Below are 107,978 nucleotides of genomic sequence, written 5' to 3' on the forward strand. Positions count from 1 at the left end.
ACGCCTACGCCGGCTGGATCGCCCAGACCAAGGCCGAGTTCCGGGCCAAGAGCGGGGCGGGACAGTAGTCGCTCCACCTTTGCGGTTATCGAACTGCCCCAAATCCCGCTCATCCCGGCGGACGCCGGGATCCAGTGCTTTGGCTTCAAGCCTCTTCGCAAAAAGAGAGGAAATCACCAGTTCGGCGCTCTTACTGGATCCCGGCGTCCGCCGGGATGAGCGGAGAGGGAATGTCTGCGCCTAATAAAAAACCCCCCTCCCGACGGGAGAGGGGTCTTTTGCGTCTATCCCCGCGAGGGGGATCGAACGCGCCTGAAAGGCTTAGCCGTTGACGGCGTCCTTCAGAGGCTTCGACACGCGGAAGCGCACGGCCTTCGAGGCCGGGATCTTGATCGTCGCGCCCGTGGCCGGGTTGCGGCCTTCGCGCTCGGCGCGCTCGGCCGTGTCGAACACGCCCAGGTTCGAGATGCGAACGTCGTCGCCGCCCTTCAGGGCCTTGTGGATGTTCTCGACAATGGCGGTCAGCACCTTGCCGGCGTCAGCTTGCGACACGCCCGCGTCTTTGGCGACGGCGGCGATCAGTTCAGCTTGAGTGGTCATGAGGGTATTTTCCCGATGGTGGTCGCCCGGAAAGAAGCGCCGGACGAGGACCGGGGGATCAACGACGGTTTTGGGGAGCTTGGCAAGCCCGCATCAGCGCGCAGGCCTTGCAGGCTGGGGATTTATCCGGTTCCGGAGGCTCTCTGGAAGCTCTCGACCAGGCTTCCGGCGACCAGTCGCCACCCGTCCACCAGCACGAAGAATATCAGCTTGAACGGCAGGCTGACCACCACCGGCGGCAGCATCATCATACCCATGGACATGAGCACGCTGGCGACCACCAGATCGATCACAAGGAACGGAACGAAAAGAAGAAATCCGATAGTGAAGGCGGTCTTCAACTCACTGATCATGAAGGCCGGCGTGACCACCCGCAGGGGCAGATCCTGCACGTCCGCCGGGGCCTCCACACGCGACAGGCGAGTGAACAACGCCAGGTCGTCCGGCTTCACCTGGGCCAGCATGAAGGTTTTTACCGGTTCGGACGCCGCATCGAAGGCCTGAGGCAGCTCCATCTGCTGATCCATCAGCGGTCGGATGCCCGAATCATAGGCGTCCTGCCACGTCGGACCCATGACGATGGCGCTCAGAAACAGGGCCAGGGACACCAGGACGGCGTTCGGCGGCGACTGCTGCATCCCCAGCGCGGTGCGCAGCAGGGACAGCACCACGACGATTCGTACGAAGCTGGTGGTCATGATGACGATGGACGGCGCCAGCGATAGCACCGTCATCAGCCCGACCAACTGCACCACGCGCTGCGTCAGGCCGGCGCCGCTGCCCAGGTCGATGTTGATGGCAGAGCCGCCCTGCGCCGCCTCTTGCGCCAGGGCGCCCAGCGGCCAGATCAGGCACAGGGCGGTGGTGATCAGCGACAGCAGGGCCGCGCGCTTCAGCTCGTCGCGGCTCGGCATGCCGAACAGGCTCTGTTTCTCCCTCGCCTTCATGGGGAGGGTGGTCGCGCAGCGACCGGGTGGGGAGGGCTTTACGCAACGCGCGGCGCTCGTCTTTGCGGTCGCCCCCACCCGGCCTCGCCCCTTCGGGCTCAGCCACCCTCCCCATGAAGGGGAGGGAGAGGCGTTGCGGCGGCCGATCATTTCACGCCTCCCGGCTGGCGGGGCTCGATCAGTTCGCGGCCTTCGCCCAGCAGGATCAGCCGTTCTTCGTCGTCGACGCGGATCAGCACCAGGCGGCGCGAGGGGTCCAGCACCAGGGTCTCGACCACCTTCATGCGCCGCACCTGGCCCTGCGGCCCCTGGAAGCGGGCCAGAATCTCGGGCGCATAGCGCCGCGCCGCCCAGGCGGCCAGGCCGATGATGCCCAGGGTGATGGCCAGGCCGAAGATCGCCCGGAACAGATCGAGGAAGTTCATGCGGATGCAGCCCCAGACGCATACGGCGGCGGCGCGCGGACGCGGCGCTTCGGGGGCATGTTTCAACGGACGTGGTTAACGGCGCGTTTAGGGATACGAGATATTAACCATGCAGGCGGCAAATTCTGCCGATCACCGTCCGAGGGATTCGCGTGTCCGTCACCGACCTGCCGCTGCTGAATCAGATCAAGGGCCGCCTGGGCTGGCTGGACGACCGCCAGCGCGTGATCGCCCAGAACGTCGCCAACTCCGACACGCCCGGCTATGTCGCCCGCGACCTGAAGACGCCGACCGACTTCGCCGAGGCGATGCGGACGGGCGGGGCCTTGCGCATGACGGCGACCAACGCCCGGCACATCTCGCCGCCCGGCCAGGCGGCGCGGTTCGAGGCGACCCGCGCCCCGGATTCCGAGACCACGCTGGACGGCAACTCGGTCGTGGTCGAGGAGCAGATGCTCAAGATGGCCGAGAGCCGCATGGCCTATGACGCCGCCATCGGCTTCTACCAGAAGTCGATGCAGATGATCCGCCTGGCCGCCAAGAAGCCCGCGGCCTGAGGAGGACTGAACCATGCCTGATCCGATCAACGGTCGTCCCGTCACCCCGCGCAACACCGCCATGGCCGTCGCCTCGACCGCGCTGAAGGCGCAGCAGTCGCGGATGCGCATCATCGCCGAGAACATCGCCAACGCGGAATCCACGGCCAACGTCGCGGGCGGCCAGCCCTATCGCCGCCAGACCCCGGTGTTCCAGGCTCGCAACGTCGACGGCGCGACCGGCGTGGTCCTGGCCGAGGTGCGGCCGGACCAGAGCGACTTCCGCATGGACTACGACCCCTCGCACCCGGCGGCGAACGCGGAAGGCTATGTCCAGCGGCCCAACGTCGACACCCTGGTCGAGGCCATGGACATGCGTGAGGCGCAGCGCGCCTATGAGGCCAACCTGAACGTCATCGAGACGGCGCGGAACATGGACTCCCGCACCCTCGACATCATCAAGAAGTAAGAGGGTCTAGGGCATGAACCCCATCATGGCCGCCCGCGCCTACGCCTCCGTTCAGGGCGGGGGCGGCGTCAATGTCGCCACCTCGGCCAATGCGGCTGCAAGCACCGGCCCGAACGCGGCCGGGGGCTTCGCCGACCTGTTGCAGAACGTCATGACCCAGACGACGCAGCAGACCCGCGCCGCCGAGACGCAGATGGCCCAGTCGGTCCAGGGGCAGGGCAATCTGATCGACGTCGTCACCGCCATCTCCTCGGCCGAGGCTTCGCTGGAGACGGTCATGGCCGTCCGCGATCAGGTGATTTCGGCCTATCAGGAAATCATGCGGATGCCGATCTGAGGGCTCGCGATGATCGGCGGCTAGTCGGCGAAATAGCCTGAGGCGTCGACGAAGGCCTGGACGGCCGCCTGGTCCGAATAGTCCAGTTCGAGCATGGTCTTCAGCGCCGCCGCCTTGTCCGACGCGCGATCATGATAGCCGCGCGTGATCGCATAGCCGACGTAATAGCCGAGATCGCGTACGCCGAAGGGGTTGTCGGCGCTGTTGTAGAGCCAGCCGCTGAAGTCCTCGCCCGCCATATCCTGGCGGAAGGCGGCCTTGATCGCCGCGTCATGCGCCGGGCCATAGGTCACATAGGCCAGGTCGGGCATCCGGCCCGTCACCTGTTCGGCGACGAAGTCGGCCACGCCCTCATAGACGGCCTGGGCCAGCAGGCTGGGGCGCTCGCCTTCTTGCTGGGTGTGGACCACCTCGTGCACCGCCAGAAGGTCCAGGTTCTCCAGCGGCTTGCTGGCGAAGTAGGAGGCGAAGAAGCGCTGAAGCCCGGCCGGCATTTCAGAGGTGTCGACGCTTTCGTCGCCGGTGGCCATTTCGACGCCCAGCAGAACCTTGTCGCCCTGCGTCGTCCCGGCGGAGCGCAAGGCGCCGACCTCGAAATAGATCCCGGCCGGGCGCAACTCGGGATAGAGGGCGCGGAACCGTTCCAGATGCCCCTCAAGCCGCGTCAGGGCGCCGGCGGCCAGCGCCGTGCGGGGCCGCACCGAATCCCAATAGGCCGGATAGGCGCGGATCGCCTGAAGATAGGTGTCCGTCGTATAGCCCTTGGCCTCCATGAAGGCGGCCAGACCCGGCGTTCCGGCGTCGATGTAGAGTCTTTGGAACACGGCCTTCTGGGCTTCCGGCGACGTCTCCGCGCGAACGGCGTCATAGGCTGTCCAGAAGCGGGCGACGTCGCTGTCCTCCAACCGGATCGGGGAGGAGCTCGATTGAGCGGCTGCGCCCGTCGCCAGCAGGCTCAGGCCCAGGGTGATCGTCAAAGCCAGTCGGCGCATGGGTTTTCCTGTTCTCAATGGATCGGAAAAGGAGAACCGCTACGCCTGCTGTGTCAAATGAAACGCCGGTAATGTCGGGGCGGGGTCACGCGACAGGGATCGTCCTCGCCTGCGGTTGGTTGTCTCCTGACAAGGGAGAACCATCATGCTCAAGGACAAGAACTCCTCGGCCATCGTGGCGGTGAAGGATCTGGAGCGCGCCAGGGCCTTCTATTCCGACGTGCTGGGTCTGAACCTGGCGGACACCGGCATGGACGGGGTGCTGGGCTATCGCACCGGGAACACCTGGCTGACGGTCTATCGCTCGGACTTCGCCGGGACGAACCAGGCCAACGCCGTGACCTGGGACGTGGGCGTCGAGGTGGATGACATCGTCGCCGACCTGAAGACCAAGGGCGTCGTCTTTGAACGCTATGACGGCATGGCGCATGACGGCGACGTCCATGTCGCCGGGCCGCTGCGTCTGGCCTGGTTCAAGGATCCGGACGGCAACATCCTGCATCTGGTCGGCGGGGCGGGCGGGGCCTAGCCCTCCAGCGAGACGACCGGCTGGCTGACGGCGGCGCCCTTGCCGCGCGCCTTCAGCCAGGCGCGGATGCGGTTCTGGATCGGCTGGTCGATCAGATAGTGCAAGCCGAAGGCGAAGACGAAGGCCGCCAGCACGCCCAGAACCCAAAGGCCCCAGCGCCAGACCTCGCCCAGCGCCAGCTTGTTGGCGAAGGCTTCGGCCAGGCCGAACCAGGCGATGCGCACCACTTCGTTCGAGATGAACATGGAGAAGGAGACCATGGCCGCCGCCTCGACCAGCCTGGACGGCCGCTTGGTCGGCACGGCGCCCGCCGCCAGGATGATGATGGAGATGAAGACCAGCGACAGCAGGGCGTTCTTGTCGAAATACTGGGCGACGGCCAGGCCGACGGCGGCCAGCACCCCGGCCCAACCGGCGACGCGGGCGTTGATCCACACGCCTTGCGCGAACCAGGCCAGCCCCATGCCCAGGATGAACAGGGGCAGGGCGCGCCAGATGCCCAGGTTCAGCGGCATCTGATAGACGGGATATTTCAGGATCGCCCAGCTCAGCTCATTGGAGGCCAGATAGCCGACGACGACCAGGATTAGCGCCGTCCACGGCCCGATCCGGCTGAGGCCCCGCAGCACGAAGGGGAAGGCGACGTAGCAGCCCAGCAGCGCCGAGATCGACCAGGTCGGGGCGTTCCAGCCCAGGCCGCCGTGCACGCCGAACGACTGCACCAGGGCCGCCTGGGCGGGAAGCTGATCCCAGGCGAACCACTCGGGATGGCTGGGCGGCATGCCCGCGGCGGTCGCCGCCAGCACCAGCGTCACCAGCAGGCCCAGCACGATCAGGTGCGCCGGATAGACCCTCAAGGCCCGCTTCAGGAAGAAGTCGCTCTTCGACATCCGGCCTGACCCGACGGCGCGGCCATAGACCCGCATCAGCACGTATCCGCTGTCGATCAGGAAGAAGTTGGTCAGCAGGAAGCCGCCCCGCTCGAACACGGGATGCAGCCCCTCGGCCAGGGGGATGGGCGCCGACATCTGGAAGTGATGCAGGATGATCAGGGCGGCCACGATGAAGCGCAGCGCATCCAGCCAACCGCCGCGCATGATCGGCGGCGGTTCATTCCGGGACGAAAACACAGCCTGCAGCATCACGACCCCCTTGTTCGAATGCTGTTACGCAAGAACGGGGCCGCGCCCTCCTTCACAGTCAGAAAAGGAGGGAAAGGGGCTTTTAGCCTCGCGCCAGCCGCATGAATTCCTCGCGCGTGCGGGGGTCTTCGCGGACGACGCCCAGCAGGCAGCTGGTGATCAGGCTGGCGCCGGGGACGTCGACGCCGCGCATGGTCATGCAGCTGTGCTCGGCCTCGATGACCACGCCGACGCCGTGGGGGCGCAGCACGTCCTGGATGGCGTTGGCGATCTCGGACGTCATCTTCTCCTGGATCTGCAGGCGGCGGGCGAAGCCGCGCACCACGCGGGCCAGCTTGGAGATGCCCACGACCCGGTCGGTCGGCAGATAGGCGACGTGCGCCTTGCCCACCACCGGCAGCATGTGATGCTCGCAGAAGCTGACGAAGCGGATGTCCTTCAGGACGACCAGTTCGTCGTAGCCGCCGACTTCCTCGAAGGTCTTTTCCAGATAGTCACGCGGTTCGACCTCATATCCCTGGAACAGCTCGCGATAGGACTTGGCCACGCGCTTGGGCGTTTCGATCAGGCCTTCGCGCTCAGGATTGTCGCCGGCCCAGCGGATCAGGGTGCGGACGGCGGCTTCGGCTTCTTCCTGGGAAACGGCGGGGGAGGAGGGGGTCTGGTCGCTCATGAAAGGCTGCATACCTCCCCTGCACAGGTTTTGGAAACGGCGCCGCTGTTTAAAACCGCTTCTGCCCCGATCAGGGCAGACGGACCAGTTCGACGCGGCGATTGCGGGCGCGCCCCTCGTCGCTGGCGTTGTCGGCTGCCGGCTTGTCGGCGCCGAAGCCCTTGGCTTCCAGCCGCCTGGCGTCGATCCCCTGCTGCGTCAGGGCGGCGACCACGGCGCGGGCGCGTTCTTCGGACAGCGGACGGTTGCGAGCGGGCGCGCCGGTGTTGTCGGTGTGGCCCTCGACGGACAGGCGCAGGCCAGCTTCGTCCTTCAGCATCTGGGCCATGGCGTCGATCTGGGGGCGCGAGGCGTCCAGGATGTCGGCCTTGTCCAGAGCGAACTCGACCGGCACCGCGACGCGGCCGTCGGCGGCGATCTTACGCGCCAGTTCGCTGGCCGGCAGCAGGCCGGCGGTGGGCGCCAGGGCCTTGGCCTCGACCACCGCCATCGAGCCTTGCGCGCTGCCGACATACAGGTGGACCCAGACCGTGCGGTCGGCCTGGCGGATCACCCAGGTCTGCGACGGGCCGTTATAGATGTCGCCGATGCCGTTCAGGGACGCCATCTGCACCGCCTCGGGCAGGGCGTGGGCGGCGTCGCTGGGAATCTGGCCGTCAAAGATGCGAACGGCGCCCGCCTCTTTCAGCGCGTGCTCCATGTTCCGCAGCAGCTCCAGCCGCGAGAAGCTCTTGCCGGTGTCGTTGGTGATCTGGGTCTGATGAGCGCGGCCTTCGATCATTTCGAACCGGGTGCCGGTCCAGAAGGGAAAGTCGGCGAAGTCGTGCGCCTCGCTGTTCTGCGGCTTGTAGCCCTCGGGCAGGCGCAGATAGGGGAAGTCGCCCAGGCTGACGCTCGACAGGGCCACGCTGTTCACGTCGAAGGGACCGGCGGCGGCCGGGGCGCCCTCGGCCGGAGCCGTCGCCGTTTCAGTCTGTTCCGGCGCCTTGTTGTCGCACGCGGCGACCAGCAAGGCCGAGGTCGCAATCGTCAGGACGGAGGCGAGGCGCAGGAACGGTTTCATGAAGCATCCTTCAGGCGTTGATCGGGGGGAGGGTGAAACCGTTCGTCTAGTCGCCGCTGTTGTCAATCGCATGAAGCGGCATCGACCGGAACATCGGTCTCATTTCATCGTCCTAACGTCGCGTTAACCATCGTGTCGGCATTTTCTGCCCACTGTCCCGTGCGTGTGTTCGGGGCGCCTCGGGGATCGGCGATGAGCGGCGCGGAAGTTCTGGATGTGGGTCGCGACGCCCTGTGGCTGACGATCCAGCTGTGCCTGCCGGCCCTGATCGTGGCCCTGGTGGTCGGCGTGGCCATCGGCCTGTTCCAGGCCCTGACCCAGATTCAGGAGCAGACCCTGGTCTATGCGCCCAAGATCATCGCCATTTTCGTGTCGTTGCTGCTGTTCCTGCCGTTGATGGGCGCCCTGCTGGGCGGCTTCATGCGTGAGATCGCCGCGCGCATCGCGGGCATGTAGAGCGGGGCTGTAGGGCAGGGACATGGAGCCTTACGCCACGGCGGAACAGGTCTGGGCCGGGGGGCTGATCTTCGCGCGCGTCGGCGCGATCCTGATGATGCTGCCCGGCTTCGGCGAATCCTATGTGCCGCCGAGGGTCCGTCTGTCGCTGGCCCTGGTGCTGTCGCTGGCGTTGTGGCCCATCGTGGGCGCCAGCCTGCCGGCCCTGCCCGCCACGCTGGGGGCCACGGTCGGCTGGGTGATGCGCGAGGTGCTGACCGGCCTGGCCATCGGCGCCATCCTGCGCAGCTTCATGACCGCCCTGACCACGGCGGGCGAGATCGTCTCCCTGCAGACGACGCTGGGCTTCTCCCAGACCGCCAACCCGCTGCAGGCCCAGCCGGGCACGACCCTGTCGGCCTTTCTGATGCTGCTGGGCGTGACCCTGGTGTTCGCCACCAACACCCATCACCTGTTCATCGGCGGCATGGTCGGATCGTATGAGGCCATCGCCCCGGCCAAGCCGCTGATCGTCTCGGACTTCACCCAGATGGCGGTGAAGACCCTGAGCCAGAGCTTCATGTTGGGGGTGCAGCTGGCGGCGCCGGTTCTGGTGTTCGCCCTGATCTTCAACCTGGCCTCGGGCCTGGTGGCGCGGGTCATGCCCAGCTTCCAGGTCTATTTCGCCGCCGCGCCCTTGAGCGTCATCCTGGGCCTGTCGGTGTTCGCGCTCAGCCTGGGCGTGGTGGGAACCGTCTTCATCGACCGCTACCGTTCGGTGGCGGCCTTCTTCACAGGAGGCGCCGTTGGCTGACGGCCCCGATCCCGAGTCGAAAACAGAAGACGCCACCCCGCGAAAACTCGAGGAAGCGCGGAAAAAGGGCGACGTCGCCAAGTCGCCGGACGTGGCGGCGGCGCTGTCTCTGGCCGGGGCGGCCGGCGTGCTGCTGGCGGGCGGCGGCTGGTTTTCGACCCGGATCGCCGAGGCCCTGACCCCCTTCCTGGCCCAGCCGCACGCCATGATCGGCGGACTGGAGGCGGGCGGAGGCGTCGAGATCGGCATGCACGCCGTCTGGGCGGCGGCGCCGTTCCTGGCGGCCCTGATGTTCGCGGTCATCCTGGGCGGGGTCGGCGGCAATCTGGCTCAGTCGGGCCTCATCTTCACCGCCGACAAGGTCAAGCCGAAGTGGTCCAAGGTGAATCCGCTGGAGGGCTTCAAGCGCATCTTCGGCCCGGACGGTCTGGTGCAGTTCCTCAAGACCTTCATCAAGCTGGTCGCCATCGGCGCCGTCTGCTGGTGGGTGCTGAAGCCTCACGCGCGCGAGTTCGAGAACCTGGCCGCCATGAGCCCGGCGATGATCCTGCCGTTTGCACGCGACCTGGCGTTGGCGTTGATGCTGTCGGCCCTGGTCTTCCTGTCGCTGACGGCGGGGGCTGACTATCTGTGGCAGCGGATGCGCTTCGCCAAGCGGATGCGGATGACCAAGGAAGAGCTGAAGGAAGACTTCAAACAGTCCGACGGCGACCCGCACGTGAAGGCCAAGCTGCGTCAAATCCGCATGCAGCGCGGCCGTCAGCGGATGATGCAGGCCGTGCCGGACGCCACCGTCATCATCACCAACCCGACCCACTATTCGGTCGCCCTGCGCTATGAGCCGGATCAGGGCGACGGCGCGCCCGTCTGCGTCGCCAAGGGCGTCGACGCCCTGGCCCTGCGTATCCGCGAGGTGGCCAATGAGCATAATGTGCCCATCGTCGAGAACGTGCCCCTGGCCCGCGCCCTCTATGCGGCGGTCGAGGTGGACGGCGTCATTCCGCGTGAACACTTCGAAGCGGCCGCCAAGGTCATCGGCTTCGTCATGCAGCAGAGGAAGCGGCGATGAGGGCTACGGCGGAGGAACGGCGTATGCTGACGAACCCTGATTCGCGAGGGCGAGACGCCATGACCATTTCCCGCCCCCAAGACCGGCTGAAGGCGCGCTCGACACGACGACCGACGTTCGATCCCTTGCTGGTGGTCATGGCTGTGGGGTTCGCCCTGGCGGTCGCCGCTATCGCCTACCCGGCGTTTCGCACCAACGCCTTCAGCGCGCCGGGCCTGATCTTGATCTTCGCGGCGGGGGCCACGGCGCTGATCTGGCTGTTCGCCTTCGGCCGGGCCGAGGTGCGGCGCGCCACCGGCGACACGGCGGTCGAGATGCTGGACGCCCTGGCCGAGCCTGCCGCCCTGGTATGGCCGTCGGGCCAGGTGCTGGCCTACAACGCCGCCTGGGCCGAGGAGAACGGGACGGTCACCACCCTGCCGCGCGGCAAGTCGGCCCAGGCCCTCTACATGGCCTTCGCCCAGGCGCGCGAAGGCGATCAGGGCCGCGCCATCGTCCAGATCGGCGCGCGCGAGAAGGAGGTGCTGATCGGCCTGGCGGGACAGGGCCGTTTCCTGGTGCGCGCGGCGCCGGACGCTGTCCTGCCGATGGCGCTGCCACAGGCTGTGGCTCCCCAGCCCGCGGCTCCCACCGGCGAGGCCCGCGCCATGGCTGCGGGGGCGCCTTTCGGCTCAGCCGTCATTGGCGGCGAGGATCTGTTCGCGGGCCGGGTGGAGGAGCCCAACGCGGCGCTCGCGCTGCTGACCGGCCCGGCCGTTTCTGGCGACGCCGCCTTCGGCCATCTGTTCGATCCGGCGGGCGTGGCCGAAGCTCGCGCCAAGCTGGAGGCCGGATCGTTTGGCCCGATCGAGCTGATCGCCCGCGCCCACCCGGATCGGCAACTGCATCTGTATGTCGCGCTCGAGGGCGACAAGCGCCGCATCTGGTTGTTTGACGTGGCGGCGCAGAAGTCGATGGAGTTGCAACTCTCTCAAGCCCAGAAGATGCAGGCTGTCGGCCAGTTGGCGGGCGGCGTAGCTCACGACTTCAACAACCTGTTGACGGCGATCCAGCTTCAGTTGTCCGGCCTGCTGGAACGTCACCCGGTTGGCGATCCCTCCTATGAGGGGTTGAACGAAATCCGCCAGACGGCCATCCGCGCCGCTGACCTGGTGCGCAAGCTGCTGGCCTTTTCGCGCAAGTCGACGGTGCGGCGTGAGCGGCTGGATCTGGGCGAGCTGGTCGGCGAGTTCTCTGTTCTGTTGCGTCGCTTGCTGCGCGAGGACGTGCGGCTGGAAACGGACTATGGCCGCGACCTGCCCCTGGTGCTGGCCGACAAGAGTCAGCTGGAGACGGCGGTGATGAACCTGGCCGTCAACGCACGCGACGCCATGCGCGGCGTTGTAGAGCCGGGCGCGGGCGTGGTGACGATCAAGACCCGCCGCCTGACCGGCGTCGAGGCGCGCGATCTGGGCTGGCGCGAGGCGACGGACGAGGTCGCCCTGATCGAGGTTTCGGACACCGGCCCCGGCGTGCCGACGGCCCTGCTGGACAAGATCTTCGAGCCCTTCTTCACCACCAAGGCGGTGAACGAGGGAACGGGCATGGGGCTGGCCACTGTCTATGGCATCGCCCAGCAGGCGGGGGGGCATATCACCGTCGCCAATCTGGACGGCCCCGATTCCAGTATTCTTGGGGCCGCCTTCCGCATCTTCTTGCCCGCCGCGTCGGCCGAGGAACTGGTCGAGGCCCCGGTGGTCGAGAAGGCGGTCAAGGCGCCGCGCGACCTGTCGGGCGCGGGGCGTATCCTGTTTGTGGAAGACGAGGCCGCCGTGCGCGGCATCGCCGCCCGCCTGCTGCGCCAGCGCGGCTATGAGGTGATCGAGGCCGCCGACGGCGAGGAGGCTCTGATCCTGGCCGAGGAATGGGCGGGCCAGATCGACATGCTGATCTCGGACGTCATCATGCCGGGGCTGGACGGGCCGTCGCTGTTGCGCAAGGCGCGTCCCTTCCTGGGCGATGCGCCGGTGATGTTCATTTCGGGCTATGCGGAGAGCGACTTCTCGGACCTGTTGCAGGACGAGGTCGGCGTGTCCTTCCTGCCCAAGCCGCTGGACATCAAGACCCTGGCCGAGCGCGTGAAACAGGAACTGCACGCGGGCTGAAAGCGCGCCTGCGGGGCGCGCCTAGGAGCGCTGGGCCTCGTCGCCGGTCTGCGTGCGTTCTACCGTCGTAACGCTTTCACCGTTCGGCCCAACGGTCGTGGTGGTGGTCGTCGTCGTGCTCCGCTCTCACAGGGTGCAGTTCGTGGATGAGCCGCCGCCCGGCTGCGGCGTGGTCCGGCATTGCGCATTGGCGGCAGCAGTGTCAGCGGACCTCAACATTTGCGCCGGGCTAGTAGAGCAGGCGGCAAGCGTAAGCCCTGCCGCCGCGACGGCGCAGTATCGCAACATCATGAATCCTCTCCTGCAATCCCGATCGCGATCTTGCTCGGCCTGGGGCGCAGCGCAAGCGGCTGGGCTTGCAGAGGCGTGCTGGCGCTTTGAGAGGTTCAGATTCTCAGGTCCAGCCGGTCGTCGCTCCAGCGGCGTTCGCGCGCGGCGTCGTGCAGGGTGTCGGCCAATTCCAGCAAGTGGCGTCGTTCTAGACGCGGAATCACTTCGAGAAGCTGTAGGCGCAGAGCCTCAACCTCAGCGTCCGTCATCAGCAGCGGGCGGGCGTGTTCGGGCATGACGTGCTTTCAGCCGTTTTCAACGCGATCTGATCAAACGGTTCGAGCCTGTTCCGGTTCCGATATGCGAGAAAAACGGGAAAACTGAACAAAGGTCGTGGTGAAGGCTTGGGTATGGCGCGCGCGGCCCTAGATAGGGTCCAGAGGAATCAAACGCCGTAAAGAGGAGTCTCCCATGGCCTTCACCCTGCCCCCGCTGCCCTACGCCTATGACGCGCTGGAGCCGGCCATCGACAAGGAGACGATGACCTTCCACCACGACAAGCACCACCAGACCTATGTCGACAACCTGAACAAGTTCGTCGACGCCACGCCCGAGGCGCAAGGCAAGTCGCTGGAAGACATCTTCGCGATCATGTCCAAGCTGCCGAAGCCAATCCGCAACAACGGCGGCGGCGTGTGGAACCACAGCCTGTTCTGGGAGCTGCTGGCCCCGGTCGGCACGGGGGGCGAGCCCTCGGCCGAACTGGCCGCCAAGATCGACGCCGAACTGGGCGGCATGGACAAGTTCAAGGCTGACTTCGACGCCGCCGGCGCTGGTCAGTTCGGTTCGGGCTGGGCCTGGCTGATCCTTCAGGACGGCAAGCTGAAGGTCACTTCGACCCCGAACCAGGACAACCCGCTGATGGACGACGCGGCCGAGAAGGGCGCCGTCCTGCTGGCCGCCGACGTGTGGGAGCACGCCTACTACCTCAAGTACCAGAACCGCCGCGTCGACTACCTCAAGGCCTTCTGGTCGGTGGTGAACTGGAACAAGGTCAATGAACTGTACGAAGCCGCCAAGGGCTGAGCCGGTTCTCGACTGAAATGAAGACGGCCCCGGAATCGCTTCCGGGGCCGTTTTTCTTTGGCCGTCGGCGGCGCCTCAGGGCGCGGTCGGCAGACGCATGGCCAGGATTTCGCGCGTGCGGCGCGTGATGCCGTAGAGGACGCCGGGCGTGCTTTCGTCCCAGTCGACCGCTTGCCCCTCGGCCTCCATGCCCAGGGTCTCGACGTGATCCAGGGTTCCGCCGCCCTGGGGGAAGGCGACGACATAGAGCTCGGGATGGTCGTGGCCGCTGAGGTAGAGCCGCCCGTCCGGCCCCCAGCCGCCGCCGGAGATGCTCATGGGCGCCACCCGCTCCAGGATGGAGGCCGGGACGGCCCAGCTTTCGGTGCGCCGCCACTGGTCGTCGAAGCGGACCAGGGTGGTGTGGCGGTGATCGCGCGGGGCCTCGCCGCCGCGGCCGTCATAGTTGGCGAACATCCCCCACCAGACGCCGTCGCGTTGCTCGATCCAGGTCAGGGAGCCGGTTCCCAGGCCCAGGGCGACGGTGCGCTTGTGATGCAGGTCGACGGGGTCGAACACCTCGACCGTGCTGACGTGGGGCGTGGCGGGAAAGTTGGAGGCGGCGCAGACCAGCTCTGCCTCGATCAGGGTGCAGGAGTTGATGTGGGGAAAGCGCGCGGGCTCTCCGGCCCATGCGGCGCGCTTTTCGCCGGTGGCCTTGTCGTAGCGGGTCAGCGACCAGTTGGAGACGGCGTAGACGTCGTTGGGACCGACAGCCACGCCCTGACGCGCGTCCGAGGCGTAGCGCCGGACGGTTTCCAGACGGCTGGTGATCGGGGCGGCGGCTTGAGGCGCGGCGTCGGGCGCGCTCAGGGCCAGAAGGGAGAGAGTGGAAATCAGCATGGCGGGGCCTTTGGAAGCAGGAAGGCCGCCCTCCGGTCTGGAAGGCGGCCTGAAGGGGATCAGAAGCTGGCGGAGACGCCGAACCAGAAGGTGCGGCCGTATTCGGCTGATTCTTGCAGATAGCCCTGGTTCGGGCCGGTCACTTCGCGGCGGCCCGCATCGTTCAGGTTCTGACCTTCGGCGAAGATCGTCACCCCGTTGTCGAAGCGCCAGCTGATCGAGGCGTCATACAGGTGACGGCCCTTCCAGTACTGATCGGCGTTGGGGATGGTGTCGTTGATCGTCTCCAGGAAGCCACCGACGTAGTTGTGCGATATCCGCGCCTCCAGCGGCCCGCGCTGATAGTAGATCGAGGCGTTGGTGGTGGTGTCCGGCTGCTGGAACAGGCCGGTGTGGCGCTCGCCCTTCGAGGTCAGGAAGGTGAACTCCGTGTCCAGGAAGGTGGCGTTGGCGCTGACGCCGAAGCCGTCGAAGGGCGCGGGCAGCATGGTCAGGGCCTGCTGGAAGCCCAGTTCGATCCCGCGGATTTCGGCCGACTGGGCGTTCATCGGGGTGGAGACCTGGACGTCCTCCATGCCCCGGCCCACGTCCATGCGCTGGACGGAGCTGAGGGTGAAGATCTCATTGTCGATCGACTTGGCGAAGACCGCGACCGAGATCAGGCCGTCCGTCGGATAATATTCGAACGACAGGTCGAAGCCCTCGCTCTCGCGCGGCTCCAGATTGGGGTTGCCTCGCGACAGGGTCGGCTGGGAGCCGTCGAAGCTCAGGCTCTCGCTGGCGGCCAGGGAGCCGAAGTCCGGGCGGCCGATGGTGTTGGTCCAGGCGGCGCGCACCACCATGTCCTCGCGCACGTCCCAGCGCAGGTGGACGCTGGGCAGCCAGTTCTCATAGCCGCCCTGGTTGTGCGCGGGCGTCAGGACGCCGCCGGTGTTGCGGGCGGCCTGGGATTCCACCTCGGTCTTCTCGTAGCGCACCCCGCCCAGGACGGTGACGTCGCCGATGCGATAGCTGGCCTGGCCATAGGCGGCGTAGACGTCTTCGGTCACGTCATAGTCGCCGGTCGGCAGGGCGGTCGTGGCGACGAAGCGGTCGCGGTTGGCCTCGAAGAAGCGCTCGGCCAGACCGGCGTCGATGCGGGCGCCCAGGTCATAACGGCCCTGGATCAACTCGCTGGGGCCGGCCACGTCCACCTCGTCGAAGGTGAAGGCGAAGCCGGGCGCGGTCTTATGGTCGGTGCGGCTGCTGGCGTAGGAACGGTCGCTGGAGCGGATCAGGCCGCCGAACTTCATCTTCAGGCTCCGCTCATGGCCGCCGTCGTCGAAGGCGGCGTTGAAGCGGGCCTGCACCGTGTCTTCATCGCTGGTGGTCAGGGACACGCGGCGCTGTTGCAGGTTGTAGAGCGAGGCGTCGCGGAAGGCGGCCGGATCGGTCGGCGTGAAGACCGGGAAGAAGTCCGACGTGTCGTAGCTGAAGCCGAAGTCCGAATGGGCCGCCGTGCGGAACTCATACGAGGTGTTCGGCGTCTCCAGCGAAGCCTTGGAGTAGGAGAGGTCGCCGTCTAGCGTCCACTGGCTCGTGGCGTCCCACTGGAATCCGCTGCGGACCAGGCCGATCTCGCGCTGGGTGATCGGCTGGTTCAGGCCGACGATGTTGCGTCCGGTCGCGAAGACGCCCGAAGTCTGCGTCTGGTTCGAGACGTTGCCGTTCGGCTCGGTGCGGAACTCGATGCGCTCCTCGTCGTCCTCCATGCTGGCCCACAGGGCCGAGGCCTCCCAGCGGAAGGTGTTGGACGGACGCCATTCCAGCTTGCCGTTCAGGCCCGAGCGCTGCTTGGTGTTGTTGTACCAGAACAGGCGGTTCTGCGTCGGAACCTGGATGCCGTTGCCGGTCGCCGAGCCGGAGTCCACCGGCTTGCCGTCGGCGTCGTACTCGCGCACCGAAGGCGCGGCGACTTCGACCTGAGGGATGTCGTAGTCGAGCTGCTCGTGCGAGGCGCCGACCACCACGCCCCATTCGTCGTTGGCGCCGAAGCGGCGGCCGGTGGCGAAGCTCAGGCGATAGGACGGATCGTCGTTGCGCACGTCGCCGTGGCGCTCATAGACGCCGTAGGAGGCCATGCCGTCGAAGAAGGGGCCGTTGCGGTCAAAGGCGCTGCGGGTGCGCACATTGATGACGCCGCCGATGGCGTTGCCGTCGTTCTCGGGCGTCACCGTCTTGATGACCTCCAGACGGCCGGCCATGACCGAGGGGACGATGTCCATCGGCACGGTGCGGGCGCTCTCGTCGACCGAGCCGACGAAGGCGCCGTCGATGGTGGTGCGGTTATAGGTCGAGGCCAGACCGCGCAGGATCGGCCAGCGCGGCTCGCCCTGGTCCTCCATGATCGAGACGCCGGGAATGCGGCGCAGGGCGGCGGCGGTGTTGTGGTCGGGCAGCTTGCCGATGTCGTCCGACGACACGGCGTCCATGACCTCGAACTGGCGGCGCTTGACGGCGATGGCGGCGCGCTGGGCCTCGCGCTGGCCGGTGACGACGATCTCGCTGACCTCGACGGCGGCGTCCTGGCCTTCGGCCTGGGCCGAAATCTGGGCCGAAGTCTGGGCCTGGGCGAGGGCCGGCGCGCACAGGGCCGAGGTGGCGAGCAGCCAGGCGGCGGCGCGGCGAACAGAGGTCATGTTGGGAATCCCCGAAAGCGGTACTGATGTCGGGGGGCGAGCTAGGCTTTAGCGGCGACGAAACGGTTTCAGCTCGATGGGGCTTTCATCACCGTTTGGCGTCCGTTCGGCGAAGAGTGATCCAGAACCGGAATTCGCCAAGACTGGAGGGACCGGTGGTGACTTAGCAAACGGGCAATTGTTAGTAAGCGCCGTCGGATGGGCTGACGCCTTGCTCCAGGGGCTCGTCCTGCTGGCGAAGCGTGACGATGCGGCTGGCTACTAAGCCTGCCGCTTCCTCGTCCAGTTCGTCCGCATATTCGGACATGTGCTGGCGACGGAGCATCCGGGTCCACGCACCATCAGCGCCTCCCCGATCTCGCTCTTCCGCATAGTCGAACCACATCCCGTCGACATCGAGGCTGGCGCTGGCCACGGCGTCGAAGAAGTCCTCACTCAAGTCGTCCTCCTCTTCAGGCTGCCAAGGGCCGAACCGTCGCGCATAGTCCTGGTCCGCTGCGCCGAAGAGAGAATTGGTGAAAGCCTCGTGGTTGCCTGAGTCGAGTCCAAGATCATCGCGGAAGGTCTGCCTGTAGGCCTCCTCAACCAAGGCGGTCAGGTAGATATAGAACGCGGGCTGCTCGCCAGTGGGGCGCCTCGGTCCAACCGCCTCGAAGGTCGTCTTCAGTGTCTCGATCGCATGCGCGATGATCGGCTGGCCGGGGAATATGAGGCCCTCAAACAAGCCGGGCGTGCCTTGCTCATGCTCGGCCTCGCGCTCTTCCCGGACCGGGCTCGGTGCGCTCGACGTTCGGGCAGACGCTTTGAGAAGCCCCCTGAGCACCGCTCCGGCCAAGACCCACAGTAGTCCCCATTTCGCCAAGCCGGTGTATTCGTCCATGAGCGCAAGCTACCCGCGTTCGCCCACGGGGCAAGGCTGTGCGGCGTAGCGGGGCGACCGGCCGAAGCGCCAAGCCAGCTAGAGCGCGCGGATGACCTTTTTGGCTTGCTTGCAGACCGAACAGGTCCCCATCTCCTGCCGAAAGTCGGAGGTCGTTGCGAGCGCGCCCGTGACCTGCGCCGGATGCGCGCCGTCATTCGAAAGCCCGGTGCCGCGCGCGACGCACTTGTTGCAGACGGCCTGCGGCCGCAGTGAGGTGATGTAGTCGTTGATCTTCTGCGGAACCGTCATCACCACCCCCGTCATCTGTTGAGCCCGAAGCGTAGCAGCCGGCGCGCAGATCACACCAGGGTCAGCGAGGATCACGATAGCCGCGCGTGTGATAGCTGCCGAGACACATGTTGCAGATCGTGCTGCGGTCGGGCTGGAGGGCTTCGGCCAACGCCTTCGCGCCATCGAGGTCTTCACAGGCCAGCCAGCGACCGGACTTGGTGTCGCCCTTGCCTCCCTTGCCCCGACCGTCGTTGCAGTTCTTGCACGCGTGGGAGTGCACCTTCGTCTGATGGTGCACCTTGCTCTCGTAGACCCAGAAGGGCGCGCGCACGGGCTGGTCAGCCTTCGGCTTCGAGAAGAGAGCCTTGAGGCGCTCGGCCGCTTCCTTCTTCGCCTGCCGCTCCTGACGCCGCCGCTCTGCGGTGAAGCTGTCGGTCAGGTCGAGCAGATGGTCGACCTCCCACACGCCGTCGGCGATGCCGGCTTCCATGGCCGGGGTCAGGCGCTTGATCCACGGCAAAGGGTTGCCCTCCGCGTCTTTGAGAGGCTTGCCCTTCTTGTCGGTCTGGCGCTTCGGAGCCGGCACGACGCAGTAGTTCTGATAGACGAGCGTGAGCGCGAGTTGCCTCTCGTGGTGCTCTGCCGACTTCGAGAAGGCGTTAGTGCGCCGTCCGAACCGACGGTTCTTCATCCGCACGTTCAGGTTCTGACGTTCGACGAAGGCGGTGTGGATGTCAGTCTCGTCGATCTCGCCCGACTGCACGATCCGGTCAGCGCCGACGCACCGCTTGCGCTGGAGTGTTTGGCCGTCCTTACCCTTGGTCTGGTAGCGCTTCTTGTAGACGCCGTGATCGGCATACGACCCGAACACGTCGCCCACGGCGTCGACATAGGACGTCAGGCCGTCCGTAATGATCTTCGGCCGCACGACGAAGGGCCCGCCCGCGTTCTCGCGCAGAAGCTTGTCGGCCGTCGATTGCATGAATGCCCTCGCATGAGGGTAGCTGCGGTCGCCGAGGTGGTAGTTGAAGATCAATTTCGACTTGGCGCAAACGGCCAGATAGCCCCAGACCGTTCCGGCGCCCTCGACGGGGACGGTCATCCTGTCGACGTTCACCTGCTTGGCGCCCACGAACGAATAGAGTTCGTCCGCCTGGATCGTCTCGACCATCAGGCCCTTGGTGCGCTTCATCAGAGTGATGGCCATATCGCCCGCGTCAGCAAGCAACTTGGCGACAGAGTTCTGCTCGACGTCGAAAATGCGCTCGCACGAGCGGATGGAGACCCCTTCGCAGAGGCTCGCAAGGATTTGGCGGCGCGTGCGCCGATCGAGTTTAGCCATCCAGCCCCGTAGCTGACGGGGCAGGGCCGGCAGTCCTCTGAGTGTCTTGGTTGATCATGGCAGGCTCCAGATTTCACTGTCGGGTAGCTCCGACACCTGGGGCACTAGCAAAATCTCGGCTTCAAGTCAAGTATAAACTGCACTAGTGTCGACACTATACTACGTTAACCTTACTGGTATCAACCCAGTTAGGTTAACATTGGGTTATTACAATAGTAATCTTTCGCCGTCCAAAAGAATATCTAGCATGGCCTTGCACTACCTGCTCGACCTCCCCTTAGGCTCAGGACTCATAGCCAGAACAGCACTGTGGCGGCGAGGGCTATGGCGGACAGGAAGACGGTCGGGCAGCGATCGTAGCGAGTGGCGACCCGTCGCCAGTCTTTCAGGCGGCCAAACATGATTTCGATCCGGTTTCGCCGCTTGTAGCGTCGCTTGTCGTAGCGGATGGGTTCGGTCCGGGATTTGCGGCCAGGGATGCACGGCGTGATCCCCCTGGCCTGCAAGGCGTCCCGGAACCAGTCGGCGTCGTAGCCCCGGTCCCCCAGCAGCCACTGGGCGCGGGGCAGACTGTCCACGAGAGCGGCAGCGCCGATGTAGTCGCTGACCTGACCCGCTGTCATGAAGAGGCTGATGGGCCTTCCGTTGACGTCTGTCACGGCGTGAAGCTTGGTGTTCATGCCGCCTTTCGTGCGTCCGATCAGCCGCCCGAGGCCCCCTTTTTTACCGCGAGGCTCGAAGCCGTGCGGTGCGCCTTCAGATAGGTCGCGTCGATCATGACAGTCCGACGTTCGGTCTGGGCGCCGGACAGGCCCTCCATCATCCGGACGAAGACGCCCGCCTCGCTCCACCGCTTCCAGCGATTGTAGAGCGTCTTGTGCGGCCCATAGGCCGACGGCGCATCCCGCCAGCGCAGGCCGTTGCGGTTGACGAAGATGATCCCGCTCAATACCCGGCGGTCGTCAACGCGCGGCTTGCCGTGGCTCTTGGGGAAGAAGGGCTCCAGCCGAGCCATCTGCTCGTCCGTCAGCCAATACAGGTCGCTCATATCCAGACTCCTCAGGAGCCTGAATTAGATCGCACGCCTCACTTCAATGGGTCCTGAGCCTACATCACCGCCTTCTTCATGCCGCGCCAGGTCGGCGATCGGCCCGACGTGGTGCCGGAGGGAGCGGTCAACTTCGCCTTCATTGGCCAGTTCGCGGAATCCAGACAACGCGACTGCATCTTCACCACCGAATATTCGGTGCGTACGCCGATGGAGGCCGTTTATACGTTGATGAATGTCGAACGCGGCGTGCCGGAAGTGTTCAACTCCACCTATGACATTCGGACCCTGCTCGCCGCCATCACGCCTCTTCGGGATGGCGAAGGCATAGAAGTTCCCGGCCCCGCCTTCCTGCGCAAATTGCTGATGAAGAAGCTTGAAGGCACCGAGATTGCGAAACTGATCGAGGAGTTTCACCTGATATCGGAGTGAGCGAAGCGCGACGTCGTCGCGAAAGAAGGTGAAGAATGACCAACGACGATCGCCGCAGCGGCCTCGCCGCAGGCCGGCGACATCACCATCATAAGGGGTCGGACGGCGCGACGCCGGCCGGCCCGCCCCTGCGCGATCCGGTCTGCGGCATGGCGGTCGATCCCGCGACCGCCGTTCATACGGAGCACGAGGGTCGGCGCTTCTTCTTCTGCTCGTCAGGCTGCAAGGCGAAGTTCGTTGCCGATCCGCACCGCTATGCGTCATCGGCCGGCCAGAACAACGCCTTGAGCGCCGATGACCGTCCGCATGCCCGCCCCCATCCGCACGGAAAACCTGCAAGCCGAAACACGGCGTCGGCATCCATGGACGTGATCTGGACCTGTCAGATGCATCCGGAAATTCGCCGCGACGCGCCGGGAAGCTGCCCGATCTGCGGCATGGCGCTGGAGCCTCTGGTCGCGACGGCGGACCTCGGCCTAAGTCCCGAGCTGGCCGACATGACGCGGCGGTTCTGGATCGGTCTGGCGCTGGCTCTTCCGGTCTTTCTGCTGGAAATGGGCGCTCACCTGGTCCCGGCGCTGCACCATCTCGTGCCGATGCGCGTCTCTGTCTGGATTCAGTTCGTCCTGGCGACGCCGGTGGTCCTCTGGGCGGGATGGCCGTTCTTCGAACGCGGCTGGGCCTCGCTGGCGAACCGCAATCTCAACATGTTCACCCTGATCGCCATGGGAACAGGCGTCGCCTGGGTCTACAGCGTCGTCGCGACCCTGGCGCCGCACCTCTTCCCCCGGGCCTTCCGCACCGCCGACGGCGCGGTCCCGGTCTATTTCGAGGCGGCCGCCGTCATCACGGTTCTGGTGCTGCTCGGCCAGGTGTTGGAGTTGCGCGCCCGCGAACAGACCTCCGGCGCGATCCGCGCTTTGCTCGACCTCGCACCGAAGACCGCGCGGAGGATCGGACGGGACGGTCGGGAGGAGGATGTGCCGATCGACGCCGTCGCCATCGGCGACAGGCTCAGGATCCGGCCCGGCGAAACCGTGCCGGTCGACGGGGTGGTCGAGGAGGGGCGCTCGTCGATCGACGAATCCATGGTGACCGGAGAATCCATGCCGGTCACCCGCACGGCCGGCCAGGCCGTGACCGGAGGCACGTTGAACCAGACGGGAGCGCTCATCATCCGCGCGGAAAAGGTCGGGCGCGACACCATGCTGGCCCGGATCGTCCAGATGGTGGCCGATGCGCAGCGGTCGCGTGCGCCGATCCAGCGCATGGCGGACAGGGTTTCGGGATGGTTCGTCCCGATCGTCATCGCCATCGCCCTGTCGGCGTTCACGGCATGGGCGATCTGGGGGCCGGAACCTCGCCTCGCCCATGGTCTGATCGCCGCCGTCTCCGTCCTGATCATCGCCTGTCCATGCGCCCTCGGGCTCGCGACGCCGATGTCGATCATGGTCGGCGTCGGCAAGGGCGCGGCCAGCGGCGTTCTGATCCGAAACGCCGAGGCGCTGGAACGGATGGAGACGGTCGACACCCTGGTGGTGGACAAGACCGGCACCCTGACCGAAGGCCGGCCGTCAGTGGTCCGGATCGTCGCCGCGCCCGGCTTCGGCGAGGAGCCCCTCCTGCGCTTCGCCGCCGGGGTGGAAAAGGCGTCGGAGCACCCGCTCGCCCGGGCGATCGTCGCCGCGGCCGAACAACGCCGCATTCCGATACCCGAGGTGTCCGACTTCGATTCGCCGATCGGCCAGGGGGCGACCGGTCTTGTGGACGGGCAGTTCGTCCTTCTCGGCGGCGCGGCCTTCCTTGCGGAACACGGCGTCGATACGGCCGCGCTCGCGCGGGAGGCGGACGCTCTGAGACGCGACGGCGCCAGCGCCATCTACATCGCCATCGACCGCGCGCTCGGCGGGGTCTTCGCCATCGCCGATCCGATCAAGGCCACGACGCCGGCGGCGCTGAAGGCCTTGCACGGCGAGGGCATCCGCATCGTCATGCTGACCGGCGACAATCGCACGACCGCCGAGGCGGTCGCCCGCGAGCTCGGCATCGACGACGTCGAGGCCGATGTGCTGCCCGACCAGAAGGCGGCGGTCGTCGCACGGTTGAGGGCTCAAGGCAGGGTGGTCGCCATGGCGGGCGACGGCGTCAACGACGCGCCCGCGCTCGCCGCCGCCGATGTCGGAATCGCCATGGGCTCGGGCACGGACGTGGCGATCAAAAGCGCCGGCGTGACACTGTTGAGGGGCGATCTGACCGGCATCGTCCGGGCGCGGCGCCTGTCGCGGGCGACCATGGCCAACATCCGGCAGAACCTGGCTTTCGCCTTCCTCTACAACGCCGCCGGCGTGCCGATCGCGGCGGGGGCGCTCTATCCGGTGTTCGGCCTGCTGCTGTCGCCGGTCATCGCCGCCGCGGCCATGGCTCTCTCGTCGGTCAGCGTGATCGGCAATGCGCTTCGGCTGCGGACCACGAGGATATGACGGACGCGGCTCTCGCCGGAGTGGAACGGCGAGGACCAAACACCTATCGTCAGCCAGACCGGTCGAAACGGTGCGGCGCTTGAGGATGGCAATGGACGTGTCGATGCAGATCACCCGGTCCGAACTGGCGCCCCTGGGACGGTTGCGCGTGGCGATCAATCTCGGCAATCCAGTCTTGGCGCAGAGGGCGGCGGACGGGGCTCTCGCCGGCGTGTCTGTCGATCTCGCCTGGGAGATCGCTGTGCGCCTCGGCGTGGAGATGGAGCTGTCGAACTTCGCCACGGCGGGGGCGGCGGTGGCGGCGCTTCAGGATCAGGCCTGCGATCTCGCCTTCCTCGCAATCGATCCGGATCGTCGCGCCGTCCTGGACTATACCGCGCCCTACGTCCGGATCGAAGCCTCCTATCTGGTTCCCTCCGAGTCCCGCTTCCGCTCCGTCCGCGACGTGGACGTCGCGGATGTGACGATCGCGTCGGGCCTGAACACCGCCTACGATCTCTTTCTCAACCGCTCGCTGAAACAGGCCCGACGGATTCATACGCCCTCCTCCCAGGCGGCAGTCGCCCTCTTCCTGGAGGGCGGCGCAGACGTCTGCGCCGGTGTGCGCCAGACGCTCGAGGCGGCGGCGCACGACCGGGCCGGCGTCCGCCTGCTCCCGGACAGTTTCCAGGCCATCGAGCAGGCCGTCGCCCTCCCCCGCGAGCGGCCTCACGGGCGCGGTTTCCTGGAGGCGCTTCTCAAAGATCTGGTCGCCTCCGGCTTCGTCGCCCGAAGGCTGGTCGCCAGCGGACAGGACGCCGCCCTCGCGATCGGTCCGGGACGCCCGGCGCCGGTCTAGGCGGCGGCGGGCGATCATTCCCCGCCGTGGCTCACGCTCCGGTCGAGGGCGCTCCGGACGGCCGGGTGAAGCGCCACCACGCCACGCCGCCGTAAAGGAGGATGAGGCCCAGGAGGTTGAGAACCTCCCGCCCCTGTTCGACGAGGCCGGCCCCCATCTGGTTCACCCCGACCATGAGATGGATTCCGGGCGTCGTGGGCAGCAGTCGGGCGAGGAAGGCGAGCCAGGTCGGCGTCGCCTCCGCGGGCCAGGACAGTCCAGCGAGAAAGAAGATGACCAGGGAGGTGCCCATGAGCAGTTGCAGGGGCCGCTCGCGGGTGCGGAAGACGCTCGCAAGGGCGAGCGCCGCTGCAACCGTCGCCGCCACGAAGAGGCTGCCGGCCACGATCAGCGTTCCGGGCGCGGCGGCGGCCCGTGGATAGTCTTGGAACCAGAAGACGAAGCCGGCGTAGTAGGCGACGTCGATCCAGCCGATGACGAAGAAGGCGAGCGCGACGCCGAGGAGACGACGGGACGCAAACCGAAGCCGGCCCCCCTCGCCACGCAGGGTGGCCGCCAGCATCGCCAGTCCCATCAGCAGCGTCTGATGAATGATGAGGAAGCCGACGCCCGGAAAGACGGTGCTGCCGTATCCTTCGCGGGTGTTGAACAGCGGGCGCGCGATCACCGACAGGGCCGGCGGCGCCGGCGCGCCCTGCGCCATCGCCTGATCGACGGCGGCCTCGCCCGCCTCGGCCGTGATCGCCGCGCCTATGCCGGCCAGCGCCGTGCTGCTGCGCAGCAGATAGGCGCCGTTGCCATAGAGGGCCACCGTCCCTTGCCCGCCGGTCAGGATGCGACGTTCGAACCCCGCAGGCACGACGACGATCGCCCCCGCCCCTCTCGTCCGCAACCAGTCGTCCGCCGCCTCGGGCGACGGCAGGCGGGCGACGAGATCCGCCTGCTGCAGACCCGAGAGCTTGTGCACCAGCGAACGGCTGGCCCCGGTGTTGTCCAGATCCACCACGGCGACCGGGATCCGGACGGCGACCTCGCCGGAATAGGCGGAAGGGTAGAAGAAGGAATAGAGGATCGTCGACACCACGATCAGCATGAAGGCCGACCGGTCGGCGAGGACCGCGCGAAACGTCGCGATGAAGGCCCGGCCGATCAACGTCGCCCCCAGACATCGGGTTTGCGGGAGGCGGCCAGATATTGCGGCAGGCCCAGCCCGAACCCCACGACCGCGAAGGTCATCAGGATCAGCAGCAGGTTGACCGACATCGCCGCGGGCGCGCCCATCATCCATTGTTCGGCGACGAGACGGGCGAAGGTGGTGTAGGGCAGAAGCGCGCTCCAGACGCGCGCGAAGGCCGAAGCGGATTCGATTGGAAAGACGGCCCCGGCGAAGGCGAAGGAGGCGCCCGCATAGAGGGCGGTCATGGACAGCGCCTGCCCCATGGACAGCGTCAGGCCGACGATCAGCGTGGCCATACCCGCATAAGCGAGATAGAGGCCGACATAGCCCGCCAGGAGCAGGCCGACGCTGCCTTCAACCGGCCAGCCGCGAAACGCCGCGAGATAGATGGTCGCCAGGGCGCCCCAGACGAGAAAGATCGCCACATAGGGCGCGATCTTGCCCACGACCGCCGCAGCGGCCTCGCGCGGCGGCCCGGCCAGCCAGCCGCCGATCGTCCCGTCTCGCAGTTCGCGTCCCAGGGCGCTGACGACCGCCACCATGAACAGCAGATGCAGCAAGGCCGGGTGGATCAGGGCGACCAGTTGCAGCTCGTAGCTGGCCTGGGGATTGTAGAGGATGCGGCTCTGGACCTGGATCGGCGCCGGCCGCACCCGGCCCGGGCCGAGGATCGCCGCGCTCTGTTGCGCGGCCAGGGTCCGGGCCTGGCTCTGGATCACGGCGCCGACCTCGCGCAGCACTGACCCCGAGGGCGTGGAGTAGCTGGCGTTGTAGAAGACCAGCACCCTGCCCGCCTCGCCGCGCAGCACCGCGCGTTCGAGCCCTTGCGGCAGCATGACGATCGCATAGGCGCGGTTGGACCGCACCACGCTCTCGGCCTCGGCCATATCCTTGGGGCGGGCCGCCACGTGCAGGCCGGGCGAGGCGTCCAGACGTCGAACCAGATCGCGAGCGACGCTTCCGCCGTCGGCGTCGACGACGGCGACCGGCAGATCGCGCATAACCCCCGCCGACATCTGCACGGCGACGAGGGCGAGAAGCGCCAGCGGTAGCCAGACGACGAGGAACAGATCCCAGAAGCTCCCGCGCAGAAAGGCGATCTCGCGTCGGGCGCCGGCGAGAAACGCCGCGATCATTGCGGCCAGTCGAACAGGACGGTCATGCCCGGCCGCAGCCCGTCGACGCGCGAGACCGGTGCGACGCGCACCTCGAAACTCTTGACGTCGAAGCCGCTCGACTGCCGGGTCGCACGCCAGGTCGCGAAATCTCCGGCGGGAGCGATGAAGGTCACCCGGAACCGGGCCGTGCGGTTCTCCAGAGCGGGAATACGACCCGTCAGAGTCTGTCCGCGTCGAATCCCGCTGAACTGATCCTCGCGCAGGGTGAGCGTCACCCAGGGATGCTCTATGTCCGTGAGCATGAAGACCGGGAACCCCTGCGGGACCAGTTCGCCGGGCTGGGCGAGCCGCCGGCCGACCTCGCCGGACGACGGCGCCAGCACCCGGGTTTCGCGCTCCGCCGCCTCGACCTCAGCCACGGCGCCGCGCGCCTGCCGCACCTGTCCCCCGGCCGCCTGGCGATCCTGTCGGCGCGCCCCGGCCAGCGCCAGGTCATACTGGGCGCGAGCGGCGCGGGCGGCCTCCGTCGAGGCCACCGCATTGGCCCGGCTCTCGTCGCGCTTCTGCCCCGCGATCACGCCCTGGTCGTACATCTCCTGGGTGCGGGCATAGGTCGTCTGGGCCAGATCCGCCGCCGCCTGCGCGCGCCGCCATTGCGCTTCCGCGGCCCGGATATCCTCCGGACGCGCGCCTTCGTCGGCCTTGTCGGCCGTGGCCTCGGCGGCGACGAGGGCGCCGCCCGCCTGTTCCGAGCGGGCCGCGACCTCGGGACTGTCGAGGGTGTAGAGCAGTTGGCCGGCCCGGACCGGCTGCCCCTCCTCCACATGGAAGTCGGCGATCCGGCCCGTCACCTTGCTGGTGATCCGAAGCTCCCGCGCATCCACCATCCCCTGAAGCTGATCGGGAACGGGCCGATAGCTGAGCCAGAGGCCGACGCCGAGCCCCGCCACGATCAGCGCCCCGATGCCGAGGGGCAGCAGTTTTCGGCGCCGTCGAGACGGTCCGGCGTCGCCCCGTTCCCCGCCCGGCTCCGTGTTCGGCGTCGGCGTGTCCTGGGTGTCGGTCATGGCGCGATCCTTTCGCCCTGGTCGATATAGTCGGGCATGTCCTCGATCCGGCCGCTGACATGAAGAAGGCGGGCGAGCGCGACCACGAAGTCATGGGCGGCCTGGGCGCGCTGGATCCGCGCGCGTCCGACGCCGAGTTGGGCGTCGATGACGTCGAGCGAGGTGGTTTGCTGCACCTGGTAGCCGACCATCTGGACGCGCAGGTTCTCCTCGGCGGCGACGATGGCGCTGTCGGTTCTCTGGAACCGCCGCCGGGCCGCTTCCGCGTCGTTCCAGGATCGGGTCACGCCGATCTCGATCTGGCTTTGCGCCTCGCGCAGCCCCGCCTGGGCCTGAGCGACCTTCTCGCGCGCGGCGCGGACGTTCTGCGAGCGATCGACGCCGGAGAAGAGGGTGTAACGGAGACCGACCCCCACGGACCAGTCCGGATCGGTCAACAAGGTGTCCCGACGATCAAAGTTGTACTGGGCGAAGCCATAGACCGTCGGCAGAAGCTCGGCGCGCTGGGCGGTAACACCGGCTTCCGCCTGGTCTTCCAGGGCCTGGAGCCGCTCCAGCTGCGGGTGGGCGCGATAGGCGGCTTGCAGATAGGTTTCCAGCGGCTCGAGCGGCCGGAGAAGCACGAAGAGAGACGTAGCCGGATCGATCCCCGACGGCGCCCTCAAGGTCCCAGAGAGCGCCGTGTCCGCGCTGGCCAGATTGGCTTCGGCCGTCTCCAGTTCGCGCGCCGCGTCGTCACGCGCCACCTCCACCTGCAGGCGCTGGGCGCGACTGATGAACCCTCCGCGCTCCAGAATCGTCGCATCGGCCAGGTGGCGTTCGAGGCCCGCCAGGACGTCGCGGCGGACGTCCCGAACCCGGGTGAGCAACTGTTGCCCGAAATAGAGTTCGGTCATCTGCAACAGGGCGTTATCGACGACGATCTGGCGCTCAGCCCGGGACTGGCCGAGTTGAGCCTCAGCGGCCGCTTGGGCGGCCGGAATCCGGCCGCCGGAATAAAGCGGGACGGTGGCGGTGACGATCGGCCGCGTGCTGTCGCGTTCCATCTGGAACTGCAACGGATCGCTGATGGCGTAGTCCTGAGCGACATCCGCCAAGGGCCCCAGCGGCAGATAGAGGGTCTTTTGATACCGCATCATCTGGCCCTCGAACTCCACCGTGGGCAGCCGCAGCGTCCTTACGGCGTTTTCCTGGGCTTCCCGGCTGCGGACATCGGCGTCCGACGCCTCGATGGCGTCCGAGCGTTGCAGGAGCCTGGCCTGCGCGTCGCGATAGGTCAGGGGCAAAGGACCAACGGTCTGGAGGCCGGAGGTTTTGGCGTCAGAGATCTGGGCCTTGGATGCGGGAGCGTAGGCGGCCGCACAGGTCGACGAGATCAGCAGGACCAGCAGGACCAGCAGGATGGAAGGTCGCAAGGTCATGAGCGAGGTTCTCCTTGGCCGACCGTAGCGTTGACATCGATCCACCTCAATACATACCTGTATCGAATGATTCAGAAGACTGCTCTCTTGAGCCCAAGGCCTGTCCGGAGCCGTCCCACGCGTGCCCAGACGCGCGAGCGTATCCTCAACGGCGCCCTGGAAGCCTTCGCCGAACGCGGTTTCCAGGGGGCGACACAGGAGGACATTTGCGATCGGGTCGGATTGAGCCGGGGCGCGTACAACTCCAATTTCCGGTCCCAGGAGGAGCTGTTTTTCGCCATCTACGATCGGACGATCGAACGGCTGGAACGGCATCTCGAGATCTCGATTGCGTCGGCCCTGTCCAGACCGGGACCCGCGGCGGAGAACTTCGTCAGGGCGTTCATCGCCGACTACGCCTTCGACCGCAGTTGGTATCTGCTGCAGGCGGATTTCGGTCTGCACGCCCTACGAAACCCTGCGGTGGCGAGCCATTACGCCGCGCGGCAGAATCGCATCCTCTCGGTTATCGAAGAGGCTGTCGGCCGTGTCTGGAGGGGAATCGAGCCGAGCCGCCCCCACGCGTCTTCCCGCGTCGCTCGCCTCATTCTGGCGGTCCACGAAGGCGCCATGTTCCAGCGCCTACTGGAACCGTCCACAATAAAGGACGGCGAATTGTTGACCCTCCTCGCCGATCTTCTGTTCTCGAAATCCGCGATCAACTCATGAACAGTCCCGGCGACCGGTCCTCAGGGACGTGAGCCGATCACGCACAATGCCGGCCTATTCTAAAGAACCTGAAAGTTCATCTACACCACGCTCGCTGCGGTGCGCCTGGCGTTGACGTCGATTGTGGCGCCGGTGATATAGCGTCCACCCGGCCCGACTAGGTGTTTGGTCCCAGGCTTTGATGGTGTGATCCTTTCGTTGGAATGGAAGGAAGCCATATGGGCCAGGTTCGTCACGGGAGCGCCACGACCACGCACGCCGTCCGAGCAGCAATACAGCGATCGCAGGCTTCGCTCGCGACGCTGAGCCGGGAGTTGGGGATCAACCCCAAGACGGTGGCGAAGTGGCGTAAGCGGACCTCGGTCGAGGATCGCAAGACCGGGCCGAAGGAGCCGCGCTCGACGGTTCTGACGGAAGCCGAGGAAGCGATGGTCGTCGCGTTCCGGCGGCACACGCTGCTGCCGCTGGACGACTGCCTCTACGCCCTGCAGCCGTCCATCCCGCACCTGACGCGCTCAGCGTTGCACCGCTGCTTGCAGCGACACGGCATCTCACGCCTGCCGGATGTCGAAGGCGACAAGCCGAAGCGGCAGCGTTTCAAGCGTTACCCGATCGGCTTCTTTCATGTTGATATCGCCGAGCTGCAGACGGCCGAGGGCAGGCTCTATCTGTTCGTCGCCATTGATCGCACCAGCAAGTTCGCTGTCACCCAGCTGGTCGACAAGGCCGACAGACGAACCGCCTGGGAGTTCCTCGAACAGTTGTTGGAGGCCGTGCCGTACAAGATCCACACGATCCTGACCGACAACGGCATCCAGTTCGCCGAGCAGCCTCGCAACCGCAACACCGCCTTCTCGCGACAGATGCGCTTCGACATGATCTGCGAAGCCAACGACATCGAGCACCGGCTGACCAAGCCGAACCATCCGTGGACCAATGGCCAGGTCGAGCGGATGAACCGCACCATCAAGGACGCCACCGTCAAACGCTTCCACTACGACAGCCACGACGAACTGCGTACGCACCTCGCCGACTTTATGGCCGCCTACAACTTCGCCCGAAGGCTCAAGACCCTCAACGGTCTCACGCCTTACGAATACATCGCCAGAATCTGGACGTCAGAGCCTGACCGGTTCATCGTCAATCCGATCCACCAGATGCCTGGACTGAACACCTAGTGCCGCTACACGTCATCGACGAGGTGGTGGAGCGGATCACCAACCAGACTATCACCGCCTATGAGTATGACCCGGCGACCGCATCCTTGGTCCAGCACGCGGATGGAGTCGGTCAGTCCTGAGGGTCTTCGGGCATAGCCAGGCGTCGACCGAGGTCGCGCATAGTTTTACGCGACGGACGCGGAAGCTTGGCCTTCAAAGCCTCCAGTTCCTTCGCCTCATCCCGCGTCAGCGGGTGATCGTGATCCACCAAGATTCTGCGGATCGCACGCGCGACGTCAGCGGCGACCGCATCGTCGTCTTCGTCCAAAGGAGGACGGCTCACGAGGGTTCTCGGGTTGGTGACAGCATCTGGCGCAAGTTTAGCACGAGAGGACTAGTAGGGCACGTTCGACGCCGCGCGCCGCAGCAGCGCCTGCACAGCGGCCTCCTTGGTGGGCCAGGTGCCGCAGTCGATGCCGTTCAGGGAACCGACGAACTGGAGGCGGTCTCCGGCCGTCACGCGCCGGACGCCGAAAAGCTGACGGCCACGACGGAAGTGGATATAATGGGGGCGGCTGCGCATGGGCGAACTCCGTTGATCACCCCCCAGCGCTGAAGGCCGCCCAGCGCCTTATCAACCGCCCGAAAACATCTACGTCACCACCGAGGGACCGCCGACATTGACTCCCGGCCGCGTCGCCTTCATAAGCCCGGCCTTCTCGCATCGGGTTCCGCCCGAGGCGCGAACTGACTACGGACGATGCGTGAACCGCCGTTGAGATCGCCGCTCCAATCGGGGAGCAGCCGGGCCGCATCATGATGAAGAGTGACACATGTCCAAGCGCCATAGCGCCAAGTACAAACTCGACCGGGCCATGGGTGAAAACCTGTGGGGTCGCGCCAAGTCTCCCGTCAACAAGCGTTCCTACGGCCCCGGCCAGCACGGCCAGCGCCGCAAGTCCAAGGTCTCTGACTTTGGTCTGCAGCTGAAGGCCAAGCAGAAGCTGAAGGGCTACTACGGCAACATCACCGAGAAGCAATTCGCGGCGACCTACGCCGAAGCCGCTCGTCGTAAGGGCAACACCTCGGAAAACCTGATCGGCCTGCTGGAATCGCGTCTGGACGCCATCGTCTACCGCGCCAAGTTCGTGCCGACCGTCTGGGCTGCTCGCCAGTTCGTCTCGCACGGCCACGTGACCGTCGACGGCAAGAAGGTCGACATCGGTTCGTACCGCGTCAAGCCGGGCCAGGTCATCGAGGTCAAGGAAAAGTCGCGCAACATGGCTCTGGTGCTCGAAGCCCAGCAGTCGAGCGAGCGCGACCTGCCTGACTATCTGGAACTGGGCGATCGTGGTTTCTCGGTCCGTTACGGCCGCGTGCCGGAACTGTCCGACGTGCCCTATCCGGTGAAGATGGAGCCGAACCTGGTCGTCGAATACTACTCCTCGTAAGTTCGACGGACCTTTCTGGTTCATGGAAAGGCCCCGACATCGTCGGGGCCTTTCTTTGTCTGGATTGAGGCCTTTCCGGTTCACTTTCGGACCGAACGGGCGCAATATGAATTGTTGCCAGCATCGCGCCGAGGGAGGCCGAACATGAGACGCGTCTTCTTCGGCTTCGTTCTTGCGGCGGGGCTCGCCGCTTGCGCTCATGCGCCCGGCGAACTGGTGCGAACCGAAGGCATGCCGGGCCAGTTGGAACCGATCCACGCCGCCGCCTTCACCCGCGACCTCGCCGTATTCCGAGTCAGCTCCAACGGCTGCACCGACAAGAGCGACGTGAAGCCCTTCATCACCCAGTTGAAGGACTCGGCGGTGATCACCTTGCGCCGCATGGGCGAGGACGTCTGCACCCGCCCGGTCAAGGACGGGGTCCAGATCCAGTGGACCTTTGAAGAGTTGGGCCTGCCGGCCGGCGCCAATGTCGTGGTCAATAACCCCTATCTGATGAACGGCGATCAGGGCGTAGCGCAGTAAGGGGACTGAATCTTCAGGCTTCGTTAGCCATGCTCAAACAGCGGCGTTTAAGACCTGAACGATAGAACGGTCGACCCGTTCCTGTCTGCTTGGCATCGCCACCTATGCGCGTTCTTTCGTGTCTGACTGAAGACCATCATTTCGGTCTTGTCGCCTTGGCCGCCCTTATCTGCCTCTTGGGCAGCTGGATCACCACAGGCCTGTTGCGCAGGGTGCGAGAGGAGCGGGGCGTCGCCCAGGCGTCCTGGATGTTCCTGGGCGCCCTGGCTGGCGGGGCTACCATCTGGTGCACCCATTTCGTCGCCATGATCGCTTACCGGCCGGGCGTCGGCGTGGCTTACGAGCCGCTGCTGACAGGCGTCTCCCTGGCTATCGCCATCCTGGGCGTGGGGCTGGCGCTGGGCGGGGCGACGACGCGGGGTCGCTTCGCGCCCGCTGCCGGCGGCGCGTTGTTCGGCCTGGCCGTCGCCGCCATGCACTTTGTCGGCATGGCCGCCATGGCGGTGGAGGGCGTGGTCCACTGGTCGAACGGCTATGTCGCCGCCTCCATGATCGGTTCGGTGGCGTTCGGCGCGATCGCGTTCCAGATGGCCGCCGACGTGCAGGATCGCTTCGCCCGCCTGAAGGGCGCGGCCGCCATGGTCCTGGGCATCGTCTGCCTGCACTTCACGGCCATGGCCGCCATGACCATCATTCCCTTTGCGGCGGCGGACGGCGTGCTGACCGGCCAGGACGCGCAGAACGTGCTGGCGCTGGGCGTCGCGGGCGTTGGCCTGCTGGTGCTGGGCGCGGGCGCGGCCAGCCACGTGCTGGATCGTCAGTCGCACGCCCTGCACAGTGAACGGCAGCAGTATCTGATCGAGAGCGGCGTCGACGGCATGGCCATCGAGCGCGACGGCGTCGTCATCGCCGCCAATGAGGTTCTGGCCGCCCTGCTGGGCGTCTCGCGCGAAGCCCTGATCGGCGCCAGCCTGGAGCAGTGGGTCGAGGACGCGCACCGTCTGGGCGACGGCTCGGTGGCGCAGACCGTCCTGCGGTCCGGCGGCGAGGAAATCCCCGTCGAATTGTCGGCGCGTCGCGATCAGACCACGGGCAGCCGCACCATGATCTATGCGGTGCGCGACCTACGCGCCCGCATGGCCCAGGAGCGCCGCATCGCCCACCTGGCCCGCAACGACAGCCTGACCGGCCTGCCGAACCGCGCCTCCTTCCTGGAACGCCTGACCCGCCAGAAGCAGACGGCCGCCGAAGGCGAGGCGCTGGCCCTGTTCGCCCTGGACCTAGATCGCTTCAAGGAGGTCAACGACCTGTACGGCCACGCGGTCGGCGACCAGCTGCTGTGCATCATCGCCGAGCGCATGAAGGGCGTTCTGCGCGAGGGCGAATTCATTGCGCGTCAGGGCGGGGACGAATTCCTGGCGCTGGCCTCGGTCTCCACCCGCGACGAAGCTCGCGCCGTGGCTGAGCGCCTGCGCCAGGCCGTTATCCAGACCATCACGATCGAGCACGCTGATCTGTCGTGCGGCGCCAGCATCGGCGTATCGTTGTGGCCGCAAGACGCTCAGGACGTGTCGACCCTGATCAACAACGCCGACCTGGCCATGTACCGGGCCAAGGCGTCGCTGACGCAGGATGTCTGCTTTTATGAGGCGGACATGGACCAGGCGGTTCGCGCCCGGCGTCGCGTCACCCAGGCCCTGCGCGAGGCGCTTGAGAACGAGCGGTTCGAGCTGCATTACCAGGTCCAGGCCTCGGTCGAGACCGGCAAGGCCACCGGCTATGAAGTCCTGCTGCGCTGGAAGAACGACGAAGGCCGCTACATCTCGCCGGCTGACTTCATCCCCGTGGCTGAGGAGAACGGCCTGATCCTGCCGATCGGCGAATGGGTGCTGCGCCAGGCCTGCCGCCAGGCCGCCGCCTGGGCCGAACCGCATCGCATCGCGGTCAATCTGTCGCCGGTCCAGCTGAGCCATGTCGACCTGCCGCGCCTGGTGCATCAGATTCTGATGGAGACGGGCCTTGCGCCGTCGCGTCTGGAGCTGGAGATCACCGAGACGGCGATGATCACCGATATGGAGCGGACGACCCACGTCCTGCGTCAACTGAAGGCTCTGGGCGTGACCATCGCAATGGACGACTTCGGCACCGGCTATTCCTCGCTTTCGACGCTGAAGGCCTTCCCGTTCGACAAGATCAAGCTGGACCGCTCCTTCATGCTGGAGCTGGAAGGCGAGGCGCCGCAGTCGCGAGCCATCATCCGCGCTGTTCTGACCATCGGCGAAAGCCTGTCGATCCCGGTGCTGGCCGAGGGCGTGGAGACGGCCGAACAGCTGGCCTTCCTGCGCGCCCAGGGCTGCAATGAGGTTCAGGGCTATCTTCTGGGTCGTCCTCAGCCGGAAGCCGACGCCCTGTCGAACGGCGCCGTCGTGATCGCGACGATTCCGTCCGTCGAGGATCAGACCGAGCGCGCAGCCGCGTAGCCGGGCCAGTGTTCGGCGGCTGCTCGTTCATACTGAACGGGCAGGGCTTCGGCGGCTCCGAGGGCGACGGCGGCGTGATGGCCCCAGTTGGGGTCGTCCAGTACGGCGCGCGCGACCGCGACCAGATCAGCCTTGCCCTGGACCAATAGCGCCTCCGCCTGTTGCGGGGTGACGATGAGTCCCACGGCCATGACGTTCGCTTCGGGAATCGCCGCCTTCACCGCCTCGGCGAAGGGAACCTGATAGCCCGGTTGGTCGCCGGGGATTCTGGCGACGGCGACATTTCCGCCGCTGGTCAGGTGCAGGTACTCATAGCCCATGTCGTGCAGGGCGCGGCCGAAGACGGCCGCCTCGACCGGCGTGATGCCGCCGTCGGTCCAGTCCGAGCCGTTGAAACGGGCGCCTAGGGCCTTGGTCCGTGGCCAGGCGTCGCGCAGAGCCTGGGCGACGCGCAACGGGAAGCGCATCCGGTTCTCCAGCGAGCCGCCGAATTCGTCGGTTCGTTCGTTCGATAGCGGCGAGAGGAACTGTGTCAGCAGATAGCCGTGGGCGGCGTGCAACTCGACCAGGTCGAAGCCGGCGCGGTCGGCGCGCGCGGCTGCATCGACGAAGGCCGCGACCACGCGATCCATGCCCGCCGGATCCAGCGCCGTCGGCATGTGCCAGTCGTCGCGATAGGGTTGGGGAGAAGCTGAAAACGTCTCCCACGCCTTGTCTGACGGGGCGGGGCCGCCATGATTGACCCACGGCGGATTGGTCGAGGCCTTGCGGCCGGCGTGACCCAACTGCACCCCGATCGGCGTGTCCGAATAGGTGCGGATGTCGCGGATGATCCGGGCGAAGGCGGCTTCCTGTTCGTCGTTCCACAGGCCGGTGTCGGCCCAGGAGATGCGGCCCGCCGCCTCGACGCCCGTGGCCTCGACGATCACCAGGCCGGCGCCCGACAGGGCCAGTCGGGCGATGTGCTGGGCGTGCCAGGGCTGAGGCACGCCGTCCACGGCCGAATACTGGCACATGGGGGCGATGACGATGCGGTTCTTCAGCGTCAACGGCCCAATGGCGCGCGGGGTGAACAGCAGGCTCATGCATGACTCTTTCGATGGCCCCCGGGGAGGCGGGGCACAGTAGCTATGACTGTGGCGGTTAGGTTCAAGCCCACCCTTTCCGATTATTCACGTGATCCCGAACCACGACGCTGGCAGTTTGCCGCCAACCAACAAGGGGAACACCTCATGCGTCGTCTCGTTATCGCTCTCGCCGTCGCCGCGCTCGCCGCGCCCGTGCTGTCGGGCTGCATCATCATCGCCACCGAAAAGCCGACGACGCGCGTCATCCACTCGTCCCCCGCCGAGGCGAACTGATGCGCCTCGCTGCTGCCGCCGTCGCCGCCCTGCTGCCGCTGCTGGGCGGCTGCGTCATCTATTCCAACGAGGGCGGTGAAAAGGTTTCGGTCGTCACTGACCAGAATGCAGCCCGCACCGAGGCGCTCGAAGCTGTCCGCAAGGTCGACTTCGACGGCCAGCGCCTGAACGTCGTGGTCGGCTCCAACGGTTGCACCGAGGCGTCCAGCTTTGAGGTGCGTATCAAGGACGCCGATCCGGCGGAGCTGACGCTGGTGCGCCGCTCGCCTGATATGTGCAAGGCCCTGGTCCCCGAAGGCAAGACGGTTAGCTGGGCCTATGACGAACTGGGCCTGGAGCGCGGCCAGCCTGTACGCGTGCTGAACCCCATCAGCCTGTAAGAGGAACTTCTTCTACAAGAGGAGAAGGGCCGCCTATGCCTTGAACGGCCCCAGCATCTCCGCCGGGATGCGGGCGGGGCGCAGGGTCTGGGCGTCGACCAGGCACCATTCGGACAGGCCTTGCGCGCACAGGCGGCCCTCGGCGTCCTCGATGCGGACATAGCGGTTGAAGCGCGGCCCCTGCGGATCGCCGACCCAGGTGCGGGCGACGACGCCGGTCGCGTCGGGCGCGATGGCGCGCAGGTAGTCGATCTCGTGTCTCAGGGCGATCCACGACCAGCGGGCGCGCGTCTCGTCGTCGAAGCGCGCGTTCCAGTGGGCCGTGCCCACGTCCTGAAGCCAGCCGACGTAGACGACGTTGTTGACGTGGTTGTTCTCGTCAATGTGTTCCGGCCGCACGTCCAGCGGGACGACGAAGACCTCGCGGTCCTCACGCGGTTGCAGCTGCGGCCGGGCCATCGGCGCTTAGGCCTCGCCGAGGGCGACGCCCTTTTCGGCCATCAGGGCGGCCAGTTCGCCCGACTGGAACATCTCGCGCACGATGTCCGAGCCGCCGACGAACTCGCCCTTCACATAGAGCTGGGGTATGGTCGGCCAGTCGGTGAAGGCCTTGATGCCTTCGCGCAGAGCTTCGTCCTGCAGCACGTCGACGCCGACGAAGGCCGCGCCCACGTGGTCGAGGATCTGGACCGTGACCGAGGAGAAGCCGCAGCGCGGCGAATCCGGCGTGCCCTTCATGAAGAGCACCACGTCATGCTCGGCCACCGTCTGGGCGATGAAGGCGTGGACGGGATCGGCGGCGGTTTGTTCGGTCACTGTGTCGGAACCCTTCTGCGAAGCCCGTGAGCTAGGCGCCCAATGGGGCCGGGTCAAGGCCGGGCGGACGTTCAGTCTCAGGCCGATTGCGTCCGCAAGGACAGACGCTCGGCCCGTTCCGCCAGCACCTGGGCGCCATGCTCACGCGCGGTTTGCGCCGCTTCAGTCAGCATCAGACCGACGCCGCGCGGTATTTCGCCCGTCCAGCGCGCACGCGCCAGCGCCACGCGCGCCAGGCCGATCTGTTCGGCCGCCCAGTCCAGCGGCGTGGCCGTGACTGAAGGGCGCACCAGACGTCGCCGCAGGCTGGTTTCAATGTTCATCAGGGCCGTCAGGTCGCCTGCCGCCCCGGCGCGGGCCGTGTCTTGGGCCACGCGCTGTTCATGGGCCAGCGCGCCTAGGATCAGGCCGCCGCCTTCGGTCAGGGTTTCCGCCTGAATCAGTACGACCGGCGACAAGGCCTCGCGCTCGGCGCGCAAGACCTGGATGGCGGACCAGTCCAGCGGGCTGTGGTCGGGGGTGAACATCTGGGCGGCGGCGTCGAACATGGCCTTGGCCTGATCCCGGGCTGTTGGAGCTTCGGCTATGGCGGCCAGGGCGGCCATGCCAGCCGCACAAAGCGCCAGGGCGCGGGCGCGGCTCAGCGGTCTCTGTTCGGGAGCGGCGGCCTCGACCAAGGCGCGCAGGTCGCGCCCGGCCTTGTCCAGCATCCTGGCGTCGCGCGTATTGAGCCCGGTTTCCAGCGCCAGGGCGGCGCGATCGAGGCGCAGTTCGTCCTCCAGCGTGCGCGCGCCCTTCAGGTTCGCCAGGGCGGCGTCCAGGAGCTTCGCCGCCTCGCTCAGTTCCGACAGTCGGCCGGACAGCAGGGCCAGTCGCGCGCGCAGGCGGGCATGCAGGGCTGCTGCTGCGGCGACCGTATCCAGTCGGCGCGCCGGCGGCAGCTCGCTGAGAAGGTCCAGGGCGGCCGTCAGCCGATCGGGACCGCCGCGCAAGTCAAAGGCCAGCATGGCGGTCTGAGCCAGGTCCAGGGCGGCTCGAACGGCCTGATCGCCGTTGGCGGCGTACTTAGCGGCGTCGCGCCCGGCGCTCTCGGCGCGTTCCAGGCTGGAGGCGACGCCACAGCGGCGGGCGTGTTCACGCCACAGGGCGGCGGCGCGCAGTGAGGCGTCGAAGGGGCGGGGGCAGGAGACGCGACCCGCGTCGGTTGATTGTTGACGCGCTTCGATCTCGACCAGGCCGACGCCGATCAGCTCGAGCCAGCCCAGGTCGTCGCTGTCGCGCGCCTTCTCGAACAGCCGTCTAAGGTCTCTGCCGAATTCGAACATTCGCCTGTGTCGTCCCGCTTCGGGATTACGGGGGGGATCCCGCTGCCGACCAAGCAAACGCAGCGCCGTAGGAAGGGTTCGCCTTAACCATACCGACAAATTGTGAACTCGAAGTCGACCGACAGCCTCGCGGAGGAAACTGCTGGAGAGGTCAGCCCAGTTGCGGCGCCTTCTGACGGCAGCGCTGCAGAGCGGCGCGAGCCTCGGATTCTCCGGCGGAAAGGCGACGCACGGCGTCCAGGCGGGCGCGTGTCTGTTCGGCTTCCGCCACCGCCGGGTTGCGGCCGGCGACGGTCGCGGCCTGCATGGCCGCGAGCGACCAGTAGAGGGCGGCGTCATAGAGCGCGCGGCCGTATCGGCTTTCTCCGCCCTCAAGTTCGGACGCCGCCTGTGTCAAACCGGCGCATCTGACCGCCTCGTCATAGGAGACGAGCCGGGCGCTAGGTGCTTGAGCCGGGGCCTGGGCGGGCGCCGAGGCCTGGGCCAGCGCCATGGCGGCGGTGACGGCGACGATGAACATCAGAACTCCACGGGCGCGAGGAGCGCCGATCAGGCTCTACTAAAGAACCACGTCCGGGTGATGGATGAAAGCGGTGTTCAGAAAAGCTTCAGGTTGCATCCGCGAAAGGCGGCATGGCGCGTCCTAAAACACGGCGGGCAGGAGCGGATCGAGCGCCGTCCGCCGCGGCGCCTTGCGGTCCAGTCCGCCCCAGGCCGCCGCCAGCCTGACCACCGCCAGGTCCAGTTCCGCCTCTTCACGGCTGAAGGGCAGGCGGATGAAACGGTCGAAGGCGCCGTTGATCCCGAACCGCATGCCGGGCGCGATCCGCACCCCATGATCGGGCGCGGCGATGGCCAGGCGCACGCCGTCCGGCCGGGGCAGCTCGACCCATAAAGACAGGCCGCCGTCGGGCCGTCGCGTCCGCCATTGCGGCAGATGCTCGGCCAGCCGCGTCCGCAGATGGGCCTCGCGGCGCGCCAGCAGTCGCCGCCGTGCGTGCAGCGGCGTCGGGTCGCCTGTCAGCAGCATGGCGGCCGCCAGCTGCTCCATCACGGGCACGCCCAGATCCAGAGACGGCCGATGGCGCACCACCGCATCGATGACCTCGACATGGGCGCGCAGCCAGCCGACGCGCAATCCGCCCCAATAGGGTTTGCTGGTCGAGCCCAGCCGCACGACATGGGGGCCGTGATCGACGGGCGGCGGCGGCGGGCGGTCGAACCACAGCTCGCGCAGGCTGTCGTCCAGCACCAGCATCGCGCCGACGCGGGCGGCGGCGGCGGCGATGTCGGCCTCGTCCTGGGCCGACAGGACATGGCCTGTCGGATTGTGGTGCGCGCCGATCAGATAGATCAGTCGCGGGCGGACGCGGGCGATGGCGGCCAGCATCCCGTCCATGTCCCAGCCCAGGGGCGTCATGGCGACGGGGCTGAGCGCCAGACCGGCCTGGGTCAGGGCGTCCAGCGCGTGGGGATAGCCGGGGTGTTCGACCACCGCCCGGTCGCCGGGCCGCGTCGCCGCCCGCAGCAGCAGCGCCAGCCCGCCCAGCGCGCCCGCCGTGACCACCACCTGCTGCGCCGTGGTGGCCATGCCCTCGTCGCTATAGCGGTCGGCGACGACGCGGCGCAGGGCCTCGACGCCGATCGGCTCATAGCCCGGTCCCGGCAGATGGGCGGGCAGGGCCTCCAGCGCGCGGGCGTAGGCGGCGTGCACCTGTTCGTCGGCGGCCATGGCGGCCGAGGCCATGTCGATGACGCCGGGCGCATCGACCCTCTGCATCGGCCCGTCCAGATAGGTCACGGGCGGGGACGCCGGGCTGGCGGGCAGGGCGGTGAAGCTGCCCGACCCGGTCCGGCTGACGATGAAGCCGTCGGCCCTCAGCCGGTCCAGGGCGGCGCTGACGGTGATGCGGCTGACGCCCAGGGTTTCGGCCAGGCGGCGCTCGCCGGGCAGGCGCGCGTTCAGCGACAGCCGCCCGTCCAGGATGATGAGCTTCAGCGCCTCGGCCAGGCGGCGATAGGCGGGCTCGCCGTCCGGCCCGCGCCAGCCGTTCAACTGACGCGACAGGGAGGCGGCGTTGACCAGGGTGTCGCGCATAAGGCCACCGTCTCGAAATTGGCCCTATAAAGCAAGGCCGATCTAGGAGCTTATGGCGCACATGTTCATGCGTCGTTTCATCCAGCTTCAACTGGGCCTGTGCCTGTACGGCGTGGCCGCCGCCCTGATGGTGCGCTCCAACCTCGGGCTGGACCCGTGGAACGTCTTTCACCAGGGCCTGTCCCTGCGGACGGGCATCAGCCTGGGGACCGCCTCGATCATCATGGGCGTCCTGGTGATGCTGACCTGGATTCCGCTACGCCAGAAGCCGGGCCTGGGCACGCTGTTCAACATCTTCGTCATCGGCCTGTCGATGGATGCGGCCCTGGCCGTCCTGCCCGAGATCACGGGCCTGCCGCTGCGGCTGGCCTTCATGACGATGGGCGTGCTGCTGACCGCCATGGGCGGGGCCGCCTACATCGGCGCCGGCATGGGCACGGGGCCGCGCGACGGCCTGATGATCGGCCTCAACCAGCGGCTGGGCTGGTCGATCCGGGTGTCGCGGATGCTGATCGAGGTCAGCGTCCTGGCCGGAGGCTGGTTGCTGGGCGGCTCGGTCGGCCTGGGCACGGTGGTCTTCGCCGTGGGCATCGGCCCGCTGATCCAGATCTTCCTGCCGTGGTTCCGGGCGCTGGGGCGCGAGCCCCGCGTGGCGCCTTCGACCTGAACGCCGAGTCCGAACCCCGCCAGACCACGCCGTTAGGGCATGAAAGGAAGACGGCCTCTTTCACGCACGAGGTCGTCATGCCTGCACTCATCGACAAGGTCGCCGTCATCACCGGAGCCAGCTCCGGCATCGGCGCCGCCGCCGCCCATCTGTTCGCCCGCGAAGGCGCGGCGGTGGTCGTCACCGCCCGGCGCGAGGCTGAGCTTCTGGCCCTGGTCGCGGCGATCGAGGCCGAGGGCGGCCGCGCCGTCGCCGTGCCGGGCGACATCCGCGACGAGGCCCTGGCCGAGCGGCTGGTGAGCACGGCGGTCGAGCGGTTCGGCGGTCTGGACATCGCCCTGAACAACGCCGGGGCGATCGGCGCCAATGAGCCGACGCCGGATATTGCGCTGGAGCGTTGGCGCGAGACGCTGGACGTCAACCTGACCGCCGCCTTCCTGGGCGCCAAGCATCAGATCCCGGCCCTGTTGGCGCGCGGCGGCGGGTCGCTGATCTTCACCTCGACCTTTGTGGGTCACGCCATCGGCATGCCGGGCATGGCGGCCTATGGCGCGGCCAAGGCGGGGCTGGTCGGCTTGTCGCGCGTCATCGCCGCCGAGTTCGGGGCCAAGGGCGTGCGCAGCAACTGCCTGCTGCCCGGCGGCACGGACACCGAGGCGGGCCGCGAATTCGCCCACACGCCCGAGATCATCGCCTTCGTCGAGGGCATGCACGCCCTGAAGCGGATGGCGAGCCCGGAGGAGATCGCCCGCGCCGCCCTGTTCCTGGCGTCGGACGCCTCCAGCTTCATGACCGGAACGGCCATGCTGGTCGACGGCGGGGTGTCGATCAGCAAGACCTGAGGCGTCAGCCCCGTTCCTTGGTCTTGGTGAAGGCGATCTTGGGGAAGCGTTCGGAGACATAGCCCGTCTCCCAGCTCGACTTGGCCAGGAAGACCGGGTTCTGGTCGATGTCGACCGCCATCTGGGGCCGGTATTTGCCGGCGAAGTCCTCCAGGTCGGCCTTCTCGCCCGCCACCCAACGCGCCTCGGCGTAAGGCGACGGTTCGAAGACGACGTCCAGGCCGTATTCCTCGCCCAGGCGGTCGGCCATGACCTCGAACTGCAGCTGGCCGACGGCGCCGACGATGAAGTCCGCGCCCAGTTCGGGGCGGAACAGCTGGGTCACGCCTTCCTCGGCCAGACCCTCCAGCGCCTTCTTCAGGTGCTTGGCCTTCAGCGGATCCTTGACGCGGACGCGCTGCAGGATTTCCGGGGCGAAGTTGGGCAGGCCGGCGAAACGCACCAGGCCGCTCTCCGACAGGCTGTCGCCGACGCGCAGCACGCCGTGGTTGGGAATGCCGATGACGTCGCCGGCGAAGGCGTCCTCGGCCAGTTCGCGATCCGAGGCGAAGAACATGATGGGGGCGTTGACCGACAACTGCTTGCCGGTGTTCTGCACCTTCAACTTCATGCCGCGCTTGAAGCTGCCCGAGGCCATGCGGAACATGGCGATGCGGTCGCGGTGGTTCGGGTCCATGTTCGCCTGAACCTTGAAGACGAAGCCGGTGACTTCATCCTTGCTCGGTTCGACCGCGATGTCCTCGGGCGCCGGGGCGTTGCGAGTCTCGGGCGGCGCCTCCTTGCGGGCCTTCATGGTCTTGGGCGGCGGGGCCCATTCGCCGATGGCCTTCAGCAACTCCTCGATGCCGAAGTGGCGCAGGGCCGAGCCCCACAGCACGGGCGTCATATGGCCTTCCAGAAACGCCTGATGATCGAACGGCTTGTAGCCCGCCTCGACCAGTTCCAGCGCATCGACCATGTCGGCCTGCTCCGAGCCTTCGAAGAAGGCGGCGGCCTGATCGAAGGGCAGGGGGGCGGGGTGCTCGCCGTCGTTGTCGGAGGTCTTGCGGGTATAGGGCTGGAACCGGCCCTGGCCGCCGACCTCGGCCAGACCGCGCAGGCGGTTGCCGCTCTCGGCCGGCCACCAGATAGGCGAGGGGTCCAGCTGCAGGCGAGACGCGATCTCGTCCAGCAGGGCCATCGGATCCTGGGCTTCGCGGTCCAGCTTGTTGATGAAGGTGATGATCGGGATGTCGCGCAGGCGGCAGACCTCGAACAGCTTCAGCGTCTGCGGCTCGATGCCCTTGGCGGCGTCCAGCACCATGATGGCGCAGTCGGCGGCCGTCAGGGTGCGATAGGTGTCTTCCGAAAAGTCCTCGTGCCCCGGCGTGTCCAGCAGGTTGAACATCTTGCCGTCGTGCTCGAACGTCATGACCGAGGCGGTGACCGATATGCCCCGTTCCTTCTCGATCTTCATCCAGTCCGAGCGGGCGCGGCGGTTTTCCCCGCGCGCCTTCACTGCCCCGGCCGCGCGCACGGCGCCGCCCGCCAGCAGGATATGCTCGGTCAGGGTCGTCTTGCCGGCGTCCGGGTGGGCGATGATGGCGAAGGTCCGACGGCGGTCGGCCTCCTGGGCGAGGGTCAGTTTGGACATAGAGCTTCCTTTAGGACGCGCGACCTACCGCGCCGGGGCTCAATTGTCGACGTTCACGATGTCGTGAAAGACCCTTCGCGTATGATGGTTATTCGAGGCATGCTCGTTTTCGGGAGACGGCGGGCCATGAGTCCGTCGTACAAGGGAAGGGAAACGTCATGGCTCTGGTTCACCCAGGCAAGGTCGCGCCCGTACAGAACGAGCGCAAGATTCACCCGTTGGTCTGCTTTCTGGCGGGGTTCGCCCTGATCGTCCTGGCGGCGATCGTGGTGCACACAGTGTTCGGGGTGCTGCTCTAGGAGGCAGGGAGCGGCCTCGCATCGGACGTCGTGTCTGGCGCGCCTATGTCATCCTGCGGTTCTTCGGGCTCGGGGGCCTCTTCCAGCGGGGCCTGACCCAATGCTTGTCGCGCCTGGTCGATCATTTGTCGCGCTCGACGTTTGTAAGCGCTTTGGTGAGGGCTGTTGGAAACAGGCGTGAGAATCGTGATCGCTTCAGCATTCATGTCGCGCGCCATATAGGCATGCCCCAGACGGGTGCGGCAGTCGAACGATTGCGGAGCCAAGGTGCAGGCGACCTCCAGCGTGGAGATATCGTTGTCCGTCGGATAGCGGGGCTGCCCGCGCCGCACGTCGTTCAGACCCAGATAGATGCGGAAATCCAGCGGTTCGGCGTCCATGGCGCGCGCAAGATAGGCGGCGGCCTGACGGCGAAGCTCGTTGGCGTCGTCGATCGAGGACGCTGACTCGGTCTGATCCAGCAGGGCCAGGGCGGCGACCCGCAAAACCTTGGCGTTGGTTGCGTGGTCGCCAAGACTGGGTTCCAGCACTGCCAGCGCCAAGTCTGGGCGCTGTGACAGCCGGTGTGCTCGAGCCGTGAGCAGTCGACCGACATCGGAGTCCGCATAGCGTTCACCCAGGGCGAAGGCTGAGCGGATGAGTTCGGCCCGGTTCTCATTGGCCTGTCGTCGATCCCGAGCCCGGCGCGCCTTTTGAGCGTCGGATTGCGTGTCGCCCTCCGCCTCTTCCTCTGCGGGAAGCTTGATCGGCGCATTATCAAGGCGAACATCCAGCCAGATGGCGTCAGCTTCGGCCTTGGACATTTGGCTGACCGTCACCTCGGGATGTGTGACCGGGATCTGTGGCGAGGTCACATTGATGGAGCCGGAAGTATAGCGCCACACGTCATCCTGAAGCTGAGCCGCTGTCCGGCCTGTCGCCGCCTGCATGGCGACGACGGAGTCCTCTCCGCTGGCCACAGCCGCCAGATAACGTCTCAGCATCTGGGTGCGTTCAGGCGTGCTCATGAAGTAGTGAGTCATCGCCCATGATTGGGCGTAATAGAGATGCGCGGGGAAGCGCCCGGAATCTGAAATGCGCCACTTCAGAACGTCTTCCATCCGGGCCCAGGTGTTGAAACCCATGTTCAGCGAATTTACCCGGCCTGGGTTGTGTCGTCCGAATTGGATGCGCTCGTCTGTAAGATTGGCGGTGGAATAGTATTCTGCGAAGCCTTCAACAAACCATGAGGGATAGGCGTTAGCCTTCATCTGGAACATGAAGTGGTGAGCGTATTCATGGAAGACGACGACATCGCCCATGGAGCTGCGTGTGTCGACGACTGTATAGATTCGGCCGCTGTTAGGCGAATAATAACCCGCCACGCCTTCGCTTATGCCGGGAGAAATGCGATTCATGTCCCGTCGTCCTTCGGCCATGAAGATCTCCAACTTGGGAATCTCATGATCAGTCTGAATCGGGTAGTAGGTTCGCAACAGGGCGTCGAAGCGCTCGACCTTGCGTGCGTAGCGTCTCAGGCTCGCTTCCGACGTGTCGCCGTAAACGACGAAATGCTGGGTTTCCGCTTTTAGCCATTCAGCTTGGGCAGGCAGCGCGATGAATGCGCTCAACATGACCCCAGTTGTCAGGATGCGCAAAGGCTTGGCCTGCGTGCGTTCGCTTCTCTTGGTCATGCTCCGCCCCATGTCACCGTTCAAGGCATAAAGAACGGCGGTGTTTTAGGGAAGTGGTCAGGCCGCCAGACGCCCCCAAACCGCCTTGTCGGCGGCGACGGCGGACAGGCGGCCGTGGGAGGCGCGCGACTGGAGCTGACGCATGACGGCCTCGGGAAGGGCGCAGAAGCGCGGTTCGACCAGTTCGGGCGCGCAATCGGCTTCGGGCGCCGCAAACAGGGCGGCGTTGACCCCTTCGGTCCGGTGGGCGATCAGCCACGCGAGGCGACGCGCCTTCGCCGGGTCTTTGCGGTGCAGCAGCGGGTCTTCGGCGAACAGTTCGCAGCCCATCTCCAGCACATAGTCGAAGGACAGGCTCTCGAACCGGCGCACGTCATGGCTCGGGGCCGGGCAGGCCTCGTCCAGATCGAAGACGACATCGTTCAAGAGAAACAGCATGGACCGCGTCCGCTCGCAGGACCGTTCTGGCCCCCATGCGACGGGTTGTAGGGCGACCGCGCTTGCAGTCCGGTTCACGAACGCGGTGAACAGGCCGGTTACTATTATGAGTGGCCCTAACGCGCTTCGCGCTGCTTGAGGGCGGCTTGGCGGTAAAACCCTCTCCCGGCGGGAGAGGGCTTGAGCCTCCAAGAGCCGCAGGCGATTGGAATAGGCGAAAGGGTGAGGGGCTTGTCCTGTCAGTCGGCGTAAGCCGCCGCGCCGCGGCCTGCGGCCGACTTCATCCGCGAACCCTCACCCTTTCGCGCCAGAACGATCGCTGACGCTCTCGTGCACTCAAGCCCTCTCCCATCGGGAGAGGGATCAGACGTTTAGCCCTGCGTCTTTTCGGTCAGAAAATGCCGCCCCTGACGGTCCTCGATCTCGACGATCCAGAGGTCGGGGTCATAGCGGCGCTGGCGGTCCAGATAGGCGTCCAGTTCGCTTTCGAACTCGCTGGCGACGGGCTGGATCCATAAGGGCTCGCCGTCCTGGCCGGTCGCTTCGGTCCACAGGCGGGCGGTGCGGTTGGCGGTGTCATAGGCCTTGACGATGACGGCCCCGGCGCGGGCGTCGCCCTTCTTCACCACCACGGCGTGCGCGCCCTCAAGCTCGGCGCGGCGGATCAGGGCGCCGACCCAGACGTCAGTGGAAAGAAGCAATTGGTTCACCCTGTTTGGACACGGACCCGGAACCGGCGGCGGCTAGGGTGGCTGCATGAAGATAGCGCCGTCGCCCCGCATAGTCAGCAGAACGCTGGCCGCGATCCTCGCCCTGACCCTAGCGGCGGGGACGGCGACGGCGGCGGGCGACGTCTATTATGAGCGCGCTTTCGTGCGGGCGGCCCAGGACAAATGCCGCCTGTTCGAGCCGCGCCTGACCCAGGCGCTGGAGGCGGCGACCCTGCAGGCGCGCGGGGCGGCCCTGCGCGCCGGACGACCGGCGACCGAACTGGCCGCCACGGCCGGGCGAGCCAGGGCGCGGGCCGAGGCCACCCCCTGCAACGACGCCGAACTGAACCAGGTCAAGACGCGAGTGCGCCACGCCTTCGCCGGCTGGTCGCGGGCGGCGCGGATCAACTTCCCCGGCGACAAGGCCGACTGGAGCGCCGACCGTTTCGAGAGCGCCCGTGACGGCTGGCGCCTGTTTCAGGACGGGGCGACCGGCGCCTCGCCCGTGCGGTTCGGCCTGACCGGTCGGGCGCCGCAGGATGCGCGCCCGGCGGCGGTCGTGTCGTTCGTCGGCAAGCCCCGACCCTATGCCGCGCGCATCGTCATGCGCGATGCAGCGCGCTCGCCCCGGCCCTGGCTGGGCGCAGAGGGCCTGCCGCCGGACGCCGCGCGCCGCGCCGTCTTCGCCGCCGGGTCCGATCTGGCGCCGCGCGATCTGCTGGCGTCCGGCGCGCGGACGGGCGAGGTCTGGCGCTTTCCCGACAGCGCGACGGAGGCTCTGGCGGCGCTGGACCCGCGCGAGCCCTTCCTGATCGAATTCCTGTTCCGCGACGACAGCGTGGCGACCGCCCGGTTCGAGGCGGGCGACTTCGCCGCCGCCCGCGCCTTTCTGGCCATGGGGCCGGTCTAGGGCTTCAACTGACGCGGGGTGGAGGGGCCGTAATCCTCGTCGCCGTAGATCATGACGGGGACGGGCGCGCGTCCGGCGCGGGGCCACAGGGCCTCGATCCAGTCGGCGGCCGTATCGACGATGGCGTCCTGAACGCTGAAGCCGGGATCGCGTCCGAACATGGGCAGGTCGGGCTCGAAGCCTTCCTCGCCGTGGATGACTTCGAACAGAGTGCGGTGCGGCTCGATCGCCCGATTCAGGACATAGAGATCGGGGCCGTCCAGACTGACGTGGACGCTGAAGGCGCCTTCGCCGTCCTGATCGGGAAAGACAACGACGTGGATCTCGCGCGCCGCCTCGGGCAGAGCGGCCAGCAGGGCGCGGATGCGCTCCAGCGCCGGGCCGTCGTGAGCGTCGAGCGTGGCGCGCAGGGCGGTGCGATAGGCGGTTTCGTCCATGAGCGTCCTCGTCGGGCCGGAGGCGTCTTTCCTATGCCGGGCGCGGCGGCGCCGTCCAGTTTGGCGGTTGCGGCGAGGGCGGGCGGCGTGTTCCAGTGCGCGTCATGTTCGATCCCGCCCTGTTCGCCGCCTTTCTGGTCGCCATCACCATTCTGACGATCACGCCGGGGGTGGATACGGCGATGGTGCTGCGCTCGGCGGCGGCCGAGGGCGGGCGTTCGGCCGTCTTCGCCGGGGCGGGCATCCTGCTGGGCTGTCTGATCTGGGGCGCGGCGGTGTCGTTGGGGTTCGGGGCGCTGCTGCGGGTGTCGGAACTGGCCTATACGGCGGTGAAGTGGGCGGGCGCGGCCTATCTGGTCTGGCTGGGCGCGCAGATGCTGTTCAAGCCGCGCAGGAGTCTGGGCGAGCCGGGCGCCGCCCCGCCGCCCAGCGGTCCGGTCGCCTTTCGACGCGGTCTGCTGACCAATCTGCTGAACCCCAAGATCGGCGTCTTCTACGTGACCTTCCTGCCCCAGTTCGTGCCGCAGGGGGCCAATGTGGCGGCCTTCACCTTCTTCCTGGTCGGGGTGCATGTTGCGCTGACCATCGTCTGGTTCGCCGGGCTGATTTTGGCGACGGCGCCGCTGGGCCGGTTCCTGCGCCGACCGGCCGTAGTGCGGGGCATGGACCGGGTGGTCGGCGTCGTCTTCATCGGCTTCGGCCTGAAGCTGGCCGCGTCGCGGATCTGACGGATCAGACGTCGGCCAGGACCGGCAGGCGCAGGGCGGCCGCCGTGCCTTCGCCCAGGGTGCTGTCGAGGCTCATCGTCCCGTCATGCAACTGAGTCAGGGCGCGGACCAGGGCGAGGCCCAGTCCCGTGCCCTTCGCCTTTTGCGCTGCCTCGCCCGCCTGTTCGTAGGGGCGCCCCAGTCGCGCCAGATCAGCCTTGGCGATGCCGACGCCGGTGTCGGCGATGGTTAGTTCCAGCATGGTCCCTGCCGTCTGGGCTGTGGCTGTGACCGTTCCTCCGGCGGGGGTGAACTTCACCGCGTTCGACAGCAGGTTCAGCGTCATCTGCTTCAGCGCCCGACGGTCGGCCTGGATCATCAACGGTTCGGACGGAAGGACGGAGGTCAGCTCGACCCCCTTGTCCTCGGCCTGGAGGCGGACCAGGGCGAGGGCGGCGGCGACCGTCTCGCGCACGTCGAACCGTTCCAGCGACAGTTCGTAGCGGTCGGCCTCGATCCGGCTGACGTCCAGAACGTCGCTGATCAGGTCCAGCAGGTGGCCGCCCGCCTCATGGATGGAGCGGGCGTAGTCGGCGTATCGTGGCGGGACCGGGCCGAACAATTCCTGCCGCATGGCGTCGGAGAAGCCGATGACGGCGTTCAAAGGGGTGCGCAACTCGTGGCTCATGTGGGCAAGGAACCGCGACTTGCCTGCGCTCTGAGCCTCGGCCTCGACGCGGGCGGCGTCCAGTTCGACCTCGCGGGCGTACTGCAGGGTGGCGTCCAGCGCTTGAACGATCAGGCGTGGTCCTTCGCCCATTCGCCGTGCAGCCAGAAGGATGCGTCGGTCCAGCGCCAGACGCGGGGTGAAGCGGACCTGGGCTTCGCCAACGCTGCGCGCGCGGGCCAGGGCGACGAGGACGGCGGGACGGTCGGCGGCGTCGACGGCGGACAGCAGGCCGTCCTTGAACAGAGGCTCGACCGGGAGGGCGGCGGGCGCCGCGCCATAGGCGGCCAGGGCGCGCAGATCCTCGTCCAACGCCAAGGTCAAGCCGGGCTGGCCGGCCAGCAGGGTTTCGACCCCCGCCACGTCGGCCGCGGCGGTGTTGAAACGACGGGCCGCCCGGCGAGCGCCGAGGATCAGCGCCGCCGTCGCCGCTCCCGCCACGACCAGCGCGGAGACGCTTGCCGTGGTCGTCGCCGTGGGCGGCGCGCCCAACAGCCAGCCGGAGAGCAGGCCCGCCGCCGTCGCGCCTGTCGCGGCCAGGGCGGCGAGCAGCACCCGGCGGCGTCCGCCCAACGCTAGCCCGGCGGTCAGGGGCGCAAAGACGAAACCGGACAGGGGGCCGCCCGCGCCGCCGCTGAGCGCCGCCGCCGACAGGGCGGCCAACATCCACAACGTCATAAGGGCGGAGCGCGCTTCATCGGTGTCGCGACGCAGCAGGATCAATCCCGCCAGTCCGGGCCCGGTCATGACCGCCAGGGCCAGAAGCACGGGCGAGGCTGCGCCCGAAACCTGGCCGGTCATGGCGCCGGTCGCGACCAGGGCCGTCACCCCGACCGCCGCGGCCCAACCCGCATGCCAGGCGGCCACGGCCGCGCCGTCCCCGGGTGCGTGGACTTCGGGGCGTCGGATGGGATCAAGCAGGGCGGCGTGAGGCTTCAAGTCCACCTGGTCGGAGAAGGATCAAGGACAACTCTATAGTCTAGGCCGCGTCGCGCCCGGCCCCTAGGCCGCTCGCCTGTGGGGGGAGCATTATCCGACGGCTGGGGCGCCCGGTTGTGATCGCTGTCGCAGCGGCCTATGTCGCGGCCATGACTTCCGCCGCCGCTCCCGCCCGCTCCATCGACGAGACCCTGGCCGAACTGGTCGAGGAGTTCGACCTGCTGGGCGACTGGGAGGGGCGCATCGAATACGTCATCGATCTGGGCAAGGACTTGCCGCCTCTGTCCGAAGAGGCGCGGATCGAGGCGAACAAGGTGCCGGGCTGCGCCGCCCAGGTCTGGCTGTCGACGCGGGCCGAGGGCGATCGCCTGTTCTTCGACGCCGACAGCGACAGCGCCCTGTCCAAGGGCAATATCGCCCTGCTGCTGCGGCTCTATTCCGGGCGGCTCCCGGCCGAGATTCTGGATTTCGACGCCAGGGCGGCGCTGGACCGGCTGGGCCTGCCTTCGGCCCTGACGCGGCAACGCGCCAACGGCCTGAACAGCATGGTCGGCCGCATCCGCGAAGCGGCGCTGGCGGCTGGCTGACCGCGCTTCTCGCTTCCGGTCGAACGCGATCGGGCGCATGATGGGGCGTCTTATCCTGTGCGGAGCGGTCCGATGTCGGTCCTGGCGAAACGCGCGCCTTCCTTTTTCAATCCGATCCGAACGGCCGGCTGGAGCGCGGTCGGGCTGATCCTGCTGACGCCGCTGGTGGCCATGCAGTTCACCTCCGAGGTCGCCTGGGACGCGCAGGACTTCCTGTTCGCCGCCGTGCTGCTGATCGGGGCGGGGCTGCTGCTGGAGCTGCTGTTGTGGAAGGCGCGGACGCCGCTGGCGCGGCTGGCGCTGGCCGGGGCGGTGATCCTGGCCGTGCTGGTGATCTGGGCCGAGGCGGCGGTCGGGATCTTCTGAACCCCGACCGCCTTGTCGCGACCTACTGTTGCGGACCCAGGAAGGGGAAGGCCCGCGCGTTGCTGAACTTGGCGGTGGCGTCGCCGGCGTGGGTGTTGATCTGGTTCTCGCCCAGCTCCAGCCGCTTGACCGGGGCGCGCGGCGAGAAGTCGATCTTCTTCAGGTCCACCCAGAAGGTGTTCGGCGTCAGGGCCGATTCGAAGAAGTAGAGCTGACGCTTGTGATCCACGACCGTGCGCCAGCGCGTCGAGGAGATGTTCGGCTGGTCCGGGGTCGAGATGCCGAACGGCACCGAGACGTTGCGGATCACGCTGAACACGCTGGCCACGGCCATGTTCTGGTCTTCGAACTTGGGAATGGCGTTGGTGTAGAAGGAGGCGCGTGCATAGCGGTCGGCCGCCCGGTTGGTGCCCGGCAGCATGACCGTGCCGCCGATGCCCTGCCAATAGGTGTTCAGGGCCAACTGCTGATCGAAGGTCGGCGAGTTGGTCATCACCTGATAGTCGCGGCTGTGGTGCACGACCAGCTTGCCGTCGATGTATTCGAAGATGGCGCTGTCGCCGCTGCTGTCCGACAGGGACAGGTGCAGGGTGGTCAGGCGTTCCTGACCCGGCACATTGTCGCTGACCAGAACGAACGGCTCGTCGCGCAGGCCTTCGACGGCCTCGGCCACGGTGGCGAAGTTGTCGAGGGCGTACTGCGCCCAGGCGGCGATGCTGAGGGCGGGCTTGTTCGGATCGTGGGCCGGGTATTGCGACTCCACCAGCCACAGGACGTTGGCGACCAGGCCCATCTCGTTCACGCCGTCGACGGTCGAGATGTCGTAGCCGCTGGCGATGACGCTGCCGTATTTGGACGTCCAGGTCAGGGAGTTCGGACCGCCGGACCCGTCCCGCGCCATGCCGCGCGGAAAGATCCACAGGTTGGTCATGATCTCGTCCTTCCAGTCCATCGACCGGGCGGTGATCACCGCGCCGTCGTGGCCGTGATAGACAAGGCGCGTGCAGGCCTCGGCCGCCGGAACGGCCAGCATGAAGGCGGCGGCCAGGGCGGCGACGCCCTTCTTCATTCCAATACGCATGTCGTCTCCTGAGGTGAGAGGATCATCGGGGGAGGGAGGATCAGTAGGTCAGCGACAGGCCCAGCACCGGGCCGTGGCGGGTCACTTTCCAGTCGAAGCGCTGGCCGGTGAAATCGTCCTGCTCATAGTTCTGGTGCAGCATCCGATAGCCGGCGTTGACCGAGACGGCGCCGCCCGCCAGCGGCGTGCGGTAGGAGGCCAGGGCCTGCCAGCCCAGGCTGTGACGGTCGTTGTCTCCCAGGCCGCCGGCGTCGACCTGGGTCCGCAGGGTCCAGCGTTCGGACACGTCGCTCTCGACCCGCAGGCCCAACAGCAGGTCGGTCCATTCGGCGCCCTTCTGCGTGGCGCCCAGCGGGGTGTTCAGCTCGGCCCGCAGCTTGCTCCAGCGAGCGCCGATCAGCGGCTCGACGCGGAAGCTGCGCGCGTCGCCGAAGGCGGTGCGGCCGCCCACGGGATCGTCGATCAGGCGGAACAGCACGCCGCCCGAGACGGTGGTCGACCGGGTGCCCAGCGCGGCCGGAACGCCCATCAGGGACACGCCCTCATGGGTCTTGGCGTACTGATAGTCGACGAAGGCGCCCCAGCGGCCCTTGCGCACCTCCACGTCGCCCATGACGACGCTCTCCAACTGGTCGAAGGCGTCCGAGGCGGACACGTCCACCGGCGCCTTGTGCCCGGCCAGGGTGACGTTGCCGTCCAGGGAGGTGGTCCAGACATAGGGGCTGACGGTGACGCGCCACTGGTCGTCGGCGCCGGCCTGGGCGCTGGCGGAACCGGCGACGGCGAGGCTCGCCAGACCGAAAAGAAGCGAGGCGGGGCGGAGGAACGTCATGGGGAGTCTACTCACTGCGACCGAGAGAATCGCCCTTGGGTAGAACGGCCATGCTTAAGTAATCGTAGATCAGCAATCTTTGATTGCATCCTTCCGCTCGGCTCGCTCCGTCATCTGAAGCCGTAGTGATCGGCCAGCGCCTGCAGTCCCTGTTTCAGCAGGGTCTTGCCCTGACGGCGGCGCAGGGACAGGGCCTGCTCCGCCAGTTGCAGCGACGTGCCGTGAATGCAGACCTGTTCGACCATGGCGCGCAGGCGCGGGCCGCAGGCGTCCAGCGCCGCTTGGACTCGAGCTGATGCCGACAGGGCGCGGTCGCCCGGCTCGATCCGCCCCGCGCCGCCGCCCGAGCCCGAGCGCGGCAAAGCGTCCCAGCGCATGGTCAGGGACGGACCCGCCGCCGCGATCTCGGCCTCGGCGCGCAGGCGCTCGCCCGCCGCCACCTCGGCCGGGGTCAGCCACGGACGGCCCGACTGGTCCTTGCGCCGGGCCAGCCACAGGATCGGGCTCTCGCCCAGATTGGCGGGGCGCAGCGTCAGGCGGCCGTCTGCTTCCATCACCGCCCGTTCGCCCTCGATGACGCCGGGGCGGCCGGGAGGGGGAGCGGCGGGAGCATGGTCGTTAGCCGCGCGAGGCAGCCAGCCGCCGCCTTCGCGCAGCCGCAGGCCCGGCCGTTCGATCACGGCGCGGAAGGCGGCCTCGTCCAGGGTCAGCACCACCCGGCTGCGCCGGTCGCCGCCGAGACGCAAGGGATAGGCGCCGTTCGCCTGGTCCAGCCAGGCGCCGGGGCGTTGCAGCAGGCTGCGGGCGCGTTCCAGTTGGCGGCTCATCGGCGGGTTCCGATCTCGGGCGCCAGATCGACCAGCGGCAGCTCCATCACCGCGCGCAGCGCCCCCTCCAGCCCGTCCATCAGCGCGTCGTAGTCGGGCCGGTCGCGCTCGTCCTCGGCCCAGCGGCAGGCGGCGCCCGCCGTCGCCCGGTTCAGGCCGAAGGCGTGGGCCACCCTTTCCAGCGGCCAGCCGAAGGAGACGTGCGCCAGATACATGGCCGACCAGCGCGCCCGACAAGCCCGAGGCCGCACCCGCTCGCGCCGGGTCATCTCGGCGGTCGGCACGCCCAGGGCCAGGCCCGACAGCGACAGGGCCGCATCCGCCCGGATACGGTCGCCCTCCGTCACCGGCACACGATAGGGTTCCATGATCTGCGCTTCCTCCCGCCATTCCTGTGGATGTCGCCATTATGAGTGCGTTCGGCGACCGAGATAGGAATGTTGTCCTATCGAACGTCAGAAGCGGTCGCTTCCCCAGGCGGGGTCCGGCATCGGCGGGGGCGGTTGTGCACGTGCCCTGTGGAAGACGCGTCAGACGTCAACAGGGGAATGAGGGGGCGGCGCCAAATAAATTAACGAATCCTTGACTCAGGACTCTGGACGGCGATTCGCAAATCACCTTAGGCGTTTCATATCGGGATGCGTTAACCCTTCTTAAGGTTTTGGCCCGTTAACGTTGGAACAAGGTTACCCGGCCGTCGCTCCCGCGCGGCTATCCCAAGCTTTGCCTGGAGGGGCAAGAATGCGCGTCCTGCTGATCGAAGACGACCACGCGACAGCCCAAAGCATTGAGCTGATGCTCAAGTCGGAAGGCTTTAACGTCTATACGACGGACCTGGGTGAGGAAGGCATCGATCTGGGCAAGATCTATGACTACGACCTCATTCTGCTGGACTTGAACCTGCCGGACATGAGCGGGCTTGAGGTTCTGCGCCAGCTGCGCAACGGCAAGATCAATACGCCGGTGATGATCCTCTCGGGCAGCCATGAGATCGACACCAAGGTCAAGACCTTCGGCGGCGGCGCCGACGACTATCTGACCAAGCCCTTCCACAAGGACGAGCTGATCGCGCGCACCCACGCCGTGGTCCGCCGCTCCAAGGGCCACGCCCAGGCCATCATCCACACCGGCGAGATCGCGGTGAACCTGGACGCCAAGACCGTCGAGGTGAACAGCCACCGCGTGCATCTGACCGGCAAGGAATATCAGATGCTGGAGCTGCTCTCCCTGCGAAAGGGCACGACCTTGACCAAGGAGATGTTCCTGAACCACCTGTACGGCGGCATGGACGAGCCGGAACTGAAGATCATCGACGTCTTCATCTGCAAGCTGCGCAAGAAGCTGGCGACGGCCGCCGGCGGCAAGCACTACATCGAGACCGTCTGGGGCCGCGGCTATGTCCTGCGCGACCCGGCCGAAGGCGCGATCACCGTCGCCGCCTGAACAGATCCCGTCTGAGCCTCCACTCAGGAACGATCCAGAAACGCCCGCCGATGAACTCGGCGGGCGTTTTTATTTGTCCTTCTCCCACAAGGGGAGAAGGGATTACCGCGCGAACGCCTCGGTCAGCACGCCGAACAGCGGGTTGGGCCGCCCCTCGTCATTGAACAGCAGGGGGCTGTCCTGGCCGTCGTCGTTCTCGCCGCGACGCAGCCAGGAATCGCTGTCGCGCACCCCCCAGACGGTGAAGGCGAACCGCTGGGCGGGCGGCAGTTCCAAGAAGGCTTCGGCCAGTTCCGCCACGCGCGCCGTCTGCTGTTCGCGGCGCTGGCCGCGGGAGCGCAGATCGGGCAGGCGGCCGCCGCGTTTCAGCGAGGCGTCCAGTTCGGAGACATGGATGGGCAGGCCGAACTGGCGGGCCTCGTTCATGAAGCCCGCGATCTGGCCCTTGGGGATTTCGATATCGAGGTGGGACTGGATGCCGATGCCCTGAACCGGGGCACCCGCCTTCAGCAACCGCTCGACCAGACGCAGGAAGGCCGCGCCCTTCTTGGGCGTGTTCTCCAGGTTGTAGTCGTTCAGGAACAGGGTCGCCTCGGGCGCGGCGATGCGGGCCTGTTCGAAGGCGCGGATGATATAGGCGTCGATCCCGCCCAGACCCCGGCTCCAGACGCAGTCGCGATAGCCGCCGCCGTCGTCTTCGACGGGCTCATTGACCACGTCCCAACCGACGATCTGGCTGCGCCAGCGCCCGGCGACCTCGGCGATATAGCGGTCGTGTTCGGCGATGAAGCGCGGGCGGTCGTCGACGAGGGCGGTGAACCACGGGTGGTCCTGCGCATACCAGATCAGGGCGTGACCGAAGAGGCGGATGTCCAGATCGCGCGCGAAATAGGCGATGCGGTCCGGGGCGTCGAAACGCAGGGAGCCGTCCTTTTGCAGGATGTACTCCATCTTCATCTCCCACTCGGGCGTGAGTTGGGAGAAGTGGGTGGAGACGAGGCGGAACCAGTCCTGATCCGACAACTGGCCCGACATGGCCACGGTCCCGATGGGGAAGGGGGCGAGGGCCTTCAGCGGGCGGATGGGGCCGACAGGAGCCGCTTCGGGCGCCTCGCCCGCACCGCACGACGCGAGCGCGAGGGTTGAGGCCAGTAAAGCGCGACGGTCGATCATAACGCCTCTCCCTCCCCTTCATGGGGAGGGTGGTCGCGAAACGACCGGGTGGGGAGGGCCTGGTGATCCTGGCCTCGGCGCTTGAATAGCCACGTCGCCCCCACCCGGCCTCGGCCTGACGGCCTCAGCCACCCTCCCCATGAAGGGGAGGGAGAGGCGGCGGCGCGGGTTTCAGCCACGGCGGCGCAGGCCCATTTCGTCATAGGCGGCGGCCTCACGCTTGGCGGCGGCCGTCAGCTTGTTCAGCCGGGTGGTCTCGGCGACGTGCTCGAACTTCTTCAGTTCCTCGAAGGCGCCGGTCAGGGCGTCGCGGGCGCCTTCCTCTTCGGCGGCGACGGCGGCGACTTCGGCCTCGGCGTCGGCGCGGCGCTGCTTCCAGCCGGCCAGATAGGTCTGCAGCATCATGCCGGAGGACGGGTCGTGCCGCGCGTTCTCACGCTCGACCTCGGCCTCGGCGTCCAGCACGGCGACGCGCATCTCGGCCTCGGCCTTGCGGGCGCTGATCTCGGCCAGCCGCTTCTGCAGCGTCTCGACCTCATAGTTGGAGATGCGGATCAGGGATTGGGCCCAGGCCGTCATGCGTCGTCTCCCGCGATCATTGATCCACCATGCCCTGGTTCAGGATGGTTTCAAGTCTGTCGAAACTGTCAGTCAGACGCGTCACGTCGTCCTTGTCCTGGGTCAAGAAGCCTTCCAGGGCCGGATTCAGGGCGATGGCGCGGTCGACGATGGGATCGGCCCCGGTGCGATAGGCGCCGATGCGGATCAGCTCTTCCATGTTGGAATAGGCGCTCAGGCACTGGCGCGCGCGGCGGTTCAGTTCGCGCTCGGGCGGGGACTGGTTGCCGGGCATGGTGCGGCTGACGGATTTCAGCACGTCGATGGCGGGGAAGCGGCCGCGTTCGGCGATCTTGCGGTCCATGACGATGTGGCCGTCCAAGATGCCGCGCACGGCGTCGGCGATCGGCTCGTCATGGTCGCCCCCGTCCACCAGCACGGTGAACAGGGCGGTGATCGGCCCCGCCTCGGTCCCGTCCGGCCGGATCGGCCCTGGCCCGGCGCGCTCCAGCAGCTTGGGCAGTTCGGTGAAGACGGTGGGGGTGTAGCCCTTGGTCGTCGGCGGCTCGCCCGCCGCCAGGCCGATCTCGCGCTGGGCCATGGCGAAGCGGGTGACGCTGTCCATCAGGCACAGCACCTCCAGCCCCTGATCGCGGAAGAACTCGGCCACGGCCATGGTCATATAGGCGGCCTGGCGCCGCTTCAGCGCCGGTTCGTCGCTGGTGGCGACCACGACGACGGCGCGTTTCAGTCCCTCTTCGCCGAGGGTCTCCTCGATGAATTCGCGGACCTCGCGGCCCCGTTCGCCGATCAGGCCGACGACGACCACGTCGCAGGTCGCCTGACGCGCCAGCATGGACAGCAGCACCGACTTGCCCACGCCCGACCCGGCGAAGATGCCCAGGCGCTGGCCCCGGCTGGTGGTGGTGAAGACGTCCATCGCCCGCACGCCCAGATCCAGCCGCTCGCCCACCCGGCCGCGCGAATGGGCGGGCGGCGGCGGCGCCCGCAAGGGGTAGGGGACGAGGCCGGGCGTCAGCGGCCCCAGGCCGTCGATCGGCTCGCCGAAGGAATCGATGATGCGGCCCAGCCACGCCGTCGTCGGGCGCACGCTGGCGGCGGCGTTGACGATCTTGATGTCGGCGCCCGGCGCCACGCCCTCGACCGGGCCGAAGGGCATCAGCAGGGCCTTGGCCTCGCGAAAGCCGACGACCTCGGCGGGCAGGGGCGGCTGGCCGCGTCGCTCGATCTCGGCCCGCGCCCCGACGGCCAGACGCGACAGGCCGCCGCGCGATTCGATCAGCAGGCCGCTGACGCCCGCCACCTTGCCGGTGACGACCAGCGGGTCGATCGCTTCGACGGCGGCGACGAGATTGCGCAAAGAAGGCCCCTGGGCCGCAAGAGGCGCAGCCGTTCCCCGCAAACATGCTCGATCATGGTTAACAGGCGATGAAGTCAGGCATAATTTTTCAACTTATGATTGCAAGTAATAAAGATGAAACCTTTGAAGCGCCGTTGTTATCGACAGGCTTGTCTAATCCATCGCCGTTATTCTGAAGGGGAGCGGTTCGGATGTTCAGTGGAAGTCGTCGGTTAAAACAGGCTGCGGATCGAGAGCGGCTCGAGGAACTGGACCGCCGCATGGCGGCGATCGGACGATCCCAGGCGGTGATCGAGTTCGACCTGGACGGCACGATCCGGGACGCCAACGACAATCTGCTGCAGACCATGGGCTACGGCATGGACGAGATCCGGGGCCAGCATCACCGCATGTTCATGGATCCGGCCGAGGCGGCGACGTCCGACTACGCCGCCTTCTGGCGCGAGCTGAACGAGGGCCGCTTCGTCGCCCGCAAGTTCCGCCGCATGGCCAAGGGCGGGCGCGAGGTCTGGCTGGAGGCCTCCTACAACCCGGTGCTGGACGAGACGGGGCGGCCGCTGAAGGTGATCAAGCTGGCCGTCGACATCACTGAGGCCGAACAGGCGTCGCAGCGGGCGGAGCAGGCGCGCATGGCGGCCGAGGCGGCGCAGGCCCGGCTGGTCGGCGCCCTGGCCGAACAGCTTTCACGCCTGTCGGACGGCGATCTGAGGGCCGCCATCGAACAGGAGATGGAGGGCGCCCATCAGGCGGTAAAGGCGGACTTCAACGGCGCGGTGGCCAGTCTCAGGACGGCGTTGGAGCAGGTGCTGGCGGCGGTGACGGCGCTACGCGGCGGCTCGGACGAGATCAGCCAGGCGTCCGACGACCTGTCGCGCCGCACGGAACAACAGGCGGCGTCGCTGGAAGAAACGGCGGCGGCGCTGGATCAGATCACCGCCACGGTTCAGCGCAGCGCCGAGGGCGCGCGGCAGGCGGCGTCGGTCGCGTCAAAGGCCCATACCGAAGCGGGTCGCTCGGGCGAGGTGATGCGCCGCGCGGTCGCCGCCATGGACGGCATCAGCCGCCGCTCGTCCGAGATCGGCGACATCGTCGGCGTGATCGACGAAATCGCCTTCCAGACCAATTTGTTGGCCCTCAATGCGGGGGTCGAGGCGGCGCGGGCGGGCGACAGCGGGCGCGGCTTCGCCGTGGTCGCGTCCGAGGTGCGCGCCCTGGCTCAGCGTTCGGCCGAGGCCGCCAAGGAGATCAAGACGCTGATCGCGGCGTCGGGCGCCGAGGTGGCGCAGGGCGTGGAGTTGGTCGCCGAGACCGGCCGCGCCCTGGAGCTGATCGCTGGACAGGTCAATGAGATGGACAGCCTGGTCGCCGAAATCGCCGCCTCGGCCCAGGAGCAGGCCTCGGGCCTGGGGCAGGTCAATCAGGCGGTGAATCAGATGGATCAGGTCACCCAGCAGAACGCGGCGATGGTCGAGCAGACGACGGCGGCGGCCGCCAATCTGAAGACCGAGGCCGAGCACCTGGCCGAACTGGTCGGCCGCTTCCGCACGGGCGCCGACGACGGCGTGGTGCGCGAGCTGGCGAGGCGCGGCGGCCCGCCCCCGGCGCTGGAGGCGCAGCGCGCCCGCCTGCGCGCCGTGGTCAACGGCCCGGCGGTGGAGGAATGGACCGAGTTCTAGAATCTAGAACAGCAGCTTCACCGCTACGCGCATCAGCAGGGCCAGCACGGCGCCGAACACCAGGCAGGCGATCAGGTTGGGGACCGGCCGTTGCAGCCGGGACAACAGGAACTTCATCGAAACGCGCCTGTGGTCAGGCCGGAGCGGCCGGATCCTGCAGCGGCTGATCCTCGTCCGACGGAGAGGTCAGCACCGCGCCGACCGAGGCGGTGATGATGGCGGCGATGGCCAGCCATTGCAGGGTGCTGAGGTGTTCGCCCAGGACGAACAGCCCGGCCAGGGCGCCGATGGCCGGATCGCCGCTGACCGCCACGCCGAAGGTGCGCTTGGGGATGTGGCGCAGGGCGATCATGTCCAGCGTATAGGGCAGGGCGCTGGACACCAGGGCGACCACCAGGCCCAGGACCAGGATCTTCGGGTCGAACAAGGCCAGGCCCGCGCCGGCGATGCCGAACGGCACGACCGTCATGGCCGCCACCGACATGCCGATGGCGACCGTCGCGCCGCTGGGCAGGTGGCTGACGCGCTTGCCGAAGACGATGTAGCCCGCCCAGAACACCGCCGCCGCCGCCGCATAGGCGCAGCCGACCGGATCCAGCGTCGCCACGCCGCCGTCCAGCGGCAACAGCAGGCCCAGACCCAGGATCGCCAGGCCGACCCAGGCGAAGTGGATCAGACGGCGCGAATTGAACAGGGCGACCGACAGCGGTCCCATGAACTCGATCGCCAGCGCGACGCCCAGCGGAATGGTGTTCAGCGCCATGTAGAAGCTGAGGTTCATCAATCCCATGACCGCGCCGTAGATGGCCAGGGCGCGCAGGTCGCTGCGGGTGAAGGCGCTGCGCCAGGGCCGGAAGACCAGCAGAAGGAACAGGGCCGACAGCCCGACGCGCAGGGCCGCCGTCCCGGCCGGTCCGACCATGGGGTACAGCGTCTTGGCGAAGGAGGTGCCGGCCGAAAGCGACACCATCCCGCCGATCAGGGCGAGGTAGGGCAAAATGGCCGCGATGCGCGGCGTGCGAAGGGCGAGCGTCAGGGAGGACATGGCGCGGAACCTAGCCAAAACCCGTCTGTGTTTCTCGCTGATTTCACCTGCCATGATGCAAGAAACAGGCGTATGTTCTCATCAAATGCAAGAAAACATCGATCTCGATTCCTTCGATCGCCGACTGCTGGCCCTGGTCCGCCGCGACAACCTTCAGCCCGCGCGCGTGCTGGCGGAAAAGGTCGGCCTGTCGGAATCGGCGGTGTCGCGACGGCTGCGGCGCCTGCGCGACGAAGGGGTCATCATCGCCGATGTCTCCGTGGTCGATCCCGCCCGGCTGGCGCGCGCCCTGACGATGCACGTCCTGGTCGAGATGGAGCGCGAAGGCACCGCCGTTCTGGACGCCCTGATCGACAAGCTGACCGCCCGACCCGAGGTCCAGGCCGCCTGGTATGTGACGGGCGACACCGACCTGATCCTCTATGTCGTGGTGCCGACGATGGAGGCCTATGAGGTCTTCACCCGCGAGATGCTGAACGATGACGCGCGCGTGCGCGCTTTCAAGACCCTGATCTCGATCCGGGAGGTGCTGCCTTTCGACCCCGCGCGGCGGGCCCTGGCGCGATGAAATTCGGTTTCAGGCCTTGATTCAGTTTCGCCGCTGAATCGCCTTGAGAATCCGGATAGGCTGATCTCATGCATGGTCGTTTTCCGATCCTCTACATCGCCGAGGCGGACGCCGAGGAGGCGGTCCTGTCGTCGGGGGCGCTGGCCCAGCTTGTCGAGGCCATCCCTCAGGCGACCTTCACCGTCGTCGGTTCGCCGGCCAGCGCGCCGCTGTTCGCCGACCTGCCGCGTCTTCAGCGGCTGATCACCCTGGACCGCGACGGGCGCTGGGACTGGATCGCCCTGTGGAACCAGGTGCGCGAGACCAACTGGGGGCTGGTGGTCGACATGCGCGGCTCGACCCTGTCGGGCAAGCTGCGACGTCAGCGTCGGGCGGTGAAGGACAAGGCGGCGCCGGGCGTGCATCTGGTCGAACAGGCGGCGCGGACCCTGCAATTGGACGAGATTCCGCCGCCGAAATTGTTCATCAGCCGCGACACGCAGGAAGCCGCCGACGCCCTGATCTCGCCGGGTTCGGGCCCGATCCTGGCCATCGGGCCGGGCGCTGACTGGATCGGCAAGCGCTGGCCCGCCGATCGCTACGCCAAGATCGCCATCTCTCTGCTGGGCGAGGGCGGACCGCTGGCCGGCGGGCGGCTGATGATCGTGGGCGAGGAGGCGGACCGCGACGCGGCCCAGACCGTCCGCTCGGCGGTCAAGCGCGACCGGGTGATCGAACTGCAGGGGCGGCTGACGCGACTGCAGACGGCGGCGGCCCTGTCGCACGCGGATCTCTATCTGGGCGGCGACTCCCTGTGGACCCAGCTGGCCGTGGCGGCGGGCGTTCCGGCGGTGGCGGTCTTCGGCCCTTCGGATGAGACGCTGAAACGCCCGTGGACCGGTGTCGCCGTGCGCGGCCCGCGCACCCTCGACGAGTTCCGCGAACTGGACCCGCGCCTGAACCAGCACATCCAGCACATGATGGACCTGCCCTATGAGCGGGTGCTGAAGGCGGCGAAGAAGCTGCTGGCCGAACGGGCGGCCTGATCGCCCCTCGGCTTGCGTCTCTAAGCCTCCGGCGCGCATAAGCGCCGGAGTTTCAGGAGATACGCGATGACCCAGACCTATGACCTGATCGTTCGGGGCGGCGAAGTGGCCAACCACGCCGGGCGGGGCAAGGCCGACGTCGGCGTCATCGACGGCCGCATCGCCTTCATCGGCGACCTGTCGCAGGCCTCGGCCGGAGAGGTGTTCGACGCGACGGGCCTGACCGTCCTGCCGGGCGTCATCGACACCCAGGTCCACTTCCGCGAGCCGGGGCTGGAGTGGAAGGAAGACCTCGAAACCGGCAGCCGCGCGGCGGCTCTGGGCGGCGTCGTCGCCGTGTTCGAGATGCCGAACACCAACCCCAATGCGACCGATCCCGACACCATGGCCGACAAGCTGGCGCGGGCGCGCGACCGGATGTGGACGGACCACGCCTTCTACGTCGGCGGAACGCATGAGAACGCCGCGCACCTGGCCGATCTGGAGCGCCTGCCGGGCTGCTGCGGGGTCAAGGTCTTCATGGGCGCCTCGACCGGCGACCTGCTGATCGCCGACGACGAGGGGGTGCGCAAGGTGCTGTCGAACGTGCGTCGCCGCGCCACCTTCCACTCGGAAGACGAATACCGTCTGGTTGAGCGCCGCAACCTGGCCCGCACCGGCGACTGGACCAGCCACCCCGAGGTCCGCGACGCCGAAAGCGCCATCATGTCCACGCGCCGCCTGGTCGGCCTGGCGAAAGAGACCGGCGCCCGCATCCACGTCCTGCACGTCACGACGAAGGACGAGATGGAGTTCCTGCGCTTCCACAAGGACGTCGCCACCGTCGAGATCACGCCCCAGCACCTGACTCTAGCGGCGCCGGAAGCCTATGAGCGTCTCGGCGCCTACGCCCAGATGAACCCGCCGATCCGGTCGCAGGAGCATGTCGACGCCCTTTGGCTGTGGGGCATGCAGCAGGGCGTGGCCGATGTGCTGGGCTCGGACCACGCGCCGCACACCAAGGAAGAAAAGTCCAAGCCCTATCCGGCCTCGCCGTCGGGGATGCCGGGGGTGCAGACCTTGGTGCCGCTGATGCTGACGCATGTGGCCGAGGGCCGCCTGTCGCTGGAGCGCTTCATCGACCTGACCTCGGGCGGGGCGCAGCGGGTGTTCGGCACGGCCAACAAGGGGCGGATGGCCGTCAGCTATGACGCCGACCTGACCATCGTCGACCTGAAGGCGAAGAAGACCATCACGCACGACCAGCAGGCCACGCGCTGCGGCTGGACCCCCTTCGACGGCTTCGAGACGACGGGCTGGCCGGTGGCCACCATCGTGCGCGGCCGCGTGGTGATGAAGGACGGCGAACTGATCGGTCAGGCGCACGGCCGCCCGGTGCGGTTCCAGGAGACGCTGGCGGGGTGAATCAGACCGTCATCCTCGGGCTCGTCCCGAGGGCCTAGGGTTGAATGGGCAAGAGGGCCGGATCGTCTGGCCTGATCCAATTGGACGGGAACCGGCGGCCGCAGAGATGGACCCTCGGGACAAGCCCGAGGGTGACGAGAACTTGGGAAGCGGCGCGAAACTCCGACTCGGCCTGATCGGCTTCGGCGCCTTCGGGCGGCTGACGGCGAAACATCTGTCGCCGTGGTTCGACATCCTCGCCCATGATCCGGCGATCAGCGACGGCGAGGGGCTGGCGCGCATGACGACGCTGGAAGAGGCGGCCGCCTGTCCGGTGGTGGTGCTGGCCGTGCCGGTCGGCGTGTTGGCGGAAACGGTCGCGGCGATCGCGCCGCATCTGACGCCGGGCGCCCTGATCCTCGACGTCGGCTCGGTGAAGGTGAAGCCGGCCAAGGTCATGCGGGAGGGGCTGCCCGAGGGCGTGCAGATCGTCGGAACCCACCCCCTGTTCGGCCCCCAGAGCGGCAAGGACGGCATCGCGGGGCTGAGGGTCGCCGTCTGCCCGGTGCGCGGCGACAAGGCGGCGCGGCGCGTCGCCGCCTTCTGCAGGAAGGCGTTGGGGCTGAAGGTCTTCGTCGTCACGCCGGAGGATCACGACCGCGAGGCGGCGACGGTGCAGGGCCTGACCCATCTGATCGCCAAGGTGCTGCTGGCGATGGAGCCTCTGCCCACGCGAATGACGACGACCAGTTTCGAGCGCGTCATGCAGGGCGTCGACATGGTCCGCCACGACAGCGCGGCGGTGTTTCGCGCCATCGAACACGACAACCCCTTCGCCGCCGAAGTCCGCCGCCGCTTCTTCGATTTGGCCGAACAGGCGCGGGCGGAACTGGACGATTAGAGCCTAGCGCGGTTTCAGGATGAAATCCGCCACGGCGGGCGCGACTTCGGCGCCCAGGGGAATGGAGGCGTCGCCATAGGTCGCGGCGTTGCCGGCGCGGTCCATCGGGGCCGGGCGCAGGACGTGGTTAAGGCCGTCGAAGATCACGACCTCAGCCCTGGGTTGGGCCTTCGCCAGGCGCTCCGTATTGGATGGGGGCGCCTGGATATCGGTGGAGCCGTGACCGAGCAGGATCGGACGGTCGTAGTCAGCGATCAGCGCCTCGGGATCGACCACGAAGTAGGAGATCAGGTACGGCTGGACCGACGGGCGAAACAGGGCGGCCAGGGCGGGCGGCGTCTGGGCGACGGTGCGTCCCGCTTCCAGTTCGTCTAGAATGGCGAAGGCGTCGGCCTTCATGGCTTCGGGCAGGGCGGCCTCAAGCTGGCGGCGTACGGCGACGCCCGCACGCTCACCGACCGGCGACAGCAGGACCAGGCCGCAGACCAGAGGGTTGTCGGCCGCCGCGGCCTGTCCGATCAGGGCGCCTTCGCTGTGTCCGATCAGCCAGACGCAAGGCTGGCCTGTCCGCTTCGCCGTCAACCGGGCCCAGGCCTTGGCGTCGTCGATCATGGTGTCGAAGGTCAGATTGGCCTCGTCCGTCGCCGCCGCCGTGCTGGCGGCGATACCGCGCTTGTCATAGCGGACGGTCGCCACGCCGCGCTCGGCCAGGCCTTCGGCCAGTTGGCGATAGACGCCGCCCGTCACGCCGATCGGACTGTTCCCATCGCGGTCGGTCGGGCCGGAGCCGGCGATGATGACGGCGGCGGCGCGTGTCTGATCTTCCGGTGTCAGCAGGGTTCCGTGCAGGGGAGCGGGCGTCGAGGCCAGCTCGACCGGCGTCGAAACCGGCGAGAGCAGCAGGGCGGCGGCGAGGGTCAGCATGCTTGTCTCCGTCTTGAGATCAGAAGGGCTGGCGGTCGGGATCGGCGCGCCACACGCGCCAGCTTTCGAACACCGACCAGAGGGCGGCGATCAGGACGCCGCCGATCAGCAGGCCGAAGCTCAGGGGCTGGGGCGCGACGGGGGCGGTGATGAGGCCGAGCACGCCCAGCCAGAAGAAGAGGCGGCCCGCCAGCCGGTTGGAGCGGTCCCAGGCCAGGCGGCTCTTGTAATTCCAGGGGGTGCGCAGGCCGACGATGGGATTGGGCGCGACCCGGCCCATGAAGGCGCCCATGACGGCGAACAGCAGGCTCATCAGGGCGGCGATCAGGGTCATCGACGGAGCCGCTTGCGACGCGGCGTGGCCCAGGATCGTCCAGACCATGAAGGCGCTGACGCCGCCAATGGCCAGCAGCGAGACGAGTTGGCCGACCTCCAGCCCGCGCCGCCGGGCGGCGTCGGGCGTGCGCTTGGCGTACCAGCTCATCGGTCCGGCAGTGATCGCGGCCATGACGGCCATGAAGCCGATCACGCCGGCCAGTTCGTTGCGGTCGCCCCAACGGTCGGGTTGGCCGTGGATGTCGAAATGCATGGGCAGGGGAGTGGTTGGACCTGCGGTCAGAACCCAGACGGCGAGGGCGACGAGGCCTGCGACCGTCAAGGCGGTGAAGGCGTCCAGCACCGTGAAGCGGATTCTGGTCATTTCGGCGTTTCCTTCTCGTTCGTTCCGCCTGTTCCGCTGAGGTCCATCAGGAAGGCCAGGGCCTCCTCGACCGCCGAAATCTCCAGCCGATAGCGAATCGACTGGCCGTCGCGCTCAGGGCTGACCAGACCGGCTTCCTTCAGCGCATTGAGGTGGCCGGTGATGGTCGGCCAGCTCATGTCGAAGGCGGCGGCGATGTCGCCGGACGCCAGCGGCCCCTTGCGCAGCATGGCGATGATGCGTCGTCGCACCGGATGGGAGAGGGCCTTGAACAGGCTGTTCATAGGGAAGAGGCTAATTAGGAAAAAGCCTAAATGCAAGCCGCGTTCGACGAGGCGCGGCTGGCCTTGGCGGCGGGCGCGGCCTATGGCTGAGGTTGGTTTAGAGTTTGCGAGTTGTTCTCATGGAAATCCGCGATCAGATCGTTCTCATCACCGGCGGCGCGCGCGGCGTGGGCGCGGCGGCGGCGCGGGCCTTTGCGGGGCAGGGCGCGCGGGTGGCGCTCAATTGGCGCAGCAGCGGCGAGCGGGCCGAGGCGCTGGCGGCGGAACTGGGCGAGCGCGCCTTCGCCGTTCAGGCTGACGTGACCGATCGTGCGGCCGTGGACGCCATGGTGGCGAAGGTTGAGGCCCATTTCGGCGGCCCGGTCAGCACCGTGGTCAACAATGCGCTGGACTACAGCTTCAACGGCGACGCCCGCGCCCAGATGGCCGACATCCCGTGGGAAGACATGGAGCGTCAGTTCGCGACCGTGATCCGCGGCGCCCTGAACGTCATTCAGGCGACGACGCCGGGCATGGGCGCGCAGAAATTCGGCCGGGTGGTCAACATCGGCACCAACCTGTTCCAGAATCCGGTCGTGCCCTATCACGACTACACTGCCGCCAAGGCCGCCCTGCTCAGCCTGACGCGGACGGCGGCGGGCGATCTGGGGCCGTCGGGGATCACGGTCAACATGATCTCGGGCGGGCTGCTGCGGACAACCGACGCCAGCGCCGCGACGCCCGAAGCGGTGTTCGACCTGATCGCCAGCATGACGCCGCTGCGGTCGGTGACGACGCCGGAAGAGTTCGCCGATGCGGCCCTCTTCTTCGCCTCGCCGTGGAGCCGGGCGGTGACGGGGCAGAATCTGGTGGTCGACGGCGGGCTGGTGCGGGATTAAGTCGGCCTGACAGTAAAGCCTCAGCCAGGACGGACATCATGAGCGGCGTCATTCTGATCACCGGAGCCACCTCGGGCATCGGCCGGGCGGCGGCGCGTCGTTTCGCCGGCGCGGGCTGGAAGGTGATCGCCACCGGCCGCCGTCAGGAACGTCTGGACGAACTGGTCGCCGAACTGGGCGCGGACCGGGTGCACACCGCGCCGTTCGACATGCGGGACGAGGCCGCCATCGATGCGGCGCTGGACGCCTTGCCCGAAGGCTTCCGCGACATCGATGTGCTGATCAACAACGCCGGACTGGCGCTGGGTACGGCGACGGCGCAGGAGGCGGACCTGGCCCAGTGGCGCCAGATGATCGACACCAACATCACCGGCCTGGTGACGCTGACCCATCGCCTGCTGCCGCGCCTGATCGCGCGCAAGGGGGCGATCCTGAACATCAGCTCGGTGGCGGCGACCTACCCGTACAAGGGCGGCAACGCCTACGGCGGGACCAAGGCCTTCGTGCGCCAGTTCTCGCTGGGGCTGCGCTCGGACCTGCACGGGACGGGGGTGCGCGTCACCTCCATCGAGCCGGGCATGGCCGAGACGGAATTCACCCTGGTCCGCACCGGCGGCGATCAGGCGGCCTCCGACGCCCTCTATGGCGGGGCGGCGCCGATGACCGGCGAGGACATCGCCGAGACCCTGTTCTGGGTCGCGACCCTGCCTGCGCACCTGAACATCAATGCGCTGGAGCTGATGCCGGTCAGCCAGTCCTTCGCGGGCTTCCAGGTGGCGCGCGGCTGATCCCGACGGGGCCGGTCGCCAATCCGCCCCCTTTTCTCTATAGGGGCGGGCCATGAGCCAGCATCCGCCGCACCGGTTTTCCGTCGCCCCCATGATGGACTGGACCGACCGCAATTGTCGGGCGTTTCACCGCGCGCTGAGCACGCGCGCGCTGCTCTATACGGAGATGGTCACGGCCCCGGCGGTGATCCACGGCGATCGCGACCGCCTGCTGGGCTTTGACGCGGTCGAGCACCCGGTGGCGTTGCAACTGGGCGGGTCGGATCCGGCGCAGTTGGCCGAGGCGGCGAAGATCGGCGAGGCCTATGGCTATGACGAGATCAATCTGAATGTCGGCTGCCCCTCGGATCGGGTGCAGTCGGGCCGGTTCGGCGCCTGCCTGATGCGCGAGCCGGAGCTGGTGGCCGACTGTATGGCGGCGATCAAGGAGGCGGTCCGCGTCCCCGCCACCGTCAAATGCCGCATCGGCGTGGACGATCAAGACCCTGAGATCAGCCTGTTCGCCACGGTCGACGCCTCGGCGGCGGTGGGGATCGACAGCTTCGTCGTCCATGCGCGCAAGGCGTGGCTGAAGGGCCTGTCGCCCAAGGAGAACCGCGACGTGCCGCCGCTGGACTATGCGCTGGTGCGGCGGCTGAAGCGCGAACGGCCGCATCTGACCATCTGCATCAACGGCGGCATCGGCGATCTGGATCAGGCCGAGGCGCACTTGAGGGCCGATGACGGCGTGCAACTGGACGGCGTCATGCTGGGCCGCGCTGCCTATCATGAACCCGCCCTGATGGGGCAGGTGGACCGTCGCATCTTCGGCGAGACCACGCCGGACATCGACGTGTTCGAGGCGCTGGAGCGTTACCGTCCCTATATGGCCGCGCGGCTGGACGAGGGCGCCAATCTGGCGAGCATGACCCGGCACATGCTGGGCCTGATGCACGGCCGGGCGGGGGCGCGCGCCTTCCGCCGCATCCTGACCGTCGAGGGCGTCAAGTCCGGCGCGGGGCTGGAGGTCGTCGATCGCGCGGTCGAGGCCGTGCGCGAGGCCGAGGCGCGCAAGGCGGCTTGATATGCGTTCTCCTCTCCACCTGGTGGGGAGGCGGCGCGCCGCCGAAGGCGACGTGACGGAGGGGCTGCTCGTTTCCGCCGTAGGCCCCTCCACCACTTCGTGGTCCCCCTCCCCATTGCATGGGGAGGAAAAGGCTGACGGCGTGACGGCGGACGGCTAAGCCATTGGCCATGACTCTGCCCTTGTCCGAACTTGTCCTGATGGTCGCCGCCCTGGTTGGGGCGGGGGCGGTCGCGGGCGTGATCGGCGGCCTGTTCGGTGTGGGCGGCGGGACGGTCCTGGTCCCGGCGCTGTTCTACGCCTTCTCGGTGCTGGGCGTGGGCGGGGAGGGCAATCTGCACGTCGCCATCGGCACCTCGCTGCTGACCATCGTCGCCACCTCGCTGCGATCGCTGGCGACGCACCGTGCGCACGGGGCGGTGGACGAACAGGTGCTGAAGACCTGGACGCCCTGGGTGGCGTTCGGGGGGCTGATCGGAGCGGCGGTCGCGGGTTTCACCTCCATGGAGGGGCTGGCGATCGTCTATGGCGTCTGCCTGCTGCTGATCGCGGCGCAGATGGGGCTGCTGCCCGAGCGATTCACCCTGCGAAAGGATCTGCCGACGGGCTGGGGGCGGCGCGGCGTGGGCACGGGCATCGGCCTGCTGTCGGCCATGATGGGCGTCGGCGGCGGCAGTTTCGGCGGCATGACCATGACCCTGTGCGGGCGGCCGATCCATCAGGCGGTGGCGACGGCCTCGGGCTTCGGCCTGGCCATCGGGTCTGCGGCGGCCCTGGGATTCGCGGTGTTCGGCTGGGACGCGCCGGGGCGGCCGCCGCTGTCGCTGGGCTACGTCAATGTGCCGGCGGCGGTGATCATGGGGCTGCTGACGGCATTGACGGCGCCTTATGGCGCGCGGCTGGCGCATCGGTTGGAGCGGAAGATGCTGCGCCGGGCCTTTGCGGTCTATCTGTTGCTGACGGCCCTGTCGGTGGTGCTGAAGGCGCTGTGACCGCGATTAAGTAGATGCCCGCAGGCGGGCGCTAACACTTTGTCGAACAAGCGCGGGCTAGGAGCGAGGCTGAACCTCCCTCCCCGAGCCTTGAAGTCATGTTGCAGAACCTGTCGGTCCCCAAGAAGCTGATCCTGTCCTTCATGGCGGTGATCGCGGCGTGCGGGGCGGCGACCCTGATCGTCCTGTGGTGCGTGGCGTCTTTGCAGCGCGCCGATGCGGCGGACACGGCCTCGCGTGAGGTGATGAAGGCGTCGGACCGCCTGATGGCCGCCGCCGTCGAGCAGCAGAACGCCATGCGCGGCTATGTCGCCAGCCGCGACCCCGGTTTTATCGAAGCCTTCAATCAGGGCGGCGCGGACGTGAAGTCGCGGATGGCGGACCTGGCCGCGTCGGACGTCGACGGGGCCTACGCCGCCGAGCAGACGGCGCTGATCGCCGCCACCGCTGAATTCGAGAAGAGCGCCCAGGGGGTCATGGCCCTGGCGCGCGAGCCTGCGACGCATGAAGCCGCCCTGGCTCAACTGGCCTCAGCCGCGCGCCTGTCGGACATTCGACAGGCGGTGGGTTCGATCCAGAAGCAGGAAGTCGTGCTGGCCGAGGAGCGGGCCAAGGCCAAGGCCTTCGCCTTCACCGAGGCCTATGTCGCTTTCGCTGTGGGCGGGGTGCTGGCGCTGGGCATCGCCGTGGGCGCGGCCCTGTGGCTGATCGGGGCGTTGAGCCGTCCGGTCGAGGCCATGACCCGCGCCATGGGGCGTCTGGCGGGCGGCGATCTGAATGTGGCCATCCCCGCGATCGGCCGCCGCGACGAGATCGGCCGTATGGCCGACGCCGTCCTGACCTTCAAGCAGAACGCCGAGGAAAAGGTGCGTCTGGAGGCCGAGGCCGAGGCCGCGCGCGCCGCCGCCGAGGTCGAACGCCAGGCCCAGGCCGAGCGCGACGCCGAGGCCGCCCGCCAGCAGGCCCGCGTCGTCGAGGGCGTGGCCAAGGGTCTGTACCGGCTTTCGCACGGCCAGCTGGCCTTCCGCCTCAACGATCCGTTTGCGCCTGAGTATGAGGGGCTGCGCACCGACTTCAACGCGGCGATGGACAAGCTGCAGGGCGTGATGCGGGTGATCGTCGAGCGCGCCGCCGCCATCGGCGCCAGCGCCCGCGAGATTTCACAGGCGTCCGACGATCTGTCGCGCCGCACCGAACAGCAGGCCGCCAGCCTGGAAGAAACCGCCGCCGCCCTGGAGCAGATCACGGCCACCGTGGCCCGTTCGGCCGAGGGCGCGACGGAGGCGGGCGGCGTGGTGCGCGGCGCCCAGTCCGAGGCGGTGGACGGTCAGGCCGTGGTCGGCCGCGCCATCGCCGCCATGGGCGAGATCGAACGCTCTTCGTCCGAGATCGGCGCCATCATCGGCGTGATCGACGAGATCGCCTTCCAGACCAACCTGCTGGCGCTGAACGCGGGCGTCGAGGCGGCGCGCGCCGGCGACGCCGGTCGCGGCTTCGCCGTGGTGGCCTCTGAAGTGCGCGCCCTGGCTCAGCGTTCGGCCTCGGCGGCCAAGGAGATCAAGACCCTGATCACCGAGTCGGGCCGCCAGGTCGGCGCGGGCGTGGCCCTGGTCGGCGACACCGGTCATGCGCTGGAGCGCATCGCCGGTCAGATTCAGCGCCTGACCGTCATCGCCGAAGAGATCGCGGCCTCTTCGCACGAACAGTCCAGCGGCCTGCAGCAGGTCAACATCGCCGTGAACCAGATGGATCAGGTGACGCAGCAGAATGCGGCCATGGTCGAACAGTCGACCGCCGCCAGTCACGCCCTGGCATCCGACGCGGTCGAGCTGGACCGCATGATGGGTCAGTTCGCCCTGGACGATGTGCGCGACCTGGACGCGCGTGGACGGATGGACGCCCTGGCGCGGGCCGTAGCTTAGGCGCCAAATTCTCCCTCCCGGTGAACGGGAGGGAGAAGCGCGCGCTTTCCGCGTTTACGCCGCCGCCTTCAGCGTCACCGCGTCCAGCGCCTGGGTCAGGTCGGCCAGGATGTCGTCCTGATGCTCCAGACCGACCGACAGGCGCAGCAGGCCGTCGGTGATGCCGGCCGTCACGCGGGCCTCGGGCGTCATGGCGGCGTGGGTCATGGTGGCCGGGTGGGCGACCAGGCTTTCGACGCCGCCCAGGGATTCCGCCAGGGTGAAGACGTCCAGCCGTTCGATCACCTGACAGACCGCCTCGGTCCCGCCGTCCAGTTCGAAGCTGAGCATGGCGCCCGGCCCGGACTGCTGACGCGAGGCCAGTTCATGGCCGGGGTGGCTGGTCAGGCCCGGATAGTGGACGGCCTTGACCGCTGGGTGCAGCTCCAGCACCGCCGCGACCAGGCTGGCCGTCGCCTGCTGGCGCTCGATGCGGGTGAACAGGGTCCGCAGGCCGCGCAGGGTCTGATAGGCGTCGAACGGCGAGCCGGTGACGCCCAGGCAGTTGGCCCACCAGGCCAGCTTTTCATGATCGGCCGGATCGGCCGTGATCACGGCGCCGCCGACCACGTCGGAATGGCCGTTGATGTATTTGGTGGTCGAGTGGACCACGATGTCGGCGCCCAGCTCCAGCGGCCGTTGCAGGGCCGGCGATAGGAAGGTGTTGTCGCACGCCACCTTGGCCCCCACGGCGTGGGCGCGGCGACAGACGTCAGCGATGTCGGTGACGCGCAGCAGGGGGTTGGACGGCGTCTCGACCAGCACCAGCTTGCACCCGTCGGCCAGGGCGGCGTCCAGGGCGGCGCCGTCGTTCTGATCGACGAAGGCGACGCGGAAATGGCCTTTTTTCGCGCGGGCGGTCAGCAGGCGGTGGGTGCCGCCGTAGCAGTCGTGCGGGGCGATCAGCAGGTCGTCCGGCTCCAGCAGGCTGAGCGGCAGGTCGACCGCCGCCATGCCGGTGGCGGTGATGACGGCGCCGGCGCCGCCTTCCAGCTCGGCCAGAGTCTCGGCCAGCACGTCGCGGGTCGGATTGCCCGAGCGCGAATAGTCGTATTTGCGCGGCTGGCCGAAGGCGGCGAAGGAGTAGTTGGACGACAGATACAGCGCCGGCATGACCGCGCCGTGAGCCGTGTCCGTATCGACGCCCGAGCGGGCGGCGATGGTGCGGGGGTCGGCGGGACGGGCGCGGCTCATTGGTCGATGTCCTTCAGTACGGAGGTCAGGATGTCGGCGACCAGCTTGTCTTCCTTCAGGAAGGCGTCGTGGCCGTAGACGGAGGCGTGTTGTTCAAAGCGCCAGAGGTTGGGCAGGCGGTCGGCCAGCTCCCTCATGTCCTCGATCGGGCACAGGCGGTCGGTGGTGAAGCCGATCAGGGTGACGGGGGCGCTGATGGCCTCGGGCTCAACGCGGTGGCGGTCGATGGAGTCCGACAGGCTGAGCCAGCGCGAGGGGGTGGTGCGGTCGCGATAGGCCCGGCCGCGCGCCTGCAGATAGTCACACACCGGATAGGCCTGGCCCGCATGGCTGGGGGCTTCGGAATCGAAGCGGTCGCCGAACTCTTCCTGGGTGCGGTAGGTGGTCATGGCCAGTTCGCGCGCCAGACCGACGGCCTGATCGATGCGGCCGGTCTCAAGACCCAGTTGCAGGATGCGGCGCTGGATGCCGCGCCAGGCCGTGGCCAGCGGGTGCGGGCGGTGGGCGGCGGACACCACCACCAGCTGCTCGGCCCAGTCAGGGAACAGCTCGCCGAAGGCCAGGGCGATCATCCCGCCGTAGGAACAGCCGATGAAGGCGGCGACCTTCTCGACGCCCAGGTGGTCCAGCAGCAGGGCCAGAAGCCGCGCCTGATCCTGGGTGGTGATGGTCAGAGGGGTCTTGGCGTCCTTGACGCCTTCGCCGAATTCTGGAGCGAAATCAAAGGCCAGAACGCGGAAACGGGTCAGGTCGATCGGGGCGCGCACGCCCACGGCGCCGGACCACCAGCCCAGCCCCTTGGTCTCGGTGCGGTGGACGTAGCGGTCGGCGGAAATGCCGCCCGCGACCACGATCAGCGGGGCGTTAGCCTTGCCGTGCAGGCGGCCGATGACCCGCTTCTGGGTCAGGGTTCCGCCGAAATCGAGTTCGAAGTCGTCGGGGATCGCAACCGCGACGTCATAGGCGCCGTCGCGCTGAAGCAGTTCCGACGGACGGCGCGCGGCCCGGGCGCCGATCTGGGCGCCGCCCTTGGGCGCAGGCGCAGCGGCGGAGGCCTTACAGGAAGGCTCGTCGGTGGTTTCGGTGGAAATCAGGGCCAGGGTCATCGCATCACTCAAAGGTTCGGCTCACCGGCGAAACCCATGCGTGACAGACCTGTGGCGCGCCGCCTTATCGACGCTCCACCCATCTCTCGCGGTCCTTTCAGGCAAGCCCGAAGAACCCCGCAGGAGTTGGCACCGTTTCGGGCGGAACCCGATGGTTGCCCCGGCGTCAAAGGGCCTAATCCCTCAGCCGGTCTTGATGAGTGAGCTTACGGTGCGGTTGCGAAGAGCGCCGGTCAAGCGAAAAATTTCACCCCATTTCGTCGCTGGTGGCACATGTAGGTGGCGAAAACGGCGCCTGGTGGCGGTGTTGCGAAAAATTCTTTCGAGACGGGGTTGACGCGGCGCGGCGCCCTGGCTCACCCTAAGGCACGATTTTCAACCGGACGCCGCCTGTGCCTTACCGCCTCGCCAGCATGAAGACGACCGCGATCGCCGCCTCGGCGACGGGCCTCTTCGCGTCCATGATTACGACCACCGGTACCACCACCATGCCCTTGCGGGCGGGGACCGGATGATGCGCGCCGTCTAGGCGAGAAAACGCAGAAAACCGATCACCCGCCCGGACCCCCGGGCGGGTTTTTTATTGGCCCGAACCCACCTCCGACCTCTCCCGAAATCCTCCCAGATCCAGCCTTCAGGAAACGCCCATGTCCGCCTCTCTCGCCCTCGTCGCCGATCAGTTGAAACCGGTCGCAGCCCTCGCCCCCGCCGCCGATGTGGTGGTGCTGAAGTTCGGTTCGTCGGTCCTGCGCGACGCCGCCCAGGCCCCCGCCGTCGCCAGCGAAATCTACGGCCACGTTCGCGCCGGCCGGAAGGTGGTGGCGGTGGTTTCGGCCCTGGCGGGTCAGACGGATCAGCTGCTGGCCGACGCCCGCAGCCTGGGCCTGGACCACGAGAACGAACTGCTGCCCGCCTATGTCGTGCTGGGCGAGGAAAAGGCCGCTGCCCTGGTCGCTGTCGCCTGCGACCGGGTGGGACTGGACGCAGTGGGTCTGTCGGTGCGCGAACTGGGCATTGTGGCGGAAGGCCCGGCCCAGCACGCTCGCCCGGTCGGCGTGAAGAGCGAGCGCCTGCATCAGGCGCTGGCCGAGCATGAGGTCGTCGTGGTGCCGGGCTTCGGCGCCGTGCGTCCGAACGGCCGGGTGGCCCTGCTGGGGCGCGGCGGATCGGACCTGACGGCGGTGGTGCTGGCCGCCGAACTGGGCCTGAAGCGGGTGCGTCTGGTGAAGGACGTCGACGGCCTCTACGACCGCGATCCGGCCTGCGAGACGGGCACGCCGCTGCGCTATCGCCGCGCCAGCTGGGACACGGCGCGTCAGGTCGGCGGCGCCCTGGTCCAGCACGATGCGATCGACCTGGCCCAGGCGCGCGGCGTGGACATTGAAGTCGCTGCTCTGGGCCGCGCCGAGGGCACGATCGTCGGCGAACGCGGCGCCCCTCCCGGCCCGGTGCAGGCGGCTGAACCGCTGAAGGTCGCCGTGGCCGGCTGCGGCGTCGTCGGCGGCGGCCTGCTCAGCCGCCTGCTGCCGGACGACCGCTTTGAAGTGGTGGGCGTTCTGGTGCGCAACCCCTTGAAAAAACGCGATGTATCGGCGCCTGCCGAACTGTTCACCAACGACGTCGAGGCCCTGCTGGCGAAGAAGCCGGACCTGGTGCTGGAAGCCCTGTCCGAGGGCGAGGCGGGCCATGCCTTGATCCGCCGGGCGCTGGAGGCGGGCTGCGACGTGGTCAGCGCCAACAAACAGGCCGTGGCCCGCGATCCCAAGGGGCTTCAGGCCCTGGCCGACGCCAACGGCTGTCGCGTCGCCTGGTCGGCCTCGGTCGGCGGCGGCTCGCCGATGATCGAGACGTTGCGCGCCGCCCGCGCCGCCGGTCCGGTGGCCGGTTTCGAGGCGGTGCTGAACGGCACGGTCAACTTCATGCTGCAGCGTCTGGGCGAGGGGGCGACCTTCTCCGACGCCCTGGCCGACGCCCGCGCCGCCGGCTTCGCTGAGGAAGACCCCTCGTCCGATCTGGAAGGCTTCGACGCCGCGGCCAAGGTCAAGCTGCTGTCGTTTGAGGCGTTCGGCCGCTCGCCCGACGACCTGCCGCGCGATGTCCTGGCCGCCGAGACGCCGCTGGGCGAGGCGCCGGTGCGCCAGATCGGAGCCTGTTTCGAGCGCGAGGGCGCCCTGGACGCCTATGTCCGTCTTGACGGCGCGCTGGAGGACGCGCTCTTCCTGTCGCTGAACGGAGAGCGCAACGCCTTGAAGGTCTATGGTCAGGACGGCCGGGTGTGGACGTGCAAGGGGCGCGGCGCCGGGCGCTGGGCCACGACCGAGAGCGTGCTGGCCGATGTCGCCGACGTCATGCGCGCCCGCCGCGCCGCTGCGGAGCTTGTCTAGTCATGGCCGTCTTCACGCCCGTCACGCCGCAACAGGCCGACGACTATCTCATGCGCTACCCTCTCGGCGGGTTGGTCGAACTGACCCCGATCGCCGAGGGGGTCGAGAACACCAACTATCGCCTGGTCACGCAGCAGGGCGCCTATGTCCTGACCCTGTTCGAGGGGCGGACCGAGGCCTCGGCCCTGCCGTTCTGCCTCGGCCTGACCGGGCGGCTGGCGGCGCAGGGCTTCCCGACGCCTGCGCCGGTGGCGGATCTGCACGGCCAGGTGATCGGCCGCCTGAACGACCGCGCCGCCGCCATCGTCGAGTGGACGCCCGGCGCCTGGAAGCGCCAGCCGACGGACAAGGATCAGTATCGGGCCGGTCAGGTGCTGGCGCTGCTGCACCTGGACGCGGCCGACTATGACGGCGTGCGCGAGAACCCGGTCGGGCCGCGCGCCTGGGCGGACCTGGCCGCACGTTGCGATACGGTCGCCAGAGGCGAGGACCGCCGGATGCTGGAGCAGATGCAGCGCCTGCTGCCGGATCTGGCCCGGCCCTGGAACGATCCCGCCCTGCCTCGGGGGCCGATCCACGCCGACTACTTTCCCGACAACGTCCTGTTCGCGACGAACGAGCATGGGGCGACGGATGTGGGCGGGGTGATCGACTTCTATTTCGCCTGCGTTGACGTGCTGGCCTATGATCTGGCCATCGCGCTCAGCGCCTGGGGGTTCGACGCCGAGGGGCGGCCCATGCCGTCGGCTCTGCGCGCCTTCCAGAAGGGCTATGAGTCGGTGCGGCCCCTGTCGGACGCCGAGCGTCAGGCCCTCCCCGAGCTGGGCGCGGCGGCGGCGGTGCGCTTTACCCTGACGCGCCTGCACGACCGGCTGTTCCACGACCCTGCCAACCTGGTCACGCCCAAGGGTCCGACGCCCTTCTTCCGGCGGCTGGACTACTGGAAGGCGGCGGAACCGGCTTAGGTCTCACATACGCGCCAGCATCCATACGGCCATGGCGATCATCATCAGGTTCTCGGTCAGCGACAGGAAGCCGAGCGGAACCTTGCTGTCCCCGCCGACGCAGGCGCACTTCAACTCGCGCCTGTCGATATAGACGGCCTTGAACACCGAGGCGGCGCCGATGCCGCCGATGAAGAGGGCGACGGGCGCGGATAGCCAGGTGAGGGCGTGGGCGGTCATCAGCACCCCCGCGCCCGTCTCCGCGAAAGGATAGACCCAGCCGTAGGGAACCCAGCGTCGCGCCAGAAGGTCGTAGTTCAGGAACATGGTGGCGAAGCCGTCGAGGTTCTGCAGCTTCAACATGCCCAGGACGCACATGCTGAACGAGATGAACCACTCAATCGTCCGGCCGGTCAGCGGCGCGCCATAGGCGGCATGGCTGGCGGCCAGCGCCGTCAGAGCCGTGACCGCGAAGACGACCAGGACGGGCGTATAGCTGGTCGCCTCGGGATCGCGCACCCGAAGCCCGAAAAAGCGGCGCAGGTCGTCGAAGCCGCCGATGCGGCGCTCGTCGATGAAGGTCTGCGGCGTGGTTTTCACACCATGCTCGGCCTTGAAGGCGTCGGTCGCTTCGCGTGTCTCCAGCCAACGGTCATCGACCTGATAACCTTTGGATTTCAGCAGGTGTCGCGCTCTCAGACCCCAGGGGCAGACATGATCGGGCATGACCATGCGATAGAGGACAGCGACAGGACGTGTGTTGCGGGTCATCGGCGTCTCCTTCGCCGATGACAACGAACCAGGACGGTTCAGGCTCCTCTGGGGATGGTCCTACCCCGCAAACCCCTTCACCGCCGCCAGGGCCGCTTCGGGCGTGTTCTCGATCACCGTCAGCCGCTCGGGACGGTCGCCCAACGTGCGGATGACGGGGGCCGGTTCCGGTTCTACGCCGATGACGCTCGAGACGAAGGCGCCGAACTTGGACGGGTGGGCGGTGGACAGGGCGACGATGGGCGCGCCGTTGCGGTCCAGACGGCGCGCGGCGGCCAAGGCGACCGCCGTATGCGGGCAGACGATGCGGCCCCAGGCGGCGTGGGCGTGGGCGATCTCGGCCCTGGTCGTCGCCTCGTCGACTGAGACGGCGGAGACCTCGGCGCGCAGGGCGGCCAGCAGGTCGGCGGGCAGGCTCACGGAACCTTCGCGCGCGAAGGTTTCGAACACTGCGCGGGTGGCCTCGGCGTCGCGGCCGGAGGCCTCGAACACCAGACGTTCGAAGTTGGACGGCGCCTGAACGTCCATCGACACGCTGCCGCTCTCGACCGCCGGGCGGCGGGCGTAGACGCCGTCGTTGATGGCGCGGGCCAGGGCGTCGTTCTGGTTGACGGCGGCGACGAAACCGGCGGCGGGCAGGCCCATCTTGCGGGCGGCGATGCCGGCGAAGGCGTCGCCGAAATTGCCGGTCGGCACCACGAAGGTCGCCGCCTGGCCCAACTGGGCCGTGGCCGAGACGTAATAGGGAATCTGGCCCGCCAGACGGCCCCAGTTGATCGAGTTGACCGAGGACAGGCGGCCCTGTTCGCGCAAGGATTCCTCGGCCAGCAGCCCCTTCACCAGACGCTGGCAGTCGTCGAAATCGCCGCGCACGGCCAGGTTCAGGACGTTGTCGGCCTCGACCGTCGTCATCTGTTTGCGCTGCACCGGCGAGACGCGATCCAGAGGGTGCAGGACGACCAGCTTGATGCGCTCGGCGCCCGCAAAGGCGCGCACGGCGGCGGCGCCGGTGTCGCCGCTGGTGGCCGTCAGCAGGGTCAGGGTCTCGCCCGTCGCGGCCAGGGCTTCGTCCGACAGGGCGGCGACCAGCTGCATGGCCAGATCCTTGAACGCCGCCGTCGGGCCGTGGAACAGCTCCAGCACGAACAGGCCCGGCTCCAGCTCGACCAGAGGCGTCACCAGCGGATGATCGAAGCCCTTGGTCAGGCGGTCCAGGGCGCGGTCCAGCGCCCCCGCAGGCAGGGCGTCGCCGATAAAGGGCGCCATCGCCGCCTTGGCGATCTCGGCGTAGCTGCGGCCGGGACGCGTGGAGTCGGCGGGCAGGGCGGGCCAGGCCTGCGGCATGTAGAGGCCGCCGTCGGGCGCAATGCCGCGCAGCAGGGCGTCGCTGAAGCGGGTCGGAGCGGCGTCGCCGCGCGTCGAGAGGTAACGATCAGGGGAGGCTGGCATAACGGGTTGTTTCTAGCCGCGATCTACGACTTCGTCATGAATATTTTGCGCGTGCGAACGGAATTGTCGCAATACGGCGCAACAACCTGGCTCAACCGGCGCCAAGGCTGGCGTCGCCGGCGCGCGGAGATGGGAAAGGGGGCTGGCGCCGCGCCGCCGGCCGGTTCATGTCAGGCGGATGAACCGCCGTTCCCTTCTCATCCGTGCCGGAGCGATCGCCGCCGCCGTCGGCGGCGGTCTGTGGCTGAAGGACAATGTGTTGTGGCGGCGACCCAGCGTGACGTTCGGCGCCGATGGGACCAGCGGCTGGCTGTCTTTCGTCGCGCAGCGAACCCTGTTGCCGACGGTGCGCGTGCGGCTGGCGGGGCGGGAGCTGACCGCCCTGATCGACAGCGGGGCGCAGTATTCGGTGATCGATCGGCGGCTGGTGGCGGAGCTGGGGCTGGACGATCTCTTCGACATGCCTTTGATGGCCTATGGCGTGGACGGGCGCGCGCAGATGGGGCGGGGCGTGACGCTGGATCTGGCCGTTGGGACGGCGCGCGTGGGGCGGCTGCGTGCGGGCATTCTGGACCTGGGGCCGTTGGGGGGCGACAAGGGCCTGGGCGCGCCGCTGATCCTGGGGCAGGATCTGTTGATGGAGGCGGCGCTGGAGATGGACTTGCGTCGACGTCGGTTGCGGCTGTTCGGCGAGGCCCAGGCGGGGCTGGCGCCCGCCTATCGGTCCTTGCCCGTTCGACGTTCGGGCACGGCTCTGATCGCCGAGGTCGTGGTCGAAGGCGCGCCGGTCAAGGCGGTGGTGGACACCGGTTCGTCCTCGCTCCTGGCGCTCAGCGACGTTGCGGCGCAGGCAGCGGGTCTGTTGGACGGACGGCCCGAGCAATCGGGGTCCAGCATCGTCCTGGGCGGGGTGGCCAGAACGCGGATGATCCGTGCTCAAAGCGTGGCGCTGGGCGGCGAGGCGTGGCGCAATGTGGCGACCGCAGTCTACGCCAGCCGGGCGCTGCCGAACTATCCTGAGGCGCTGCTGGGCATGGAGGCTTTCGCCGATCGCGACGTTATTTTGGATTTGGGCGACGGACGGCTGCACCTCGCACCGTTGATGGATGTGACCATTGTTTAGTCTTGTTGATTTCCCAATGGTCGAATCCATTTTATCCGCAGCCTGAACGGGGATAAGCGGCCCGTATGACCGCCTTGCCGCCCAGCATCACATCGGTGTCGTCCAGTCAGCGGCTGGAGAGCCTGGATCTCCTGCGCGGGTTCGCCCTGTGCGGCATCCTGCTGGTCAACATCATGATGATGGGCGGGCTTTGGGGACAGTATCATCCGGACTTGCCGCCGGCGCTGGCCAACCCTGACTGGTCGGCATGGATCATCCAGCACCTGTTCGTGCAGGGGTCGATGCGGGGCCTGTTCACCCTGTTGTTCGGGGCGGGAATGCTGCTGATCACCCTGCGCGGCGAAGACGGACGCGGCACGATCCAGGCGGCCGATGTCTATTTCCGCCGCTGCATGGCCTTGTTGGCGCTGGGCGTGTTCAACGCCACCGTTCTGCTGTTTCCGGGGGACATTCTTTATGTCTACGGCCTGTCAGGGTTTCTGCTGTTCGTCTTTCGCGCGGCCCGGCCGCGCACGCTGATCGCTCTGTCGGCCGCCCTGCTTCTGCTGCTGACCGTCGAATCGGCCGTGGTTGGAGCGTATCAGGCGATGGAGGCGCGACGCGGCGCCGAACTGGCGACCCAGGTCGAGGCCGGTGCTGTCCTCTCGGCCGAGGACGCAGAGGCGATGAAGGTCCATGTGCGCGCGCAGGAGGCGCAGACCCTGACGCCTGAGACCATCGCCGAAGAAACCGCCGCGCGCACGGGGGGCGTCGTCGGTCTGCTGAAGTGGAGCGTGCGGACCTGGCTGGACTATGCGGCGTCCAGCTACACCATCACCCTGGTCATTGAATCGGTCGCCTTCATGTTGCTGGGCATGGCGCTGTTCAAGCTGGGGGTGTTGGGCGGAGCGCGGTCGCTCGGCTTCTATCTGGCGCTGGCAGGGGGCGGCTACGCCCTGGGTCTGGCGGTCAACGGCGCCCAGGCCGTGATGCTGTGGACCAGCCAGTTCTCGTCCGAATCCTGGACGGCTCAGACCAGCTATGAACTGGGCCGCTGCGCCATGACCCTGGGGCACGTCGGTCTGCTGCTGTCGCTGTGGAAGCTGAACGCGCTCGGCTTCGTGGGGCGCGCCCTAAGGAATCTGGGGCGCATGGCCCTGACCAACTATCTGGCCCAGTCGGCGATCGCGGGCCTGCTGTTCTATGGCCTTGACCTGTGGGGCAGGCTGGACTGGTGGGGCCTTTGGGGCGTGGCGGCGGGAATTTGGGTGTTCCAGATGGTCTTCAGCGCCCTGTGGCTGCGGGCCTTCAACATGGGGCCGCTGGAATGGGCGTTGCGCTGGTTCGCCTATGGACGGCCTTCGCCCCTGAAGCGCGCGAAGGCCGTCTGATCCATCAGGTCTAAAGCTGGGCGAAGGTGTCGCAGGCGGCCGGGTCGCCCGTCTGATAGCCGCGTTGCAGCCACTCGACCCGCTGGGCTGACGAGCCGTGGGTGAAGCTTTCCGGCGAGACACGGCCGCCGCCGCGACGTTGCAGGGCGTCGTCGCCGATGGCCTGGGCGGTCTTCATGCCTTCCTCCAGATCGCCCGGCTCCAGCGCCACCTGGCCGTTCGACACGGCGGCGGCGTTGCTGGCCCAGACCCCGGCGTAGCAGTCGGCCTGAAGCTCCAATGCGACGGAATAGCGATTGCCCTCGGCCTGTGACCGCGCTGATTGCTGGGCGCGCTGCACCTGCTGGCTGGCGCCGGTCAGGGTCTGGACGTGGTGGCCGAACTCATGGGCGATGACATAGGCCTTGGCGAAGTCCGCGCCGGACGCGCCCAGCTTGCTTTCCATCTCGCGCCAGAAGCTGAGGTCCAGATAGACCTTCTGATCGGCTGGGCAATAGAAGGGCCCCATCGCCGCCTGGCCGTAGCCGCAGCCGGTCTGGGTGCCCTGCGTATAAAGCACGGTGGTCGGCGGGGTGTAGCCGCGCAGCTTGGTCTTCCACACGTCGTTGATGTTGGAGCCGACGACTTCGACGAACTGGCCGTCCTGATCCTCGGGCGAGCCCATCTGGCCCTGCTGCTCGGCCTGTCCGGCGCCGCCGAACTGGCTGGCCAACTGCTGGGTGGTGTTCGGGTCGATGCCGAAGACGAAATAGCCGATAGCCGCCAGCACCAGCACCCCGATGCCGCCGCCCGCGACCGCGCCGCCGCCCATGCCGCGCCGGTCTTCAACCCCGCCGCCGCGCCGTCCGCCCTGCCAACGCATCTGTCGCTCTCCGCTTTCGTCGTCTGTTCCGAAGCTAGGCTGAAACGCAGGCGCAGGTGAAGAGATGCAAATGTAACGCTGTGGTTCAGTGCGGCGGACGGCTCAGCCAGGCGTCGATCTCCGTCACGCCTGGCGCGGTCTGGTCGAGCGGCGGCGTCAGGGTCGCCGGCGCGGGCAGGATTGCCGGGCGCGGCGCATAGGCCGTCGCAGGCGACGTCGCGGGGGCCGGCGATCGTGCGGCCTCAAGCCGCTGCAATGTCTGGCTGGTCTGAAGCCTCATGCGGGCGGCCTCGGCCTCACGCTGGTCGGCCTGAAGGCGCAGACGCTCCATGGCCTGGGCGTGCTGCTCGGCGCGGGCGATGTGGGGATCGTAACCCGCCGGAGGAGGGCCGGGCCAGCCGGGCCAGGTCTGGGCGCTCGCCGCCAGGGGCGCGGCGCAGAACAGCAGGGTCAGGGCGAACAGGCGCGTCATGCCCATATAGATGGGTGTGTTACGCCTCGCCGCCAAGCGAGGCCGTTTGCGCGGTTCAGATCGCGAAGCTGACGCCGCAGCCGCAGCTGGAAGAGGCGTTGGGATTGCGGATCACGAACTGGGCGCCCGCCAGTTCGTCCACGAAGGCGATCTCGGAATCCTTCAGGAAGGGGATGGAGACCGGGTCGATCACCACGGCCTGGCCGTCGCGACGCACCACCAGATCGTCGGCCTCGGGACCGTCGACCAGCTCGAAGCGATACTGGAAGCCCGAGCAACCGCCGCCGTCGACGGCGACGCGCAGCAGGACCGGCTTGCCTTCCGCCTCGGACAGCTTGGCCAGACGGCGCGCGCCGCTTTCGGCCAGGGTGATGCCCTCGGGCGACCGGGTTGCGACCGACAGCGACAGGTCGCGGGCTGATTCTGTGGATTGGACGGTGCTCACGGCCCTCTATATGAGGGGCCGACAGGCGTTCGCAAAGGCCTGTCGCCATCACGAAGTCCTGCCGCCTTGAGCCAGACCCGCGCCCTCTACGCCGAAAACCCCGCCGCCAGCCGCGGCCGCCATGTTTTCGAGCCCGCCAGCCGCACCCGCACCGCCTTCGCTCGCGACCGCGATCGCATCATCCACGCCACCGCCTTCCGCCGCCTGAAGGAGAAGACGCAGGTCTTCGTGGCGCATGAGGGCGACCACTATCGCACCCGGCTGACGCACAGCCTGGAAGTGGCGCAGATCGCCCGCTCGCTGGCCCACGCCCTGCGGCTGGACGACGATCTGGCCGAGACGGTCGCCCTGGCCCACGATCTGGGCCACCCGCCGTTCAGCCACGCGGGCGAGGACGAACTGCACGAACAGATGAAGGCGTTCGGCGGCTTTGATCACAACGTGCAGAGCTTCCGCGTCGTGACCGAGCTGGAAACCCGCTATCCCGGCTTCACTGGCCTGAACCTCAGCTGGGAGACGGTCGAGGGCGTGGTCAAGCACAACGGCCCGGTGGCGCATCAGCTGACGGACCCGGCGTGGAAGGCGGTCGCCGCCTATGCGCCGGGCGGGGCGGCCGACTGGGATTTGCGGCTTGGCACCTTCGCTTCGCTGGAGGCCCAGTGCGCGGCCATCGCCGACGACATCGCCTATAACAACCACGACGTGGACGACGGGGTGCAGGCGGGGCTGTTCAGCCTGTCCGATCTGGCCGACGTGCCGTTGATCGGACGCTGTATCGCCAGCGCGCGCGCCGATTGGGCCGACATCGACGAGCGGATGCTGCGGCTGGAGGCCGTGCGCCGGATGATCGGCGTCATGGTCGACGATGTTCTGGCCGAGACCGAGGCCCGTCTGGCCAAACACTGCATCGAGACGGCCGAGGACGTCCGCATGGCGCCCGAGACCCTGGTGCAGTTCTCAAGCGGCATGATGGCGGAACTGGCGGTGCTGCGCCGCTTCCTGTTCGAGCGGATGTACCGCCATTACCGCGTCAACCGCACCCGCAGTCAGGCGCGCCGGGTGCTGGCCCAGCTGTTCCAGCTGTTCATGGCCGAGCCGGAGGTCATGCCGCCGGAATGGCAGGCCTCGGCCCTGACCGACGACCGGGACGCGCGGGCGCGGGCGGTGTGCGACTACATCGCCGGTATGACAGATCGTTACGCTATCGAGGTGCATCGCAAGCTGTTCAGCCTCGACCTCGCCCTCGATCTGTGATTCGAGAAGGGCTTCACGGCGCGTTAGACTGAGCGCCGGCGCGCGCCGATTCGCGCGCGTGTCCCACGACCATCAAGGCGCGACCCAATGTCCTACGACGACGATCACCGAGGCAACCCTAACGCCGGCCGCGACCGGGGCGCCTATACGCCGCCGACCGACGACGACCTGCCCTTCACGCGCGGCGGCTATGACCCGCGCCGGGCTCCGGCCGCCAAATCGCCGCCGATCACCCTGATCATCAGCGCGGTCGTGCTGCTGCTGCTGATCGTGGCGGTGGTGGTCTTCTATCGCTCGGGCGTGCGCTCCTCGACGGACGCGCCGCCCGCCGTCGGCACGCCGGTCGAGAGCATGAAGGTCGAGGCCCCGCTGGACGCCCAGCCGGTCGACCCGGAAGCCGACATCCGCGTCTATCGCGACGGCGGCGCCCCGACAGACGCCGCGCCGACCTTTACCCCCGGCCCGGAAGAGGTGCTGCCGCGCCCCGCGCCGACGACCCCGGTCGCGCCGGTCGAATCCTCGACGCTGCCGCCCGCCGCCCCTGCTCCGGCGACCAAGGCTCCGGCCGCGCCTGCGCCCGCAACCCCCGCTCCGGCGACCAAGGCCCCGGCTCCCGCGCCCGCTCCGGCCGCGACTGGCGGATCGTCGGGCGTGCAGATCGGCGCCTTCTCCTCGACCGCCATCGCTGACCGCGAATACGCCGCCGTCGCCGCCCGCTTCGGCCAGTACGCCTCGGGCGCCGAGAAGCGCGTGCAGGAAGTCACCGCCGCCAACGGCTCGACCGTCTACCGCACCACCTTCACCGGCATGAGCCGTGACCGCGCCGTCGCCTTCTGCAATGCGCTGAAGGCCGCGGGCCGCGACTGCATCGTCCGTTAAGGATCGCGCAAGTATGACCTCCGCCGCCATCTACGGCTGTTCCGGCCACCGGCTGACGGCGGAGGAACGCGCCTTCTACGCCGAGGCCAAGCCCTGGGGTTTCATCCTGTTCCGCCGCAATGTGGACAGCCCCGAACAGGTCAAGGCGCTGGTCTCCGAACTGCGCGACAGCGTGGGCCGCGACGACGCGCCCGTTTTGATCGATCAGGAAGGCGGCCGGGTCCAGCGCCTCGGCCCGCCGCACTGGCCGAAATATCCGCCCGGCGCCGCCTATCTGAAGGCGACCAATGATCCGGCGGCGGCGCGCGAACTGGTGCGTCTGGGCGCGCGCCTGATCGCCCATGACCTGCGCGAGCTGGGCATCACCGTCGACTGCGTGCCGGTGCTGGACGTGCCGGTGCCGGGCGCCCACGACATCATCGGCGACCGCGCCTATGCCCAGGATCCCGCGACCGTGACCCAACTGGGCCGGGCCGCCGCCGAGGGTCTGCTGGCGGGGGGCGTCCTGCCGATCATCAAGCACATTCCCGGCCACGGCCGCGCCTTCTCGGACAGCCACCACGACCTGCCGGTGGTCGACACGGCGATCGAGGAGCTGGACGCCTGGGACTTCGCGCCGTTCAAGGCCCTGTCGGACATGCCGATGGCGATGACGGCCCACGTCGTCTTCACCGCCGTCGACGCCAAGGGTCCGGCCACCACCTCGAAGAAGGCGATCCGCCTGATGCGCGAGCGGCTGGGCTTCTCCGGCCTGATCCTGTCGGACGACCTGTCGATGCAGGCCCTGTCGGCCACGCTGACCGAGCGCGCCGAGCAGTCATTGAAGGCGGGCTGCGACGTGGTGCTCCACTGCAACGGCGACCTGAAGGAGATGGCCGCTGTCGCCGAGGGGACTAAAAAGCTGAAGGGCGAGGCCAAGCGCCGCGCCGAGGCCGCGCTGAGCCGCATCGTCCGCGCGCCCGAGCCGCTGGACGTCGCCGAGGGCCGCGCCCGGCTGGAGGCGGCGCTGAACGGCCGCTTCGACGCCGCCAAGGGCCCGGATGTCGGCGAGGCTCAAGCCTAGATGGCGGGGGAGGGCGCATGAGCGAGGCCTTCCAGCCGAACCTCGACTTCACCGCCGTCGAACAGGTCGAGGCGCAGGAGGCCTTCGTCGTCGATCTGGAGGGCTATGAAGGCCCTCTGCACGTCCTTCTGGCCCTGGCGCGGACGCAGAAGGTGGACCTGCTGAAGCTGTCCATCACCCGTCTGGCCGAACAGTATCTGGCCTTCGTGCATGAGGCGCGGCGGCGCAATTTCGCGCTGGCGGCCGACTATCTCGTGATGGCGTCGTGGCTGGCCTATCTGAAGTCGCGCCTGCTGATCCCGCGCAACGAGAAGGACAAGCCAGAGGAGCCGCCGGCCGAAGAGATCGCCGCCGCCCTGGCCTTCCGCCTGCAGAAGCTGGAGGCCATGCGCACGGCGGTGGAGGCCATCACCCGCCGCCCGCAGCTGAAGCGCGACGTCTTCACGCGCGGCGACCCGCAGGCGACGGTCATCATCCCGTCCGACCGGGTGGACGCCAGCCTCTATGAGCTGATGAGCGCCTATGTCGCCCAGCGCCGCCGCGAGGAGCGCCGCAAATACGCCCCCGGCCAGCGGGTCGAGGCCTTCCAGCTGGAGGCCGCCCGCGACTGGCTGCGCGAGATCATGCCGCGCCTGGCCGAATGGACGCCGCTGGAGCGCGTGGCGCCGCAGAAGCCGGATGGGCGGGAAGGCCCGAGCCAGGCCAGCTATACCGCCTCCACCCTCTCGGCCAGTCTGGAGCTGGTGAAGGAGGGCGGCATGGACATCCGGCAGGAGCGGCCATTCGACGCGGTGTGGCTGAAGCGCAGAGGGTTGGGGCAGCCGCTGGAGCTGACGCCGTGAGTCTCGACTTCACCCCGGACCACCTCGAGATCGAACGCCGGGTCGAGGCCCTGCTGTTCGCCGCCGCCGCGCCGCTGTCGTTGGCCGAGATCGCGCGCCGTTTGCCGCAGGGCGCCGACGTCGGCGGGGCGCTGACCGCGCTTCAGGCGCGCTATCAGGGACGCGGGGTCGAACTGGACTGCGTGGCCGAACGCTGGCGGTTCCGCACGGCGCCCGACCTCGGCTTCCTGATGACCGAGGAGCGCGAGGAGCCGCGCCGCCTGTCCAAGGCCGCGCTCGAGACCCTGGCCATCATCGCCTACCACCAGCCCTGCACCCGCGCCGAGGTTGAGAGCGTGCGCGGCGTCTCTCTGTCCAAGGGCACGCTGGACCTGTTGCTGGAGATGGATTTCGTGCGGCTGCGCGGGCGTCGCCGCACGCCGGGGCGGCCGGTGACCTACGCCACGACCGACCGCTTCCTCGAGCATTTCAGCCTTGCGAGTCTCTATGACCTGCCGGGCGTGCAGGAGATGAAGGCGGCGGGCCTGCTGGATCTGTCCATGCCGGTCGGTTTCGAGGTGCCGGACCCCTCGCGCGCCGGGGAGGACGAGGGCGAGGATCTGCTGACCGGGTTGGACGACGGCGCGCCGGAATTCGCCCAGGATTTCGTCAGCGAGGACGAAGAGTCGCAACCTTAGCCGGGACGGAACGTCGCGCCCCCAAGAAGTGCCGGAAAGTCATGGGCTTAAGTCCAAGACGCGCCGCCTTGACCTGAAGCCGTCTCGCCTATAGGTTCCGCGCCGAAATTCAGACCCGTTTCGGCCCTGCGCCGGACGCTGAGCGAACAGGCCCATGTCCCCGACGAAGGAATCGCGCGAAGAGGCGATCAAACGCCTCCACGAAAGCGCATCCGCATTGGAGGCGAAGGCCCAGGCCGGGCAATCGGCCGAGTTCGCCGCACACGCGGTCACGGGCCAGGCCTATAAGATCATCGCCGAGCTTCTCGGCGGTGTTTTCGTTGGTTTGGCTATCGGTTTCGGGGTGGACCGGTTCTTTGGAACCTCGCCCTGGGGCCTTCTGGTCGGAGTTCTTCTGGGCTTCGCACTGGCGATCTACATGGCGCGTCGCACAGCCAACCGGCTGATGGCGCAGGCCAAGGCGGCGGGTGTGACGGGTGAAGCCGTTCCCTACGTCGAGGCCGGCGAAAAAGAAGACTAAGGAGCGAGAGGCCCGTGGCCGATCCGATTCACCAGTTTCAGGTTACGCCTCTGGCGGATTTCGGCAGCGTCACGCTTCCGTTGGTCGGCGAGGTCAGCCTGGCCTTCACCAATTCGCACCTGGCGATGACCATCGCCTTCGGCATGGCCGTGCTGTTCCTGACCGTGGCCACCTCGGGCGCCAAGGTGGTGCCGGGCCGGATGCAGGCGGCGGGCGAGACCCTGTTCGGCATGATCGACAACCTGGCCGCGTCCACGATCGGCCATGAGTCGCGCAAGTATTTCCCCTTCGTCTTCACCCTGTTCATGTTCATCCTGATGATGAACCTGCTGGGCATGTTCCTGACCTTCACCGCCACCTCGCAACTGGCCGTGACGGCCACCCTGGGCGTGCTGACCTTCCTGGTCGTGGTCGGCGTCGGCATCGCCAAGAACGGCCTGGGCTTCTTCGGCCTGTTCTGGCCGACCAGCGCGCCGCTGGTGCTGCGCCCGGTCGTCGGCCTGATCGAGTTCTTCTCCTTCCTGCTGCGCCCCTTCACCCTGGCCCTGCGTCTGTTCGGCAACCTGCTGGGCGGCCACCTGGCGCTGAAGATCTTCGCCGGCTTCGTGGTGTCCCTGGGCGCTCTGGCCGTCGCTGGCGGCGTGGGCCTGTTCGCTCTTCCGGTCGCCGCCCTGTCGCTGGGCATGGTGATCGCCCTGACCGCTTTCGAGTTCCTGGTGGCCTTCCTCCAGGCGTTCGTCTTCGCCGTTCTGACCTGCATCTACCTCAATGATGTGGTCAACCTGGGCCATGGCCACTAAGGCTGCGGACCAGTAAGTAAGCCCACCCTCCAAACGCTCCAAGAATTAGGAATATCATCATGGAAGCTGAAGCCGCCAAGTTCATCGGCGCCGGTATCGCCACCATCGGTATGGTCGGTTCGGCTCTGGCCGTCGGCAACATCTTCGGCCAGTTCCTGGCCGGCGCTCTGCGCAACCCGGCTGCCGCCGCTTCGCAAGTCGGCAACCTGTTCGTGGGCGCCGCCCTCGCCGAAGCCCTGGGCATCCTGGCCTTCGTGCTCGGCATCCTGATCTGGCTCGGCTAATACCGAACCCCTGATCTGCGGCGGCGCGCCCATCAGCGGCTGCGCCGCCGCATTTGCTTTCACGACGGATCATTATGGCAGCCACTCCCTCAGCTCCGCCGCCGGTCTTGCCGGTGGAACAGGCCGTTGAATACGCGGCCGAAACCGGGCACGTGCCCGCCAACGCGGCTGCCGCCGCCGCCGAGCATGACGCTGGCGGACTGCCGCAGTTCGAGTTCCAGCACTGGGCCGGGCAGGTCGTTTACCTGCTGATCCTGTTCGTCATCCTGTACCTGCTCATCGCCAAGGTTTTCGCGCCGCGTCTGCGCCGTGTGATCGACGAGCGGGCCGACACCATTTCCACGGCCGTCGCCACGGCGCGCTCGGTCCAGACCGAGGCCGCCGCCCAGGCCGACGCCGCCCGCGCCGAGGTCGAGAAGGCCCGCGCCGACGCCCGCGCCGCCTCGATCGCAGCCAAGGCTCGCGTGACCGCTGAAATCCAGGCCCGTCAGGCCGAGGACGAAGCCGCCGTCGCCGCCCGCATCGCCACGGCCGAAGCCGGCATCGCCGCCACGCGCGACGCTGCGCTGGCCCACGCCGGCGCCATCGCCGCCGACACCACTCGCGCTATCGTCGAGCGTCTGACGGGCCAGGCCCCCAGCGCCGATGATGCCGCCGCCGCCGTCAAGGGAGCCGCTTGACCATGCCCGCCTTCCTGCACGGCAGTTTCTACGACCTGTCCAACGCCGAACTCTGGGTCGGCGTCGGCCTGCTGATCTTCTTCGGCATCCTGGTCATGGCCAAGGTTCCGCGCATGGTCGCGGGCGCCCTGGACGGCAAGGCCGCCAAGATCCAATCCGAACTGGACGAAGCCGCCCGCCTGCGCGCCGAAGCCGAAGCCATGCTGGCCCAGATCCGTCAGGAGAAGGCCGAGGCTGAAGCCCAGGCCGCCGACCTGCTGGCCACGGCCGAAGCGGACGCCAAGCGTCTGGAAGCCGACGCCAAGGCGCGCATCGAGGAATCGACCGCCCGTCGTCAGGCCCTGGCCGAGCGTCGCATCGCCCAGGCCGAGGCCGAGGCCACGCAAGAGGTCAAGGCCGCAGCCGCCGACCTGGCCGCCAAGGCCGCGCAGCAGATCCTGGCCGCCCGCATCGCCGGCGCCAAGACGGATGCGCTGATCGACCAGGCCATCGCCCAGATCGGCGGCAAGCTGAACTGATCGCTTCGGCGATCAGGCCTAGCCCGAAAAACATCAGGCCCCGCCGGCGACGGCGGGGCCTTTTGCTTGTCCGATATCCTGTTGTCGGGATGGAGGACGGTCAGTGGGCGGGGGCGGCTCCGATCGGAGTTGCGCCGCGCTTCTCACGCTCGACCAGGCGGGCGTAGACATTGCCCAGGACGGCGCCGAAGACCATGTGAAGCGCCAGCAGCCAGCCGATGGTGCCGAAGCCGGACGAGCCGGTGAAGGTCCGGTAGTCGCCCACCATGGTGAGGAACAGCATCATCGCCACCCACGCGCCGACGGCGAAGACGATGCCCTTGGTGATCGGCGTGGCGGTCGGCAGTCGCGGATAGGCGATGCCGAAGAGCGACCCTAGAACGAAGGTGCCCATGATCAGGTGAAGCGCCCATCCGGCCGCCATATTGCCCGGCATGCCGAACATCTGGGCGACGATCCCCGGAAAGGGATCGAACATGTGGTTGAGGAACAGATTGACGAGCTCAAGCACGGAAACCGCGACGGTAGCGACGAAGCCGGCGATGATTCCCTTTTTTACGCGTGACATCATGTGAACAGCGCCTCCCAACGCTATCAACTTCGAGACTACGCAAGGGGGAGCATACGCCGTTCCGGGCGGAAACGGCGTGAACGTCGTTCACATTCCTGTGTTTGCCTTAGCTTGGCCTTTATCGCCGGAAGGCGCGCCAGGCGCGGCGCAGGCGGCGGCGGAAGCGCGCCAGGGGGCGACGACGGCGACGCAGCACCATCTTTTCGGCGCGCAGGGTCTGCTGCCAGAAGACCGGGGCGATCTCGGGCTTTTTGCGCATCAGACGGCGGAAGGGATAGATCCATTTCGGCCGGGCGCGCTGGGCGCGGATGAACTGCCGCTTGGCCCACCAGGAGTTGCGCAGGACGATGACGAGGCCGAGCGCGATGACCGGCACGCCGCCGGGGCCGGGCAGGGGCGCGATCAATATGCCCAGCAGGATGATGACGAAACCCACGGCCATCAACGCCAGACGACGCAGATGCCGCGCCAGCCTCGGACGGGGCGGCGGAGGCGGGCGCAGCGATGGCAGGACCAGGGTCACGGGGCGGCGTCTCAAACAAGGGTTCGGCCAGGGAGGGCCGACAATCAGTAAACGCACGAGACAAGGCCGAAAGGCGGCGTCGCCATGACGCTTTCGTAAGTCGGTCCAGAAATGCAGAACGCCGTGTCCCGAAAGACACGGCGTTCTCTATGTTCAGGCCTGTTCCGACCGGATCAGCCGGCGCGGTTGGAGCCTTCCGGCGCGGCCCAGCGCAGACGCGGCGAGCGCGCGGCGCGGGTCTCGTCCAGACGCCGCAGGGGCGCATGGAAGGGCGCGCCCTTGAAGCGTTCGACGTCGCCGGCTTTCGCCGCCTCGGCCAGCAGGCGCATGGCGTGGATGAAGCGGTCCAGCTCGGCCTTGGACTCCGTCTCGGTCGGCTCGATCAGCATGGCGCCGTGGACGACCAGCGGGAAGTACATGGTCATCGGGTGGAAGCCCTCGTCGATCATCGCCTTGGCGAAGTCGAGCGTGGTGACGTCCGTGCCCTTCAGCCATTCGTCGTCGAACAGGGCCTCGTGCATGCAGGGGCCGTCGGGGAAGGCCGGGCTCATTAGGTCTTCCAGACGGGCCTTGATGTAGTTGGCGTTCAGCACGGCGTCCTCGGCCACCTGACGCAGACCGTCGGAGCCGTGGGACATCATGTAGCTGAGGGCGCGCACATACATGCCCATCTGGCCCTGGAAGGCGCACAGGCGGCCGAAGGCCTGTTCGGCCTCGTCTTCCTCGCGCTCGACCAGTTTGTAGCCGTCGCCGGTGTTCACCACCCACGGGGCGGGCGCGAACGGAGCCAGGGCCTCCGACAGCACGACCGGACCGGCGCCCGGACCGCCGCCGCCGTGGGGCGTTGAGAAGGTCTTGTGCAGGTTGATGTGCATGGCGTCGACGCCCAGGTCGCCGGGGCGTACCCGGCCGACGATGGCGTTGAAGTTGGCGCCGTCGCAGTAGAAATAGGCGCCCGCCTCGTGGGTCAGACGGCTGATCTCCAGGATGTCGCGCTCGAACAGGCCGCAGGTGTTCGGGTTGGTGACCATGATGGCCGCCACGTCCGGACCCAGCTTCGACGCCAGATCGGCCACGTCGACGCGGCCGTCGTCGGTCTGGGCCACTTCGACCACCGAATAGCCGACGAAGGCGGCCGTGGCCGGGTTGGTGCCGTGGGCCGAGGTCGGGACCAGCACCTTGCGGCGCTGCTCATGCTCGCCCTTGGCTTCGTGGGCGGCGCGGATGGCCATCAGGCCGCACAGTTCGCCGTGGGCGCCCGCCTTGGGCGACAGGGCCACCGCAGGCATCCCGGTCAGCGTTGTCAGCCAGTGGGCCAGCTGGTCCATCAGCTCCAGCGCGCCCTGCACCGTCGACTGCGGCTGCAGCGGGTGGATGTCCGAGAAGCCCGGCAGGCGCGCCATCTTCTCGTTCAGGCGCGGGTTGTGCTTCATCGTGCACGAGCCCAGCGGATAAAGGGCCAGGTCGATGGCGTGGTTCTTCTGGCTCAGGCGCACATAGTGGCGCATGGCCTCGGGCTCGGACAGGCCAGGAAGCCCAATGGGATCCTTGCGGACCAGGTCGCCGAGGTCAGAACCGTTCGTGGCGGGTTTCGGCAGGTCGACGCCGGTCTTGCCCCAGCCTTCGCCTTCGAAGATCAGCGGCTCGTCCTGCAGCAGGCCGCGCCCGCCGGTCAGGGTGGCGGGCTTGTAGGACGCGTCAGAGGCGGCGTTCGGGGCGGTCGGGCGGCCGACAGTGTTCATCGTGCTCATGGTTCCAATCTCCCCTTAGGCGGCCAGAACCTTGGCGAGCGCACCCGCCAGGATCTTGATGTCGGCGCCCAGCGTCGTCTCGGTGGCGGCGACCAGCAGGACGTCGTCGAGGCCCGCATCGGGCGCCAGACGGCTGTAGGGCACGCCGCACAGGATGCCGTTGTCGGCCATGGTCTGCACGACCTCGGCCGCGTTCTTCGGCAGCTTGACCGCGAACTCGTTGAAGAAGCGCGGGGTCAGCACCTCGACGCCCGGAATGGCGGCGAGCGCGTCGCGCGTGGCGAGCGCCTTCTCGTGGTTCAGCAGGGCCAGCTGGCGCAGGCCCGTCTCGCCCAGCAGGCTCATGTGGATGCTGAACGCCAGGCAGCACAGGCCCGAGTTGGTGCAGATGTTCGACGTGGCCTTGTCGCGGCGGATGTGCTGCTCGCGCGTCGACAGCGTCAGGACGAAGCCGCGCTTGCCCTCGGCGTCCACCGTCTCACCGCAGTAGCGGCCGGGCGTCTGGCGCAGCAGCTTCTCGCGGGTGGCGAACAGGCCGATGTAGGGACCGCCGAAGTTCAGGGCGTTGCCGATCGACTGGCCTTCGGCCGCGACGATGTCGGCGCCCATTTCGCCGGGTGACTTCAGCAAGCCCATCGACACGGCTTCCGTCACGACGACGATCAACAGAGCGCCCGCGGCGTGGGCGGCCTCGGCGATCTTGGTCACGTCGGTGGCCGTGCCGAAGACGTTGGGGGTCTGGACCACGACGCAGGCCGTGTCCTTGTCGATGGCGGCGATGACGGCGTCTTCCGCATCGACGGCGGCGGTCAGGGCTTCAGTCTCGACGCCGACGGCGTGGACCACGGTTTCGGTCGCCTTGACGTAGTGCGGGTGCACCCCGCCAGAGACGACGGCCTTGTTGCGGCGGGTCACGCGGGTGGCCATCAGCACGCCCTCGGCCATGGCGGTCGAGCCGTCATAGAGGGAGGCGTTGGCGACTTCCATGCCGGTCAGGTTCGCGACCTGGGTCTGGAACTCATACAGGTATTGCAGCGTGCCCTGGGCGATTTCCGGCTGGTAGGGGGTGTAGCTGGTCAGAAACTCCGACCGCTGGATCACATGGTCCACCGTGGCAGGGATGTGGTGCTTATAGGCCCCGGCGCCGCAGAAGAAGGGTGCGGTTCCCGCCGTGGCGTTCTTGCTCGCCATGGCCGAGAGGGCGCGTTCGACCTCCAGTTCGCCCGCCACGCGGGGCAGGTCGACGAAGCCGTCGCGGCGCGCGGCCTGCGGCACGTCGATGAACAGGTCGTCGATGGATTTGGCGCCGATGGCGGCCAGCATGGCCTCACGGTCGTCGGGCGTCAGGGGGAGGTAGCGCATTACAAGTCCTCGGCGGCATCCCGGAGGTCGCGCGGGGCGACGCTCCGGGAGCGCTTCAAGCGGCGGGGAATCCGGCGATCCCGGATCGGCGCGCCGCGCCGTCCGGGGACGACGGCGGGTCTTAGAGGGTGGTCAGATAGGCGTCGTAGGCGGCCTGATCCATCAGGCCGTCCAGCACCGAGGCGTCGGACACCTTGATCTTGGCGAACCAGCCTTCGCCTTCGGGATCGGCGTTGACGGTTTCCGGGGCGTCGGCCAGGGCGGCGTTGCCCTCGATCACTTCGCCGGCGATGGGGGCGTAGACGTCCGAGGCGGCCTTGACCGATTCCACGACGGCGAAGCTGTCGCCGACCGAGACGGTCTTGCCGGCTTCCGGCGTCTCGACGAACACCACGTCGCCCAGGGCGTCAGCGGCGTGCTTGGAGATGCCGACCGTGGCGACGTCGCCGTCCAGGCGAACCCACTCGTGATCCTTGGTGAACTTCATCTTGGTTTTCCTCCTGAGAAGCCGCTGAAGCGGGCCTCGTGTTTCAATGCGTCATCCTCGGCCTTGTGCCGAGGATCCAGACCCGCCAGCGTGGGAAGGTCGTGATCCGACGGCGGGCGTCGGTGTTTCTGGATCCTCGGCACAAGGCCGAGGATGACGGAAGGGGGAGGGCCTTAGGCCTTCGGCTTCCGGTAGTAGCGGGTCGCCACGAAAGGCGTGGCGATGACTTCGGCGGCGGCGGGACGGCCGCGCACCAGGACTTTCAGGACTGTGCCCAGCTCGGCGAAGGCCGGCGGCACATAGCCCATGGCGATGTTGTGACCCAGCGTCGGCGAGGGGCCGCCCGAGGTGATCTTGCCGATCACGGCGCCGTCGGCATCGGCGATCTCGGCGCCTTCGCGGGCGGGGGCGCCTTCCTTGACGTGCAGGCCGACGCGGACGCGAGCGGGGCCATCCGCCAGTTGTTTCAGGATGACGTCAGCCCCGGCGAAGTCGGCGCGTTCCTTGCGCGACTTGGACAGGGCGAAGGTCAGGGCGGCCTCGACCGGGGTGGTCTCGGCGTCGATGTCGTGGCCGTGCAGCGGCAGGCCGGCTTCCAGGCGCAAGCTGTCGCGCGCGCCCAGGCCGACCGGCTTCACGCGGGCGTCGGTCAGCAGCAGGTTCCACACGCGCTCTGCGGCGGCGGCCGGAACCGAAATCTCATAGCCGTCCTCGCCGGTGTAGCCCGAGCGCGAGACGATGCAGTCCTCGTCGAACAGACGGATGGTGCGGCAGTCCATGAAACCCATGTCGCCCAGCGCGGGTTCGTGCTGGGCCATGACTTCGGCGGCTTCCGGCCCCTGGATAGCCAGCAGGGCGCGGTCCAGCACCTCCAGCTTGGCGTCGCCCGACAGATTGGCGTTCAGGAAGGCGAAGTCGGCGTCCTTGTTGCCCGCGTTGACGACGACATAGAGGCCGTCCTCGAACGGCTTGCCCGCCATCAGGTCGTCCATGATCCCACCCTGGCCGTTCAGCAGCAGGGAGTATTTCTGCTTGCCGGGCTTCACGATCGCATAGTCGCCGGGCACGAAGCGCTCGAACTGGGCGATGGCGTCGGCGCCGGTGATGCGCGCCTGACCCATATGGGAGACGTCGAACAGGCCGGCGTGTTCGCGGGTCCAGCGGTGCTCGGCCAGCACGCCTTCATACTGGACCGGCATGTCATAGCCGCCGAAGCCGACCATGCGGGCGCCCAGCGCGCGATGCGCGGCGTTGAGTGGGGTAATCTTAAGGGCCTGATCGCTCATGGCGTCGCCTCCGGGTCGCGGGTTGCGGCGATAGCTCCGCCGTCGTCGCGCCCCCGCTGTCCTGAAGCCTGAGAGATTCCGACCGTTCCCTCCCAAGGGGTGGCCTTGCTCCGTCGGCGCGCCCTCGGATTCTTGACGATCCCTCGGCGACTTTCCAGCGTCCGTGCGCTTTCGCGGTCCTTTTGCCTGAGCGTTTCCGGGGCGGTTGCGCCTTCGGCTCCGGGCGCCGCGAACGGACCCGATCTCTCCCGCGAGAGCGTTCGACCTAAGGCCCCGACTCCGGCGCGAAGTCAAGCGGCGCCGGACTTGCCGCCGACGATCTGAACGGCCATGAGGGGGCGGAACCGCGCTTCGCCCACAGGATTTGAAGAACGTCATGACCGCCCGCACCGATCTCGCCGCCCACCTCGCCTCCCTCGACCTGCCGCTGGGACTGGTCGAGACGCTGACGACGGCGGCCGCCGCCTGCGTCGAGATCCGTCAGGTGGTGGCGGGCGGCGCCCTGGTCGGGGCGCTGGGCGCGTCGGGCGCCGTCAATGTGCAGGACGAAGAGCAGAAGAAGCTCGACGTCATCGCCGACGACCTGCTGACCGACGCCCTGCTGGCCTGCCCGGCCGTGGCGGGCGTGGCGTCTGAGGAAAAGGACACGATGCAGCCCTCGACCAATCCGGCGGGCGAATATCTGGTGCTGTTCGATCCGCTGGACGGCTCGTCCAACATCGACATCAATGCGCCGGTCGGCACCATCGTCTCGGTGCTGAAGGCGCCGTCGGCCCAGCCGGCCGAGGCCGATTTCCTGCAATCCGGCCGTCAGCAGGTCGCCGCGCTCTACGCCGTCTACGCCGGTCAGGCCATGCTGGTGCTGACCACGGGCAAGGGCGTCGCGGGCTTCACCCTGGCGCCTGACGGCCGCTGGCTGATGACGCATGACGACGTGCGCATCCCGGCCGACACCAAGGAGTTCGCCATCAACATGTCGAACCAGCGCCACTGGGCCGAGAGCGTCCAGCGCTACGTCGACGGCTGCCTGAAGGGCGCTGACGGCCCGCGCGGCAAGAATTTCAACATGCGCTGGGTCGCCGCCATGGTGGCCGACGTGCACCGCATCCTGATGCGCGGCGGCGTCTTCCTCTATCCGTGGGATGCGCGCGAGCCGAACAAGCCGGGCAAGCTGCGCCTGATGTACGAAGGTAACCCCATGTCCTTCCTGGTCGAACAGGCGGGCGGCAAGTCCACCACGGACGGCAAGCAGGCCATCATGGACGTGACCCCGACCGAACTGCACCAGCGGGTGCCGGTCGTCCTCGGCTCGGCCAATGAAGTCGACCAGATCGCGGCGGCCTGACGCCATGGAGATCGCCGCTTCTGACGCCCTTCTGGTCATCGACGCCCAGAACGACTTCTGCGAGGGCGGCGCCCTGGCGGTTCAGGGCGGGGCGGCGATCATGCCCCTGATCAACCGGCTGGCCGAGCGGTTCGCGACCGTCATCGCCACCCAGGACTGGCACACGCCGGACCAGATCAGCTTCGCCTCCAACCATGCGGGCGCGGCGCCTTTCACGCAGATCGAGGTCGCCTACGGCCCCCAGATGCTGTGGCCGGATCACTGCGTGCAGGGGACGCCGGGGGCGGACTTTCACCCTGACGCAGCGCCTGCCGTGACCAAGGCGCTGGCCATGGTCCGCAAGGGCTATAATCCGGCGGTCGATTCCTATTCCGGCTTCTATGAGAACGACCACAGGACGGCGACGGGGCTGGCGGGCCTGCTGCGCGATCTGGGCGTGAAGCGCGTCTTCCTGTGCGGTCTGGCCTATGACTACTGCGTCCGCTTCACCGCCGAGGACGCGGTGCGAGAAGGCTTTGAGGCCGTGGTCATCGCGGACGCCTGCCGCGCCATCGCCCCGGACACGGCGGCCGCCGCCAAGGCCAGTTTCACGACGCTGAAGATCGCCGAGATCGCGGCCGCAGACCTGACCTCTCACTCATAGAAGTCCGCCTCGTCGGGGATGCGGGTGAAGGCGATCTTGGCGCCGATATAGTCGGGCAGGCCCGCCTTGGGGCCGATGCTGACCGTGTCCTTGCCATAGCGTTTGTTCAGCGCATCCAGCGCCTGCGACAGGCGTAAGGACGGCGCGTCGCCGCCCTGATCCGGGCCGATGTCGAACAGGTCGGCCTCAAAGGCGTCGCGCGCCTTCAGGCCGTGGACGCCGACGCCGACATAGCTCAACCGCCCGGCCTCCAGTTCCGGCTCGACCCGGCGCCACAGCGCGTCCAGCGCGGCCAGCAGGGCGAAGGTGTCCTGCGTCGGGGCGACGGCGCGGGTCAGGCCCGTCGTGTCCCAGCCGCGCTTGCTCCCCTTCGGCCCCATGTCGAGATGCAGGCTGATTCCGGCGCCCGTCAGCCCCATCCGCCGCAGCCGCGCCCCGCATTTGACCATCAGGCGCCGCGCCACCGCCCGCGCCTTGTCCGGGTTGCGCATGGCCTGCGCCAGCACATGGCTGTGGCTGATGGAGGCGGGCGGCTTGACCGGCGTCGGCTCGCTGTCGAGACCGTGCAGGCCGCGCCAGATGCGCTCGCCCTCGATGCTGTTCCAGACCGCCCGCGCCTCCTTCGCGGTCATGTTCCACAGACCCGCCGTGTCCGTGACGCCTGCTGCGGCCAGCCTTTGCTGCATGCGCGAGCCGACACCCGGATACTGCGACAGCGGCAGGTGCAGGATGGCGCCGGGCAGTTCATGGGCGCGCAATATGGTCAGCCCGGCGGGCTTCTTCATGCCGCAGGCCGTCTTGGCCAGAAACCGTGAAGGCGCCAGCCCGATGGAGGACCGCAGGCACTCGCCCACATTCTCCATGATCCCCGCCTGAATGCGCCGGGCCAGGGCGACGGCGTTCGCCTCGCGCCGCTCCGGCCCGATCAGTTCGCACGAGCATTCGTCGATGGAGCCGACCTTCCACACCGGCACGTGGCGATCGATCTCGGCCATGATTTGCTTGTGGACTTGAACATAGAGGTCGGGCCGCGCCTCGGCGACGATCAGGTCAGGGCACAGGCGGCGCGCCTCGGCCACCTGCATCCCGGTGCGGACGCCGAAGGCCTTGCTCTCATAGCTGGCGGCGATGGCGCCGGAGTATTCGCTCTCGACGGGGCGAACGATGACCGGCTTGCCGCGCCAGTCGGGGTTCTGCTGCTGCTCGACGCTGGCGAAGAAGGCGTTCAGGTCGATGAACAGCCAGCGTAGGCCTGCGGCGTCTTCATCAGGCTGTCGGCCGGGGTGTTCCATGACGTGAACATATCAGGAACGTTAGGTGCGGGGGAGTCTGGTGAGGGACAAAGACCAACCCCTCTGCCGTCATCCTCGGGCTTGACCCGAGGATCCAGGGCGGCCTTTGCGAGACGCAAGATGCTTATAGGGCCGTGGCCTGATGGACAGGACGGGGGCGCGGAACGCTGGATCCTCGGGTCAAGCCCGAGGATGACGGCGAAGGGGAGGAGTGGAGCGCCTCAGTTCGCCGCCGCGTAGGCGTCCACCTCGGCGATCCGCGCGGCCTTGTCGGCGTCGCTGAGGAAGCTGCCCTCGAAGCTGTTCTTGGCCAGTTGCACCACCTGTTCGCGCGTCAGACCGACCGCCTCGGCCAATTGGCTGTAGTTCGCGTTCACATAGCCGCCGAAATAGGACGGGTCGTCCGAGTTCAGGGTCACGTGCAGGCCGCGGCGCAGCATCTCGGGGACCGGGTGGTCTTTCAGATCCTTGACCACGCACAGCTTCAGGTTCGACAGGGGGCAGACGGTCAGCGTCATCTGCTCGGCCGCCAGACGCGCGATCAAGGTCTCGTCCTCCATCGAGCGGTTGCCGTGGTCCATGCGGTCGATGTGCAGCAGGTCCAGCGCCTCGCGCACGTATTCGGGCGGGCCTTCCTCGCCCGCGTGGGCGCACAGCTTCAAGCCCAGTTCACGGGCGGCGGCGAAGACGCGCTGGAACTTCGACGGCGGGTGGCCGACCTCGGAGGAATCCAGTCCGACGCCGATGAAGTGATGAAGATACGGCTTGGCGGCCTCCAGCGTGGCGAAGGCTTCGTCCTCGCTGAGGTGGCGCAGGAAGCTGAGGATCAGGCCGCTGGTGACGCCGAGTTCCGCCTTGGCGCGGTCCATGCCCGCGATCAGGCCCTCGACCACGACGGCGAAGGGCACGCCCCGGTCGGTGTGGGTCTGGGGATCGAAGAAGATCTCGGCGTGGCGGACGTTGTCAGCGGCCGCGCGCTGGAAATAGGCGAAGGCCAGATCCTCGAAATCCTGACGGGTCAGCAGCACGGCCGCGCCCGCGTAATAGATGTCGAGGAAGTCCTGCAGGTTCGAGAAGTCATAGGCCGCGCGCACGGCCTCGACGCTGTCGTAGGGGATGGCGACGCCGTTGCGCTGGGCCAGTTCGAACATCAGTTCGGGCTCAAGCGAGCCCTCGATGTGCAGGTGCAGTTCCGCCTTGGGCAGGCCGGCGATGAAGGCGTCGAGGGACATGGGGAGGCTCCGGTAGCGTGGCGTGCAGCCTAGCGGTCCCGGCCTTTGCCGTCATCTCCTGACCCTCTCCCGATGGGAGAGGGCTTGAGCCTCCAAGAGCGAAGCGATTGGCGTAGGCGACCCGCAGGGCGGCGCGTAGCAGCCAAAGGGTGAGGGTTCATGCTCCAAGTCGGCGTCAGCCGTCGCACGACGGCTTGCGCCGACTTCAGCCGGGAACCCTCATCCGGCCCTTCGGGCCACCTTCTCCCATCGGGAGAAGGAAGCTGTTCCTACATCCGGTCGGGCGTCTCGATGCCCAGCAGGCGCAGCGCGGTCTCCAGCTGGTGCAGGGTCGCGGCGGCCAGGGCCAGGCGCGAGCCCCTGGTCGCCTCGTCTGGCGCGACCAGGATCGGGCAGGCGGCGTAGAATTTCGAGAAGCTCTGCGCCAGCCGGTAGGCGTGCTCGGCGATCAGATTGGGCGAGCGCTTGTCATAGGCGTCGGCCGTGGCCGCGTCGAAGGCGTCCAGCGTCAGGGCCAGGTCGCGCTCGGCGGCTTCCTCGATGACGATGGGGGCTAGGGCCACGCCCTGTTCCGCAGCCTTGCGCAGCAAGGATTTCACCCGCACGGCCTGATACAGCAGATAGGGGCCGGTCTTGCCCTCGAAGCTCATGAAGCGGTCGAGGTCGAAGACGTAGCTGGTCGTGCGGTTGTTCGACAGGTCCGAGAACTTCAGCGCGGCGACCGCCACCTTATGGGCGATGTCCTCGAACTCTTCGGCGGGCAGGTCGTCGCCCAGCTTGGCCTCGTGCAGACGCTCGCGCGCCTTTTCCGTCGCCTGATCGATCAGGTCGCGCAGCTTCAACACGCCGCCGGCGCGGGTCTTGAACGGCTTGCCGTCGGCGCCGTTCATGGTGCCGAAGCCGAGGTGCTCCAGCGACTTCTCAGGCGCGTATCCGGCCAGATAGGCGGCGCGGAAGACCTGTTCGAAATGCTCGGCCTGACGTTCGTCGACGACGTAGAGGATCAGGTCCGGCGCAATCGACTTCTTGCGGTCCAGGATCGTGGCCAGGTCGGTCGTGCCGTACATGGCCGAGCCTTCCGAGCTGATGACCAGCAGGGGCGGGGGCGACGGGGCCTCGATCACCGAACCGTCGGCCAGCTTCTTCTTGCGGGTCTCGCCGTCGCGGGCGACGTGGACCACCTGGGCGCCGTCGTCCTCGACCAACAGGCCCTTGGCCTTCAGGTCGGCGATCATCTCGTCCATCAGGGGATCGGCGTCGCTCTCGCCGTTCCACAGGTCGAAGTCGACCGACAGGTCGTCATATTCGCGCTTCAGCGCCTCGCGGCTGACGGCGACGAAGTGGCGCCACAGGGCGCGATAGCCGGGGCGGCCGCCCTGCAGTTCGGCCGTCGCCTTGCGGGCGCGGTCGCGGAAGGCGGGGTCTTCCTTGGCCTTGCCCGCCGCCAGCGGATAGAGGCGGTCCAGATCAGCCAGCGTCACCGGCGTCTCGGCCGGGAAGGGGCCGTCGCCTTCGGCCATGAAGGCGTCGGCCAGACCTTCGTCGCCGCAGGCGGTGATCAGCAGGCCCATCTGGAAACCCCAGTCGCCGAAGTGGGCGTCGCCGGTCACGTGGTCGCCGCGCAGGCGGAACAGCCGCTTCAGGCTCTCGCCGATGATGGCGCTGCGCAAATGGCCGACGTGCATCGGCTTGGCCACGTTGGGGCCGCCGTAGTCGATGACCACCTTGCGCGGTTCGACGCGCGAGGCGCCGGCCAGCTCATCGTCCGCCGCGACCTCGGCCGCGCGCTGGGCCAGGGCCGCGTTCGACAGCTTCATGTTGATGAAGCCGGGACCGGCGACCTCGACCGACGATAGGCGCGGATCGGCGGCCAGACGCTCGGCCACCTTGGCGGCCAGTTCGCGCGGATTGGCCTTCAGCGCCTTGGCGGCGGCCAGGGCGCCGTTCGACTGGAAGTCGGCCAGATCGGGACGGTCGGACGCGGTGATGCGGGCCAGGGCCTTGTCCACGCCTTCGGCGGCGAAGGCGGCTCCGACCGCTTCGCTGAGAGAAGTCTTGAGGTCGGTCATGTCTTAGTTGGTCTGCTGGCCCGAAGTCGGGCGGAATCGGCTGCCGGATCGGTTGAACTCGGCCATCTGCGGCGTGACGTCGAAGCCGATCAGGACTTCGAAATTGCCGCCGCTGGTGGTGGCCTCGGCGCGCGGAATGACGATGGTCTGGCTGGCTTCGGCCTGGGTGCGGTCGGCGCCGCCGAAGGTCACGGGCAGGTCGAAATATTCCTTGGCCAGGACCGCCGAGTTCCGCTCGGTCACGGCGATCCAGTAACGATAGGTGCGGGCGTCGCCCTCGGCCTGCGGACCCTTGCCCAGGCTGAACAGCAGATTCATGTCCAGGCGGATGGGGTCGTCTTCACGATAGACGCAGTCGGAACTGACGCCCTCGATCTCGCCGGTAAAGCCCACGCCGTTGGCCGAGGGGCGCTCATAGTCCGACAGTTCGACGTAGCGGGCCGCATCGTAGAGAATCTTCACGAAGGGGCAGGGGCCGGCGTTGGCGCGACGGCTCAGCGGCGCGATGCGCGCGGGACGGGCGGGGGCCTTTTCGGCCTGCTGGCCTTGTTGCGGGCGTCCGCTTTGCGCCTCAGCGGCTTGGGGGATCAGCGCGGCCGTGACAGAGAAGGCGGCGAGGGCGGTCAGGACGCGACGCATCAGGAGCTTTCCGGCAGTCGATGGGGGCGCGGACGATCAAACATCCGATCGAACCACGCTGGGTGGTGATAGCGGCTAAAGCGAGGCGCGGCAAACGGCCTGCGCATCCTTGGGTGATGAAGGTGGCGACGACGCCTGCGAAGGACTAGGTTCCGGCTCATGAACGCGCCTGTGCCGACTTCCGATTTTCAACGCCGCCCCCTGTCCATTCGCATGGCGACGCCGCGCGGCTTCTGCGCCGGGGTGGACCGGGCCATCCAGATCGTCGAACGCGCGATCGAGAAATACGGCGCGCCCGTCTATGTGCGCCACGAGATCGTCCACAACCGTCACGTCGTCGACCGATTGAAGGGGCTGGGGGCTGTCTTCGTCAAGGATCTGGACGAGTGTCCAGACGACCGGCCGGTGGTCTTTTCGGCCCACGGCGTGCCCAAGTCGGTGCCCGCGACGGCCCGCTCGCGCGAGATGCTGTTCCTGGACGCGACCTGCCCTCTGGTGTCCAAGGTCCACGTCGAGGCGGAGCGCAACTTCGCGGCGGGCCGCCACGTCATCCTGATCGGCCACGCGGGCCATCCCGAGGTCGTCGGCACCATGGGCCAGTTGCCCGCCGGCGCCATCAGCCTGGTCGAGACGGTCGAGGATGCTGAGGCGTTTCAGCGTCCTGGCGACCAGCCGCTGGCCTACGCCACCCAGACCACTCTGTCGGTGGACGACACGGCCGAGATCCTGGCGGCGCTGAAGCGGCGCTTCCCCGAACTGCCCGACCCGCACAAGGAAGATATCTGCTATGCCACCACCAATCGGCAGGAAGCGGTGAAGCGTCTGGGCGAGGGATGCGATCTGGTGCTGGTGGTGGGGTCCAAGAACTCGTCCAACTCGGCGCGGCTGGTTGATGTGGCTCTGCGCGCCGGCGCCAGGGACGCGCGTCTGGTGGATGACGCCGGCGATCTGGACTGGGCCTGGTTCGAAGGAGTCGCCGACGTGGGACTGACGGCGGGAGCCTCGGCGCCCGAACCGCTGGTGCAAGGCGTTATCGCCGCGCTTGAACAGCGATTCGACGTGACCGTGACGGAAGACGACGGCGCCCGCGAGACCGTGACCTTCAAGCTGCCTCGCGTCTTGACGACCTGATCCGGGCACAGAAGAAGGGCGCGTCCGTCGAAACGAACGCGCCCTTGAACATGCGGAATGTTCGGTAGCCTTACAGGCCTGGCAGCTTGAAGCGGGTGTCGCGGCGCGGCGCGATGGTGAT

118 protein-coding genes and 2 riboswitches (2 of these 120 only partly in view) are annotated in these 107,978 nt (G+C 67.9%); of the genes, 57 read left to right on the forward strand and 61 right to left on the reverse strand.

Going from position 1 to position 107,978, the window contains the following annotated elements; genetic code table 11:
• On the forward strand, positions 1-68 hold the 3' end of the coding sequence (locus AC3A3G_RS06480) for a tetratricopeptide repeat protein (RefSeq protein ID WP_487487805.1). It extends 2,776 nt beyond the left edge of the window; the window shows 68 of its 2,844 coding nt (coding positions 2,777-2,844); its start codon lies beyond the left edge, outside the window; it ends in the stop codon at positions 66-68.
• Positions 69-321: 253 nt separating this feature from the next.
• On the opposite strand, the gene AC3A3G_RS06485 is transcribed toward AC3A3G_RS06480, so the two are convergent.
• The 3 genes from AC3A3G_RS06485 to AC3A3G_RS06495 form a co-directional block, all read right to left on the reverse strand.
• Positions 322-600 (reverse strand): HU family DNA-binding protein, encoded by a 279-nt coding sequence (locus AC3A3G_RS06485; RefSeq protein ID WP_200168177.1) that lies wholly within the window; start codon positions 598-600, stop codon positions 322-324.
• A gap of 122 nt (positions 601-722) precedes the next feature.
• Complete coding sequence (fliP, locus tag AC3A3G_RS06490) at positions 723-1,514, reverse strand: flagellar type III secretion system pore protein FliP (protein WP_088491630.1); 792 nt, start codon at positions 1,512-1,514, stop codon at positions 723-725.
• A gap of 179 nt (positions 1,515-1,693) precedes the next feature.
• The gene (locus tag AC3A3G_RS06495; protein WP_046652103.1) at positions 1,694-1,972 is read right to left on the reverse strand and encodes a FliO/MopB family protein; all 279 of its coding nucleotides are present in this window, start codon (positions 1,970-1,972) and stop codon (positions 1,694-1,696) included.
• Positions 1,973-2,124: 152 nt separating this feature from the next.
• Between AC3A3G_RS06495 and flgB the strand changes: the two genes are divergently transcribed.
• The 3 genes from flgB to fliE are packed head-to-tail and all read left to right on the forward strand — an operon-like array spanning position 2,125 to position 3,314.
• Positions 2,125-2,529: a flagellar basal body rod protein FlgB gene (gene flgB / locus AC3A3G_RS06500; RefSeq protein ID WP_200168175.1), complete on the forward strand. Its 405-nt coding sequence runs from the start codon at positions 2,125-2,127 to the stop codon at positions 2,527-2,529.
• A gap of 13 nt (positions 2,530-2,542) precedes the next feature.
• Positions 2,543-2,977, forward strand: coding sequence for a flagellar basal body rod protein FlgC (flgC, locus tag AC3A3G_RS06505; protein ID WP_487487806.1), 435 nt, complete (start codon positions 2,543-2,545; stop codon positions 2,975-2,977).
• Positions 2,978-2,990: 13 nt separating this feature from the next.
• On the forward strand, positions 2,991-3,314 hold the full coding sequence (gene fliE, locus AC3A3G_RS06510) for a flagellar hook-basal body complex protein FliE (protein WP_200168174.1): 324 nt from the start codon (positions 2,991-2,993) through the stop codon (positions 3,312-3,314).
• Between the two features lie 20 nt (positions 3,315-3,334).
• On the opposite strand, the gene AC3A3G_RS06515 is transcribed toward fliE, so the two are convergent.
• Positions 3,335-4,306: a DUF2268 domain-containing putative Zn-dependent protease gene (locus AC3A3G_RS06515; RefSeq protein WP_368925213.1), complete on the reverse strand. Its 972-nt coding sequence runs from the start codon at positions 4,304-4,306 to the stop codon at positions 3,335-3,337.
• Between the two features lie 145 nt (positions 4,307-4,451).
• Between AC3A3G_RS06515 and AC3A3G_RS06520 the strand changes: the two genes are divergently transcribed.
• A complete protein-coding gene (locus AC3A3G_RS06520; RefSeq protein WP_003163610.1) occupies positions 4,452-4,835 on the forward strand; it encodes a VOC family protein in 384 nt (127 codons plus the stop codon).
• On the opposite strand, the gene AC3A3G_RS06525 is transcribed toward AC3A3G_RS06520, so the two are convergent.
• The 3 genes from AC3A3G_RS06525 to AC3A3G_RS06535 form a co-directional block, all read right to left on the reverse strand.
• Positions 4,832-5,977: an acyltransferase family protein gene (locus AC3A3G_RS06525; protein WP_487487807.1), complete on the reverse strand. Its 1,146-nt coding sequence runs from the start codon at positions 5,975-5,977 to the stop codon at positions 4,832-4,834. The genes AC3A3G_RS06520 and AC3A3G_RS06525 overlap by 4 nt on opposite strands.
• Before the next feature lie 82 nt (positions 5,978-6,059).
• The gene (gene folE / locus AC3A3G_RS06530) at positions 6,060-6,650 is read right to left on the reverse strand and encodes a GTP cyclohydrolase I FolE (protein ID WP_200168169.1); all 591 of its coding nucleotides are present in this window, start codon (positions 6,648-6,650) and stop codon (positions 6,060-6,062) included.
• A 70-nt stretch (positions 6,651-6,720) separates the two neighbouring features.
• Complete coding sequence (locus AC3A3G_RS06535) at positions 6,721-7,713, reverse strand: OmpA family protein (RefSeq protein WP_487487808.1); 993 nt, start codon at positions 7,711-7,713, stop codon at positions 6,721-6,723.
• Positions 7,714-7,905: 192 nt separating this feature from the next.
• On the opposite strand from AC3A3G_RS06535, the gene fliQ reads away from it, so the two are divergent.
• Genes fliQ through cckA form a run of 4 tightly spaced genes read left to right on the forward strand, consistent with a single transcriptional unit; the run spans position 7,906 to position 12,175 of the window.
• Positions 7,906-8,169 (forward strand): flagellar biosynthesis protein FliQ, encoded by a 264-nt coding sequence (gene fliQ / locus AC3A3G_RS06540; RefSeq protein ID WP_003163604.1) that lies wholly within the window; start codon positions 7,906-7,908, stop codon positions 8,167-8,169.
• 22 nt (positions 8,170-8,191) lie between these two features.
• A complete protein-coding gene (gene fliR / locus AC3A3G_RS06545) occupies positions 8,192-8,962 on the forward strand; it encodes a flagellar biosynthetic protein FliR (protein ID WP_125902119.1) in 771 nt (256 codons plus the stop codon).
• Complete coding sequence (gene flhB, locus AC3A3G_RS06550; protein ID WP_487487809.1) at positions 8,955-10,031, forward strand: flagellar biosynthesis protein FlhB; 1,077 nt, start codon at positions 8,955-8,957, stop codon at positions 10,029-10,031. The genes fliR and flhB overlap by 8 nt, the downstream gene beginning before the upstream one ends.
• A gap of 59 nt (positions 10,032-10,090) precedes the next feature.
• Positions 10,091-12,175, forward strand: a complete 2,085-nt coding sequence (gene cckA / locus AC3A3G_RS06555) for a cell cycle histidine kinase CckA (RefSeq protein ID WP_487487810.1) — start codon at positions 10,091-10,093, stop codon at positions 12,173-12,175.
• Between the two features lie 386 nt (positions 12,176-12,561).
• Here cckA and AC3A3G_RS06560 read toward each other — a convergent pair whose 3' ends face one another.
• The gene (locus AC3A3G_RS06560; protein ID WP_125902122.1) at positions 12,562-12,741 is read right to left on the reverse strand and encodes a hypothetical protein; all 180 of its coding nucleotides are present in this window, start codon (positions 12,739-12,741) and stop codon (positions 12,562-12,564) included.
• A 175-nt stretch (positions 12,742-12,916) separates the two neighbouring features.
• Between AC3A3G_RS06560 and AC3A3G_RS06565 the strand changes: the two genes are divergently transcribed.
• Positions 12,917-13,531 carry a superoxide dismutase gene (locus AC3A3G_RS06565; RefSeq protein WP_087140962.1) on the forward strand — a complete coding sequence of 205 codons (615 nt, stop codon included), beginning with the start codon at positions 12,917-12,919 and terminating at the stop codon, positions 13,529-13,531.
• Between the two features lie 75 nt (positions 13,532-13,606).
• Here AC3A3G_RS06565 and AC3A3G_RS06570 read toward each other — a convergent pair whose 3' ends face one another.
• From AC3A3G_RS06570 to AC3A3G_RS06595, 6 genes are all read right to left on the reverse strand, one after another.
• Positions 13,607-14,413: a hypothetical protein gene (locus AC3A3G_RS06570; protein WP_200215674.1), complete on the reverse strand. Its 807-nt coding sequence runs from the start codon at positions 14,411-14,413 to the stop codon at positions 13,607-13,609.
• A gap of 59 nt (positions 14,414-14,472) precedes the next feature.
• Positions 14,473-17,091 carry a TonB-dependent receptor gene (locus AC3A3G_RS06575; protein WP_200215675.1) on the reverse strand — a complete coding sequence of 873 codons (2,619 nt, stop codon included), beginning with the start codon at positions 17,089-17,091 and terminating at the stop codon, positions 14,473-14,475.
• A 181-nt stretch (positions 17,092-17,272) separates the two neighbouring features.
• On the reverse strand, positions 17,273-17,971 hold the full coding sequence (locus AC3A3G_RS06580) for a hypothetical protein (RefSeq protein ID WP_003168014.1): 699 nt from the start codon (positions 17,969-17,971) through the stop codon (positions 17,273-17,275).
• A 78-nt stretch (positions 17,972-18,049) separates the two neighbouring features.
• On the reverse strand, positions 18,050-18,262 hold the full coding sequence (locus tag AC3A3G_RS06585) for a hypothetical protein (protein WP_035284356.1): 213 nt from the start codon (positions 18,260-18,262) through the stop codon (positions 18,050-18,052).
• A 61-nt stretch (positions 18,263-18,323) separates the two neighbouring features.
• Complete coding sequence (locus AC3A3G_RS06590; protein WP_138140892.1) at positions 18,324-19,586, reverse strand: IS1 family transposase; 1,263 nt, start codon at positions 19,584-19,586, stop codon at positions 18,324-18,326.
• Between the two features lie 290 nt (positions 19,587-19,876).
• A protein-coding gene (locus tag AC3A3G_RS06595) for an IS5 family transposase (RefSeq protein WP_112862666.1) occupies positions 19,877-20,634 on the reverse strand; the annotation gives its coding sequence in 2 pieces (ribosomal slippage) (positions 19,877-20,313 and positions 20,313-20,634; 759 coding nt in all).
• A gap of 63 nt (positions 20,635-20,697) precedes the next feature.
• Here AC3A3G_RS06595 and AC3A3G_RS06600 point away from each other — a divergent pair.
• The 3 genes from AC3A3G_RS06600 (at position 20,698) to AC3A3G_RS06610 (ending at position 24,384) form a co-directional block, all read left to right on the forward strand.
• Positions 20,698-21,066: an oleate hydratase gene (locus AC3A3G_RS06600; RefSeq protein ID WP_224762136.1), complete on the forward strand. Its 369-nt coding sequence runs from the start codon at positions 20,698-20,700 to the stop codon at positions 21,064-21,066.
• A gap of 35 nt (positions 21,067-21,101) precedes the next feature.
• Positions 21,102-23,546, forward strand: a complete 2,445-nt coding sequence (locus tag AC3A3G_RS06605; RefSeq protein WP_314136027.1) for a heavy metal translocating P-type ATPase — start codon at positions 21,102-21,104, stop codon at positions 23,544-23,546.
• 91 nt (positions 23,547-23,637) lie between these two features.
• On the forward strand, positions 23,638-24,384 hold the full coding sequence (locus AC3A3G_RS06610; RefSeq protein WP_487487811.1) for a transporter substrate-binding domain-containing protein: 747 nt from the start codon (positions 23,638-23,640) through the stop codon (positions 24,382-24,384).
• Positions 24,385-24,415: 31 nt separating this feature from the next.
• On the opposite strand, the gene AC3A3G_RS06615 is transcribed toward AC3A3G_RS06610, so the two are convergent.
• The 4 genes from AC3A3G_RS06615 to AC3A3G_RS06630 are packed head-to-tail and all read right to left on the reverse strand — an operon-like array spanning position 24,416 to position 29,167.
• Positions 24,416-25,537, reverse strand: a complete 1,122-nt coding sequence (locus AC3A3G_RS06615; protein WP_017505077.1) for an ABC transporter permease — start codon at positions 25,535-25,537, stop codon at positions 24,416-24,418.
• Complete coding sequence (locus AC3A3G_RS06620; RefSeq protein WP_003166883.1) at positions 25,534-26,697, reverse strand: ABC transporter permease; 1,164 nt, start codon at positions 26,695-26,697, stop codon at positions 25,534-25,536. Before AC3A3G_RS06620 ends, AC3A3G_RS06615 begins: the two co-directional genes overlap by 4 nt.
• The gene (locus AC3A3G_RS06625) at positions 26,694-27,746 is read right to left on the reverse strand and encodes an HlyD family secretion protein (RefSeq protein ID WP_017505076.1); all 1,053 of its coding nucleotides are present in this window, start codon (positions 27,744-27,746) and stop codon (positions 26,694-26,696) included. The genes AC3A3G_RS06620 and AC3A3G_RS06625 overlap by 4 nt, the downstream gene beginning before the upstream one ends.
• Entirely contained in the window at positions 27,743-29,167 is a 1,425-nt protein-coding gene (locus AC3A3G_RS06630; protein WP_314431217.1) for a TolC family protein, read from the reverse strand. The genes AC3A3G_RS06625 and AC3A3G_RS06630 overlap by 4 nt, the downstream gene beginning before the upstream one ends.
• 66 nt (positions 29,168-29,233) lie before the next feature.
• On the opposite strand from AC3A3G_RS06630, the gene AC3A3G_RS06635 reads away from it, so the two are divergent.
• From AC3A3G_RS06635 to AC3A3G_RS06645, 3 genes are all read left to right on the forward strand, one after another.
• The gene (locus AC3A3G_RS06635; RefSeq protein ID WP_138140894.1) at positions 29,234-29,875 is read left to right on the forward strand and encodes a TetR/AcrR family transcriptional regulator; all 642 of its coding nucleotides are present in this window, start codon (positions 29,234-29,236) and stop codon (positions 29,873-29,875) included.
• Positions 29,876-30,093: 218 nt separating this feature from the next.
• Positions 30,094-31,053: an IS481 family transposase gene (locus AC3A3G_RS06640; RefSeq protein ID WP_003168747.1), complete on the forward strand. Its 960-nt coding sequence runs from the start codon at positions 30,094-30,096 to the stop codon at positions 31,051-31,053.
• Positions 31,053-31,175, forward strand: coding sequence for a hypothetical protein (locus AC3A3G_RS06645; RefSeq protein WP_003168748.1), 123 nt, complete (start codon positions 31,053-31,055; stop codon positions 31,173-31,175). Before AC3A3G_RS06640 ends, AC3A3G_RS06645 begins: the two co-directional genes overlap by 1 nt.
• Here the strand turns inward: AC3A3G_RS06645 and AC3A3G_RS06650 are convergent.
• Positions 31,166-31,363 (reverse strand): hypothetical protein, encoded by a 198-nt coding sequence (locus AC3A3G_RS06650; RefSeq protein WP_003168749.1) that lies wholly within the window; start codon positions 31,361-31,363, stop codon positions 31,166-31,168. The two genes, AC3A3G_RS06645 and AC3A3G_RS06650, sit on opposite strands and share 10 nt — an antisense overlap.
• A 66-nt stretch (positions 31,364-31,429) precedes the next feature.
• Positions 31,430-31,618 (reverse strand): hypothetical protein, encoded by a 189-nt coding sequence (locus tag AC3A3G_RS06655; RefSeq protein ID WP_003168750.1) that lies wholly within the window; start codon positions 31,616-31,618, stop codon positions 31,430-31,432.
• Between the two features lie 250 nt (positions 31,619-31,868).
• On the opposite strand from AC3A3G_RS06655, the gene rpsD reads away from it, so the two are divergent.
• From rpsD to AC3A3G_RS06670, 3 genes are all read left to right on the forward strand, one after another.
• Entirely contained in the window at positions 31,869-32,486 is a 618-nt protein-coding gene (rpsD, locus tag AC3A3G_RS06660) for a 30S ribosomal protein S4 (RefSeq protein ID WP_003169687.1), read from the forward strand.
• A gap of 144 nt (positions 32,487-32,630) precedes the next feature.
• Positions 32,631-33,011: a hypothetical protein gene (locus AC3A3G_RS06665; protein ID WP_487487812.1), complete on the forward strand. Its 381-nt coding sequence runs from the start codon at positions 32,631-32,633 to the stop codon at positions 33,009-33,011.
• A 104-nt stretch (positions 33,012-33,115) separates the two neighbouring features.
• A complete protein-coding gene (locus tag AC3A3G_RS06670) occupies positions 33,116-35,491 on the forward strand; it encodes a bifunctional diguanylate cyclase/phosphodiesterase (protein WP_487487813.1) in 2,376 nt (791 codons plus the stop codon).
• Here the strand turns inward: AC3A3G_RS06670 and AC3A3G_RS06675 are convergent.
• Positions 35,467-36,576: an NADH:flavin oxidoreductase/NADH oxidase gene (locus AC3A3G_RS06675; RefSeq protein ID WP_487487814.1), complete on the reverse strand. Its 1,110-nt coding sequence runs from the start codon at positions 36,574-36,576 to the stop codon at positions 35,467-35,469. The genes AC3A3G_RS06670 and AC3A3G_RS06675 overlap by 25 nt on opposite strands.
• Positions 36,577-36,723: 147 nt before the next feature.
• On the opposite strand from AC3A3G_RS06675, the gene AC3A3G_RS06680 reads away from it, so the two are divergent.
• A complete protein-coding gene (locus tag AC3A3G_RS06680; protein ID WP_256375798.1) occupies positions 36,724-36,852 on the forward strand; it encodes a hypothetical protein in 129 nt (42 codons plus the stop codon).
• Entirely contained in the window at positions 36,852-37,232 is a 381-nt protein-coding gene (locus AC3A3G_RS06685; RefSeq protein ID WP_368925227.1) for a hypothetical protein, read from the forward strand. The genes AC3A3G_RS06680 and AC3A3G_RS06685 overlap by 1 nt, the downstream gene beginning before the upstream one ends.
• A 33-nt stretch (positions 37,233-37,265) precedes the next feature.
• On the opposite strand, the gene AC3A3G_RS06690 is transcribed toward AC3A3G_RS06685, so the two are convergent.
• From AC3A3G_RS06690 to yczR, 5 genes are all read right to left on the reverse strand, one after another.
• Positions 37,266-37,691 carry an acyl-CoA thioesterase gene (locus tag AC3A3G_RS06690; RefSeq protein ID WP_125902131.1) on the reverse strand — a complete coding sequence of 142 codons (426 nt, stop codon included), beginning with the start codon at positions 37,689-37,691 and terminating at the stop codon, positions 37,266-37,268.
• A 6-nt stretch (positions 37,692-37,697) separates the two neighbouring features.
• Positions 37,698-38,048, reverse strand: coding sequence for a Grx4 family monothiol glutaredoxin (grxD, locus tag AC3A3G_RS06695; protein ID WP_087141491.1), 351 nt, complete (start codon positions 38,046-38,048; stop codon positions 37,698-37,700).
• A gap of 77 nt (positions 38,049-38,125) precedes the next feature.
• Positions 38,126-39,373, reverse strand: coding sequence for a hypothetical protein (locus tag AC3A3G_RS06700; RefSeq protein ID WP_487487815.1), 1,248 nt, complete (start codon positions 39,371-39,373; stop codon positions 38,126-38,128).
• Between the two features lie 151 nt (positions 39,374-39,524).
• Positions 39,525-39,893 (reverse strand): hypothetical protein, encoded by a 369-nt coding sequence (locus tag AC3A3G_RS06705; RefSeq protein ID WP_412876112.1) that lies wholly within the window; start codon positions 39,891-39,893, stop codon positions 39,525-39,527.
• 123 nt (positions 39,894-40,016) lie between these two features.
• Positions 40,017-41,471, reverse strand: a complete 1,455-nt coding sequence (gene yczR, locus AC3A3G_RS06710) for a MocR-like transcription factor YczR (protein WP_487487816.1) — start codon at positions 41,469-41,471, stop codon at positions 40,017-40,019.
• Positions 41,472-41,532: 61 nt separating this feature from the next.
• Between yczR and yczE the strand changes: the two genes are divergently transcribed.
• Both yczE and AC3A3G_RS06720 read left to right on the forward strand, forming a co-directional pair.
• Positions 41,533-42,138 carry a membrane protein YczE gene (yczE, locus tag AC3A3G_RS06715; RefSeq protein ID WP_487487817.1) on the forward strand — a complete coding sequence of 202 codons (606 nt, stop codon included), beginning with the start codon at positions 41,533-41,535 and terminating at the stop codon, positions 42,136-42,138.
• A gap of 77 nt (positions 42,139-42,215) precedes the next feature.
• On the forward strand, positions 42,216-42,980 hold the full coding sequence (locus AC3A3G_RS06720) for an SDR family oxidoreductase (RefSeq protein WP_200168153.1): 765 nt from the start codon (positions 42,216-42,218) through the stop codon (positions 42,978-42,980).
• A gap of 4 nt (positions 42,981-42,984) precedes the next feature.
• Here AC3A3G_RS06720 and AC3A3G_RS06725 read toward each other — a convergent pair whose 3' ends face one another.
• Entirely contained in the window at positions 42,985-44,613 is a 1,629-nt protein-coding gene (locus AC3A3G_RS06725; protein WP_487487818.1) for a peptide chain release factor 3, read from the reverse strand.
• Between the two features lie 158 nt (positions 44,614-44,771).
• On the opposite strand from AC3A3G_RS06725, the gene AC3A3G_RS06730 reads away from it, so the two are divergent.
• Entirely contained in the window at positions 44,772-44,912 is a 141-nt protein-coding gene (locus AC3A3G_RS06730) for a hypothetical protein (RefSeq protein ID WP_200168151.1), read from the forward strand.
• Here AC3A3G_RS06730 and AC3A3G_RS06735 read toward each other — a convergent pair.
• The 3 genes from AC3A3G_RS06735 to AC3A3G_RS06745 form a co-directional block, all read right to left on the reverse strand.
• Positions 44,909-46,585: a DUF1570 domain-containing protein gene (locus tag AC3A3G_RS06735; protein ID WP_487487819.1), complete on the reverse strand. Its 1,677-nt coding sequence runs from the start codon at positions 46,583-46,585 to the stop codon at positions 44,909-44,911. The genes AC3A3G_RS06730 and AC3A3G_RS06735 overlap by 4 nt on opposite strands.
• 57 nt (positions 46,586-46,642) lie before the next feature.
• On the reverse strand, positions 46,643-47,023 hold the full coding sequence (locus tag AC3A3G_RS06740; protein ID WP_200168149.1) for a hypothetical protein: 381 nt from the start codon (positions 47,021-47,023) through the stop codon (positions 46,643-46,645).
• A 371-nt stretch (positions 47,024-47,394) separates the two neighbouring features.
• Entirely contained in the window at positions 47,395-47,724 is a 330-nt protein-coding gene (locus AC3A3G_RS06745; protein WP_200168148.1) for a DUF1491 family protein, read from the reverse strand.
• 55 nt (positions 47,725-47,779) lie between these two features.
• Here AC3A3G_RS06745 and AC3A3G_RS06750 point away from each other — a divergent pair, with 55 nt between their 5' ends.
• Positions 47,780-48,643 (forward strand): hypothetical protein, encoded by an 864-nt coding sequence (locus AC3A3G_RS06750; protein WP_487487820.1) that lies wholly within the window; start codon positions 47,780-47,782, stop codon positions 48,641-48,643.
• On the opposite strand, the gene AC3A3G_RS06755 is transcribed toward AC3A3G_RS06750, so the two are convergent.
• Positions 48,640-49,080, reverse strand: a complete 441-nt coding sequence (locus AC3A3G_RS06755; RefSeq protein WP_368925244.1) for a DUF6389 family protein — start codon at positions 49,078-49,080, stop codon at positions 48,640-48,642. The two genes, AC3A3G_RS06750 and AC3A3G_RS06755, sit on opposite strands and share 4 nt — an antisense overlap.
• Before the next feature lie 104 nt (positions 49,081-49,184).
• On the opposite strand from AC3A3G_RS06755, the gene AC3A3G_RS06760 reads away from it, so the two are divergent.
• Positions 49,185-49,808 carry a LysE family translocator gene (locus AC3A3G_RS06760; protein ID WP_487487821.1) on the forward strand — a complete coding sequence of 208 codons (624 nt, stop codon included), beginning with the start codon at positions 49,185-49,187 and terminating at the stop codon, positions 49,806-49,808.
• Between the two features lie 4 nt (positions 49,809-49,812).
• Here AC3A3G_RS06760 and AC3A3G_RS06765 read toward each other — a convergent pair whose 3' ends face one another.
• The gene (locus tag AC3A3G_RS06765; RefSeq protein ID WP_487487822.1) at positions 49,813-51,381 is read right to left on the reverse strand and encodes a sensor histidine kinase; all 1,569 of its coding nucleotides are present in this window, start codon (positions 51,379-51,381) and stop codon (positions 49,813-49,815) included.
• A gap of 221 nt (positions 51,382-51,602) precedes the next feature.
• Between AC3A3G_RS06765 and AC3A3G_RS06770 the strand changes: the two genes are divergently transcribed.
• Both AC3A3G_RS06770 and AC3A3G_RS06775 read left to right on the forward strand, forming a co-directional pair.
• Complete coding sequence (locus tag AC3A3G_RS06770) at positions 51,603-52,040, forward strand: SufE family protein (RefSeq protein ID WP_200168182.1); 438 nt, start codon at positions 51,603-51,605, stop codon at positions 52,038-52,040.
• A 72-nt stretch (positions 52,041-52,112) separates the two neighbouring features.
• On the forward strand, positions 52,113-52,406 hold the full coding sequence (locus AC3A3G_RS06775; RefSeq protein WP_200168145.1) for a hypothetical protein: 294 nt from the start codon (positions 52,113-52,115) through the stop codon (positions 52,404-52,406).
• Between the two features lie 22 nt (positions 52,407-52,428).
• Here the strand turns inward: AC3A3G_RS06775 and AC3A3G_RS06780 are convergent, their stop codons facing one another.
• From AC3A3G_RS06780 to AC3A3G_RS06795, 4 genes are all read right to left on the reverse strand, one after another.
• On the reverse strand, positions 52,429-53,487 hold the full coding sequence (locus AC3A3G_RS06780; protein ID WP_487487823.1) for a linear amide C-N hydrolase: 1,059 nt from the start codon (positions 53,485-53,487) through the stop codon (positions 52,429-52,431).
• A 40-nt stretch (positions 53,488-53,527) separates the two neighbouring features.
• Positions 53,528-54,319 (reverse strand): hypothetical protein, encoded by a 792-nt coding sequence (locus AC3A3G_RS06785; protein WP_487487824.1) that lies wholly within the window; start codon positions 54,317-54,319, stop codon positions 53,528-53,530.
• Between the two features lie 110 nt (positions 54,320-54,429).
• Positions 54,430-55,146 (reverse strand): DUF6456 domain-containing protein, encoded by a 717-nt coding sequence (locus tag AC3A3G_RS06790; RefSeq protein WP_200168143.1) that lies wholly within the window; start codon positions 55,144-55,146, stop codon positions 54,430-54,432.
• Positions 55,143-55,514: a chromosomal replication initiator DnaA gene (locus AC3A3G_RS06795; RefSeq protein WP_487487825.1), complete on the reverse strand. Its 372-nt coding sequence runs from the start codon at positions 55,512-55,514 to the stop codon at positions 55,143-55,145. Before AC3A3G_RS06795 ends, AC3A3G_RS06790 begins: the two co-directional genes overlap by 4 nt.
• A 373-nt stretch (positions 55,515-55,887) precedes the next feature.
• Between AC3A3G_RS06795 and ctrA the strand changes: the two genes are divergently transcribed.
• Positions 55,888-56,589, forward strand: coding sequence for a response regulator transcription factor CtrA (ctrA, locus tag AC3A3G_RS06800; protein ID WP_125899925.1), 702 nt, complete (start codon positions 55,888-55,890; stop codon positions 56,587-56,589).
• A gap of 102 nt (positions 56,590-56,691) precedes the next feature.
• Here ctrA and AC3A3G_RS06805 read toward each other — a convergent pair whose 3' ends face one another.
• The 3 genes from AC3A3G_RS06805 to fliI form a co-directional block, all read right to left on the reverse strand.
• Positions 56,692-57,762 carry an endo-1,4-beta-xylanase gene (locus tag AC3A3G_RS06805; RefSeq protein ID WP_289648435.1) on the reverse strand — a complete coding sequence of 357 codons (1,071 nt, stop codon included), beginning with the start codon at positions 57,760-57,762 and terminating at the stop codon, positions 56,692-56,694.
• Between the two features lie 171 nt (positions 57,763-57,933).
• Positions 57,934-58,341: a flagellar export protein FliJ gene (locus AC3A3G_RS06810; protein ID WP_200168141.1), complete on the reverse strand. Its 408-nt coding sequence runs from the start codon at positions 58,339-58,341 to the stop codon at positions 57,934-57,936.
• A 16-nt stretch (positions 58,342-58,357) separates the two neighbouring features.
• Entirely contained in the window at positions 58,358-59,701 is a 1,344-nt protein-coding gene (fliI, locus tag AC3A3G_RS06815) for a flagellar protein export ATPase FliI (protein WP_289648434.1), read from the reverse strand.
• Between the two features lie 260 nt (positions 59,702-59,961).
• Here fliI and AC3A3G_RS06820 point away from each other — a divergent pair, with 260 nt between their 5' ends.
• Positions 59,962-61,377: a methyl-accepting chemotaxis protein gene (locus AC3A3G_RS06820; protein ID WP_487487826.1), complete on the forward strand. Its 1,416-nt coding sequence runs from the start codon at positions 59,962-59,964 to the stop codon at positions 61,375-61,377.
• A gap of 133 nt (positions 61,378-61,510) precedes the next feature.
• Here the strand turns inward: AC3A3G_RS06820 and AC3A3G_RS06825 are convergent, their stop codons facing one another.
• Positions 61,511-62,422: an EamA family transporter gene (locus AC3A3G_RS06825; protein WP_200168138.1), complete on the reverse strand. Its 912-nt coding sequence runs from the start codon at positions 62,420-62,422 to the stop codon at positions 61,511-61,513.
• A gap of 85 nt (positions 62,423-62,507) precedes the next feature.
• On the opposite strand from AC3A3G_RS06825, the gene AC3A3G_RS06830 reads away from it, so the two are divergent.
• The 4 genes from AC3A3G_RS06830 (at position 62,508) to AC3A3G_RS06845 (ending at position 66,299) form a co-directional block, all read left to right on the forward strand.
• Positions 62,508-62,990 (forward strand): Lrp/AsnC family transcriptional regulator, encoded by a 483-nt coding sequence (locus AC3A3G_RS06830; RefSeq protein WP_292058739.1) that lies wholly within the window; start codon positions 62,508-62,510, stop codon positions 62,988-62,990.
• Positions 62,991-63,058: 68 nt separating this feature from the next.
• Entirely contained in the window at positions 63,059-64,015 is a 957-nt protein-coding gene (locus AC3A3G_RS06835) for a glycosyltransferase family 9 protein (RefSeq protein WP_412878318.1), read from the forward strand.
• A gap of 66 nt (positions 64,016-64,081) precedes the next feature.
• Entirely contained in the window at positions 64,082-65,419 is a 1,338-nt protein-coding gene (locus tag AC3A3G_RS06840; RefSeq protein WP_487487827.1) for a dihydroorotase, read from the forward strand.
• Between the two features lie 106 nt (positions 65,420-65,525).
• Complete coding sequence (locus AC3A3G_RS06845; protein WP_487487828.1) at positions 65,526-66,299, forward strand: prephenate dehydrogenase/arogenate dehydrogenase family protein; 774 nt, start codon at positions 65,526-65,528, stop codon at positions 66,297-66,299.
• Positions 66,300-66,302: 3 nt separating this feature from the next.
• On the opposite strand, the gene AC3A3G_RS06850 is transcribed toward AC3A3G_RS06845, so the two are convergent.
• The 3 genes from AC3A3G_RS06850 to AC3A3G_RS06860 are packed head-to-tail and all read right to left on the reverse strand — an operon-like array spanning position 66,303 to position 68,207.
• Positions 66,303-67,223, reverse strand: a complete 921-nt coding sequence (locus AC3A3G_RS06850; protein ID WP_487487829.1) for an alpha/beta hydrolase — start codon at positions 67,221-67,223, stop codon at positions 66,303-66,305.
• Between the two features lie 19 nt (positions 67,224-67,242).
• Positions 67,243-67,923, reverse strand: coding sequence for an SdpI family protein (locus AC3A3G_RS06855; RefSeq protein WP_200168133.1), 681 nt, complete (start codon positions 67,921-67,923; stop codon positions 67,243-67,245).
• The gene (locus tag AC3A3G_RS06860) at positions 67,920-68,207 is read right to left on the reverse strand and encodes a metalloregulator ArsR/SmtB family transcription factor (RefSeq protein ID WP_200168132.1); all 288 of its coding nucleotides are present in this window, start codon (positions 68,205-68,207) and stop codon (positions 67,920-67,922) included. Before AC3A3G_RS06860 ends, AC3A3G_RS06855 begins: the two co-directional genes overlap by 4 nt.
• 119 nt (positions 68,208-68,326) lie before the next feature.
• Between AC3A3G_RS06860 and AC3A3G_RS06865 the strand changes: the two genes are divergently transcribed.
• From AC3A3G_RS06865 to AC3A3G_RS06890, 6 genes are all read left to right on the forward strand, one after another.
• Positions 68,327-69,085, forward strand: a complete 759-nt coding sequence (locus tag AC3A3G_RS06865) for a 3-oxoacyl-ACP reductase (RefSeq protein ID WP_200168131.1) — start codon at positions 68,327-68,329, stop codon at positions 69,083-69,085.
• A gap of 38 nt (positions 69,086-69,123) precedes the next feature.
• Entirely contained in the window at positions 69,124-69,873 is a 750-nt protein-coding gene (locus AC3A3G_RS06870) for an SDR family NAD(P)-dependent oxidoreductase (protein WP_487487830.1), read from the forward strand.
• A gap of 52 nt (positions 69,874-69,925) precedes the next feature.
• On the forward strand, positions 69,926-70,936 hold the full coding sequence (dusA, locus tag AC3A3G_RS06875) for a tRNA dihydrouridine(20/20a) synthase DusA (RefSeq protein WP_487487831.1): 1,011 nt from the start codon (positions 69,926-69,928) through the stop codon (positions 70,934-70,936).
• 1 nt (position 70,937) lies between these two features.
• Positions 70,938-71,096 (forward strand): hypothetical protein, encoded by a 159-nt coding sequence (locus AC3A3G_RS06880; protein ID WP_487487832.1) that lies wholly within the window; start codon positions 70,938-70,940, stop codon positions 71,094-71,096.
• 22 nt (positions 71,097-71,118) lie between these two features.
• On the forward strand, positions 71,119-71,928 hold the full coding sequence (locus AC3A3G_RS06885) for a sulfite exporter TauE/SafE family protein (protein ID WP_487487833.1): 810 nt from the start codon (positions 71,119-71,121) through the stop codon (positions 71,926-71,928).
• 98 nt (positions 71,929-72,026) lie between these two features.
• Positions 72,027-73,850: a methyl-accepting chemotaxis protein gene (locus tag AC3A3G_RS06890; protein WP_487487834.1), complete on the forward strand. Its 1,824-nt coding sequence runs from the start codon at positions 72,027-72,029 to the stop codon at positions 73,848-73,850.
• 54 nt (positions 73,851-73,904) lie between these two features.
• Here the strand turns inward: AC3A3G_RS06890 and metB are convergent, their stop codons facing one another.
• Both metB and metX read right to left on the reverse strand, forming a co-directional pair.
• Positions 73,905-75,083 carry a cystathionine gamma-synthase gene (metB, locus tag AC3A3G_RS06895; protein ID WP_487487835.1) on the reverse strand — a complete coding sequence of 393 codons (1,179 nt, stop codon included), beginning with the start codon at positions 75,081-75,083 and terminating at the stop codon, positions 73,905-73,907.
• The gene (gene metX, locus AC3A3G_RS06900) at positions 75,080-76,189 is read right to left on the reverse strand and encodes a homoserine O-succinyltransferase MetX (protein WP_487487836.1); all 1,110 of its coding nucleotides are present in this window, start codon (positions 76,187-76,189) and stop codon (positions 75,080-75,082) included. Before metX ends, metB begins: the two co-directional genes overlap by 4 nt.
• Before the next feature lie 76 nt (positions 76,190-76,265).
• Positions 76,266-76,392, reverse strand: a riboswitch (SAM riboswitch).
• Between the two features lie 444 nt (positions 76,393-76,836).
• Between metX and AC3A3G_RS06905 the strand changes: the two genes are divergently transcribed.
• On the forward strand, positions 76,837-78,573 hold the full coding sequence (locus AC3A3G_RS06905; protein ID WP_200168053.1) for an amino acid kinase family protein: 1,737 nt from the start codon (positions 76,837-76,839) through the stop codon (positions 78,571-78,573).
• A gap of 2 nt (positions 78,574-78,575) precedes the next feature.
• Positions 78,576-79,538: a homoserine kinase gene (locus tag AC3A3G_RS06910; RefSeq protein WP_200215842.1), complete on the forward strand. Its 963-nt coding sequence runs from the start codon at positions 78,576-78,578 to the stop codon at positions 79,536-79,538.
• A 3-nt stretch (positions 79,539-79,541) separates the two neighbouring features.
• Here the strand turns inward: AC3A3G_RS06910 and AC3A3G_RS06915 are convergent, their stop codons facing one another.
• Both AC3A3G_RS06915 and thrC read right to left on the reverse strand, forming a co-directional pair.
• A complete protein-coding gene (locus tag AC3A3G_RS06915; RefSeq protein ID WP_200215840.1) occupies positions 79,542-80,288 on the reverse strand; it encodes a glutaredoxin family protein in 747 nt (248 codons plus the stop codon).
• Positions 80,289-80,348: 60 nt separating this feature from the next.
• Complete coding sequence (gene thrC, locus AC3A3G_RS06920) at positions 80,349-81,737, reverse strand: threonine synthase (RefSeq protein WP_487487837.1); 1,389 nt, start codon at positions 81,735-81,737, stop codon at positions 80,349-80,351.
• 178 nt (positions 81,738-81,915) lie between these two features.
• Between thrC and AC3A3G_RS06925 the strand changes: the two genes are divergently transcribed.
• Together AC3A3G_RS06925 and AC3A3G_RS06930 are read left to right on the forward strand one after the other, a co-directional pair.
• Positions 81,916-82,860, forward strand: a complete 945-nt coding sequence (locus AC3A3G_RS06925; protein ID WP_487487838.1) for an aspartyl protease family protein — start codon at positions 81,916-81,918, stop codon at positions 82,858-82,860.
• 65 nt (positions 82,861-82,925) lie between these two features.
• A complete protein-coding gene (locus AC3A3G_RS06930) occupies positions 82,926-84,230 on the forward strand; it encodes a DUF418 domain-containing protein (RefSeq protein ID WP_368924963.1) in 1,305 nt (434 codons plus the stop codon).
• A 10-nt stretch (positions 84,231-84,240) separates the two neighbouring features.
• On the opposite strand, the gene ypfJ is transcribed toward AC3A3G_RS06930, so the two are convergent.
• The 3 genes from ypfJ to AC3A3G_RS06945 form a co-directional block, all read right to left on the reverse strand.
• Positions 84,241-85,092 carry a KPN_02809 family neutral zinc metallopeptidase gene (gene ypfJ, locus AC3A3G_RS06935; RefSeq protein ID WP_200168059.1) on the reverse strand — a complete coding sequence of 284 codons (852 nt, stop codon included), beginning with the start codon at positions 85,090-85,092 and terminating at the stop codon, positions 84,241-84,243.
• 85 nt (positions 85,093-85,177) lie between these two features.
• Positions 85,178-85,564, reverse strand: coding sequence for a hypothetical protein (locus AC3A3G_RS06940; protein WP_487487839.1), 387 nt, complete (start codon positions 85,562-85,564; stop codon positions 85,178-85,180).
• Positions 85,565-85,619: 55 nt separating this feature from the next.
• Positions 85,620-85,967 (reverse strand): HesB/IscA family protein, encoded by a 348-nt coding sequence (locus AC3A3G_RS06945; protein WP_165906529.1) that lies wholly within the window; start codon positions 85,965-85,967, stop codon positions 85,620-85,622.
• A 108-nt stretch (positions 85,968-86,075) separates the two neighbouring features.
• On the opposite strand from AC3A3G_RS06945, the gene AC3A3G_RS06950 reads away from it, so the two are divergent.
• The 10 genes from AC3A3G_RS06950 to AC3A3G_RS06995 all read left to right on the forward strand — a co-directional run bounded on the left by AC3A3G_RS06950 (position 86,076) and on the right by AC3A3G_RS06995 (position 93,526).
• The gene (locus AC3A3G_RS06950) at positions 86,076-87,263 is read left to right on the forward strand and encodes a deoxyguanosinetriphosphate triphosphohydrolase (protein ID WP_200168061.1); all 1,188 of its coding nucleotides are present in this window, start codon (positions 86,076-86,078) and stop codon (positions 87,261-87,263) included.
• An 87-nt stretch (positions 87,264-87,350) separates the two neighbouring features.
• A complete protein-coding gene (locus tag AC3A3G_RS06955; protein WP_200168062.1) occupies positions 87,351-88,142 on the forward strand; it encodes an SPOR domain-containing protein in 792 nt (263 codons plus the stop codon).
• A gap of 13 nt (positions 88,143-88,155) precedes the next feature.
• Entirely contained in the window at positions 88,156-89,205 is a 1,050-nt protein-coding gene (gene nagZ / locus AC3A3G_RS06960) for a beta-N-acetylhexosaminidase (RefSeq protein ID WP_487487840.1), read from the forward strand.
• Positions 89,206-89,222: 17 nt separating this feature from the next.
• Positions 89,223-90,047 carry a segregation and condensation protein A gene (locus AC3A3G_RS06965; RefSeq protein WP_200168064.1) on the forward strand — a complete coding sequence of 275 codons (825 nt, stop codon included), beginning with the start codon at positions 89,223-89,225 and terminating at the stop codon, positions 90,045-90,047.
• Positions 90,044-90,724 carry an SMC-Scp complex subunit ScpB gene (scpB, locus tag AC3A3G_RS06970; protein WP_200168065.1) on the forward strand — a complete coding sequence of 227 codons (681 nt, stop codon included), beginning with the start codon at positions 90,044-90,046 and terminating at the stop codon, positions 90,722-90,724. Before AC3A3G_RS06965 ends, scpB begins: the two co-directional genes overlap by 4 nt.
• 154 nt (positions 90,725-90,878) lie before the next feature.
• Positions 90,879-91,244 carry an AtpZ/AtpI family protein gene (locus AC3A3G_RS06975; RefSeq protein WP_087140841.1) on the forward strand — a complete coding sequence of 122 codons (366 nt, stop codon included), beginning with the start codon at positions 90,879-90,881 and terminating at the stop codon, positions 91,242-91,244.
• A gap of 14 nt (positions 91,245-91,258) precedes the next feature.
• The gene (locus tag AC3A3G_RS06980; RefSeq protein ID WP_046651757.1) at positions 91,259-92,044 is read left to right on the forward strand and encodes a F0F1 ATP synthase subunit A; all 786 of its coding nucleotides are present in this window, start codon (positions 91,259-91,261) and stop codon (positions 92,042-92,044) included.
• A gap of 59 nt (positions 92,045-92,103) precedes the next feature.
• Positions 92,104-92,328, forward strand: a complete 225-nt coding sequence (locus tag AC3A3G_RS06985) for a F0F1 ATP synthase subunit C (RefSeq protein ID WP_046651755.1) — start codon at positions 92,104-92,106, stop codon at positions 92,326-92,328.
• 74 nt (positions 92,329-92,402) lie between these two features.
• On the forward strand, positions 92,403-93,008 hold the full coding sequence (locus tag AC3A3G_RS06990) for a F0F1 ATP synthase subunit B family protein (protein WP_200168066.1): 606 nt from the start codon (positions 92,403-92,405) through the stop codon (positions 93,006-93,008).
• 2 nt (positions 93,009-93,010) lie between these two features.
• Positions 93,011-93,526, forward strand: a complete 516-nt coding sequence (locus tag AC3A3G_RS06995; protein WP_487487882.1) for a F0F1 ATP synthase subunit B — start codon at positions 93,011-93,013, stop codon at positions 93,524-93,526.
• A 100-nt stretch (positions 93,527-93,626) separates the two neighbouring features.
• Here AC3A3G_RS06995 and AC3A3G_RS07000 read toward each other — a convergent pair whose 3' ends face one another.
• The 6 genes from AC3A3G_RS07000 to gcvT form a co-directional block, all read right to left on the reverse strand.
• Entirely contained in the window at positions 93,627-94,097 is a 471-nt protein-coding gene (locus tag AC3A3G_RS07000; protein ID WP_487487841.1) for a DUF6789 family protein, read from the reverse strand.
• A 118-nt stretch (positions 94,098-94,215) separates the two neighbouring features.
• Complete coding sequence (locus AC3A3G_RS07005; RefSeq protein ID WP_313516324.1) at positions 94,216-94,620, reverse strand: PGPGW domain-containing protein; 405 nt, start codon at positions 94,618-94,620, stop codon at positions 94,216-94,218.
• A 173-nt stretch (positions 94,621-94,793) separates the two neighbouring features.
• A complete protein-coding gene (gene gcvPB, locus AC3A3G_RS07010) occupies positions 94,794-96,371 on the reverse strand; it encodes an aminomethyl-transferring glycine dehydrogenase subunit GcvPB (RefSeq protein WP_368924958.1) in 1,578 nt (525 codons plus the stop codon).
• Between the two features lie 15 nt (positions 96,372-96,386).
• On the reverse strand, positions 96,387-97,733 hold the full coding sequence (gcvPA, locus tag AC3A3G_RS07015) for an aminomethyl-transferring glycine dehydrogenase subunit GcvPA (protein ID WP_487487842.1): 1,347 nt from the start codon (positions 97,731-97,733) through the stop codon (positions 96,387-96,389).
• A 121-nt stretch (positions 97,734-97,854) separates the two neighbouring features.
• Positions 97,855-98,220: a glycine cleavage system protein GcvH gene (gene gcvH, locus AC3A3G_RS07020; protein WP_123155206.1), complete on the reverse strand. Its 366-nt coding sequence runs from the start codon at positions 98,218-98,220 to the stop codon at positions 97,855-97,857.
• A gap of 173 nt (positions 98,221-98,393) precedes the next feature.
• Positions 98,394-99,506 carry a glycine cleavage system aminomethyltransferase GcvT gene (gene gcvT / locus AC3A3G_RS07025; RefSeq protein ID WP_289647747.1) on the reverse strand — a complete coding sequence of 371 codons (1,113 nt, stop codon included), beginning with the start codon at positions 99,504-99,506 and terminating at the stop codon, positions 98,394-98,396.
• 164 nt (positions 99,507-99,670) lie between these two features.
• Positions 99,671-99,767: riboswitch (glycine riboswitch) on the reverse strand.
• Positions 99,768-99,882: 115 nt separating this feature from the next.
• Here gcvT and AC3A3G_RS07030 point away from each other — a divergent pair.
• Both AC3A3G_RS07030 and pncA read left to right on the forward strand, forming a co-directional pair.
• Positions 99,883-100,851: a class 1 fructose-bisphosphatase gene (locus tag AC3A3G_RS07030; protein ID WP_487487843.1), complete on the forward strand. Its 969-nt coding sequence runs from the start codon at positions 99,883-99,885 to the stop codon at positions 100,849-100,851.
• Entirely contained in the window at positions 100,823-101,494 is a 672-nt protein-coding gene (gene pncA, locus AC3A3G_RS07035) for a bifunctional nicotinamidase/pyrazinamidase (protein WP_487487844.1), read from the forward strand. Before AC3A3G_RS07030 ends, pncA begins: the two co-directional genes overlap by 29 nt.
• Here the strand turns inward: pncA and AC3A3G_RS07040 are convergent.
• The 4 genes from AC3A3G_RS07040 to AC3A3G_RS07055 form a co-directional block, all read right to left on the reverse strand.
• On the reverse strand, positions 101,485-102,786 hold the full coding sequence (locus AC3A3G_RS07040) for a Y-family DNA polymerase (RefSeq protein WP_487487845.1): 1,302 nt from the start codon (positions 102,784-102,786) through the stop codon (positions 101,485-101,487). The two genes, pncA and AC3A3G_RS07040, sit on opposite strands and share 10 nt — an antisense overlap.
• A 221-nt stretch (positions 102,787-103,007) precedes the next feature.
• The gene (locus AC3A3G_RS07045; RefSeq protein ID WP_487487846.1) at positions 103,008-104,018 is read right to left on the reverse strand and encodes an adenosine deaminase; all 1,011 of its coding nucleotides are present in this window, start codon (positions 104,016-104,018) and stop codon (positions 103,008-103,010) included.
• Between the two features lie 269 nt (positions 104,019-104,287).
• Positions 104,288-106,087: an arginine--tRNA ligase gene (argS, locus tag AC3A3G_RS07050; protein ID WP_487487847.1), complete on the reverse strand. Its 1,800-nt coding sequence runs from the start codon at positions 106,085-106,087 to the stop codon at positions 104,288-104,290.
• A gap of 3 nt (positions 106,088-106,090) precedes the next feature.
• A complete protein-coding gene (locus AC3A3G_RS07055; RefSeq protein ID WP_487487848.1) occupies positions 106,091-106,726 on the reverse strand; it encodes a Tat pathway signal sequence domain protein in 636 nt (211 codons plus the stop codon).
• 159 nt (positions 106,727-106,885) lie between these two features.
• Here AC3A3G_RS07055 and ispH point away from each other — a divergent pair, with 159 nt between their 5' ends.
• On the forward strand, positions 106,886-107,857 hold the full coding sequence (ispH, locus tag AC3A3G_RS07060) for a 4-hydroxy-3-methylbut-2-enyl diphosphate reductase (protein ID WP_200168077.1): 972 nt from the start codon (positions 106,886-106,888) through the stop codon (positions 107,855-107,857).
• Positions 107,858-107,927: 70 nt separating this feature from the next.
• On the opposite strand, the gene AC3A3G_RS07065 is transcribed toward ispH, so the two are convergent.
• Positions 107,928-107,978, reverse strand: the 3' portion of a protein-coding gene (locus AC3A3G_RS07065) for a DUF3035 domain-containing protein (RefSeq protein WP_200168078.1). It continues 516 nt past the right edge of the window; only the last 51 of its 567 coding nucleotides appear in the window; its start codon lies beyond the right edge, outside the window — the gene reads right to left on this strand; it ends in the stop codon at positions 107,928-107,930.

This window comes from Brevundimonas sp. Soil_N_31 (genome assembly GCF_057655995.1).

Bases quoted from the DNA above. Each gene is read 5' to 3' on its own strand.
- AC3A3G_RS06625 (WP_017505076.1), bottom strand. From the start codon at position 27,746: ATGACCGACACCCAGGACACGCCGACGCCGAACACGGAGCCGGGCGGG.
- fliR (WP_125902119.1), top strand. From the start codon at position 8,192: ATGGAGCCTTACGCCACGGCGGAACAGGTCTGGGCCGGGGGGCTGATC.
- AC3A3G_RS06830 (WP_292058739.1), top strand. From the start codon at position 62,508: ATGCAAGAAAACATCGATCTCGATTCCTTCGATCGCCGACTGCTGGCC.
- AC3A3G_RS07055 (WP_487487848.1), bottom strand. From the start codon at position 106,726: ATGCGTCGCGTCCTGACCGCCCTCGCCGCCTTCTCTGTCACGGCCGCG.
- AC3A3G_RS06700 (WP_487487815.1), bottom strand. From the start codon at position 39,373: ATGTTCGAATTCGGCAGAGACCTTAGACGGCTGTTCGAGAAGGCGCGC.
- AC3A3G_RS06865 (WP_200168131.1), top strand. From the start codon at position 68,327: ATGGAAATCCGCGATCAGATCGTTCTCATCACCGGCGGCGCGCGCGGC.
- AC3A3G_RS06520 (WP_003163610.1), top strand. From the start codon at position 4,452: ATGCTCAAGGACAAGAACTCCTCGGCCATCGTGGCGGTGAAGGATCTG.
- AC3A3G_RS06485 (WP_200168177.1), bottom strand. From the start codon at position 600: ATGACCACTCAAGCTGAACTGATCGCCGCCGTCGCCAAAGACGCGGGC.
- gcvPB (WP_368924958.1), bottom strand. From the start codon at position 96,371: ATGAGCACGATGAACACTGTCGGCCGCCCGACCGCCCCGAACGCCGCC.
- AC3A3G_RS06990 (WP_200168066.1), top strand. From the start codon at position 92,403: ATGGCAGCCACTCCCTCAGCTCCGCCGCCGGTCTTGCCGGTGGAACAG.
- AC3A3G_RS06845 (WP_487487828.1), top strand. From the start codon at position 65,526: ATGGACCCTCGGGACAAGCCCGAGGGTGACGAGAACTTGGGAAGCGGC.
- AC3A3G_RS06495 (WP_046652103.1), bottom strand. From the start codon at position 1,972: ATGAACTTCCTCGATCTGTTCCGGGCGATCTTCGGCCTGGCCATCACC.
- AC3A3G_RS06740 (WP_200168149.1), bottom strand. From the start codon at position 47,023: ATGCTGTTTCTCTTGAACGATGTCGTCTTCGATCTGGACGAGGCCTGC.
- AC3A3G_RS06685 (WP_368925227.1), top strand. From the start codon at position 36,852: ATGCGCCTCGCTGCTGCCGCCGTCGCCGCCCTGCTGCCGCTGCTGGGC.
- AC3A3G_RS06605 (WP_314136027.1), top strand. From the start codon at position 21,102: ATGACCAACGACGATCGCCGCAGCGGCCTCGCCGCAGGCCGGCGACAT.
- gcvH (WP_123155206.1), bottom strand. From the start codon at position 98,220: ATGAAGTTCACCAAGGATCACGAGTGGGTTCGCCTGGACGGCGACGTC.
- AC3A3G_RS06860 (WP_200168132.1), bottom strand. From the start codon at position 68,207: ATGAACAGCCTGTTCAAGGCCCTCTCCCATCCGGTGCGACGACGCATC.
- fliQ (WP_003163604.1), top strand. From the start codon at position 7,906: ATGAGCGGCGCGGAAGTTCTGGATGTGGGTCGCGACGCCCTGTGGCTG.
- AC3A3G_RS06785 (WP_487487824.1), bottom strand. From the start codon at position 54,319: ATGACGTTCCTCCGCCCCGCCTCGCTTCTTTTCGGTCTGGCGAGCCTC.
- AC3A3G_RS06910 (WP_200215842.1), top strand. From the start codon at position 78,576: ATGGCCGTCTTCACGCCCGTCACGCCGCAACAGGCCGACGACTATCTC.
- AC3A3G_RS06825 (WP_200168138.1), bottom strand. From the start codon at position 62,422: ATGTCCTCCCTGACGCTCGCCCTTCGCACGCCGCGCATCGCGGCCATT.
- yczE (WP_487487817.1), top strand. From the start codon at position 41,533: ATGTTCATGCGTCGTTTCATCCAGCTTCAACTGGGCCTGTGCCTGTAC.
- AC3A3G_RS06915 (WP_200215840.1), bottom strand. From the start codon at position 80,288: ATGACCCGCAACACACGTCCTGTCGCTGTCCTCTATCGCATGGTCATG.
- AC3A3G_RS06870 (WP_487487830.1), top strand. From the start codon at position 69,124: ATGAGCGGCGTCATTCTGATCACCGGAGCCACCTCGGGCATCGGCCGG.
- AC3A3G_RS06730 (WP_200168151.1), top strand. From the start codon at position 44,772: ATGGCTCTGGTTCACCCAGGCAAGGTCGCGCCCGTACAGAACGAGCGC.
- AC3A3G_RS06515 (WP_368925213.1), bottom strand. From the start codon at position 4,306: ATGCGCCGACTGGCTTTGACGATCACCCTGGGCCTGAGCCTGCTGGCG.
- AC3A3G_RS07030 (WP_487487843.1), top strand. From the start codon at position 99,883: ATGACCGCCCGCACCGATCTCGCCGCCCACCTCGCCTCCCTCGACCTG.
- AC3A3G_RS06850 (WP_487487829.1), bottom strand. From the start codon at position 67,223: ATGCTGACCCTCGCCGCCGCCCTGCTGCTCTCGCCGGTTTCGACGCCG.
- thrC (WP_487487837.1), bottom strand. From the start codon at position 81,737: ATGCCAGCCTCCCCTGATCGTTACCTCTCGACGCGCGGCGACGCCGCT.
- gcvPA (WP_487487842.1), bottom strand. From the start codon at position 97,733: ATGCGCTACCTCCCCCTGACGCCCGACGACCGTGAGGCCATGCTGGCC.
- AC3A3G_RS06720 (WP_200168153.1), top strand. From the start codon at position 42,216: ATGCCTGCACTCATCGACAAGGTCGCCGTCATCACCGGAGCCAGCTCC.
- gcvT (WP_289647747.1), bottom strand. From the start codon at position 99,506: ATGAGCGATCAGGCCCTTAAGATTACCCCACTCAACGCCGCGCATCGC.
- AC3A3G_RS06930 (WP_368924963.1), top strand. From the start codon at position 82,926: ATGACCGCCTTGCCGCCCAGCATCACATCGGTGTCGTCCAGTCAGCGG.
- AC3A3G_RS06655 (WP_003168750.1), bottom strand. From the start codon at position 31,618: ATGCGCAGCCGCCCCCATTATATCCACTTCCGTCGTGGCCGTCAGCTT.
- nagZ (WP_487487840.1), top strand. From the start codon at position 88,156: ATGACCTCCGCCGCCATCTACGGCTGTTCCGGCCACCGGCTGACGGCG.
- AC3A3G_RS06890 (WP_487487834.1), top strand. From the start codon at position 72,027: ATGTTGCAGAACCTGTCGGTCCCCAAGAAGCTGATCCTGTCCTTCATG.
- AC3A3G_RS06585 (WP_035284356.1), bottom strand. From the start codon at position 18,262: ATGACGGTTCCGCAGAAGATCAACGACTACATCACCTCACTGCGGCCG.
- AC3A3G_RS06580 (WP_003168014.1), bottom strand. From the start codon at position 17,971: ATGGACGAATACACCGGCTTGGCGAAATGGGGACTACTGTGGGTCTTG.
- AC3A3G_RS07040 (WP_487487845.1), bottom strand. From the start codon at position 102,786: ATGGAACACCCCGGCCGACAGCCTGATGAAGACGCCGCAGGCCTACGC.
- AC3A3G_RS06780 (WP_487487823.1), bottom strand. From the start codon at position 53,487: ATGCGTATTGGAATGAAGAAGGGCGTCGCCGCCCTGGCCGCCGCCTTC.
- argS (WP_487487847.1), bottom strand. From the start codon at position 106,087: ATGACCGACCTCAAGACTTCTCTCAGCGAAGCGGTCGGAGCCGCCTTC.
- AC3A3G_RS06525 (WP_487487807.1), bottom strand. From the start codon at position 5,977: ATGCTGCAGGCTGTGTTTTCGTCCCGGAATGAACCGCCGCCGATCATG.
- AC3A3G_RS06640 (WP_003168747.1), top strand. From the start codon at position 30,094: ATGGGCCAGGTTCGTCACGGGAGCGCCACGACCACGCACGCCGTCCGA.
- dusA (WP_487487831.1), top strand. From the start codon at position 69,926: ATGAGCCAGCATCCGCCGCACCGGTTTTCCGTCGCCCCCATGATGGAC.
- AC3A3G_RS06810 (WP_200168141.1), bottom strand. From the start codon at position 58,341: ATGACGGCCTGGGCCCAATCCCTGATCCGCATCTCCAACTATGAGGTC.
- AC3A3G_RS06560 (WP_125902122.1), bottom strand. From the start codon at position 12,741: ATGCCCGAACACGCCCGCCCGCTGCTGATGACGGACGCTGAGGTTGAG.
- AC3A3G_RS06925 (WP_487487838.1), top strand. From the start codon at position 81,916: ATGAACCGCCGTTCCCTTCTCATCCGTGCCGGAGCGATCGCCGCCGCC.
- yczR (WP_487487816.1), bottom strand. From the start codon at position 41,471: ATGCGCGACACCCTGGTCAACGCCGCCTCCCTGTCGCGTCAGTTGAAC.
- AC3A3G_RS06955 (WP_200168062.1), top strand. From the start codon at position 87,351: ATGTCCTACGACGACGATCACCGAGGCAACCCTAACGCCGGCCGCGAC.
- AC3A3G_RS06795 (WP_487487825.1), bottom strand. From the start codon at position 55,514: ATGGAACCCTATCGTGTGCCGGTGACGGAGGGCGACCGTATCCGGGCG.
- AC3A3G_RS06575 (WP_200215675.1), bottom strand. From the start codon at position 17,091: ATGACCTCTGTTCGCCGCGCCGCCGCCTGGCTGCTCGCCACCTCGGCC.
- AC3A3G_RS06790 (WP_200168143.1), bottom strand. From the start codon at position 55,146: ATGAGCCGCCAACTGGAACGCGCCCGCAGCCTGCTGCAACGCCCCGGC.
- rpsD (WP_003169687.1), top strand. From the start codon at position 31,869: ATGTCCAAGCGCCATAGCGCCAAGTACAAACTCGACCGGGCCATGGGT.
- flgC (WP_487487806.1), top strand. From the start codon at position 2,543: ATGCCTGATCCGATCAACGGTCGTCCCGTCACCCCGCGCAACACCGCC.
- AC3A3G_RS06735 (WP_487487819.1), bottom strand. From the start codon at position 46,585: ATGACCAAGAGAAGCGAACGCACGCAGGCCAAGCCTTTGCGCATCCTG.
- AC3A3G_RS06995 (WP_487487882.1), top strand. From the start codon at position 93,011: ATGCCCGCCTTCCTGCACGGCAGTTTCTACGACCTGTCCAACGCCGAA.
- AC3A3G_RS06880 (WP_487487832.1), top strand. From the start codon at position 70,938: ATGCGTTCTCCTCTCCACCTGGTGGGGAGGCGGCGCGCCGCCGAAGGC.
- ypfJ (WP_200168059.1), bottom strand. From the start codon at position 85,092: ATGCGTTGGCAGGGCGGACGGCGCGGCGGCGGGGTTGAAGACCGGCGC.
- AC3A3G_RS06840 (WP_487487827.1), top strand. From the start codon at position 64,082: ATGACCCAGACCTATGACCTGATCGTTCGGGGCGGCGAAGTGGCCAAC.
- cckA (WP_487487810.1), top strand. From the start codon at position 10,091: ATGACCATTTCCCGCCCCCAAGACCGGCTGAAGGCGCGCTCGACACGA.
- AC3A3G_RS06805 (WP_289648435.1), bottom strand. From the start codon at position 57,762: ATGATCGACCGTCGCGCTTTACTGGCCTCAACCCTCGCGCTCGCGTCG.
- AC3A3G_RS06725 (WP_487487818.1), bottom strand. From the start codon at position 44,613: ATGTCCAAACTGACCCTCGCCCAGGAGGCCGACCGCCGTCGGACCTTC.
- folE (WP_200168169.1), bottom strand. From the start codon at position 6,650: ATGAGCGACCAGACCCCCTCCTCCCCCGCCGTTTCCCAGGAAGAAGCC.
- fliP (WP_088491630.1), bottom strand. From the start codon at position 1,514: ATGCCGAGCCGCGACGAGCTGAAGCGCGCGGCCCTGCTGTCGCTGATC.
- AC3A3G_RS07045 (WP_487487846.1), bottom strand. From the start codon at position 104,018: ATGTCCCTCGACGCCTTCATCGCCGGCCTGCCCAAGGCGGAACTGCAC.
- AC3A3G_RS06905 (WP_200168053.1), top strand. From the start codon at position 76,837: ATGTCCGCCTCTCTCGCCCTCGTCGCCGATCAGTTGAAACCGGTCGCA.
- metX (WP_487487836.1), bottom strand. From the start codon at position 76,189: ATGACCCTGGCCCTGATTTCCACCGAAACCACCGACGAGCCTTCCTGT.
- AC3A3G_RS06705 (WP_412876112.1), bottom strand. From the start codon at position 39,893: ATGTTCATCGTCGCCGTCACCGCCGCCATGGCGCTGGCCCAGGCCTCG.
- AC3A3G_RS06535 (WP_487487808.1), bottom strand. From the start codon at position 7,713: ATGAAACCGTTCCTGCGCCTCGCCTCCGTCCTGACGATTGCGACCTCG.
- ispH (WP_200168077.1), top strand. From the start codon at position 106,886: ATGAACGCGCCTGTGCCGACTTCCGATTTTCAACGCCGCCCCCTGTCC.
- AC3A3G_RS06670 (WP_487487813.1), top strand. From the start codon at position 33,116: ATGCGCGTTCTTTCGTGTCTGACTGAAGACCATCATTTCGGTCTTGTC.
- pncA (WP_487487844.1), top strand. From the start codon at position 100,823: ATGAAGTCGACCAGATCGCGGCGGCCTGACGCCATGGAGATCGCCGCT.
- AC3A3G_RS06675 (WP_487487814.1), bottom strand. From the start codon at position 36,576: ATGAGCCTGCTGTTCACCCCGCGCGCCATTGGGCCGTTGACGCTGAAG.
- AC3A3G_RS06985 (WP_046651755.1), top strand. From the start codon at position 92,104: ATGGAAGCTGAAGCCGCCAAGTTCATCGGCGCCGGTATCGCCACCATC.
- AC3A3G_RS06630 (WP_314431217.1), bottom strand. From the start codon at position 29,167: ATGACCTTGCGACCTTCCATCCTGCTGGTCCTGCTGGTCCTGCTGATC.
- AC3A3G_RS06755 (WP_368925244.1), bottom strand. From the start codon at position 49,080: ATGGACGAAACCGCCTATCGCACCGCCCTGCGCGCCACGCTCGACGCT.
- AC3A3G_RS06665 (WP_487487812.1), top strand. From the start codon at position 32,631: ATGAGACGCGTCTTCTTCGGCTTCGTTCTTGCGGCGGGGCTCGCCGCT.
- AC3A3G_RS06940 (WP_487487839.1), bottom strand. From the start codon at position 85,564: ATGACGCGCCTGTTCGCCCTGACCCTGCTGTTCTGCGCCGCGCCCCTG.
- AC3A3G_RS06750 (WP_487487820.1), top strand. From the start codon at position 47,780: ATGAAGATAGCGCCGTCGCCCCGCATAGTCAGCAGAACGCTGGCCGCG.
- AC3A3G_RS06820 (WP_487487826.1), top strand. From the start codon at position 59,962: ATGGCGGCGATCGGACGATCCCAGGCGGTGATCGAGTTCGACCTGGAC.
- AC3A3G_RS06975 (WP_087140841.1), top strand. From the start codon at position 90,879: ATGTCCCCGACGAAGGAATCGCGCGAAGAGGCGATCAAACGCCTCCAC.
- AC3A3G_RS06590 (WP_138140892.1), bottom strand. From the start codon at position 19,586: ATGGCTAAACTCGATCGGCGCACGCGCCGCCAAATCCTTGCGAGCCTC.
- AC3A3G_RS07000 (WP_487487841.1), bottom strand. From the start codon at position 94,097: ATGATGTCACGCGTAAAAAAGGGAATCATCGCCGGCTTCGTCGCTACC.
- AC3A3G_RS06610 (WP_487487811.1), top strand. From the start codon at position 23,638: ATGGACGTGTCGATGCAGATCACCCGGTCCGAACTGGCGCCCCTGGGA.
- AC3A3G_RS06855 (WP_200168133.1), bottom strand. From the start codon at position 67,923: ATGACCAGAATCCGCTTCACGGTGCTGGACGCCTTCACCGCCTTGACG.
- AC3A3G_RS06565 (WP_087140962.1), top strand. From the start codon at position 12,917: ATGGCCTTCACCCTGCCCCCGCTGCCCTACGCCTATGACGCGCTGGAG.
- AC3A3G_RS06775 (WP_200168145.1), top strand. From the start codon at position 52,113: ATGTCGGTCCTGGCGAAACGCGCGCCTTCCTTTTTCAATCCGATCCGA.
- AC3A3G_RS06690 (WP_125902131.1), bottom strand. From the start codon at position 37,691: ATGGCCCGGCCGCAGCTGCAACCGCGTGAGGACCGCGAGGTCTTCGTC.
- ctrA (WP_125899925.1), top strand. From the start codon at position 55,888: ATGCGCGTCCTGCTGATCGAAGACGACCACGCGACAGCCCAAAGCATT.
- AC3A3G_RS06635 (WP_138140894.1), top strand. From the start codon at position 29,234: ATGATTCAGAAGACTGCTCTCTTGAGCCCAAGGCCTGTCCGGAGCCGT.
- AC3A3G_RS06770 (WP_200168182.1), top strand. From the start codon at position 51,603: ATGACTTCCGCCGCCGCTCCCGCCCGCTCCATCGACGAGACCCTGGCC.
- AC3A3G_RS06965 (WP_200168064.1), top strand. From the start codon at position 89,223: ATGAGCGAGGCCTTCCAGCCGAACCTCGACTTCACCGCCGTCGAACAG.
- metB (WP_487487835.1), bottom strand. From the start codon at position 75,083: ATGAGCCGCGCCCGTCCCGCCGACCCCCGCACCATCGCCGCCCGCTCG.
- AC3A3G_RS06620 (WP_003166883.1), bottom strand. From the start codon at position 26,697: ATGATCGCGGCGTTTCTCGCCGGCGCCCGACGCGAGATCGCCTTTCTG.
- AC3A3G_RS06570 (WP_200215674.1), bottom strand. From the start codon at position 14,413: ATGCTGATTTCCACTCTCTCCCTTCTGGCCCTGAGCGCGCCCGACGCC.
- fliE (WP_200168174.1), top strand. From the start codon at position 2,991: ATGAACCCCATCATGGCCGCCCGCGCCTACGCCTCCGTTCAGGGCGGG.
- AC3A3G_RS06680 (WP_256375798.1), top strand. From the start codon at position 36,724: ATGCGTCGTCTCGTTATCGCTCTCGCCGTCGCCGCGCTCGCCGCGCCC.
- AC3A3G_RS06835 (WP_412878318.1), top strand. From the start codon at position 63,059: ATGCATGGTCGTTTTCCGATCCTCTACATCGCCGAGGCGGACGCCGAG.
- AC3A3G_RS06760 (WP_487487821.1), top strand. From the start codon at position 49,185: ATGTTCGATCCCGCCCTGTTCGCCGCCTTTCTGGTCGCCATCACCATT.